Origin of the sequence: Bacillus sp. FSL K6-1106 (genome assembly GCF_038005245.1) — a bacterium.
GTDB classification, from domain to species: Bacteria; Bacillota; Bacilli; order Bacillales; family Bacillaceae; genus Bacillus; species Bacillus altitudinis.
Genome location: NZ_JBBOSV010000002.1, coordinates 344,668 through 460,010 on the forward strand (window position 1 = coordinate 344,668; position 115,343 = coordinate 460,010).

Annotated in this window: 104 protein-coding genes (2 of these 104 only partly in view); 37 read left to right on the plus strand and 67 right to left on the minus strand. The window is 42.3% G+C overall.

Annotated features, from left to right (window positions below; all coding sequences use genetic code 11):
• Together MHI20_RS16410 and MHI20_RS16415 are read right to left on the minus strand one after the other, a co-directional pair.
• Positions 1 to 295 carry the 5' portion of a hypothetical protein gene (locus tag MHI20_RS16410; RefSeq protein ID WP_163116203.1) on the minus strand. The gene continues 38 nt to the left of window position 1, outside the view, so 295 of the gene's 333 nt are visible here — the first part of the coding sequence; its start codon is at positions 293 to 295; its stop codon lies beyond the left edge, outside the window.
• A gap of 20 nt (positions 296 to 315) precedes the next feature.
• The gene (locus MHI20_RS16415; RefSeq protein ID WP_008341755.1) at positions 316 to 786 is read right to left on the minus strand and encodes a low molecular weight protein-tyrosine-phosphatase; all 471 of its coding nucleotides are present in this window, start codon (positions 784 to 786) and stop codon (positions 316 to 318) included.
• A gap of 174 nt (positions 787 to 960) precedes the next feature.
• Between MHI20_RS16415 and MHI20_RS16420 the strand changes: the two genes are divergently transcribed.
• Both MHI20_RS16420 and MHI20_RS16425 read left to right on the plus strand, forming a co-directional pair.
• The gene (locus MHI20_RS16420; protein ID WP_007496593.1) at positions 961 to 2,316 is read left to right on the plus strand and encodes an alanine/glycine:cation symporter family protein; all 1,356 of its coding nucleotides are present in this window, start codon (positions 961 to 963) and stop codon (positions 2,314 to 2,316) included.
• Positions 2,317 to 2,391: 75 nt separating this feature from the next.
• On the plus strand, positions 2,392 to 2,607 hold the full coding sequence (locus MHI20_RS16425) for a DUF1128 domain-containing protein (protein ID WP_008341757.1): 216 nt from the start codon (positions 2,392 to 2,394) through the stop codon (positions 2,605 to 2,607).
• 107 nt (positions 2,608 to 2,714) lie between these two features.
• Here MHI20_RS16425 and MHI20_RS16430 read toward each other — a convergent pair whose 3' ends face one another.
• On the minus strand, positions 2,715 to 3,233 hold the full coding sequence (locus MHI20_RS16430) for a type 1 glutamine amidotransferase domain-containing protein (protein WP_268355664.1): 519 nt from the start codon (positions 3,231 to 3,233) through the stop codon (positions 2,715 to 2,717).
• Positions 3,234 to 3,487: 254 nt separating this feature from the next.
• Here MHI20_RS16430 and MHI20_RS16435 point away from each other — a divergent pair, with 254 nt between their 5' ends.
• The gene (locus MHI20_RS16435) at positions 3,488 to 7,768 is read left to right on the plus strand and encodes a multifunctional 2',3'-cyclic-nucleotide 2'-phosphodiesterase/3'-nucleotidase/5'-nucleotidase (protein WP_340939899.1); all 4,281 of its coding nucleotides are present in this window, start codon (positions 3,488 to 3,490) and stop codon (positions 7,766 to 7,768) included.
• Between the two features lie 98 nt (positions 7,769 to 7,866).
• Here the strand turns inward: MHI20_RS16435 and MHI20_RS16440 are convergent, their stop codons facing one another.
• The 7 genes from MHI20_RS16440 to MHI20_RS16470 all read right to left on the minus strand — a co-directional run bounded on the left by MHI20_RS16440 (position 7,867) and on the right by MHI20_RS16470 (position 16,315).
• The gene (locus tag MHI20_RS16440; RefSeq protein WP_268414555.1) at positions 7,867 to 8,301 is read right to left on the minus strand and encodes a terpene synthase; all 435 of its coding nucleotides are present in this window, start codon (positions 8,299 to 8,301) and stop codon (positions 7,867 to 7,869) included.
• A gap of 82 nt (positions 8,302 to 8,383) precedes the next feature.
• The gene (gene treR, locus MHI20_RS16445) at positions 8,384 to 9,100 is read right to left on the minus strand and encodes a trehalose operon repressor (protein ID WP_017358787.1); all 717 of its coding nucleotides are present in this window, start codon (positions 9,098 to 9,100) and stop codon (positions 8,384 to 8,386) included.
• 19 nt (positions 9,101 to 9,119) lie between these two features.
• A complete protein-coding gene (treC, locus tag MHI20_RS16450) occupies positions 9,120 to 10,820 on the minus strand; it encodes an alpha,alpha-phosphotrehalase (protein ID WP_017358786.1) in 1,701 nt (566 codons plus the stop codon).
• A 15-nt stretch (positions 10,821 to 10,835) separates the two neighbouring features.
• Positions 10,836 to 12,269 (minus strand): PTS system trehalose-specific EIIBC component, encoded by a 1,434-nt coding sequence (treP, locus tag MHI20_RS16455; protein ID WP_008341760.1) that lies wholly within the window; start codon positions 12,267 to 12,269, stop codon positions 10,836 to 10,838.
• A gap of 162 nt (positions 12,270 to 12,431) precedes the next feature.
• Positions 12,432 to 12,818: a DnaJ family domain-containing protein gene (locus MHI20_RS16460; RefSeq protein WP_041506607.1), complete on the minus strand. Its 387-nt coding sequence runs from the start codon at positions 12,816 to 12,818 to the stop codon at positions 12,432 to 12,434.
• An 82-nt stretch (positions 12,819 to 12,900) separates the two neighbouring features.
• Positions 12,901 to 14,625 carry a methyl-accepting chemotaxis protein gene (locus tag MHI20_RS16465; RefSeq protein ID WP_340939903.1) on the minus strand — a complete coding sequence of 575 codons (1,725 nt, stop codon included), beginning with the start codon at positions 14,623 to 14,625 and terminating at the stop codon, positions 12,901 to 12,903.
• A 31-nt stretch (positions 14,626 to 14,656) separates the two neighbouring features.
• Positions 14,657 to 16,315 carry a pyridoxal phosphate-dependent decarboxylase family protein gene (locus MHI20_RS16470; protein ID WP_217609074.1) on the minus strand — a complete coding sequence of 553 codons (1,659 nt, stop codon included), beginning with the start codon at positions 16,313 to 16,315 and terminating at the stop codon, positions 14,657 to 14,659.
• 578 nt (positions 16,316 to 16,893) lie between these two features.
• On the opposite strand from MHI20_RS16470, the gene MHI20_RS16475 reads away from it, so the two are divergent.
• The gene (locus MHI20_RS16475) at positions 16,894 to 18,876 is read left to right on the plus strand and encodes an LTA synthase family protein (RefSeq protein WP_061418346.1); all 1,983 of its coding nucleotides are present in this window, start codon (positions 16,894 to 16,896) and stop codon (positions 18,874 to 18,876) included.
• A gap of 102 nt (positions 18,877 to 18,978) precedes the next feature.
• On the plus strand, positions 18,979 to 19,566 hold the full coding sequence (locus MHI20_RS16480) for a YjgB family protein (RefSeq protein ID WP_041506610.1): 588 nt from the start codon (positions 18,979 to 18,981) through the stop codon (positions 19,564 to 19,566).
• Positions 19,567 to 19,608: 42 nt separating this feature from the next.
• Here MHI20_RS16480 and MHI20_RS16485 read toward each other — a convergent pair whose 3' ends face one another.
• Complete coding sequence (locus MHI20_RS16485) at positions 19,609 to 20,112, minus strand: DoxX family protein (protein ID WP_017366814.1); 504 nt, start codon at positions 20,110 to 20,112, stop codon at positions 19,609 to 19,611.
• 194 nt (positions 20,113 to 20,306) lie between these two features.
• On the opposite strand from MHI20_RS16485, the gene MHI20_RS16490 reads away from it, so the two are divergent.
• Positions 20,307 to 21,065, plus strand: a complete 759-nt coding sequence (locus tag MHI20_RS16490) for a DUF817 domain-containing protein (RefSeq protein WP_041506611.1) — start codon at positions 20,307 to 20,309, stop codon at positions 21,063 to 21,065.
• 18 nt (positions 21,066 to 21,083) lie between these two features.
• Here MHI20_RS16490 and nagE read toward each other — a convergent pair whose 3' ends face one another.
• Positions 21,084 to 22,448, minus strand: a complete 1,365-nt coding sequence (gene nagE / locus MHI20_RS16495; RefSeq protein ID WP_041506612.1) for an N-acetylglucosamine-specific PTS transporter subunit IIBC — start codon at positions 22,446 to 22,448, stop codon at positions 21,084 to 21,086.
• 190 nt (positions 22,449 to 22,638) lie between these two features.
• On the opposite strand from nagE, the gene map reads away from it, so the two are divergent.
• The 3 genes from map to MHI20_RS16510 all read left to right on the plus strand — a co-directional run bounded on the left by map (position 22,639) and on the right by MHI20_RS16510 (position 23,945).
• Complete coding sequence (map, locus tag MHI20_RS16500; RefSeq protein ID WP_008341769.1) at positions 22,639 to 23,388, plus strand: type I methionyl aminopeptidase; 750 nt, start codon at positions 22,639 to 22,641, stop codon at positions 23,386 to 23,388.
• A 123-nt stretch (positions 23,389 to 23,511) separates the two neighbouring features.
• Positions 23,512 to 23,673 carry a hypothetical protein gene (locus MHI20_RS16505; protein ID WP_008341770.1) on the plus strand — a complete coding sequence of 54 codons (162 nt, stop codon included), beginning with the start codon at positions 23,512 to 23,514 and terminating at the stop codon, positions 23,671 to 23,673.
• 134 nt (positions 23,674 to 23,807) lie between these two features.
• Complete coding sequence (locus MHI20_RS16510) at positions 23,808 to 23,945, plus strand: YflJ family protein (RefSeq protein WP_008341771.1); 138 nt, start codon at positions 23,808 to 23,810, stop codon at positions 23,943 to 23,945.
• 41 nt (positions 23,946 to 23,986) lie between these two features.
• On the opposite strand, the gene MHI20_RS16515 is transcribed toward MHI20_RS16510, so the two are convergent.
• Positions 23,987 to 24,637, minus strand: a complete 651-nt coding sequence (locus tag MHI20_RS16515) for an MOSC domain-containing protein (RefSeq protein WP_039168074.1) — start codon at positions 24,635 to 24,637, stop codon at positions 23,987 to 23,989.
• A 122-nt stretch (positions 24,638 to 24,759) separates the two neighbouring features.
• Here MHI20_RS16515 and MHI20_RS16520 point away from each other — a divergent pair, with 122 nt between their 5' ends.
• Positions 24,760 to 25,032 carry an acylphosphatase gene (locus tag MHI20_RS16520; protein WP_138278232.1) on the plus strand — a complete coding sequence of 91 codons (273 nt, stop codon included), beginning with the start codon at positions 24,760 to 24,762 and terminating at the stop codon, positions 25,030 to 25,032.
• A gap of 14 nt (positions 25,033 to 25,046) precedes the next feature.
• Here MHI20_RS16520 and MHI20_RS16525 read toward each other — a convergent pair whose 3' ends face one another.
• From MHI20_RS16525 to MHI20_RS16535, 3 genes are all read right to left on the minus strand, one after another.
• Complete coding sequence (locus tag MHI20_RS16525; protein WP_138278230.1) at positions 25,047 to 25,472, minus strand: hypothetical protein; 426 nt, start codon at positions 25,470 to 25,472, stop codon at positions 25,047 to 25,049.
• 100 nt (positions 25,473 to 25,572) lie between these two features.
• The gene (locus MHI20_RS16530) at positions 25,573 to 26,679 is read right to left on the minus strand and encodes a nitric oxide synthase oxygenase (RefSeq protein ID WP_138278228.1); all 1,107 of its coding nucleotides are present in this window, start codon (positions 26,677 to 26,679) and stop codon (positions 25,573 to 25,575) included.
• A gap of 104 nt (positions 26,680 to 26,783) precedes the next feature.
• Positions 26,784 to 27,341 (minus strand): PadR family transcriptional regulator, encoded by a 558-nt coding sequence (locus tag MHI20_RS16535; RefSeq protein ID WP_138278226.1) that lies wholly within the window; start codon positions 27,339 to 27,341, stop codon positions 26,784 to 26,786.
• A gap of 113 nt (positions 27,342 to 27,454) precedes the next feature.
• Here MHI20_RS16535 and MHI20_RS16540 point away from each other — a divergent pair, with 113 nt between their 5' ends.
• Complete coding sequence (locus MHI20_RS16540; RefSeq protein ID WP_340939920.1) at positions 27,455 to 27,940, plus strand: phenolic acid decarboxylase; 486 nt, start codon at positions 27,455 to 27,457, stop codon at positions 27,938 to 27,940.
• A 63-nt stretch (positions 27,941 to 28,003) separates the two neighbouring features.
• On the opposite strand, the gene MHI20_RS16545 is transcribed toward MHI20_RS16540, so the two are convergent.
• From MHI20_RS16545 to MHI20_RS16600, 12 genes are all read right to left on the minus strand, one after another.
• Complete coding sequence (locus tag MHI20_RS16545; RefSeq protein ID WP_259254961.1) at positions 28,004 to 29,644, minus strand: M14 family metallopeptidase; 1,641 nt, start codon at positions 29,642 to 29,644, stop codon at positions 28,004 to 28,006.
• Positions 29,645 to 29,825: 181 nt separating this feature from the next.
• Positions 29,826 to 31,124, minus strand: coding sequence for a citrate:proton symporter (locus tag MHI20_RS16550; protein WP_024719341.1), 1,299 nt, complete (start codon positions 31,122 to 31,124; stop codon positions 29,826 to 29,828).
• A 191-nt stretch (positions 31,125 to 31,315) separates the two neighbouring features.
• Positions 31,316 to 32,293, minus strand: coding sequence for a tripartite tricarboxylate transporter substrate-binding protein (locus MHI20_RS16555; RefSeq protein ID WP_340939925.1), 978 nt, complete (start codon positions 32,291 to 32,293; stop codon positions 31,316 to 31,318).
• 2 nt (positions 32,294 to 32,295) lie between these two features.
• Entirely contained in the window at positions 32,296 to 32,994 is a 699-nt protein-coding gene (locus MHI20_RS16560; RefSeq protein WP_025206910.1) for a response regulator, read from the minus strand.
• A gap of 3 nt (positions 32,995 to 32,997) precedes the next feature.
• Positions 32,998 to 34,593 carry a sensor histidine kinase gene (locus MHI20_RS16565; protein ID WP_212361153.1) on the minus strand — a complete coding sequence of 532 codons (1,596 nt, stop codon included), beginning with the start codon at positions 34,591 to 34,593 and terminating at the stop codon, positions 32,998 to 33,000.
• Between the two features lie 218 nt (positions 34,594 to 34,811).
• Positions 34,812 to 37,526: an exosporium glycoprotein BclB-related protein gene (locus MHI20_RS16570; RefSeq protein ID WP_340939936.1), complete on the minus strand. Its 2,715-nt coding sequence runs from the start codon at positions 37,524 to 37,526 to the stop codon at positions 34,812 to 34,814.
• Positions 37,527 to 37,642: 116 nt separating this feature from the next.
• Complete coding sequence (gene ribD / locus MHI20_RS16575; protein ID WP_135009824.1) at positions 37,643 to 38,725, minus strand: bifunctional diaminohydroxyphosphoribosylaminopyrimidine deaminase/5-amino-6-(5-phosphoribosylamino)uracil reductase RibD; 1,083 nt, start codon at positions 38,723 to 38,725, stop codon at positions 37,643 to 37,645.
• A gap of 281 nt (positions 38,726 to 39,006) precedes the next feature.
• On the minus strand, positions 39,007 to 40,764 hold the full coding sequence (locus tag MHI20_RS16580; RefSeq protein ID WP_035391378.1) for a WD40 repeat domain-containing protein: 1,758 nt from the start codon (positions 40,762 to 40,764) through the stop codon (positions 39,007 to 39,009).
• 4 nt (positions 40,765 to 40,768) lie between these two features.
• On the minus strand, positions 40,769 to 41,572 hold the full coding sequence (locus tag MHI20_RS16585; RefSeq protein ID WP_024718589.1) for a formylglycine-generating enzyme family protein: 804 nt from the start codon (positions 41,570 to 41,572) through the stop codon (positions 40,769 to 40,771).
• A 32-nt stretch (positions 41,573 to 41,604) separates the two neighbouring features.
• On the minus strand, positions 41,605 to 42,330 hold the full coding sequence (locus MHI20_RS16590; protein ID WP_017360404.1) for a GTP cyclohydrolase II: 726 nt from the start codon (positions 42,328 to 42,330) through the stop codon (positions 41,605 to 41,607).
• A 517-nt stretch (positions 42,331 to 42,847) separates the two neighbouring features.
• On the minus strand, positions 42,848 to 43,504 hold the full coding sequence (locus MHI20_RS16595; RefSeq protein WP_041506626.1) for a class I SAM-dependent methyltransferase: 657 nt from the start codon (positions 43,502 to 43,504) through the stop codon (positions 42,848 to 42,850).
• Positions 43,505 to 44,642: 1,138 nt separating this feature from the next.
• The gene (locus MHI20_RS16600; RefSeq protein ID WP_007496775.1) at positions 44,643 to 44,990 is read right to left on the minus strand and encodes a general stress protein; all 348 of its coding nucleotides are present in this window, start codon (positions 44,988 to 44,990) and stop codon (positions 44,643 to 44,645) included.
• Between the two features lie 222 nt (positions 44,991 to 45,212).
• Between MHI20_RS16600 and MHI20_RS16605 the strand changes: the two genes are divergently transcribed.
• Positions 45,213 to 45,590 (plus strand): YfmB family protein, encoded by a 378-nt coding sequence (locus MHI20_RS16605; RefSeq protein ID WP_017366799.1) that lies wholly within the window; start codon positions 45,213 to 45,215, stop codon positions 45,588 to 45,590.
• 121 nt (positions 45,591 to 45,711) lie between these two features.
• Complete coding sequence (locus MHI20_RS16610) at positions 45,712 to 46,716, plus strand: NADP-dependent oxidoreductase (RefSeq protein WP_024718590.1); 1,005 nt, start codon at positions 45,712 to 45,714, stop codon at positions 46,714 to 46,716.
• Between the two features lie 36 nt (positions 46,717 to 46,752).
• Here MHI20_RS16610 and MHI20_RS16615 read toward each other — a convergent pair whose 3' ends face one another.
• Complete coding sequence (locus MHI20_RS16615; RefSeq protein WP_039170359.1) at positions 46,753 to 47,895, minus strand: DEAD/DEAH box helicase; 1,143 nt, start codon at positions 47,893 to 47,895, stop codon at positions 46,753 to 46,755.
• Between the two features lie 152 nt (positions 47,896 to 48,047).
• Here MHI20_RS16615 and MHI20_RS16620 point away from each other — a divergent pair, with 152 nt between their 5' ends.
• Positions 48,048 to 49,601 (plus strand): ABC-F family ATP-binding cassette domain-containing protein, encoded by a 1,554-nt coding sequence (locus tag MHI20_RS16620; protein WP_008343192.1) that lies wholly within the window; start codon positions 48,048 to 48,050, stop codon positions 49,599 to 49,601.
• Positions 49,602 to 49,650: 49 nt separating this feature from the next.
• Here MHI20_RS16620 and MHI20_RS16625 read toward each other — a convergent pair whose 3' ends face one another.
• Entirely contained in the window at positions 49,651 to 50,841 is a 1,191-nt protein-coding gene (locus tag MHI20_RS16625) for an MFS transporter (protein ID WP_100325636.1), read from the minus strand.
• A gap of 57 nt (positions 50,842 to 50,898) precedes the next feature.
• Positions 50,899 to 51,324, minus strand: coding sequence for a MerR family transcriptional regulator (locus MHI20_RS16630; RefSeq protein ID WP_017366797.1), 426 nt, complete (start codon positions 51,322 to 51,324; stop codon positions 50,899 to 50,901).
• 143 nt (positions 51,325 to 51,467) lie between these two features.
• Between MHI20_RS16630 and folE2 the strand changes: the two genes are divergently transcribed.
• The gene (gene folE2 / locus MHI20_RS16635; protein WP_056705599.1) at positions 51,468 to 52,364 is read left to right on the plus strand and encodes a GTP cyclohydrolase FolE2; all 897 of its coding nucleotides are present in this window, start codon (positions 51,468 to 51,470) and stop codon (positions 52,362 to 52,364) included.
• Between the two features lie 28 nt (positions 52,365 to 52,392).
• Here folE2 and MHI20_RS16640 read toward each other — a convergent pair whose 3' ends face one another.
• Positions 52,393 to 54,285, minus strand: coding sequence for an ABC-F family ATP-binding cassette domain-containing protein (locus tag MHI20_RS16640; protein WP_041506629.1), 1,893 nt, complete (start codon positions 54,283 to 54,285; stop codon positions 52,393 to 52,395).
• 133 nt (positions 54,286 to 54,418) lie between these two features.
• Here MHI20_RS16640 and MHI20_RS16645 point away from each other — a divergent pair, with 133 nt between their 5' ends.
• Positions 54,419 to 55,492 (plus strand): tetratricopeptide repeat-containing glycosyltransferase family 2 protein, encoded by a 1,074-nt coding sequence (locus MHI20_RS16645; protein WP_041090656.1) that lies wholly within the window; start codon positions 54,419 to 54,421, stop codon positions 55,490 to 55,492.
• A gap of 179 nt (positions 55,493 to 55,671) precedes the next feature.
• The gene (locus MHI20_RS16650) at positions 55,672 to 57,063 is read left to right on the plus strand and encodes an amino acid permease (protein ID WP_061418304.1); all 1,392 of its coding nucleotides are present in this window, start codon (positions 55,672 to 55,674) and stop codon (positions 57,061 to 57,063) included.
• 35 nt (positions 57,064 to 57,098) lie between these two features.
• Here MHI20_RS16650 and MHI20_RS16655 read toward each other — a convergent pair whose 3' ends face one another.
• The gene (locus tag MHI20_RS16655; protein WP_008344178.1) at positions 57,099 to 57,332 is read right to left on the minus strand and encodes a hypothetical protein; all 234 of its coding nucleotides are present in this window, start codon (positions 57,330 to 57,332) and stop codon (positions 57,099 to 57,101) included.
• Positions 57,333 to 57,338: 6 nt separating this feature from the next.
• Positions 57,339 to 57,596, minus strand: a complete 258-nt coding sequence (locus tag MHI20_RS16660) for a hypothetical protein (protein ID WP_008344180.1) — start codon at positions 57,594 to 57,596, stop codon at positions 57,339 to 57,341.
• A gap of 65 nt (positions 57,597 to 57,661) precedes the next feature.
• On the opposite strand from MHI20_RS16660, the gene MHI20_RS16665 reads away from it, so the two are divergent.
• Positions 57,662 to 58,141 carry an Hsp20/alpha crystallin family protein gene (locus MHI20_RS16665; protein ID WP_008344182.1) on the plus strand — a complete coding sequence of 160 codons (480 nt, stop codon included), beginning with the start codon at positions 57,662 to 57,664 and terminating at the stop codon, positions 58,139 to 58,141.
• On the opposite strand, the gene MHI20_RS16670 is transcribed toward MHI20_RS16665, so the two are convergent.
• Entirely contained in the window at positions 58,122 to 58,349 is a 228-nt protein-coding gene (locus tag MHI20_RS16670) for a hypothetical protein (protein WP_056705606.1), read from the minus strand. The genes MHI20_RS16665 and MHI20_RS16670 overlap by 20 nt on opposite strands.
• An 82-nt stretch (positions 58,350 to 58,431) precedes the next feature.
• Between MHI20_RS16670 and MHI20_RS16675 the strand changes: the two genes are divergently transcribed.
• Positions 58,432 to 58,845, plus strand: coding sequence for a hypothetical protein (locus MHI20_RS16675; RefSeq protein ID WP_224559728.1), 414 nt, complete (start codon positions 58,432 to 58,434; stop codon positions 58,843 to 58,845).
• Here the strand turns inward: MHI20_RS16675 and MHI20_RS16680 are convergent.
• Positions 58,777 to 60,207, minus strand: a complete 1,431-nt coding sequence (locus MHI20_RS16680) for an SLC13 family permease (RefSeq protein ID WP_045034452.1) — start codon at positions 60,205 to 60,207, stop codon at positions 58,777 to 58,779. The genes MHI20_RS16675 and MHI20_RS16680 overlap by 69 nt on opposite strands.
• A 231-nt stretch (positions 60,208 to 60,438) precedes the next feature.
• On the opposite strand from MHI20_RS16680, the gene pbp4 reads away from it, so the two are divergent.
• Both pbp4 and MHI20_RS16690 read left to right on the plus strand, forming a co-directional pair.
• Positions 60,439 to 62,478, plus strand: coding sequence for a penicillin-binding protein PBP4(5) (gene pbp4, locus MHI20_RS16685; protein ID WP_193804138.1), 2,040 nt, complete (start codon positions 60,439 to 60,441; stop codon positions 62,476 to 62,478).
• A gap of 146 nt (positions 62,479 to 62,624) precedes the next feature.
• Positions 62,625 to 63,863: an MFS transporter gene (locus tag MHI20_RS16690; protein ID WP_100325639.1), complete on the plus strand. Its 1,239-nt coding sequence runs from the start codon at positions 62,625 to 62,627 to the stop codon at positions 63,861 to 63,863.
• Positions 63,864 to 63,897: 34 nt separating this feature from the next.
• Here the strand turns inward: MHI20_RS16690 and MHI20_RS16695 are convergent, their stop codons facing one another.
• Genes MHI20_RS16695 through rfbF form a run of 5 tightly spaced genes read right to left on the minus strand, consistent with a single transcriptional unit; the run spans position 63,898 to position 68,679 of the window.
• On the minus strand, positions 63,898 to 64,827 hold the full coding sequence (locus MHI20_RS16695) for a putative nucleotide-diphospho-sugar transferase (RefSeq protein WP_324657811.1): 930 nt from the start codon (positions 64,825 to 64,827) through the stop codon (positions 63,898 to 63,900).
• Positions 64,828 to 66,018 carry a glycosyltransferase family 2 protein gene (locus tag MHI20_RS16700; protein ID WP_072367872.1) on the minus strand — a complete coding sequence of 397 codons (1,191 nt, stop codon included), beginning with the start codon at positions 66,016 to 66,018 and terminating at the stop codon, positions 64,828 to 64,830.
• Positions 66,015 to 66,926 carry a putative nucleotide-diphospho-sugar transferase gene (locus MHI20_RS16705; RefSeq protein ID WP_045034449.1) on the minus strand — a complete coding sequence of 304 codons (912 nt, stop codon included), beginning with the start codon at positions 66,924 to 66,926 and terminating at the stop codon, positions 66,015 to 66,017. Before MHI20_RS16705 ends, MHI20_RS16700 begins: the two co-directional genes overlap by 4 nt.
• Positions 66,927 to 66,938: 12 nt before the next feature.
• Positions 66,939 to 67,910 (minus strand): GDP-mannose 4,6-dehydratase, encoded by a 972-nt coding sequence (locus MHI20_RS16710; RefSeq protein WP_286108774.1) that lies wholly within the window; start codon positions 67,908 to 67,910, stop codon positions 66,939 to 66,941.
• A 4-nt stretch (positions 67,911 to 67,914) separates the two neighbouring features.
• A complete protein-coding gene (gene rfbF / locus MHI20_RS16715; protein ID WP_008344198.1) occupies positions 67,915 to 68,679 on the minus strand; it encodes a glucose-1-phosphate cytidylyltransferase in 765 nt (254 codons plus the stop codon).
• A gap of 354 nt (positions 68,680 to 69,033) precedes the next feature.
• On the opposite strand from rfbF, the gene MHI20_RS16720 reads away from it, so the two are divergent.
• Positions 69,034 to 69,183, plus strand: coding sequence for a DUF1540 domain-containing protein (locus MHI20_RS16720; RefSeq protein WP_008344201.1), 150 nt, complete (start codon positions 69,034 to 69,036; stop codon positions 69,181 to 69,183).
• A gap of 242 nt (positions 69,184 to 69,425) precedes the next feature.
• Positions 69,426 to 70,463, plus strand: coding sequence for a DUF3900 domain-containing protein (locus tag MHI20_RS16725; protein WP_340940415.1), 1,038 nt, complete (start codon positions 69,426 to 69,428; stop codon positions 70,461 to 70,463).
• 63 nt (positions 70,464 to 70,526) lie between these two features.
• Here MHI20_RS16725 and MHI20_RS16730 read toward each other — a convergent pair whose 3' ends face one another.
• Entirely contained in the window at positions 70,527 to 71,726 is a 1,200-nt protein-coding gene (locus MHI20_RS16730; RefSeq protein ID WP_324657809.1) for an MFS transporter, read from the minus strand.
• A 103-nt stretch (positions 71,727 to 71,829) separates the two neighbouring features.
• On the opposite strand from MHI20_RS16730, the gene MHI20_RS16735 reads away from it, so the two are divergent.
• Complete coding sequence (locus tag MHI20_RS16735; protein WP_058336478.1) at positions 71,830 to 72,738, plus strand: LysR family transcriptional regulator; 909 nt, start codon at positions 71,830 to 71,832, stop codon at positions 72,736 to 72,738.
• A 32-nt stretch (positions 72,739 to 72,770) separates the two neighbouring features.
• Here MHI20_RS16735 and MHI20_RS16740 read toward each other — a convergent pair whose 3' ends face one another.
• Positions 72,771 to 73,250 (minus strand): aminoacyl-tRNA deacylase, encoded by a 480-nt coding sequence (locus MHI20_RS16740; protein ID WP_324657808.1) that lies wholly within the window; start codon positions 73,248 to 73,250, stop codon positions 72,771 to 72,773.
• A gap of 146 nt (positions 73,251 to 73,396) precedes the next feature.
• On the opposite strand from MHI20_RS16740, the gene MHI20_RS16745 reads away from it, so the two are divergent.
• Positions 73,397 to 74,599 (plus strand): MFS transporter, encoded by a 1,203-nt coding sequence (locus tag MHI20_RS16745; protein ID WP_025206889.1) that lies wholly within the window; start codon positions 73,397 to 73,399, stop codon positions 74,597 to 74,599.
• A gap of 13 nt (positions 74,600 to 74,612) precedes the next feature.
• On the opposite strand, the gene MHI20_RS16750 is transcribed toward MHI20_RS16745, so the two are convergent.
• Positions 74,613 to 75,344 carry a MurR/RpiR family transcriptional regulator gene (locus MHI20_RS16750; RefSeq protein ID WP_017366780.1) on the minus strand — a complete coding sequence of 244 codons (732 nt, stop codon included), beginning with the start codon at positions 75,342 to 75,344 and terminating at the stop codon, positions 74,613 to 74,615.
• Positions 75,345 to 75,548: 204 nt separating this feature from the next.
• On the opposite strand from MHI20_RS16750, the gene MHI20_RS16755 reads away from it, so the two are divergent.
• On the plus strand, positions 75,549 to 76,877 hold the full coding sequence (locus MHI20_RS16755; protein WP_159145482.1) for a 6-phospho-beta-glucosidase: 1,329 nt from the start codon (positions 75,549 to 75,551) through the stop codon (positions 76,875 to 76,877).
• Positions 76,878 to 76,911: 34 nt separating this feature from the next.
• Here the strand turns inward: MHI20_RS16755 and MHI20_RS16760 are convergent, their stop codons facing one another.
• Positions 76,912 to 77,559, minus strand: coding sequence for a DUF3885 domain-containing protein (locus tag MHI20_RS16760; RefSeq protein WP_324657807.1), 648 nt, complete (start codon positions 77,557 to 77,559; stop codon positions 76,912 to 76,914).
• A 113-nt stretch (positions 77,560 to 77,672) separates the two neighbouring features.
• Here MHI20_RS16760 and MHI20_RS16765 point away from each other — a divergent pair, with 113 nt between their 5' ends.
• Positions 77,673 to 77,873 carry a hypothetical protein gene (locus tag MHI20_RS16765; RefSeq protein WP_217967459.1) on the plus strand — a complete coding sequence of 67 codons (201 nt, stop codon included), beginning with the start codon at positions 77,673 to 77,675 and terminating at the stop codon, positions 77,871 to 77,873.
• A gap of 10 nt (positions 77,874 to 77,883) precedes the next feature.
• Here the strand turns inward: MHI20_RS16765 and MHI20_RS16770 are convergent, their stop codons facing one another.
• Together MHI20_RS16770 and MHI20_RS16775 are read right to left on the minus strand one after the other, a co-directional pair.
• Positions 77,884 to 78,798, minus strand: a complete 915-nt coding sequence (locus MHI20_RS16770; RefSeq protein WP_340939987.1) for an NAD(P)/FAD-dependent oxidoreductase — start codon at positions 78,796 to 78,798, stop codon at positions 77,884 to 77,886.
• A 64-nt stretch (positions 78,799 to 78,862) separates the two neighbouring features.
• The gene (locus MHI20_RS16775) at positions 78,863 to 79,300 is read right to left on the minus strand and encodes an Rrf2 family transcriptional regulator (protein ID WP_061418284.1); all 438 of its coding nucleotides are present in this window, start codon (positions 79,298 to 79,300) and stop codon (positions 78,863 to 78,865) included.
• A 181-nt stretch (positions 79,301 to 79,481) separates the two neighbouring features.
• Here MHI20_RS16775 and MHI20_RS16780 point away from each other — a divergent pair, with 181 nt between their 5' ends.
• Positions 79,482 to 79,853 (plus strand): hypothetical protein, encoded by a 372-nt coding sequence (locus MHI20_RS16780; protein WP_007496834.1) that lies wholly within the window; start codon positions 79,482 to 79,484, stop codon positions 79,851 to 79,853.
• 76 nt (positions 79,854 to 79,929) lie between these two features.
• Here MHI20_RS16780 and MHI20_RS16785 read toward each other — a convergent pair whose 3' ends face one another.
• The 4 genes from MHI20_RS16785 to MHI20_RS16800 form a co-directional block, all read right to left on the minus strand.
• Positions 79,930 to 80,343, minus strand: a complete 414-nt coding sequence (locus MHI20_RS16785; RefSeq protein ID WP_340939993.1) for a hypothetical protein — start codon at positions 80,341 to 80,343, stop codon at positions 79,930 to 79,932.
• A gap of 449 nt (positions 80,344 to 80,792) precedes the next feature.
• On the minus strand, positions 80,793 to 81,767 hold the full coding sequence (locus MHI20_RS16790; protein ID WP_340939996.1) for a tRNA dihydrouridine synthase: 975 nt from the start codon (positions 81,765 to 81,767) through the stop codon (positions 80,793 to 80,795).
• Between the two features lie 253 nt (positions 81,768 to 82,020).
• Positions 82,021 to 83,403 (minus strand): 23S rRNA (uracil(1939)-C(5))-methyltransferase RlmD, encoded by a 1,383-nt coding sequence (gene rlmD / locus MHI20_RS16795; RefSeq protein ID WP_340939998.1) that lies wholly within the window; start codon positions 83,401 to 83,403, stop codon positions 82,021 to 82,023.
• A 61-nt stretch (positions 83,404 to 83,464) separates the two neighbouring features.
• Entirely contained in the window at positions 83,465 to 84,373 is a 909-nt protein-coding gene (locus tag MHI20_RS16800) for a diacylglycerol kinase (RefSeq protein WP_007496845.1), read from the minus strand.
• A 181-nt stretch (positions 84,374 to 84,554) separates the two neighbouring features.
• On the opposite strand from MHI20_RS16800, the gene MHI20_RS16805 reads away from it, so the two are divergent.
• Positions 84,555 to 85,508, plus strand: coding sequence for a nucleoside hydrolase (locus MHI20_RS16805; RefSeq protein ID WP_340940000.1), 954 nt, complete (start codon positions 84,555 to 84,557; stop codon positions 85,506 to 85,508).
• Between the two features lie 229 nt (positions 85,509 to 85,737).
• Here the strand turns inward: MHI20_RS16805 and MHI20_RS16810 are convergent, their stop codons facing one another.
• Positions 85,738 to 88,962, minus strand: a complete 3,225-nt coding sequence (locus tag MHI20_RS16810) for an efflux RND transporter permease subunit (protein WP_340940002.1) — start codon at positions 88,960 to 88,962, stop codon at positions 85,738 to 85,740.
• A gap of 131 nt (positions 88,963 to 89,093) precedes the next feature.
• Here MHI20_RS16810 and MHI20_RS16815 point away from each other — a divergent pair, with 131 nt between their 5' ends.
• Entirely contained in the window at positions 89,094 to 89,939 is an 846-nt protein-coding gene (locus tag MHI20_RS16815) for a TetR/AcrR family transcriptional regulator (protein WP_039168537.1), read from the plus strand.
• Between the two features lie 182 nt (positions 89,940 to 90,121).
• Here MHI20_RS16815 and gatB read toward each other — a convergent pair whose 3' ends face one another.
• The 3 genes from gatB to gatC are packed head-to-tail and all read right to left on the minus strand — an operon-like array spanning position 90,122 to position 93,328.
• Positions 90,122 to 91,552, minus strand: coding sequence for an Asp-tRNA(Asn)/Glu-tRNA(Gln) amidotransferase subunit GatB (gene gatB / locus MHI20_RS16820; RefSeq protein ID WP_007496855.1), 1,431 nt, complete (start codon positions 91,550 to 91,552; stop codon positions 90,122 to 90,124).
• Between the two features lie 13 nt (positions 91,553 to 91,565).
• Positions 91,566 to 93,023, minus strand: coding sequence for an Asp-tRNA(Asn)/Glu-tRNA(Gln) amidotransferase subunit GatA (gene gatA, locus MHI20_RS16825; protein WP_007496857.1), 1,458 nt, complete (start codon positions 93,021 to 93,023; stop codon positions 91,566 to 91,568).
• 14 nt (positions 93,024 to 93,037) lie between these two features.
• On the minus strand, positions 93,038 to 93,328 hold the full coding sequence (gatC, locus tag MHI20_RS16830; RefSeq protein WP_003213898.1) for an Asp-tRNA(Asn)/Glu-tRNA(Gln) amidotransferase subunit GatC: 291 nt from the start codon (positions 93,326 to 93,328) through the stop codon (positions 93,038 to 93,040).
• A gap of 410 nt (positions 93,329 to 93,738) precedes the next feature.
• Here gatC and putP point away from each other — a divergent pair, with 410 nt between their 5' ends.
• Positions 93,739 to 95,220 (plus strand): sodium/proline symporter PutP, encoded by a 1,482-nt coding sequence (gene putP / locus MHI20_RS16835; protein ID WP_056705658.1) that lies wholly within the window; start codon positions 93,739 to 93,741, stop codon positions 95,218 to 95,220.
• A 168-nt stretch (positions 95,221 to 95,388) separates the two neighbouring features.
• Positions 95,389 to 96,081, plus strand: coding sequence for an MgtC/SapB family protein (locus MHI20_RS16840; RefSeq protein ID WP_008344247.1), 693 nt, complete (start codon positions 95,389 to 95,391; stop codon positions 96,079 to 96,081).
• Positions 96,082 to 96,125: 44 nt separating this feature from the next.
• Here the strand turns inward: MHI20_RS16840 and MHI20_RS16845 are convergent, their stop codons facing one another.
• From MHI20_RS16845 to MHI20_RS16865, 5 genes are all read right to left on the minus strand, one after another.
• Positions 96,126 to 97,133 carry a phosphotransferase enzyme family protein gene (locus MHI20_RS16845; protein ID WP_046527516.1) on the minus strand — a complete coding sequence of 336 codons (1,008 nt, stop codon included), beginning with the start codon at positions 97,131 to 97,133 and terminating at the stop codon, positions 96,126 to 96,128.
• A gap of 361 nt (positions 97,134 to 97,494) precedes the next feature.
• Positions 97,495 to 98,682: a CamS family sex pheromone protein gene (locus tag MHI20_RS16850; protein WP_144667858.1), complete on the minus strand. Its 1,188-nt coding sequence runs from the start codon at positions 98,680 to 98,682 to the stop codon at positions 97,495 to 97,497.
• A gap of 15 nt (positions 98,683 to 98,697) precedes the next feature.
• Positions 98,698 to 100,704: an NAD-dependent DNA ligase LigA gene (gene ligA, locus MHI20_RS16855; RefSeq protein WP_274660854.1), complete on the minus strand. Its 2,007-nt coding sequence runs from the start codon at positions 100,702 to 100,704 to the stop codon at positions 98,698 to 98,700.
• A gap of 44 nt (positions 100,705 to 100,748) precedes the next feature.
• Positions 100,749 to 102,971, minus strand: a complete 2,223-nt coding sequence (gene pcrA, locus MHI20_RS16860) for a DNA helicase PcrA (RefSeq protein ID WP_249855811.1) — start codon at positions 102,969 to 102,971, stop codon at positions 100,749 to 100,751.
• Positions 102,972 to 103,028: 57 nt separating this feature from the next.
• Positions 103,029 to 103,721, minus strand: a complete 693-nt coding sequence (locus tag MHI20_RS16865; RefSeq protein ID WP_041506655.1) for a heptaprenylglyceryl phosphate synthase — start codon at positions 103,719 to 103,721, stop codon at positions 103,029 to 103,031.
• A gap of 282 nt (positions 103,722 to 104,003) precedes the next feature.
• Between MHI20_RS16865 and MHI20_RS16870 the strand changes: the two genes are divergently transcribed.
• The gene (locus MHI20_RS16870) at positions 104,004 to 104,396 is read left to right on the plus strand and encodes a DUF2283 domain-containing protein (protein WP_340940013.1); all 393 of its coding nucleotides are present in this window, start codon (positions 104,004 to 104,006) and stop codon (positions 104,394 to 104,396) included.
• A 1-nt stretch (position 104,397) separates the two neighbouring features.
• Here MHI20_RS16870 and MHI20_RS16875 read toward each other — a convergent pair whose 3' ends face one another.
• The gene (locus MHI20_RS16875) at positions 104,398 to 104,628 is read right to left on the minus strand and encodes a hypothetical protein (RefSeq protein WP_017366762.1); all 231 of its coding nucleotides are present in this window, start codon (positions 104,626 to 104,628) and stop codon (positions 104,398 to 104,400) included.
• Positions 104,629 to 104,767: 139 nt separating this feature from the next.
• Here MHI20_RS16875 and MHI20_RS16880 point away from each other — a divergent pair, with 139 nt between their 5' ends.
• A complete protein-coding gene (locus MHI20_RS16880; protein ID WP_340940015.1) occupies positions 104,768 to 106,348 on the plus strand; it encodes an FMN-binding glutamate synthase family protein in 1,581 nt (526 codons plus the stop codon).
• A 93-nt stretch (positions 106,349 to 106,441) separates the two neighbouring features.
• Positions 106,442 to 106,957, plus strand: coding sequence for a DUF3916 domain-containing protein (locus MHI20_RS16885; protein WP_072367862.1), 516 nt, complete (start codon positions 106,442 to 106,444; stop codon positions 106,955 to 106,957).
• Positions 106,958 to 107,037: 80 nt separating this feature from the next.
• Here the strand turns inward: MHI20_RS16885 and MHI20_RS16890 are convergent, their stop codons facing one another.
• Both MHI20_RS16890 and MHI20_RS16895 read right to left on the minus strand, forming a co-directional pair.
• Positions 107,038 to 107,352 (minus strand): YerC/YecD family TrpR-related protein, encoded by a 315-nt coding sequence (locus MHI20_RS16890; protein WP_007496879.1) that lies wholly within the window; start codon positions 107,350 to 107,352, stop codon positions 107,038 to 107,040.
• Positions 107,353 to 107,884: 532 nt separating this feature from the next.
• Positions 107,885 to 109,627, minus strand: coding sequence for an adenine deaminase C-terminal domain-containing protein (locus MHI20_RS16895; RefSeq protein WP_024719407.1), 1,743 nt, complete (start codon positions 109,625 to 109,627; stop codon positions 107,885 to 107,887).
• Positions 109,628 to 109,752: 125 nt separating this feature from the next.
• Between MHI20_RS16895 and MHI20_RS16900 the strand changes: the two genes are divergently transcribed.
• A complete protein-coding gene (locus MHI20_RS16900; protein ID WP_008344274.1) occupies positions 109,753 to 109,974 on the plus strand; it encodes a YgaP family membrane protein in 222 nt (73 codons plus the stop codon).
• Positions 109,975 to 110,201: 227 nt separating this feature from the next.
• On the opposite strand, the gene MHI20_RS16905 is transcribed toward MHI20_RS16900, so the two are convergent.
• From MHI20_RS16905 to MHI20_RS16920, 4 genes are read right to left on the minus strand one after another with little or no spacing between them, the layout of a single operon-like run.
• The gene (locus tag MHI20_RS16905) at positions 110,202 to 111,467 is read right to left on the minus strand and encodes a peptidase (RefSeq protein WP_178896572.1); all 1,266 of its coding nucleotides are present in this window, start codon (positions 111,465 to 111,467) and stop codon (positions 110,202 to 110,204) included.
• A 14-nt stretch (positions 111,468 to 111,481) separates the two neighbouring features.
• Positions 111,482 to 112,147: a 3-oxoacid CoA-transferase subunit B gene (locus MHI20_RS16910; protein WP_017359811.1), complete on the minus strand. Its 666-nt coding sequence runs from the start codon at positions 112,145 to 112,147 to the stop codon at positions 111,482 to 111,484.
• Positions 112,123 to 112,809, minus strand: coding sequence for a CoA transferase subunit A (locus MHI20_RS16915; protein ID WP_039168513.1), 687 nt, complete (start codon positions 112,807 to 112,809; stop codon positions 112,123 to 112,125). Before MHI20_RS16915 ends, MHI20_RS16910 begins: the two co-directional genes overlap by 25 nt.
• Positions 112,810 to 112,821: 12 nt before the next feature.
• Positions 112,822 to 114,186, minus strand: coding sequence for an aspartate aminotransferase family protein (locus MHI20_RS16920; RefSeq protein WP_340940030.1), 1,365 nt, complete (start codon positions 114,184 to 114,186; stop codon positions 112,822 to 112,824).
• Between the two features lie 191 nt (positions 114,187 to 114,377).
• Here MHI20_RS16920 and MHI20_RS16925 point away from each other — a divergent pair, with 191 nt between their 5' ends.
• Positions 114,378 to 115,343, plus strand: partial view of a PucR family transcriptional regulator gene (locus MHI20_RS16925; RefSeq protein WP_046526923.1) — the 5' portion only. 693 nt of this gene lie beyond the right edge of the window; only the first 966 of its 1,659 coding nucleotides appear in the window; it begins with the start codon at positions 114,378 to 114,380; its stop codon lies off the right edge, out of view.

The window sequence follows — 115,343 nt, forward strand, 5'->3', positions numbered from 1 at the left end:
CTTCAATAATCTCTAATACCTTTGGTGTTGTTTCCTTTAACTGATTCACCTGTTCATTCAGAAAAGACAAATCATCTGAGACCGTTCTCATCAATTGCTTCGTTTCTTCCATTTTTTCCTTCATGCAAGCAGACATCTTGCTAGGCTCCAGGCGGTATTCATCCAGCTTTTGCTGGCAGTCATTCCATTTTTCTTTCAGTGCAGTTCTTGTTGGACGATGAAATAATGTCAGCAATATGCCGCAGGCCGCGCCTATAACAGCTCCCCGAAGCACGATTTGTTTGTTCTCTTCCATCTCATCTGATCTCCTTTCAGTTAAAGGTGTTTCTCTTTTTTTACATACGTCAAAAAACGATCAATTCCTGTTTCAATTAAATCATGTACTTCCTCAAAGTTCCCAGTGTAATAAGGATCTGGCACATCGTCTCGATCGTCGTCTTCTACAAAGTCAAGAAGACGGCCAATAAAGTGATGTTTTCCATAGCCGGCTAAACTGCGGAGGGCGCCTACATTTTCAGCATCCATCGCAATGATATAGTCGTATGTGGTGATATCCTTATCCATGATTTGTCTTGCCGTCATTCCTTCATAGCTGATGCCCTTTTCATCAAGCAGCTTTCGTGTTCCTTCATGCGGAGGACTGCCTTGATGCCAGCCGCCAATGCCTGCTGAATCAATCACAAAGTGTTCACTCAGCCCTTCGTCTTCGACTCGTTTTCTAAACATCGCCTCTGCCATCGGTGACCTGCAAATATTGCCGAGGCACACAAATAATACATGAATCATCCTTCATTCTCCTCCTATCTTTTCCCTAAGAGTCCCTTTGGAAAACCTTTTCTCTATCATATCAAGCCCTTTTTCTTTTGGAAACTTTGCAAGAAAAACTCCCATCGGCATTGACAAATTACACAAAAACAGGAGAAACTTTAGGAGAATTACACAAACAAAGGGGGACATTAGATGGGAATCATTGAGCAATTTGTCACGACGATGAACAATTTTTTGTGGGGGCCTCCCCTGTTGATTTTAATTGTTGGTACTGGAATCTACCTCACCTTTCGCGTTCTCTTCATTCAAATTAGATTACTTCCTTATTCTTTAAAGCTCGCTTTTTCAAAACAAGACAAAACTTCAGAGGGAGATATTTCCCATTTCCAAGCATTAATGACGGCTCTTGCTGCAACTGTCGGTACAGGGAATATCGTCGGTGTTGCCTCAGCTGTCATTGCAGGTGGTCCTGGTGCAGTATTTTGGATGTGGTTTGCTGCATTTTTCGGGATGGCCACCAAGTTTGCAGAAGCTGTTCTGGCTGTAAAATACAGGGTCAAAAACGAAAAAGGCGAAATGTCTGGTGGACCTATGTACTATTTAGAGCATGGCTTAAAACAGAAATGGCTAGGGGTGCTATTTGCTGTTTTCGGTGCCAGTGCTGCCTTTGGGATCGGCAACCTGGTACAGTCTAATTCCATCTCAGGCGTCATGAATTCAACCTTTCAAATTCCAACATGGGTAACAGGTATCATCATTACCGCCTTTACGGCACTCGTGATTTTAGGCGGAATTAAAAGTATCGGCCGAGTGACATCTATTTTTGTACCAGTCATGGCTTTATTTTACGTCATTTGCGGGCTTATCATTCTTGTCATGAATGCTGATCTTGTTCCTGGCGCAGTCAGTCTTATTTTCTCAGATGCCTTTACAGGTCAAGCCGTAGCAGGTGGTGCAATTGGAACCGTTATTCGCTGGGGTGTCGCACGAGGAGTCTTTTCCAATGAAGCTGGTCTTGGATCAGCACCAATTGCTGCTGCAGCTGCGAAAACGGATATGCCTGCCCGTCAAGCTCTCGTCTCTATGACGCAAGTGTTTATTGACACCATCATTGTTTGTTCTATCACTGGCATTACGATTGTCATGGCAGATATGTATTTAACAGAAAAAAGTGATGCGCTGACTTCGTTATCCTTTGCTCACTTCCTCGGTCCAGCTGGCTCAACCATCGTGGCAATCGGGCTGCTCCTGTTTGCCTATTCAACCATCATTGGCTGGTCCTATTATGGAGAGAAATGCTTTACATATTTGGCGAAGGATTCGTACGTCATGTATTACCGCATCGTGTTTGTGATAGCTGTCTTTTTCGGTGCCGTGTTTAAGAATGACTTCGTCTGGGGCGTAGCAGATATGCTCAATGGACTGATGGCCATTCCAAACTTAATTGGACTCATCGGTTTATCAGGTGTTGTGGTGTTTGAATCCAAACGAATCATTGATAAGATCAAAGAGGAGAAAAAGGAAAAAAACATTTCAGTGTCGTCATAATAGCCCTTTTATTCTTTTGCTTTTCTGTTAAAATAGACATATTATTCGACACATGCAGGAAAGGACGTGCCGCCCTTGTCACAGCAAAAAGCGGCTGAAGTCAATCAGCTGATTGAAGACATTTCGCAAAAGCTCAATATGCTGAATATTGGAGTCATCAAAGCCGAAGACTTCAGTCCAGATAAGTATGAAGATATTGAATTTCTTCACCAAATGGTGATGAAAAAATCTTCATTCAGCCCAAGTGAAATGCAAGCCATTGCAAGCGAGCTGAAAAGCTTAAGAAAATAATCGTGCACCTGATACTGAATTGCGGTTGACGCCGCTTTCTTACATCCATGCACAGAAAAAGCCAGCACCTCGCAAGGTGCTGGCTTTGTTTATCCTGTCAAAACTACTTATTTGGCGAGCAGTTTTAATGATTCACGGTTAAATGCTGGAATGTCATCAGGTGTACGGCTTGTGACAAGCTGATCCTGACAAACGACAACTTCTTCATCTTTGAATTTGGCGCCTGCGTTTTCCATATCTACTTGAATGGATGTATAGCCGGTCGCGCCTCTTCCTTCCAGCGTCTTCGCTGTAATAAGCAATTGCGGTCCATGACAGATCGCAAATACTGGTTTTTTCTCGTCCATAAAGGCTTTTGTGAATTGCACGTAGCGATCATCCGCACGCAGAATGTCTGGTGAGAAGCCGCCAGGAATCAGAAGTGCATCGAAGTCTTCTGGTTTCACGTTATCGATAGACGCATCGACTCTTACTTCTGCCTCTCCTTGCTTTCCTTTCACTATTTTTCCTTTTTCGTTTTCAATTACTGTGATCTCATGGCCTGCGTCTTTAAAGGCTTTTGCAGGCTCGGTGAATTCAACATCCTCAAAGTAATCTGTTAAGACAACTGCAATTTTCTTACCCATGTAGAAACCCTCCTGCTTGATTATCGTTTACACTACACACTATACCCCCGCCAATTGAAATCAAACATCCTATCCCTATGAGAAAACCCCCTTTCGGAAAAATAAGCATTTAGACTCATTCACATTCCCTTAACAAGGTAATTCGTATGATTTATGTTATCTTTACAATAATCTGCAAAAAATAACTACAAAAGTTAACGAAACATTTCTACAATAGGTATTGTGGTCAAAAAAATTAGAAAGGCGGAGATCAGGTGAAGAAGCAAGCACATAGGTCTAAACGAAGGAAAAACCTGTCTATTCTGCTCACTTCCATTATGTTGATTAGTCTCATTCTCCCAGCAGTACCTACTCATGCAGAAACAGAAAGCGGCAGTGCCGTAAAGGTCAGTATCTTAGCCACAACGGATGTTCATGCGAACATGAGGAATTATGATTACTACAGTGACAAAGAAACAAATGAATTCGGTTTGGCAAAAACAGCCGAGCTGATTGACAAGCACCGTTCACAAAATCCCAATACACTCCTTGTTGATAACGGAGACCTGATTCAAGGAACCCCTCTTGGAGAATACGTTTATAAAAATGAAAAAGACAGCATCATCAATCAAACAAAGGTTCACCCCATTATTCATACACTCAACAAATTAAAATATGATGCAGGTACACTCGGCAATCATGAATTTAACTACGGTTTATCTTTTCTTGACGGTACCATTGCGGGCGCCAACTTCCCGATTGTCAATGCGAACGTCAAAAAGTTAAACGGAGAACACCGATTTACTCCTTATGTCATTCAGGATAAAACCTTTAAAGATGCAAACGGAGCCTCCCAAACTGTGAAAGTCGGTTACATAGGATTCGTACCACCACAAATTATGACGTGGGATAAGAAACATTTAGATGGACAAGTTCAAGTGCAAGATATTGTAGAGTCTGCCAATGAAACCATTCCAGAAATGAAAGCAAAAGGCGCAGATGTCATCGTCGCTCTTGCTCATACAGGAATTGAAAAAACAGCTTCACCTAAAGGATCAGAAAATATGATCTTTGACCTTGCCACGAAAACAAAAGGCATTGATGCAATTGTGTCTGGCCACCAGCATGGCACATTCCCAAGCGCTGAATATAGCGGCGTAGACAAATTTGATGTCGCAAAAGGAACCATTAATGGCATTCCTGTCGTCATGTCAAAAAACTGGGGAAGCTACCTCGGGGTCATTGATTTAACGCTAGAGCCAGACGGCAGCAACTGGAAAGTCACAGACGGAACAGGCAAAATCGAATCCGTTGCCGGGGTGACATCTCAAAACAGTACAGTGAAAAATGCCATTCAAACAACTCACCAAAACACCCTAGATTACGTCAGAAAGCCAGTTGGAAAAACAGAAGCAGACATTAACAGCTTTTTCGCTCAAGTGATGGATGACCCTTCTATTCAAATCGTGACAGATGCCCAGAAATGGTATGCACAAGAAAAAATGAAAGATACTTCGTACAAAAACTTGCCGATTCTCTCTGCGGGTGCGCCATTTAAAGCCGGCGGACGCAACGGTGTGAACTATTATACAAATATCGCAAAAGGTGATTTAGCGATTAAAAACATCGGCGATCTCTATCTTTACGATAACACCGTACAGATTGTAAAACTAAAAGGCAGTGAAGTAAAAGACTGGCTTGAAATGTCTGCAGGTCAGTTTAACCAAATCAAACCAAATACTTCAAATGAACAGCCTATTTTAAACGAAGAATACCGCTCATATAATTTTGATGTGATTGATGGTGTGACGTACCAAGTAGATGTCACACAGCCTGCTAAATACAGCACAACAGGCACACTTGTTAACGCTAGTGTGAACCGCATCAAAAACTTGTCTTACAACGGAAAACCCGTTTCTGACAATCAAGAATTTTTAGTCGTGACAAACAACTACCGTGCATCTGGCGGCGGAGGCTTCCCGCACCTCACACAAGATAAAGTCGTGCTTGCCTCAGCAGATGAGAACCGCCAAGTGCTGATGGATTATATTATTGAACAAAAAACCATTAACCCAAGCGCAGATCAAAACTGGTCCATTGCACCAGTAAAAGGCGCAACAGTCACCTTTGAATCTTCTCTACTTGCAAAACCGTTCGCAGAGAAATCAAACAGCGTCGACTTTATTCGGAATGCCAGCACAGACGGACTTGGCGTATACAAGCTAGCGTTTAAAGATGATGGTACAACAAAACCACCTGCAACAGACAATTGGCATTTAACGGTGATGCATACAAACGATACACATGCCCATCTGGATGATGCAGCAAGACGCGCAACCAAGATCAAAGAAGTTCGCGCCCAAAGCGAAAACAATATTTTATTAGACGCTGGAGATGTCTTCTCTGGTGATCTCTATTTCACAAAATGGCAAGGACTTGCCGATCTGAAACTGATGAACTTAATGAAATACGATGCCATGACGTTTGGGAATCATGAATTTGACAAAGGTCCATCTGTCCTTCGTCAATTCCTGACAGGTGACGCATCCAGCGTAGATGCTAAAAACCGTCATCAATTTGAAAAACCGAACTTCCCGATCGTGTCATCAAACGTAGATGTCTCTAAAGAAAAACAGTTAAGCGACTTAGTGAAAAAACCAGCAACATTTAAAGCTGGTGAGAAAAAAGAAGCTGGCATTTACCCTTACATTCTACTTGATGTAAATGGTGAAAAGGTCGCTGTATTCGGTCTAACCACTGAAGACACAGCGATTACATCCAGCAGTGGTCCCAACATTCAATTTCAAGATGCATACAAAAAAGCAAAAGAAACAGTCAAAACCATTCAAACTGAAGAAAAAATCAATAAAATTATTGCGCTCACACATATTGGCTATAACCGTGATCTAGAACTGGCTCAAAAAGTAGATGGCATTGATCTCATCATTGGTGGTCATACCCACACCCTTGTTGAAAAATTAAAGGTCATCAATAAAAAAGAACCAACGATTGTTGCACAAGTAAAAGACTACGGACAATTTTTAGGAAAAGTAGACGTGGCCTTTGACAAAAAAGGCGTCGTACAGCCAAAAGAATCTACTTTTGACCTCATCACGATCGACGACTCTGTGAAAGAAGATGCGGACGCAAAAGCGATTCTTGATCAGTACAAGGCAGATATCCAAGATTTAAAAACCGAAAAAGTCGGGACGTCAGATGTCTTCTTAGATGGACAGCGTGAACACGTCCGTGCAAAGGAAACGAACCTTGGAAACTTTATTGCAGATGGCATGTTAAAGAAAGCACAAGAATCTGCTGGTGCTGACCTTGCCATTACAAACGGTGGCGGTATTCGAGGCAGCATTGAAAAAGGAGATATCACATTAGGGAATATTTTAACTGTGATGCCTTTTGGAAACACACTATATGTCGCAGATTTAAAAGGCAGTCAAATTAAAAAAGCGCTTGAACAAGGTCTTTCAGGCATTGAAGAAGGCGGAGGCGCATTCCCTCATGTAGCCGGTATTGAATATACGTTTACACTGAGTAAACCAGCTGGCAGCAGACTGATTGATGTCAAATTGAAAGATCAAAAGGGCAATCTGACTGACATTGATGATCAGAAAACATACCGCGTGGCGACTAACGCATTTGTCGGCACAGGCGGTGATGGCTACAGCGTCTTTACAGAAGCGTCTCATGGTGAAGACTTAGGCTATGTTGACTATGAAATTTTCAAAGAGCAAATTGAACAGGCAGACGGTCATATTTCTCCAGTCATCGACCATCGAGTGAAAGAAGTATTCCTTCCTCGCTTGAAAGGAAAAGGCGTCTATGACATTCAAGATGATGAGAAATTCCAAACGTATGTGCAGCATACGAACAAAACATTGCTCTATTTAGACAAAGCAACCGAAGCGAAAAAGGTTCAATTGTCTCTATCAAAAGGGCAAGTAGCTGAACTGAAGAAACGAGAGCAAGATCCAAACGTCACCATCTATCATGACAAAGTCGGTCTAGCATTACCGCTCTCCAATTTGTCAGAGCAACAAGCAAATATATCAATGGCAAAAACAAATAAGGTGAAAAATGCATTAACCGACACATACGATTTCCAAATCAAACAAGATCAGAAAAATGTGTCTACCTTTAAAGATCCCGTCACACTGTTCTTTACATTAGATGCGCCTGAAAAAGCGAAAAAACCAGGTGTCTATTATGTCGATCGTGAGAAAAACCGCTATGCCAAAACAAGTAACGGTTCATTCGAAAACGGGATTGTCTCAGGTAAAACGGAGCACTTTAGTGAATACACCGTATTCAATCAAAGTGAAGCTGCTGGAACAGCTCCAGACCAAAATGGCGGAGACGGTGGAACTTCTGCTCCAGGCGGTTCGGATCCAAGCCAGGATGGAAGCGGCATGCCAGGCGGCACACTGCCGAATACTGCAACGATGATGTATACAGCGGTATTAATTGGCTTGCTCATGCTCGCCTCAGGCGGTATCCTTTATTACTACCAGCGCAAGCGCACACGAAACAAAGTATCATCTTAAAAGAAAAGGACAGAGCATTGGCTCTGTCCTTTCAGATTGTGGACAAAGGGCTAAAATGTACTTTATTTTAGCCCTTTTGTCTTTTTTCCATCTCACTATTAATCTTGGGATAAATACATCCAATTACGGTCATCAAATTCTTTCACATCATCTGACCCTATATGACGCAGCATCCTATTAAAGAACGTGATATCATCTTCATCATCAACGGCATATAAATCCTCTTGAACATATTCTCTCGTAATGAAATTCGTTAAGTTCGTGTTATTCACAAATTCAGCAAAGTACGATTGCACAAGGGTTAAATCTTCTTCATTTAATGTTTCATCACTGATAATTGAAATATGAAATACATTCAAAATCGCTTGAATGTCTTCTTCATCCATATAACATAATGGCTCTAATTTTCTATCTTCTTCCGTAAACGGTTTTCGCGTGTCTTCAATGATGACATAACATAAAATCCTGTGACCTTTCATCACGCTAAAAATTTCTAAATCTCGTAATTTGAGTGGTCTATTCAGTCTGATCATTTTTCCTCCTGAGATGTTGCTCTCGTTATTGTTTAATCCCTTGTTTCCCTACAACCTGAAATAGACAGGGCCTCGTCCCTGTCTACTTCTCTCTTCTAGCAAAATCCACGAACCTGAAACGATCTAGCCGGTGGCGGCTTTCGGTGTATTGGAATAGACTCGTATCCTCCAAGAACACATAATTCTTCACCACCACCACATGATCAAACCCGTTCAAATCGAGATACCTCTCATCTTCTTCAGTACATGGCTCGACCACAAATTCCTTTTGAGCGTAACTAATCGAGACCCCAAGTTCTCCTTCAATATACTCATAGATCGATCCTTCACAAATGTCCTTAGACAAGAACGGCACATGTTTTTGCAAGAAGTAATCTTTGTCTAAAATGACTTCTTCTCCGCTAATATTGCGAGAGCGAATGACTTCCCAAACGTCCTCCTGCCCACTGATTTTCAGCTGAGACTGAATATACTGATCTGGCTTGATTAAACCGAACTCATGAACCGTTGTTACCGTCTTTCGCCCAAGCGTTTGGGAAAGCTCTTTAAAGCTGACAAGACCCGAAACTGGGAACTGCATTTTCTCCCGATTCAGCAATACTGAGCCTTTCCCACGAATTTTTTGGATATAGCCATTTTGCACAAGGATGTTTAATGCCTTTCTCACCGTCTCACGGGATGTGTCATACATGACAGATAGCTCATGTTCTGATGGGAGGATGCCTTTATCCTGCCATTCACCTTGTTCAATTCGTCTAGCGAGCTGATCATAAATCACTCGAAACTTATTCTCTTTCATTTTCCCTCCGCCCCATTTACTAGCGTTTGGTTAAATGATAAACGATTGACTCATATGGGCGCAACGTAAATCCCTTGATATCTGCCGGCACATCCTCATAATTGGACAGCAAGACTTGCCCTTCCATTTCATTGACATCCTTTGCAAGCTCATCTGGAAGTGTAAAGTCCGTCTCGCCTGCATAAAAATGGTTGATCACGAGGATCTTCTCATCTTTGCCTTCTCGGACATATGCAAACACCTTTGGATCATCTGAAAGCAGTAAAGTAAAGCTCCCATAGGTGATTACATCAAGTTCTTTGCGAAGTCTACAAAGGGCTTGATAATGATAAAAAATCGACGTCTCATCTTTTAAGGCAGCTTCTACTGAAATGCCGTTTTGAGCTGGTTCAATCCAAGGCGTACCTTTTGAGAACCCCACATTTTTTTCCGACGTCCATTGCATAGGTGTCCTTGCGTTATCTCTTGATTTGACCTGTAAAATCGCCAAAGCTTCTTCCTTTGTTTTCCCTTTTTCAAGCATGACTTCGTACATATTAAGTGATTCGATATCGCGGTATGACGAAATGTCCTCAAAACGAGGATTCTTCATCCCAATTTCTTCACCTTGATAAATATAAGGAGTGCCTTGCATCAAATGAATGGTGGTCGCCAGCATCTTCGCTGATTGCTGATGGTACGTGCCATCATCACCGTATCTAGACACGATGCGTGGCTGATCATGGTTGCACCAAAATAGTGCGTTCCAGCCGCCGCCCTCATGCATTTTCGTCTGCCATTCTGACAGAATTGATTTCAACTCTAGAAAATCAAATGGCGCAATGGCCCACTTTTCACCGTTAGGATAGTCAACTTTTAAATGATGAAAATTAAACGTCATATCCAGCTCCTGCCGATCAGGTCTTGTATACCGAATGCAGTCTGCAATATTCGTTGAAGACATTTCCCCCACGGTCATGCTATCGTATTTCGAAAACACTTCCTGGTTCATTTCATGCAAGAATTCATGAATTCTCGGCCCATCTGTATAGTACATACGCCCGTCACCTTGCACTGATTGCCCGGCATCATCTAAAAAGCGTTGATCCTTTGAAATGTTATTGATGACATCCAGTCTGAATCCATCGATCCCTTTTTCAAACCAAAAGTGCATGATGTCATATACTTTCCTGCGCACTTCATCATGTTCCCAATTGAGGTCTGCCTGGGTAACATCATATAAATGAAGATAATAGTCACCTGTCGCTTCATCTAATTCCCACGCTGGCCCGCCAAACTTTGACTGCCAGTCATTCGGAGGAGAGCCGTCCGCTTTCGGCTCCTTCCAAATATAATAGTCTCGATACGGGTTTTCCTTCGACTCTCGGGAGGCTTGAAACCACTCATGGAAAATAGATGTATGGTTCACAGCGAGATCCATGATGACACGAATCCCTCGTTCATGTGCTTCTTTCAGCATGTGCTCAAAATCGGCCATTGTGCCGTACATGTCATGGATTTTTGTATAATCACTAATATCATAACCGTTGTCATGCTGTGGTGACTCATACATAGGAGTCAGCCAAATACAATCCGCCCCTAGCTCTTTAATATAGTCGAGCTTTTTCGTCACACCATTGATATCACCTGTACCAGAGCCTGTTGTGTCTAAAAAGCTCTTCGGATAGATTTGATAGACCACGGCTTTTTTCCACCACGGTTCGTTTGTTTGTTGATTCAATTTCCTTCACCACCACTAGTTAAGTTCTTGTGATACATCCTTCTTCTTAAGTTTTGCATATAAAAGGGTACCAATGAATGGGACGATCAGCACAATCACCATTCCGATGGCAAATGCCCCCCAATATTTCGGAATGATCGAGAAGATTCCTGGAATGCCTCCAACGCCGACTGAACTTGCCAGTACCCCTTGTGAGGCAATAAACATACCAGCTATCCCTGAACTGATCAGGGCAAAAATAAACGGGAATCTATAGCGCAAGTTCACCCCAAACATCGCCGGTTCAGTAATCCCCAAGTAAGCAGAAATACTTGATGTCAGCGAGAGCCCTTTTTGCTTTTCATCTTTTAAGACAAACATCATCGCAAGTGCCGCTGATCCTTGAGCAATATTAGATAGTGCGAGCATTGGCCATAGGAACGTGCCGTGCAGTTTTGAGTTAATCAGCTGAATATCGACTGCTAGGAACGTATGGTGCATGCCTGTAATGACTAACGCTGCATATAATCCGCCATATAAAAGGCCGCCAAGTGCTGCGAATTGCTGAAATACTGTGACGAGTCCAGATGTTAAAACGTTTCCGATCGCAAATGTAACGGGACCAATGACGATAAATGATAAAAATCCAATGAGTAGTAATGTAATTGGTGCAACAACTAACAGCTGAATACTTTCAGGTGTCCTTTTTGTTATAAATAATTCGAGCTTTGCGAGTAAATAGGAGGCGACAAGTATCGGAAGAACCTGCCCTTGGTAACCTACCTTTTGTACTTCAAGTCCAAACAAATTCCAGACAGGAATGTCACCTGTCTTTTCCGCCGCTCCATACCCCCACGCATTCAACAGATCTGGATGTACAAGCATCAGTCCGAGGACCATCCCTAAAAGCGGATTTCCTCCAAACCGCTTGACAGCCGACCAGCCGATTAATGCTGGCAAAAAGGTAAAGGCAGTACCTGCAATCAAGTTGATCATATTTGCTAAATCCGCCCATGCCGGATACACATCCACAATGGATTTTTGATCAAAGAAAATATCAGGAGCTGTTAAAATATTATTAATCCCCATCAATAAACCGGCTGTCACGATAGCTGGAAGGATTGGAATGAAGATATCCGCAAGCGTTTTCACCGCACGCTGCAGTGGGTTTAATTTCTGATCAGAGGCACGCTTGACGTCTTCTTTTGTCGCTTCGCCGATTCCCGTCTGTTTGACCATTTCGGCATAAACCCGATTAACCACTCCTTGACCAATGACCACTTGGTATTGGCCATTCGCTGAGAAAGATCCCTTCACTTCATCAATTTGTTCTAGTGCTTTCTCATCCACCTTACCTTCATCTTTTAGCACAAAACGAAGTCTTGTCACACAATGTGTGGCTTGATCAATGTTTTCTTTCCCACCAATGGCTTTTACAATCTGATCTGCCGCTGTCTGATAATCAGCCATGCTATCCCCTCCGAGACCGTTTTTTTATAAGAAAAAAGAATCAAAACTTGTATATACATGTTCACCTCATATTTTATATTTGTATATACATGTAGTCAATAAGAAAATGTAGCGCTTTCATAAAAAAAGCTCCCTCAATGTGCTCAGAGAGGCAGCGTGTCATCATCTTTTTTTATGCTCCGTTAGTTTTTCGTAGACCCTATTCTTATAAAAGGAGGAGGCTGGTCGAGCAAACGTTTGGCGCTTGGATGTGAGTTCATCGAGGCGTTTTTGTTTTTCCTCACATACGATAGAGAGTTTTTTTCTTTCTTCTCCATCTATACTCGTTTTCAGTAACTCTTTGACCGTCATTAGTTCTTTTTTCAAAGCTGTTTCTTCCCCGGCAAAGCCAGCATTTTTCATGATTCGATAGCCCATCCTCAGCTCTTCTGGTACATGAGCAGCATCATCCTTTGGCAGAGGTTTCCCAAAGCCTGCAAGTCCTTCAAAAGCTCCATGGTCCATCGCCTTTTTGATCCGTTCTTCTGACAATCTCTGCGCAAAATCCATGACACGTCTCCTTTCAGATCGTCTGATATTTTGGTTAAGCATAGCAAAAAAGCTGACTCTCTCACAAGAGCCAGCTTTCTCGTTATTTTTTGTCGATTTTAAAAGTAGATACCATTTGTGCCAAGTCCTCTGACATGTCAGAGAGCTGTTCAATCGCACTTGAAATTTGCTGCATGCCAGCACTTTGTTGTTCTGTTGCTGCCGCTACTTCTTGAGAGCTTGCCGCATGTTCTTCTGACACGACCGAAATTTGTTCAATCGATGTAGAAATTGTTTGATATGCTCGTTCTACCTGCTGAATAGATTGAAGCAAATTGTTCGTTCTGCTTGCAAATTGAGACACTCCATCATAAATACCAGCGAAGTTCTGCGAGGTGCCTTTCATTTGCTCACGGCCTTCTTCCACTGCTTTACTGCTTTCCTCCACGCTTTCAAGGACACGCTGACTATTTTCCTGTGTGCCAATGACTAAGTCTGAGACCGTTTTAGCTGCATCAGCTGACTGTTCAGCTAACTTACGGACTTCATCAGCCACAACAGCAAATCCTTTTCCTTCTTCTCCTACACGTGCGGCTTCAATAGAAGCATTCAATGCAAGCAGATTCGTTTGCGCTGAAATGTCCGTAATAATGGAGATGACACTTTCAATTTCTGTTGAATGTGATTGCAATTCTTCTGCCGCCTGCTTTGAGCTTGTCATCATGTCGTGTAACATGTTGAGATGTTCAAGCACATGCTGCACCAATTTTTGACCAGATTCTGACTGCTCTTGTACTTCTGATGAAACAGATTTCATTTCATCCACTTCTTTTGTCACGCCTTCGATTTGAGTATCGATTTCCGCAACAGATGTTGTGCAGTCTGTAATGTTTGCGACTGAATCATTGATTCCTTCACTCATATTCGTCATCGCTTCTGACACTTGTTGTGCACTTTGACTAGATTCCGTTGTCACTGTGCGAAGCTGTGAAGACATTTTCGACACTTCACTTGATGAGTTTGAGATCTTTCCAATAAGCTCTTTGATCCGTCCCTGCATTTTCTGGAAGGAAGCCGCTAATTGACCGATCTCATCTTGACTTTGAACTTCTACCATGCCAGTTAAATCACCATCTGCAATTCGATCCGCTGATTCCATTAATGAACGTGCTGGTTTTGCAATTCTTCTTCCCATGATGAATGAGAAGAGTAGGCCGAAGATGAGCACAATGGCAGATGCTACTGTGATATAAATTGTCAGCTTTTTCGTTGTTTCTGGAACAACAGACGCATCTAAGTCGATTCCTAAAATCCCCGTGAGCTCACCGCCTGAATCTTTAATTGGTAAAAAGACGGATTTATGAGTCCCATACGAATCAACGTAAATATCACTTTTGACCATTTTATCTTCAGAAAGAGCTTGTTTCATTTCATCTGAAAAGACATAATCTTGATCAAAATCATTGTCTTCCCCTGTTAGTACGATGATTTTTTCTTTGCCGCCCTTATTTGATAACACGTATAAGTTCTCAAGCGTATGATCTTTTTGTAGTTCTGTGAATTTCTTTTTGATCTCCACATAAATAGGATCATCCTTCCCGCTAATGCTAAGGACATTTCCATCCATATTATCGATTTCTTTTTTCGCTGTATCAATATCTGTTGTTAATCGATAATCAAATTGCTTTAATAATTGGGAAGATAAATCCTGGCTAACTAAATAAAATGTTAGAACGAATAATGCAACGGTTGCGAGTAATGTTACGACAACGACTGACATGATTTTGGAGGATATCGTAAGTCCTCCAAACTTCCTTTGTTTCGCCATTTTTTTCTACATCTCCACTCTCAATTTTAATTTAAGCCTCTACACTTTCAAATTGTCCACAAACAGATGCAATCACATCTTTTAAATAAGATACGATATGAGGGATATGCTCCGGTAACGTATAAGGTGAAATCACAAAAAATTTACTCACACTTAGATAGAATTCTTGACCTTCTTTGGCATTGACTTGTAAAAACTTCGTTGTATCGCCAAAGAACATTTCGTCTCTTTTCTCTCCAAGCTTTTCAAAGAGGATTTTGTTCAAATCATTATTGCGCTCAATTTCCATAGCAGTTGCTTCTCCAGATATTTCTTCCTTAAAACGAGGAGAGCCGTCTAGGTAAATTCTAAACAATGTAGCCATTCCGACATTGTCATCATTGACGACTTCTGCTTGTGGAATTTCCTGACGAAGTGCTTCTCTAAATGCAAGGTTCACCTCTAAAAATTGACCGAGCAAGCGCTGGTATCCTTCAATTCCAAACGTTAGCAGAACACTTAGCATGCTGATGGAGCTTCCCATTCTTGAGCATTCAAGCGTATAACCCGTATGGTATTCCCCGTATCCTCTATGTCCAACGTATGGTGTTTCTTGTTCTTCTAGATCCAAGCGCTTTAAGTCAGCAGCGTTTTTCACTAAGAATAAACTAGATGTGTATGGTGTTTGTCCGAGTTTTTGAAAGTCAAAACACATCGTGTCAGCAAGAGAAAGATGCTGAAATTTCGCTTTGATTTCTTTTAGCATACGAAGAACACCGTCTGAGAATTGCAGCGGGTTTTCAGATACATCATACTCATTAAAGAAAGCAAAGAATCCACCAAGCGCCGAATCTGCATGAATATGCGGCACCTTGAGACCATACTTCTCAGCAATGGCTTCTGCTGTTTCACGCACCCCTTTGACATCATCAATTGCAATGGCATCTGTTGTTCCGGTTGTTGCCACAATATAAACGGGAATTCCGCCATTTTGGGCAACACGTTCCATTTGACAACGCAAATCTTCCATATCCATCGAATGATCTTTATTCGTCTTAATTCTGATTAAGTTGTCTGTGCCAAGCCCTGTTGCTTCCATTGACTTAAATAAGCTGTAATGTGCTGCATCAGAACAAAACGCATAAAGATTTTGCGGGACACCTTTTCGTAATGACTCCGGTGCAACTTTCGAAATTGCTAAACGAAGCCCCGAGAAAATAGCCCCTTGACCTCCCCATGTTGTGTAGCCCCCGCTCACATTTGGATCATATCCGATGAGCTTAGACATCATTGAGACCACTCTGACCTCAGCTTCTGCGCCTGCTGGTCCATACACATCCCATAGGTTGTTTCCGTTAACCAGCATAGCCGTCAGCATGCCTAGAATTCCTGGTGTACTTGCCATTGGCAAAATGTTCGTGAAGAAATACTTCGTGTGGTATGGATGATTATGTAAAAGCTTCAGTAATTCTTCATTCACAAGTTCCGCTTGTTGTCCGTTCATCGGAATTTGACTTGTTTCAGTGAGCTTTTTGTAAAAGTCCTCCTCACGATTCTTTTCACCTTTTAGGTGAGCACGGTTCGGATCCTTCAGGTCATCGACCCCTGAAATGATCTGTTCCATTAATTTAATGAGTTCTTTCCGCTCTTCTGCATTTCCGTCCTCACTCGGAAACCAGTTCTGAACGAGGTTCTGTGCTCGTACAGTCATATACTATCAATCCTTTCAATGGAAGATTTCCTGTCACTGTCTATATCGACCCCGTTTCAAAAGTTTATAGTGTCGAACTGTCCGCTTAAGTATATTTAGATAATTTGTTCGCTCGTCAAAACGAATAAAACCCTTACACTACACATCAAAACCTTTATGTTTATGAAGCAATAAAATATATCAATATATTTTCATGGAGGAATTATTATCCAGTGATTTCATCCATTCATTCTCTCATTTTTTATACTTAACCTGCATAAACATTAATAAACACTGGAAATTCACCTAAAAGCACCATTGTAGAAATCAAATTAATTCTTTAGACTTGTGTCTTTTTACCTGTTTTATTGATATAGCAACAGGGAAATACCAGAATTTTCTGTCAATAATAGGATTAATTTCATAAAAAGTTTTTCGAAGATCGAACATTTCCGATGTCATCCCATTTTTAGCGCGGACAGGCTGCTTTACCGGCTCACCAGTTATGACTTTTCTATTTGTGCATTTCATGGTATATTCTAATGGTTCGTTTTCTTTCGTTCCGCCTCTTCCGTTTAACGGAGAAAAGGAGTGTTTAAATGAAAACATTTATTCAAAAAAGAGGCCTCGGCTTCTTTGTAATTGCAGCCATCTTGTTATGGCTCAAGACGTATACAGCTTATTTAATCGAATTTAAACTTGGTATATCAAATGTGCTTCAGCATATTTTGCTTTTTGTGAATCCTATTAGCTCCAGCTTGTTCTTTCTTGGCTTTGCTTTATTGTTCAAGAAAAAATGGCAGCCTGCCGCTATCATTGTGATTCACTTTTTCATGTCTTTTTTACTTTACGCAAACATTGTGTACTATCGATTCTTCAATGACTTTATCACGCTGCCTACAGTGATGCAGGCAGGAACGAATGGCGGACAATTAGGTGATAGTGCATTTTCACTCATGCGTTGGACTGATATGTTTTACTTTCTCGATACCATCATCTTGATCGTACTCGCAGTCCGCATGAAAAGACAGCAGCAAACAAGTACAGCGACTGTACCTGTTCAAAAAACAAAATCGTTTAGACTCGTTCTTGTGTCCTCTGTTCTGATCTTTGTTGTCAACTTAATCGCAGCAGAAATTGATCGCCCAGAGCTTTTATCAAGATCGTTCGACCGCAATTATTTAGTCAAATACTTGGGTGCTTATAATTTTACGGTGTTTGATGCCATTCAAAATGTGAAATCAAACAGCCAGCGTGCCCTGGCAAATTCAAGTGACGTAACAGATGTAGAGAATTATCTAAAGGCGAACAGCGCTGATCCTAACCCGACTTATTACGGGAAAGCGAAAGGCATGAACGTCATTACGATTTCTCTTGAATCACTGCAAAACTTTGTCATTGATTACAAGGTGAATGGAAAAGAGGTCACTCCTTTCCTCAATTCATTAGCCCATGACAACAAAACGTTTTATTTTGATAACTTCTTCCATCAAACAGGACAAGGAAAGACATCTGATGCGGAATTTATGATGGATACGGGGCTTTTCCCATTATCACAAGGCTCTGTGTTTATTAACAAAGCTCAAAACACATATCAGGCGCTTCCTGGCATTTTGAAAAAGGACCAATACACGTCCGCTGAATTCCACGGGAATACGAAAACGTTCTGGAACCGGAATGAAATGTTTAAGTCCTTTGGATATGACAGATTTTACGATTCTGAGTACTACGATATGAATGAACAAGATACGAAGAACTATGGATTGAAAGACAAACCGTTCTTCAAAGAATCCATGCCAATGCTTGAAAATCTAAAACAGCCGTTTTATTCGAAATTCATTACGCTGTCAAACCACTTTCCATTTGGTATGGATGAAGGTGATACCGATTTTGAACCTGGCGACTTCGGAGACTCTGTCGTTGATAACTACTTCCAATCTGCTCATTATTTAGATGAAGCCATTGAACAGTTCTTTAATGACTTGAAGAAATCCGGTCTCTATGACAATACCGTCGTCATTATGTACGGTGACCACTACGGCATTTCAGAAAACCATAATGAAGCGATGGAAAAAGTGACTGGCGAAAAAATTGGAGACTATGAAAATGCCCAGCTTATGCGTGTGCCGCTCTTTATCCATGTGCCAGGCGTAAAAGGCGGACAGATTCATAAATACTCTGGTGAAGTGGATGTTGCGCCTACCCTTCTCCACCTGCTCGGAGATGATACAAAGAACTATTTAATGTCTGGTTCTGATATCTTATCGAAGAACTTTAAAGAGCTTGTGCCATTTAGAAATGGAGACTTCGTGTCTAAGGACTACACGAAAGTAGGCAACAACTATTACAGCAACAAAACAGGTGAAAAAATCGAGCCGACTGAAAAGGCATCACAAGAAAACGAAACGGTGAAAAAGATGCTAGAGACATCTGATAAGATTGTCACGGAAGATTTACTCCGTTTCTACAAACCTAAAGGCTTTACACCAATTGAGCGGAATGATTATGACTACACAAAGAAAGTACAGGATGAAAAAGATTCCTCTTCCGCCAAAGATGAATCCAGCTCGTCTTCCAAATAACTTTCTCATTTAAGGCCCCAGCCGATCCAAGATCAGCTGGGGCTTTTTACGTTTGATCCACATGGCACCGGGTATAGTTGAAGAAGGAGGGATTGATTAATCATGAAAAAAACAGCAGCTTTTGTCGTGACCGCTTCACTCGCTTCTTCCACCTTATTCGGTTTTAGCCCGGCGATTTCAGCGCACACCATGACCAAAACGGAGACAGAACAGTCCATTCCTCAAGGGCCGAAAGCAGCGCTAAACAGCATTTATCTGCTAGCACATCAAGGACAAATGCCATACTATGCAGAAGGACTCAAAATAGGGGTTCAAACAAAAAAAGACGTTCGGCATAAACTAGGACAGCCTTATCCAGAAACCGGTCAAAGCGGCTTTGATTTGTATCATGCTGAGATGGGGAACCCAGGATTTGCTTTTCACTATGACAAAAAAGGCAAGATTAACGAAATCCGTTATTTTGGAACAAATGTAGAAAAAGAAACGAATATCGGAGGAATGACTCCTTCCCTATTAAAGAAACAGCTTGGTTCAGCAGATTCAGTCAGCACCATCCCGCAAACAAAAGAGAAGAAATACGTTTATCAGACCGGTGATTATGAGCTCGAATTTATCGTCGGACATGATCCAGATATCAGTCAGCACGAGCTGACTGTGGTGCATATTAACCTCATCAAAGCCGGTTCCTAAATAAAAAGCATCCTGAATTTTTGCTCAGGATGCTTTTCTTTATTATGATGCCACTTCTAAATGTGGCTTTCTTTTCAGTTTTCGCTTAAGGACTGGACCTGCTACATAATCAAGACCAAATTTTCCGGCATTTCCTTTCGCTGCTATGATAAAGACGGCGATCAGAAGAAGAAGCGGGTTAACAGAGACGGTTCCAGCTAGTAAGAAAGAGACATTCATCACGCTTCCAAAAAAGGCTGCCGTTGTTGTGAACAATCCAACAATTAATCCTAGACCAACTAAGATTTCTCCCCACATGACCATGACACTGAAAAGTCCGGCATTTGGCAACGCGACATTTTCTAAAAACCAGACATAGAACGGATAAACAAGATGTCCATCTTTCACAACAGGTTCAGCTATGGCAAATTGCAAATATCCTGATGCATCGAATCCACCTGTTAGTTTTCCAATACCAGATGTCAGCCAAGTCCATCCGATATAAAGTCTTGCTGCCAAAAGGATAACCGCTGCCCATACATTCGTTTGTAAGAATTTTGTAAACATGATGATGCCTCCTTTTAAATTATGTGAAATATTTCACATTTTCTTTATGATCTTATTATACTATGTAAATATCATTTGTGATCCTTTTCACATATATATTCACAAATTGTTCATGAATATCTAGTCGAGGTAAACTTTTCCCTTGCTATTTCCGTCTAAGTTATTTCAGACAGTAAAAAGGGGTTACATTTTGTATGAAAACATTATTTCATTTTGCTTATTTACAGGCTATTTCATGTCTATTCCCCGTCATGATCTTTACAGCGCTTGCCCTATCAAAGATCGTGTCTATTCCTTTTCTTCCTCGATATGATGTTATTCTTCTGCTTTGCCTTATCGCACAGCTCCTCATGCTGATGCTGCGGCTTGAGACACTGATAGAACTGAGGGTCATTTGTCTCTTTCATGTGATTGGAATAGGCTTAGAAATCTACAAAGTACATATGGGTTCTTGGTCCTATCCTGAAGAGGCTTATACGAAAATTTTTGGGGTTCCGCTCTACAGCGGTTTTATGTATGCGAGCGTGGCAAGCTATATTTATCAGGCACTGACTCGCCTTCGCGTGAAGGTAAATGCGTGGCCTCACCCGTTTCTTTCAGTGGGGATCAGTTTATGTATTTATCTCAATTTCTTTACTCATCACTGGATTTATGATCTACGCTGGTGGCTGACATTACTCCTAGTGGTTGTGTTTCGAAAAACAACCGTGTCCTTTCAGGTCGGTTCATCGACCTTTCGTATGCCGCTTGTTATCTCGTTTTTGCTGATTGGCTTTTTTATTTGGGTGGCCGAAAATGTCACGACCTTTTTAGGAGCATGGCAATATCCAAATCAGCAGCATGCTTGGTCTCTCGTCCATCTTGGTAAAATCAGTTCATGGTTTTTACTTGTTGTCATCAGCATTGTACTGGTGATCGAACAGCGAAAACAAAAAAACGTTCAGCCCATTTGATCTGGCTGAACGCTTTTTTTAGTCCTGAGCGACTTCCTTACGAAGATCATCGGCGACAAATTCGACATTTGTTCCAATGATGATTTGTACGGAAGTTTTTCCTGACGTCAGTACCCCTTTGGCACCTGCTTTTTTCAATGTACCTTCATTTAATAAATTGGTATCTTCTACTGTTAAACGAAGACGGGTCGCACAATGGTCAATTGTGGTGATATTGTCTTTGCCGCCTAGTCCCTCTACGAGCATACTTGCTCCGGCAGTATGTGTATCATCCCCTGGGATATCTTCGATGTCATCATCTTCCCTGCCTGGTGTTTTTAGCTTTAACAATTTAATCAGGAAATAGAAAACAACAAAGTAAATCACGCCATAGATGACCCCAACTACAAGTAACAGAATGGGCTTTTGCGCAATTCCAAAACTTAAAACGTAATCAATCGCACCCGCTGAAAAAGCGAAACCGCTATGAATGCCTAAGGTGTTGACAATAAAGAGCGAAAGACCAGTTAATATCGCATGAACACCATATAAAAGTGGAGATAAAAACATAAATGAGAATTCAATTGGTTCTGTGATTCCTGTAATAAATGACGTCAGTGCCATTCCAATCATAAGACCGGCTGTTGCTTTTCGTTTTTCAGGCTTTGCGGTCACAACCATCGCGAGACATGCCGCCGGCAGCCCGAACATCATCACTGGGAAGAAACCAGTCATAAAGACACCTGCACTTGGATCTCCTTTGAAGAACCGCGCTAAATCACCTGTCGCTCCGCTGAATTCACCGAATTGAAACCAAAATAGATTATTCAACACATGGTGAAGTCCTAATGGAATGAGCAAGCGGTTAAAGAAGCCAAACAGCCCGGCACCCGTTGCTCCAAGACTTAAAATCCACTCTCCCAAATCATTGATCACACTTTGAATTGGAGGCCATACATATCCAAAAACGGCTGCTAATAGAATGGTAAAAAGTGCTGTCATAATTGGCACAAGCCGTCTTCCACTAAAGAAACCTAGGTATTCCGGCAGTTTCGTGTCCTTAAATTTATTGTAAACGTAACCTGCCAAAAGTCCGCACAAAATACCACCCAATACCCCCATATTGTTGGTCGAATTGATCGACGTGGTACCAGCTGACAAAATAAAATAAGAGATTGCCCCTGATAATGCCGCTGCCCCGTTACCATCCTTTGAAATACCGATCGCTACACCCATAGCAAAAATTAAAGCCAAATTCGCAAAAATTGCATTTCCCGCCGCATGAATAAACGGGATATTAAATACATCCTCCCGCCCAATAGCCAAAATGATACCTGCTGCAGGAAGCACAGCGATTGGAAGCATAAATGATTTTCCTAACTTTTGAAAAAACTGAAACACCATCTTATTTCTCCCCCCTTCGTCATCATCATGAACAAATCTCTCATGATGTTCATAAAAAATATATCATATGCACATCTAGTTATCTATACCAATTTGTCCACATCTCACCCGAATCTCAGCCTTTACTCTTTTGGCGTAAAATGTGGTAAGCTATTGAATAGAATGAAGTTATAGAAAGCGGGAATGAACAGTGATTGTCAAACATGATCATGAGTTAGAAGCCTTAAAAAAAGTCGGCCGAATTGTCGCTTTGGCAAGAGAAGAAATGAAAAGCCAAGCGAAACCAGGCATGTCTACAAAAGAATTAGATTTGATTGGGAAAAAAATATTAGAAGAGCATGGAGCCAATTCAGCTCCTGAAAAAGAATATGATTTCCCCGGTACGACTTGCATCAGTGTCAATGATGAAGTCGCACATGGCATTCCAAGTGAAAAAACCATTTTACAAGAGGGCGACCTCATTAATATTGATATCTCAGCAGAGCTTGATGGATATTATTCCGATACTGGGATTTCATTCGTTTTAGGTACAGGAGATGCTCGTCTTGAAGCATTATGCCAGTGTGCAGAGGATGCATTCCTTGAAGGATTAAAGCACGCGAAAGCCGGTAAAAGACAAAATCAAATTGGCCGTGCGGTCTACAATACAGCGAAAGAACAAGGATTTACCGTCATTAAGAACTTGACAGGACACGGCATTGGGAAAAGCCTGCATGAAGCACCTAACCATATTTTGAACTATTATGATCCATTCGATAATGCTTTGTTTAAGAATGGGACAGTCATCGCCTTTGAACCTTTCATTTCAACAAATGCTGAGTCGATTTATCAAGCGGATGACGGCTGGACATTTAAAACACCTGATAAGAGCCTGGTCGCACAGATTGAACATACGATTGTGATCACAAAAGACGAACCGATTATTTTAACAAAGCTGTAAGCAAGCGGGTCCCTTCCTTCACTGGAGGGGATTTTTTCATGCCCGTTTCACGAATCTGTCACGACTAAACAAAAATGCCTGTGGTAAAATAGGCAAAGATATGCGAAAGGGGTCTTATTTGATATGTGGTTCATCATCATCGGTGTTATCTTCTTTATTGAAAGTATTATTTTAACGGTTGTAGGTATTAAGAAAAAACAATCCATGATGACCTACCTCGGTATTGTCATCATGATTATGACAGTCGGCATGATCATTGTTACCCTCAACCCGCCAAATTCATAAATAATTATTTCCAGCATATACATGGATCATAGGCAGATAGAATCAGTTTTCATTTCTAAACACCTGCACACTTTTCACGTCCTTTTTTGAGATGTTACAATGCAGGCAGTTTCCATTGAAAGGAGTTTTCTATCATGCATTATGGTAGCAAAGGCTGGTATGTCGAAGAATTAAAGAAGCTTGGTGTGACCAAGCATGAAGGAAGAAAGCTTCAAAGCTTTAAAACTTATTTCCTTGCAAATCTTCTTGAGCAAAAGAAAACGAGCTCTTAAATGTTGAAAAGCCGTACATCCATATCAGATGTACGGCTTTTTTATATGGGCTGAACACGTTTTTCTAAAGACTTCCTGACCACATCTGCTAAGGCATCTACTTCAAGAACTGCTTTCAGCCTGTTTTGATCTACTTGACGGTATTTGACTTCATTGACTTCGTGGACTGTGATGGGATGGGGCGCTTTTTCGACTAACACAAGAGCGTCATCAGGAGAGACCATTCCTTCTTTCAGCACACGCAAATAAAAACCGGTATATCCCGTTTGCTGCACTTCCTTCACAAGCTTCATGTTTCCATGCTTAAGAGAGAGCTTCACACACGGCTGTCTTGGCTGACTGACCTCAACAATCGCTTCCCCAAATTGAAATACATCTCCAATACGGACTTCTGTCTCTACAAGCTGATGCACGGTCACGTTCTCACCGAAAGCTGCCTCCTGTAACGACACTCCTAAAAATTGCTCAAAATAAGAATAGTGATCATATGGAAAGACGCAAATGGCTTTATCATCACCTCCGTGATGGACCAAATCACCCTGGCCATCTCCATCAAAATTGAGCTTACTCAAATAAACAGGCTCGTGAATACGCTTTTTGTTGATGGCTGTTTTGATTTCTTTACCATTCACATAGGTGGTGATAGGTTGTCCTACTTGAATTCCTTCGATGTCGTACCTTGTCTGCCCCACTCTCGCCATCTCCTTTGATTGTCTGATTGCTTTTATTTTACATGGTTTGACAGTCAAATCATAGTCGGTACGTGAAGGAACGAGGCAGGTTATGTTACGATGAGAAAAAAGGAGAGATGACATTGGTTCATTATCACGCTATTGTAAAAGGACGAGTGCAAGGAGTCGGTTTTCGATATTTTGTTCAAGGAGAAGCCGTCAATCGAGGGATAAAAGGCTGGGTACGCAACACAGATGAGGGTCACGTGGAGTTAAAAGTAGAAGGAGAGCAGCAGGAGATTTTTGACTTTTTAGAGACCGTCCGTAAAGGTAGTCCTTTTTCAAAAGTCACACATTTGGACATGGAGCCGCTCACCGAGTTCGCCCATTATCAAGACTTTCGGATTAGAGGATAGTTGATATGTGTCCTTTATTTCACAACAGTAAATGGGTTTGCAACATAATAACCAATCAAGGTTGTACGTGAAGCATCTTTGTAGAGACTCACATGAACATCATAGTTGGCTGATCCACTGTTAGGAAGTAATAAACGAGTAGGTGCCGCGAAAGCGTTTTGTCCAGAGATAGACCCTTCGTGTGTAAAGACTGGTGTCACTGGGAAAGTAAGTTTTCGAATAGCAGCTGTATAATAAAGTGTTTCATTTGTTGTTGCGGTCATGTTGACGTTGACCTGAGGATGAAGCGAAGTATAAGTTGAATGATCGGTTGTCACCTTTAAATCGATGTCATTCTGAACCATTGCTCCAGTAGTTGCTTTAGCTCTTTCATCACCTAGTGGTAGAAATCCGTTGAAACTGAATACAGCCAAAAATATGAGCAACGTCATTTTTTTCATCTCTATTCCCCCTTTTTGATTTCACCGCCATTAAACCATCATTTTCCAAATCAAACAACATTCAAAAGACTCATTTCATACAAAAAAACCTAGCTTTTCGCTAGGCTCTTTCCGTCCCGTGGTAGGGTTTTTCCTGATAAAAATAATTCGGTTTCACGATCGTATTATCATAGTGACGATGGAAGATATGCGTAGCAGCTGGTGATACTGGCGGAATCAGCCATGTCCAATCACCAGTCAGCTTACGTTCAGCCTTTTCTTCCTGTTTTTCAAATTGTTTGAACTGATGGGCAGCTGTATGATGATCCACAATGGTCACCCCTGCCTCGCGATAAGAGTGCAGAACCGCGACATTCAACTCGACAATGGCTTTGTCCTTCCAAAGTGACGCATTCTTTGTCGTGTCCAGTCCTAAAATAGAAGCAACTTTTTTCAGCATATTGTAGCGGTTTTCGTCAGCTAGATTTCGTGCGCCAATTTCTGTTCCCATATACCATCCATTAAACGGTGCCGCATTGTAATGAATGCCGCCAATTTCTAATTTCATATCAGCAATAATCGGAACAGCATACCATTTCAGTCCTAAATCACCGAATCCATCATATTCAGGATGGGTGATCTCTACCTCTTGAACGATCTCTCTCGGAAGATCATACAAAACCGGCGGCTGATCTTTTAGCTGAAACATAAGAGGCAGAAGGTCAAAATGCGTGCCTTCGCCTTTCCAGCCATGCGCTTCACACAACTTGGTTAATTCAAGTGATGCCTCGTCCCCAATGATGCCATATTCCGACTCATATCCCGCATAACGAACGAGCTGATGATTATAAATAACGACTTCCTTCCGTCCCTTATTCTCTGGTGGGAAGATGGTAATGGACGGTTTGATTTTACCCCCATTTGTCGCATACTCAATATGATGAAAGAGTGCCTCTTTCACCTCATCTTCTGTTGTCACGTGCCGGCAGTCATGCACATGCAGTGTTGACCAAAACAAGCGCCCAATGCACCGGTTGCTGTTGCGCCATGCCATTTTTGCCCCGTGAGCTAATTCTTCCTGCGTATGAGTATACATACCGTCAGACTCAATTTCTTTTTTTATTTCATGCAGACGTGCTGCTTTTTCTTCATTTGACTTGCCTAATTCTTCATAGCATACAGAAATAAAAGCTTCTGCTTCATTCCACAACGCTTCTTGGTTACTCAAACATACTCGCCTCACTTTAATACGAATATATCCATTGTAGCGGTTTCTAATGATAAATTCACTTGTTTCAAACCATTTTTTATCATATCGTGCGACGATTGTCCTTAGACAATGGATGAATCAATGACTTCAAGGGTCTTTTGGAGCCAGCGAACATACCCTTTTTCCCTTTCAATTGCTCTTGTCAGCACTAAATAATGCCCGAATTGTGTTGAATGCGGTGATTGGGCAGATGGATCTTCTTCTGTTAAAACGTTCAGTTTCTGTTCAAGCATCTCTACTTTCTTTGTTCGCTCCTGCAGCTGATGTGAGAAGAGACCGGCCGCTTCTTTTTGATCCATAGATGAGATAAAGAACGTTTTTAACATAAATTCATCTTTTGTTGTGTCTGGAATCGGGCCTTTTTTCCTTAACCACTCATGCAGTTCTCTTTTTCCTGCATCAGTGATTTGATAAACCTTCTTCTCTAGCTTCTTTCCTTGTATGTGAATATCAAATTCAATAAAACCCTCTTCTGTTAGCCGCTTTAATTCAGGGTATATTTGACTATGCTTCGCACTCCAAAACTGTCCAAGGGAATCTTCAAAGTGTTTCTTCATATCGTATCCCGTCAGCTCACGCTGATCTAGTAAGCCAAGAATGGCATATTTCAGTACTCTCATGACATGCCTCCAACGCATATTCTTTGACAATAGTATACCATACACCCTAAAATAAACATGTAAATCATGACATGTTTGAAACAACATCATTTTAATTGAAAGAAGGAATAAACATGGATCAATTCTTTGGACTTCATATGATTTATACGTATGAAAATGGCTGGGAATATGAGATTTACATTAAAAATGATCACACCATTGATTACCGCATTCATAGCGGAATGGTTGGAGGCCGCTGGGTTCGTGATCAAGAAGTGAATATTGTGAAACTGACAAAAGGGGTATACAAAGTTTCCTGGACGGAACCGACTGGGACAGACGTGTCTTTAAACTTTATGCCTGAGGAAAAACGCATGCATGGCGTCATTTTCTTCCCAAAATGGGTGCATGAACGTCCAGATATCACCGTTTGCTATCAAAATGACTATATCGACCTCATGAAAGAATCCCGTGAAAAATATGAAACCTATCCGAAGTATGTCGTACCAGAATTCGCAGACATTACGTACATCCACCATGCTGGGGTAAACGATGAAACGATTATCGCAGAAGCACCGTATGAAGGCATGACCGATGAGATCAGAGCTGGACGAAAATAGAAAAAGCGGCACGCACTGTGCCGCTTCTAGGATGGTTGACAAAGGGCTAAAATGAACTTGATTTTAGTCCTTTTTATTTATACCTAACGTCTTTTGAGATAACAAGAATCGGTAAACTGGTAGTTCATCGCCTACTTTCGATGCAATAAAACCTGATGACATATAGCTGTCTTTTGATTCTGGTTCAAGAGCAAGTGACAACAAATTGGTCTCTGGCTGTGCAGTCACATATACCTTTGTTCCTTTTGGCAGTTGACGTTTCTTTTCAACGAGTCTCGTTTCAAGCTGAATATCTGTTTTGCTTGTTTCCACTCGTTTTGTCACCTGATAGGCTTGAACTGGCACTTTCATGCCAACTGGCAAAGTCACACTTTTCAGTCCTAAAGTTCTAAGTTTTCGATCTACCCCTTCATGTCCAGGGAGAATGAGATAAGCTGTTGGCCGTTCTCTTGTCAATACAGGAACCGCATCACTTGCACTATGAAAACGCACTGGGACATTGGTGGTTTGTCCTTTCTCAATATCCACCATTTCAAGTGAATCGTTCACAGGCGCCTTGAAAGCATCTTGAATGACTACTTGATCATCATCGTTTGATTGAAGACCTTTTTTCACAAGTTTCAGCCGCTCCGTCACCATTTGCTGCTTCACCTGCTTAGCATGCTTCACCGTTGTCTCAATGATTTTTTCATGAGTGGTGACTTGTGCTGCCACACGCCGAGTAAAGTCCTCTCTACCAATTCCAATCCCCCTACTTTCTACAAGAAATGATAAAGCTGGTGAAAGCGCCAGGGCATTTCGGCCAATTCGTGCATCGGTTCCGCCTTCATAAAGGTCGATCTTTCCGTCCTTCCCTCTTGTGTTTGTATAATATAAATCGTTGGAAAATCCTTTATTCGTCAATGTTTCACGTACTCCGTTGACGTACAATTCATTTGACGTGAAACGAATGCTTTCAGGAATGTTCAAATTCTTACCGGATAATATCAGCAAATCGTGATACTTGAGAGCACCTGATGCACCGATATCTTCAAACTGCTTTTGACCGACATCATATTCATGGGCATCAATGACGACCTCTGGCGCATAGCGATTAAATTCTTGATGAAGGGCTGTCAGCTCTGGAGATTCTAGTGTCATGTGGTCACGGTTGCCATCCATTCCGTTTGCAAGCCTGCGGTCAAATGCATAAGAACCATCTGGGTTGATTCTTGGGACAATGATGACGTTGACATGGCTCAGTATGCGCTCTCCTTCATCACCTGCTAGTCGTTTGGCGATGACAAGGGCAGATTCACCGGAGGCTGGTTCATTTCCATGTATTTGTGCTTGAAGCCAGATCGTTGGCTTTTTTGACAGTGGAGAGATGTGACGATCCTTTGTAAAATAGAGGGCTGGAATGGACCTGCCTTCAATGGATGTTCCAATCTGTTTCTGCGTGGCGTAAGGACTTTTACTGACAATGTCACGTAAAAAATCTTGAAGCTCTTCTTGTGTGGTAAATGCTTTTCCTTTTTTCTGAAAAGCAGGGGTATCAAACGTTTCGTCAGGCTCAGGATACAGTTTTTGAACCGAGGCTGGCTGCTCATAACTTTTTCCATAATAAGGGGTCTCTGCATTCGCTGAAGCTGGGGTCACCATCGACAAACTTCCTGCCATGAGGCATACAGCAGCAAAAAGAATGGTACTTTTCTGTTTGGACATGCTATCCTCTCCCTTCGTTGATTTGCATTATAAAGAAAAAAACAGCAAAAGTGTCAGCATTTTTCAAAAATATATCTTTTGGAGGAATCATGTATGGCTTTATATAGGGCAAATGAATGGAGCTTGCCCTGCAATAGGTCCTAAAAAAGAGCGCCTGCATGAACAGCAGACACTCTTCTCATTACCAGATCGAAATGGCTCCAATGAGAACCGCCATCACTGTCATGGCGACGACTGCAAGAACCGCCCATTTCATGCCAAATTTCTGATGCTGATCTAGTGATACCCCAACGAGTCCAACAAGTAAATGAGTCGATGGAACAAGTGGGCTTAACATGTGAATCGGCTGACCTATGATAGATGCTCTCGCAATCTCAATTTTATCGACACCGTATGCTGCCGCTGTTTCTGATAGGATCGGCAGTACCCCATAAAAGTATGCATCATTCGGCATAAAGAAAGTGAAGATCCCGCTTGTTAGCGCGACAATGACTGGAATAAACCCGCCAAGCTGCTCTGGAATAGCTGAAACAATCGAAATCGCCATTTCATCAACCATTTTCGTCCCAGTTAAGATGCCTGTAAAAACACCTGCCGCAAAAATCATCGAAGCAATCGCCAAAACATTTGTTGAATGAGCCGCAATCCGCTCACGCTGCTGCTCTAAATTCGGATAGTTCACGATAATGGCAACACAGAAGGCAAGAACAAACAGAACCGTTAAGCTTACTTTTCCTGACACTAGCAAAAGAACCAATAGCAAAGTCAGTGTCAGGTTAAACCACCAAAGTTTCGGTCGCTTAATATCATCTTGCAGTGCCGCTGCCATTTCATTGGCATGAATCGGCTGTTCGAGCTCAATAACACCAAGACGTTTTCTTTCAGACTTCCCAAGAAAGTATGCCACCACAATCATGCTCAAAACCCCTGCGCCAATGACTGGAATCATCGGGCCAAATAAAAGTGATGGATCAACGCCAAGTGCACTTGCCGCTCTAGGTGTTGCCCCTCCCCATGGAATCGTATTCATAATCCCCATGCCGACTCCGGCGATACCCGCTAAAATAATCGGACGAATGCCAAGCAATGTAAATAACGGAAGCATGGCTGTTGTTGTAATCATGTACGTTGTGGTTCCATCACCGTCAAGTGCGACAAGCATCGTCAGGACAGCTGTTCCGACAACAATTTTTAATGGATCGCCTTTGACGATGTTTAAAATTTTTGCCACCATCGGATCAAATAAACCTGCATCAATCATAATCCCGAAGTACAAAATGGCAAACATGATCATGACCGCCGTTGGTGCAACTTGCTGTACACCTTTGACAATCATGTCTGAAATTTCTGTAAAATGAAAACCTGCAATAAGAGCAAATGCAATCGGTGTTAATACCAATGCCGTTAGAACAGACATACGTTTCGTCATAATTAAAACCATAAATACAACCATCATAAGAAATCCTAAGATCGCTAACATTTTGTTCACCCCTTATGTTGTATACGCTTTCATTAAATGTTGGTATCCCATTTCCAACCCTTTCTGTCATGATATCTGACGCCTGAATTGAAGTAAATATTATGAATTTTAATTCTTTTTTGGTCGATAAATGCTTTTTGTTCATTTTGTGCAATTGTTGTTCTTTGTTGGTTCCATGAAAAAAAGCGGTCTCATTTGACCGCTTGTTCTCCTTGTATAAATTGCTCATATCGCCTTAATTGCTCTTCCATAAAGACCTTTGCTTCTTTACTGTTCATATAACGGCCTGTCCAGCCTTTTTGTTTTAACTGCTTTTTCCACGACTTCGTTTGCGTCATTTTTTGAAGAAGCTGATCCCATGCTCGAATGTCGTGCTGATTCATTTGCTTTGGTCCCATCACACCACGCCAATGAGAGAAGATGAGCGGAATCCCCTGTTCTTTCCAAGTGGGCACGTCTTTGAAGCCTTCTAAACGCTGATTCGTTGTGGTCGCAACAAGCTTCAGTCTTTTCTTTTCATAATCATGGCGAACCTCCGTAATGGTCGTGGTTGCCGCATCTACCTCATGGTCAATGAGCGCTTGGAATAAATCATCTGCACTGTCAAATTTTAAAAACTGAATGCGGTACGGATCAATTCCTGCCATTTCGGCAGCCCGTGCGAATGAGATTTGATCATCATTTCCAAAGTCCGGGGCAAACCCAATTTTTAAGGAATCTGGTTTCTTTTTTAATGCGTGTAATAGCTCTTTTCCATTTGAGAAAGGAGAATCAACTGGCACTGCGACTACCTGCCACTCTTCCGCAAGAATAGCAAGCGGGGTGACATCATTCATGGTCACGTTACTGCTGCCCAGCAAATTACGGCTTAATAATAAGCTTGAATTTAAACTGATATAATTGGCATCTCGCTCCATCATATAGGTCCATCCTTTATCAACCGTTCCGCCTCTTTGATAAAGAATATGCACAGGCTCTTCCACTAGCTTTTCTTGTTCTAGCACGGTTTTCATCACTTGAGCTGTTTGGTCAAATCCGCCATCAGGTACACCTGATACCACAATGTATAATGGGCTGTGCTCCATGAAAGAATCCTTTGCTGTTTTTTCATTAAAGGTGAGCGTTGTACAAAGGCAGACCAAAATGAGTAAGAGTATTCCTTTTTTCATTTTTATGACTCCGTTTGTTTTTTGGCGGGATAATATTTCCGTTCTGGTCTACCAATGATTCCATACGCCAGCTCTGCCCGGCATTCTCCCGTTGTCACAAGATACTCTACGTATCGTCTTGCTGTTGTGCGTGATGCGCCCATTTTTTCTCCGAGTTCTTCCGCTGTAATTCCGTTCATCTCTGCTGCCATGAATGTTTTCACTTTGTCCAAAGTCAATGAATTAATGCCTGTTGGCAAGTCTCGCTCATCCTTTTGCTGCGATTCTTCCTGTATTTGACCAAAAAACAGATCAATCATCGTTTGATTGACTTCCTCTTTTGAATTGATTAACTCTCTCTTCTCTTTATATTCGGTTAAAACCTGCGTGAATTTTTGGGCGGTCACTGGTTTGATTAAATAATGAACGACTCCATAATGCAATGCGTCTCTTAACAGCATCGTTTCCGTTGCAGCCGTGATAATGATCACATCCACTTCAGGATGGCGCTCTCTTAACAGCGGCAAAAGGTTCGTGCCGAGCTCATCAGGCATGTAGACATCAAGTAAAATGAGATCCACTTGTTCTTTTTGAAGTGCCTCCCACAGATCCTTTGCACTCTTTGCCTTGCCGGCCACTTGAAAGCCTTGTACCTTTTGTATATAAGATTCATGAATCGCAGCGATTCGAAAATCATCTTCCGCAATGAGTACCTTTATCACAACCTATTCCCCCTTTGTGCCTTTCGGTATGTAAACAGTGAAGATGGCACCGCCTTCTTTTTGGTTCGCAACTTCAATCCAGCCCCCAAGTTCATCTAGCACTTCTTTGACATTGGCAAGTCCATAACCTCGCCCTTCTCCCTTTGATGAATGTCCTCTTGTGAAAAGTTGTGAAATGGCTCCTTCATCTACACCGTCCCCTGAATCAGATACCTCTATGATAATATCAAATCCAATATCTGTGATGAACAAGCTGACTTCTCTTTTCTCTTTATTCAATACAGCCTCAAACGCATTGTCTACGAGATTGCCAATGATGGTGATAAAGTGAGATAAACTTAAATGGGCTGGGAGCGGCTCCAATGAACTATTTTCATCAATGTGAAAATGAACCTTTTTCTCAGATGCCTTTCCTAACTTCCCAAGTAAAATGGCTTGTATCTTCGGAGAGCGAATTTGCTTCATGAGTAAATCATGCTGGCGATTTTGAAGTGTATACTCTTCTTTAATTAACTCAATGGCTTCATCCACTTGTTTCAACTCAAGCAAGCCTAAAATAGCGTACAGCTTATTCGAAAATTCGTGTGTTTGTGCTCTAAGGTCTTCTGAATATTGACTGACCTCTGTCAATGTATCCAGCAGCTTTGTCAGCTCGGTTTTCTCCCTGAAGCTCACAATTCCTCCAAATACCCGATTGTCCTGCACCACTTTTTTGACATTTAGCACGAAGGTTTTATCATTGACGACTGATTCTATGTTAGGTTCAATCATCTCTACCTTTAGATAGGAAAGAAGATTGGCATTTGGCAACACTTGATCAATATGAAGAGGCAGCGTTGAAGAGACGCGTAGCATCTGTTCAGCTGACGTATTCATCATCGTAATGGCACCTTTACGGTCAAATGCAATGATTCCCTCTTTAATCGCATGCAGCATCGCTTCTCTTTCTCGATATAATGAAGCAATTTCATGCGGTTCAAGCCCTAATATATCTTTTCGAATACTCCTTGTTAAAAAAATCGCTCCAAAAACCCCAGGCAGCAAAACAAGAAGGGCAATATAACTTAATTTGAAGAGTTGATGAGCTGTCGCTTGATCGATATCTCTTTTTAAAAATTCGACACTGACTGTCCCAATAATCTCTTCATAACTGCCAGTTTCTTTCATGATCGGAGCACTTCCTCTGACAACGGTTTCACCATCAGAATCACCCGTTGATATGGAAGTTCCTCCAAATAGCAGTGTACTTCTTCCTTCCGACACACTGATGGTTTTCCCTACATCCTCATGATTCGTATGAAAAAGAACCTTTCCTTTTTGATTGGTGATAAAAATGGCATGCGCTCTTACTTGCTCTTTCATTTGCTCAAGCACAGCCTGTTCTTCATTTTGCGAATCTCCCGTAGCCACCGATGTTTTAATGGGCGGCATATAAGATATCGTTCTAGCAGTTTGCACCGCCAGCTGTTCAGCTTGGCTCTGCCTTTCTGATGTCTGCAAAAAACCAAAACAAATGGTCAATAAGGCAATAACAACAAGTAAAAGACCAATAATTAACCCCAAAATTTTTGTTTGTAAAGTGACTTTCCTTTTGCCCATCCTCACCGCCACAACCCCTAATTCAGTAGATTCACCCGAATAGACTCTAAGAAAATCATATCATTTTTTCTCATGAAGTTAAGAGAAAATTCACACAGACAAAAAAAGGATGACTCAGTATTGAGTCATCCCTGTGTGCCTATTACGTGATGGATAAACCAGCACTTGCATAGCCTGCTACAGTATTGACTCAGTATTGAGTCATCCCTGTGTGCCTATTACGTGATGGATAAACCAGCACTTGCATAGCCTGCTACAGTATTCACTAAAGAAAGACCTGTAGCTGATGCCGAGAATACGACAAGTAATCTTGTTTCTGGTGTGACTGGTACATTTAAACCAGTAGCGATGCCGTTTGTAATAGCCCCTAGCGTTAAAATCCCGGTTAACGCTGGAGCCAATGTGACGCTCGCTACTTGAGTGAAGCTGTTATTTGGTGTCGGTGAAGCAAACAGACTAGCAGTTACAGTAATACTCGTGCCAACTAAAGAAAGGGCTGCAGTCGTGCTAAAATAGCCGGCAAATGACGTAATGGTTCCAGCTCTTGGAACGGAGAATGCCATGTTTAACAATGTTCCTGCTGCTCCGGTTAAATCAATGATTCCTCCTACAATACTGACACCTGTCGCCGAGTTACCGAATCCGACCAAACTAGATGTTCCAACTAGACCGCCTGCGATTGTGGTTAAAACAGCTGGTGTACCAGATGCAAATGGAATAATCGCACTTGATCCTGTCGCACCTGTGGCGCCTGTTGCACCGGTTGCTCCCGTGGCACCTGTTCCTGTAGCCCCTGTTGCACCCGTATCTCCTGTTACACCTGTCGCACCTGTGGCGCCTGTTGCACCGGTTGCTCCCGTGGCGCCTGTTCCTGTAGCCCCTGTTGCACCCGTATCTCCTGTGACACCTGTGGCGCCTGTGACTCCGGTCGCTCCTGTTGGACCTGTATCTCCTGTGACACCGGTTGCTCCCGTGGCGCCTGTCACACCTGCGGCTGCCAATAACGTGTAATCTGGAGACGTATCTGGTGTGCCAGTTGGTGGTGCTGTATTTACGACATAAGTTCCACCTTCATATGTCACCACTTGACCTACTGTATAGGTTGGAGCTGTTGCTGGGTCAAATGCCAAAATACCAGCTAACCCTACTCCGGTAGCCCCGGTATCTCCCGTTGCACCTGTGGCTCCGGTTACTCCAGTCGCTCCCGTATCTCCTGTTGCACCTGTGGCTCCGGTTACTCCAGTCGCTCCCGTATCTCCTGTTGCACCTGTAGCTCCGGTTACTCCGGTCGCTCCCGTATCTCCCGTTACACCTGTGGCTCCGGTTACTCCGGTCGCTCCCGTATCTCCTGTTGCACCTGTGGCTCCGGTTACTCCGGTCGCTCCCGTATCTCCCGTTACACCTGTAGCTCCGGTTACTCCAGTCGCTCCCGTATCTCCTGTTGCACCCGTGGCTCCGGTTACTCCGGTCGCTCCCGTATCTCCCGTTACACCTGTGGCTCCGGTTACTCCGGTCGCTCCTGTATCTCCCGTTGCACCCGTGGCTCCGGTTACTCCGGTCGCTCCTGTATCTCCCGTGGCGCCTGTCACACCTGCGGCTGCCAATAACGTATAATCTGGAGACGTATCTGGTGTGCCAGTTGGTGGCGCTGTATTTACGATATAAGTTCCACCTTCATATGTCACCACTTGACCTACTGGATAGGTTGGAGCTGTTGCTGGGTCAAATGCCAAAATACCAGCTAACCCTACTCCGGTTGCCCCGGTATCTCCCGTTGCTCCTGTGGCTCCGGTTACTCCGGTCGCTCCCGTATCTCCCGTTACTCCTGTGGCTCCGGTTACTCCGGTCGCTCCCGTATCTCCCGTTGCACCGGTCGCTCCGATTGCTCCTGTCGCTCCTGTATCTCCCGTTGCACCCGTGGCTCCGGTTGCTCCAGTCGCTCCCGTGGCTCCTGTTCCTGTTGCCCCTGTGGCACCCGTATCTCCTGTGGCTCCGGTCGCTCCAGTAGCACCTGTATCTCCAGTAGCGCCGGTCGCTCCTGTTCCTGTTGCCCCTGTGGCACCCGTATCTCCTGTGGCTCCGGTCGCTCCGGTTGCGCCTGTATCTCCAGTAGCGCCGGTCGCTCCTGTTCCTGTTGCTCCCGTGGCACCCGTATCTCCTGTGGCTCCGGTCGCTCCAGTTGCGCCTGTATCTCCTGTTGCTCCTGTTCCTGTTGCTCCGGTTGCACCCGTATCTCCTGTCGCACCCGCAGCGGCTAGAAGCGTATAATCTGGTGATGTATCCGGTGTACCCGTTGGTGATGCTGTGTTTGCAAGATACGTTCCACCTTCATATGTCACTACTTGACCCAATGGATATCCTGGTGCCGCTGCCGCATCAAAAGGAACGACTCCAGTTAGACCTACACCAGTGGCTCCTGTTGCACCCGTCGGACCTGGATCTCCGGTGACACCTGTTGGTCCTGTACCTGTTGCGCCCGCAGCTGCTAAAAGCGTATAATCCGGCGATGTATCAGGCGTACCTGTTGGTGGTGCTGAATTTACCACATACGTACTGCCATCATATGTCACCACTTGACCTACTGGATACGCCGGGGCTACCGCTGGATCAAATGCTACAATCCCTGTTAACCCAACGCCTGTTGGGCCTTGTGGACCTGCCGGGCCGGCTGGACCCGCTGGGCCTACTGGACCCGCCGGACCTGCTGGGCCTCTCCTTCCTCTTCCCCCTGGCGGTCCTTGAATGACACACACACAAGGATCTTTTCCGCAGCATGGATTTTTTACTGGTTTCCTTGGTTTGTCTGATTTACCTTTCTTACAACTATCACATTCCCAGCCATCATCCTTATACGCATCATACCAGCTTCCTTTTTGGTAGTGGTCTGTCGAATGAGTTGGGTATATCTTTCCGCATTGTCTACATTTTCTCATAGAATCACCCCCATCCATCGTATTCATCATGATCGATAAAGGTGTATGTACAATTTTATTTTTATCAAAAAATTTGAAAGGTCTTGCACTCTGCGTGCAAGGACCTCTCTCCATCGTTAAAATGTCATCGTCATTTTTAAATCTTTTCCTACCATACTATATTCAATATCCGCTGGACGGATCGCCTTTTTTAGTTTTTTCACACCTTCTCCTTCAAAAAAAGTAGGTGCATCTTTCCCTCCGATTAATAAAGGTGCCATATAGATAACAGCTTCGTTCACAAGTGATGCTTCTAAAAATGACGCACTCACACTGCCCCCTGCCTCTACAAGCACTGACATCACAGAGCGCTTCTTCAACAGGTGTAACACATCCTGAAGATCTGTCCGGTGTTCTCCGCTTGTGACAAATACTTGATGACCTTTTTGTATCAACTGTTGATACTTTTGATGATCATAATCTTGTGATGTACAAATTATGGTTTCTGCCCTATGATCTGTTAAGCATTTGGCATGAAGCGGTATCCTTAATGTTGAATCTAAAATGACACGAATGGGCTGATGGTTGAATGAATCCTTTACAATTAAGCCGGCATCATCTTGAATAATCGTTTCCACTCCTGTCAGCACCGCATCTACTTCTTGACGTAAGCGCTGCACTTCTGTTCTCGCTTCTATTCCAGTGATCCATTTGCTTTCTTGATCAGCCGTGGCAATTTTCCCATCTATCGAAATAGCTGATTTTAAGATGACATAAGGAAGGTTTGTTTGCATCAAATGAAAAAAAGGAGCATTTAAACGATCTGCTTCCTGTTTACATATACCTTGCTCCACTTCAATTCCAGCCTTTTTCAAAAAGGCAATTCCTTTACCTGCAACAACAGGATTCGGATCTTGGGTGGCAATCAGCACTTTCTTCACTCCACTTTTGATGATCGCTTCGGTACAAGGGCCTGTTTTTCCGTGATGTGTACAAGGTTCGAGTGTCACATACATGTCAGCTCCCTTCGCCTTTTCTCCTGCCATTTGCAGCGCATGAATTTCAGCATGAGGCTCGCCCGCCTTCATGTGCGCACCAATCCCAACGATCTCACCGCTCTGAACAATCACTGCACCAACAAGCGGATTGGGTGAGGTTTGTCCTTTCATCGCCTTCGCGTTGGCAATCGCCAGCTTCATATAAAAAACATCGTCTTTCATCTCGGGCTCCTTTCTTCTCTCAAGGGAAAGAACTCCTTCAGAAAATGAAGGAGTTCTATTCTCATGTACTATACTTTCTCAAGCCGTTTCTTTTCAGATCGATCATAGTAAGGCAAGGAATAAAACAGTTTATATGATGCTCGTTGTTTACAAAAACAGCATTTGCGACATTCATATTTATTAATGAGGAGCACATGCGGACAATTGAGTACAGTCAGACCTTTTTTCATATGTTCCTTGCAAACACTTATCATGAGAATCCCCCGCTTACATTCTTTTTCTTAATGAGAGATTACTTCTTTCGGAAATTGTTCAAATAAGCGCAGTACTTCCGTATGTGTGCCATCTTCTCGAATATGATAAATACCACCGTCATATGAGCTTGCATACACATCATTTCCTAGTTGTCTAATGGCACTAATGCCATTCTTAGCAATTCGAATCGGACCTGTATTGACATCTAGCTCTGGATTCCAGACCACAATATATCCCCAATAGTCTCCGCTCACAATATAGCCAGAGTCTGTCACAGTGATGGATTTAATGGAATATTGATGCTCGTTGTGCTGATTTAAAATTCTGCCTGTATGCAAATCAAACAATCGTACGTTTTTATCACGGCTGACAATGGCAATACGATCTCTTTTGCTATCAATAAATACATCATTTAACAGCTCTGTCGCCCCGATATATTCTGCTGTTAAGGACAAACTCTTTTTATCGAGAAGACAGATTGTTCCTTCAACTGCCGCTGTGATGATATGATCTCCTTCTACCTTTAATGCTTTGACCGCGCAATCATGTGCTTTAGAACGGCCAATTTCCTTTAAGTGTTCTGTCGAAATGACATGCACATAACCGCCATAAGTGCCGATATAAAATTGACGATCCTCCTCATGGAAATACACACTATTGACAGGACCTGTGTTGAGATCAAAAGAGACCATTTGCTGCAATGACTCGTGTACAATATGCACCTGACTCGCATGATCGCCCCATGCATAATAGCTTCCATCCCGTGCAACAGCCACTCCATTTGTGAGAACACCTGTTGATTTTGCGATTTCGATTCCATTCTTTCTGAATTTTCCGTCATCTGATGCAGTGATAATATCACCCGCTTCAGTCAACGCAATATCATTAATAGAAGGTGTCGCCAATTCCTGCTCATCAGAGATCACTTTTCCTTCTTGAATGGACCATTCACAATACGTTTTCCCAAAGCTGGCTCCTAAAATGGCTTGCTCATCTTCTGTCCAAACAAGCGAGCGCTCCCATTGATATTTATGAGGCAGCAGCGTATCAATTAAATCACCGGTTTCATAATTCCACAGCTTAATTAAATGGTCATAACCCGCTGTAAGCAAGTAGTTACCGCTCGGAGAAAAATTCACACGTTTCACACCTTGTAAATGAGCTTTAATGATTTTTTTCTCCTGTAATGTAGCGGCATCATAAATGATAACTGTGCCATCGTCTCTACCAAGGGCGAATACTTCTTTTTGATTGCTGCCGCTGATGGTATCCAGCTCATAATCAAACGGGCCAATTTCACCTACAATTTCTCCTGTTTCATAGAGCCATACAAGGACATAGCCATCGTCACCAGTTGTATAAGCTTTATCCTCATGAATCCATACAGCTAATACATCCTTGCTATGTCCATGAAATTCTCTTAAAATGGCTCCCGTTTCAATATCCCAAACTAAGCATCTTCTGTCTCTGGACACCGATACAAGAAGCGTATCCTGCTTTGCAAATGCGACAGCTTCCACATCATCCGCATGACCATATAGCGTACGAATTCTTGTATGTGTGCTAGTATCATATAATTGAATGGTATAGTCTGACGATGCACTCGCTAAATACGTTCCATTTTCCGAAAGGGATAAAGAGTTGATGATATGCTCGTGACTGCCAATGAATGTTCCTTCTCCCGTGGCACGGTCCCATTTATAAATACAGCGGTCATAGCCGCCTGTGTAGACAATTTGGTCATGCTGAGTTGATAAAACGGATGTAATCGGTCCTCTATGCATGGTTTTACACTCCCACCTTTATATGTTGTTTTTGACGAGTAACTACACGAAAACCAGTAAATCGAAAAACAGGGTCTGGGTGTTTCCCGTGTCTTCTTGCGACTCTGCATAAATCTCCGCCTCTTGCGAAGGAGCCACCTTTTAAAATGTAGTAATCACTGCCGAGTGTCTCGGTTAAATCATCTACAACCTCAATTCCGCCTTCATATATGTGATACTTGGTGTTGACCCATTCTTCGACATTGCCACCCATATCATATAGTCCAAATAGAGATCTTCCTTTTTCGTAATGACGGACAGGTGTCGTTTTTTCAATATTTGATTCGTGCGTATTACAGTAAGAGGGATCAAACTCATCTCCCCAAGGATATTGATGTCTCGTATTGCCCCGGGCAGCATATTCCCATTCTTCCTCAGTAGGGATCGATACCTCATATCCAAGCTTCCCGCTCAGCCACTGACAAAATGAGAAAGCTTCCTCGATGTCCATGCCCCAAGCTGGATGGTCTTTTCCCCCGCCAAGTTCTAGGTTCGTCAAGCTCTCTGGATAAGGCTTTCCTGTCTCGTCGCAATAGCTTTGATACCATTCATTGGTGACGACCGTATCTGAGATGAAAAATTCGCTCATATACGGCTGATAAGATGGAAATTCTTTGTACAGCCATTTTTGAAATTTTTTCTCACGGCCATAGGCTGGATTCAGAAGTTTGTCCTTCCAAAATTCTGATGCCTTTTTCATATCTTCTTCATTACTTCCAATCGTCGCATAGCCGCTTGGGATTTGAATCCAATTGATATCAGGTTTCACGCTTTTCTCCCGCCTTCTTTAAATAAACTCATCTACTGATTAATTAATTTCTTCTCATCGACCATATGCCCTGATGCTGCTTTTGCCTTTAAATACGCCTCATTATAGAGAGAGGCTTCTACCGTATGATCAAACCGTAAAACCGGAAGACCGTAAGCAGCAATGGAATCGACTTTATCTGGATTATTGGTTAAGAGATGCAATGGTTTCCCTTTGTTTAAATAGTGCAAGACAGCCGCTGCTTCCTCGTAATGCCGATCATCATCTCCGCAGCCGATCAACCTGTTCGCCTCAAATGTATCCAGTTTCATTTCCTGTAATTTATACGTGAAGGCTTTGGCCATTAACCCAATAGAGCGCCCTTCTTGATTGGCCATATACACAAGCATGCCTTTTCCGTAATCGGTGATTTTTTTTAGCGATGATGCAAGCTGTGGACCGCAATCACATTTCAGTGACCCAAACACATCCCCTGTTTGGCAGACACTATGAATTCGCACAAGCGGCGGCACTTCATTTTCAAAGTCGCCAAAAAGGAGACAAGAGGAAAATGTTTGCTGCTCGGTACTCATTTGTACAATAGACTCAACCGTTGGCGTTGTATCAGCTTCTACAGACGCAAAGGCATACCATGTAAACTGCACTTCTTCATGTTCAATAGAGATCGGCAGGTTCACTGGCCCCACGAGCAAATAGTGTTTTTCTTGAAATGTAAAATGATGAATCATTGATTGTAGTTCAGCTACAAACTTGTTCATTTGTCTCCCCCTATTCATCACTGCACCCCATTGAACTCTCTCAGCGCAGTGATGGCGTGATGAATATGTGTATGCACTCCCTTTGCATCCTGAGCACCGGTTCCAGCTAGAATCATGGCTCAGGAGAAATTTCCTGTCATACTGGCTGAATAGATGTGCGATGCCAATCATCCATCAGTACCTTTCATAAAGACTCTTTTTAGACTGTCACTTGTCCAGTACAAAGGAGCAGAAATCGAGCTTCATACGCTGTATTCTCTGTAAGAGAGCAACACCATTTGATGATTCTTGAATGGAAACTGACATGCTCTTTCTCTAAAAGAATATCTCTGCTAGCTTCGAGCTGCTTTCTCCTTTACTAGAAGCTCTGGTCCTTCAAATGCACATCATCCGGTTGTACCCTTTGATTGGATGAATAGTCCGTACTTCAATTCAGCTACATTGATTGAAGCATGACACCCGCCTAGGTATGCACCAAGAACCATCACATCAAACATCGCGTTTATCCTCCTTTGCACTAGATTTTGACAGCAATGACATGATGCTGGCTGATCCCAGCCTTCGCTTGTAATGGTGTAATCGAAACGAGCTCAAGTCCTGATGTACAAATCTTTTCTCCAAGCTGAGTATCTGAGAATGAAAAATGGAAGCGTCCATCTTCTCCGATTAAGCCTGTTTTCCACTCTTCTCCCCATACAACAAGGGAAAACACACCACCTTCATGAAGCAGCGAGGAAATCTGCTTTAAGTATCGTTCGTGGTCATCAGGGTGCTGATGGTGAAAGCAGCCATGATCTAAAATCAGATCAAACGTCAGCTCGCGCCCTTGATTCATCGACCAGGACATAAAATCTTGATGATAAAAATGGACAGGAACCTCTTTTCTCTTCTTTAATCCTTCCCATTCCTCATGCTCATAAAGATCAATGCCGGTATATGCCGACAGTCCTTGTAAATGTTCAAGAGCCCTGCCGTTCCCGCAGCCGATATCCAGCACCGAAGCAAGTGCATCCTTTTCCCTGGAACGCCATGCCTTGAGAGACATCACAGCAGCGTCTGTTAATGATGGATCAGTGGACCACATATCTGTTCTTTGCTCATAGTGTTCTTGAAAAGCCATGCGCATTTTCTCTAAATACAACCCGCTGTCTTCATGATACAAAGCCTTTTTCATCACGTGACCTCCTTCAATTCACAATCACCTTTCCTAATAAAGGTGGTTTTCAAGCAAAAAGCCTTATGATAAAATGAAAGATGGATTTTTTAGGAAATCTGTTTTCTGAAAAAGGAGAGAAGCATCCCACATGTCACTCTTCTTTTTCAGCACTCATCTTCACATACAACCACAGCCATTCAACTGTTACAGCGCCTCAGTTTGTTATACATTTTCTTCATATGGGTTCACCTCCTTAACAGCGTTTAGAAAGCGCTTTCTTTATGATGATCCTCTGAATACCCTGAATCATATCATTGAGAAATAGGCATAGTAGAAAGACGAATCTACCATTCTAAGCTATCTATCATCCATTTCTTTTTGTCTAATAGATATTTCTTCCGTATCGCTCTGCCTCAGAAGCGCTCTTCCTTAGGTCTTAATGCATCATCATTTACAGAATTGATCCTGAAATCCCTATCAAAAATTTAACAACTACTTCCATAATAACTTGATTAAGCCAAATATATTGTTTTTAGATTATTTTGTCAACAAATTATTTCCTAAACATTAGAATGATTTTCTAATTGAAAATACAGGTATATTTCGTGGTTTTTTGACCTTAAAACACTTATTTCTACACAAAAATACAACTTAAACCAATAGAACTAAGAAATTTATCTACTAAATTACACAAGATTTTTATTTCATTTTGAAATAAAAATAAAGATATCATAATTATTTCCCGAATGGTTTTTTGTGATATTTTCACTACTTTTTTCATTTTTTTGATGGTATCCTTTGATATTTCTATATTTTCAATTAGACATTTTACTGTTTATCCCAATTTTTCAACCTTTCTTATTATAGTGAAAAAGACAGATGGTAGATTTTAATTATCGCAGCATGAAAAAAAGCCCCTTACAAAAGTAAGAGGCTTTCAGCGTGTAGACAAACCCTCGCATTCTTTGTCAGTCCTGCGTGCTGGTGCTCACGAATGTCAAATTCGCTCCGCGCCAGTACTCGTCCTTCCTAGACTGCAAAGGTTTTCTATCACGCTGAAAAGAAGACAAAGGGCTAAAATCAAGTTCATTTTAGCCCTTTGTCAAAAATCTGAAAAAAGCCCCTTACAAAAGTAAGAGGCTTTTTACGATGGCGTTTATGCCCAATTTTTCACTTTTTCATGGTCAGTCACAAAGAGAAGAACTTTTCCTTCGTCTAAATGTTCTTCAAATGTCTCAGCTTCTTCTTTTGAGAAACCAATTTCGTGAATCTTATTGCGGAGTTCATCTCCCTTTTTGCTAAAGATGTTTCCAACCGCATGCTTGAGTCCAACTTCTTTTGGACCTATCGTATTGGCATCTGCGTTGCTTGCAATACGCTCAGTTCGATCATCGTCATGGGACAGAACATAAATGTCCTCTCTTGCAACACCGAGTTGTTTTAATTGCTCCACATCTCTTTGAAGTGTTTCATCATTTGAATACTCTCTTACAACAGGTTTCATTTATTATTCCTCCTTTAACGTCTTACGAATCTTTTACCCGTCACTTTTGTCATTAAACCTTCCTCCAGCACATCCATTTTTACTCTGTGAACTTAATGCGTCTATGGACTTATTTTTGACAAAAAGACTGTTAATATGACTAAATTTTCTGAAAAATTGTATGCTTTCCTTGTCATTTGTTGTACAATTCTTATACTGGAGGCTAGAAATGGGGTGGAGCTGATGTATTATTTTTCAGCTGAGCAGCAGTTTAATGCATGGGTTGTCAGTGATTTGGTGAAACAGCTTTTTCAAAAATGGAATCCTGAAGAATCAAAAGCAAAGCCGCTTACTTTGTTTGCTGAACAGCACTTTCACATCTGCATCGATTATCTCTTTTCTATTATTATTAACATTGGAGATATCGAGTCAATCGAACAAGATCCACAAGACCTGTTGTCCTCATATTTAAATATCCTTTTTCCTTTTGTGACGCACGATATGATGAAAGCCTCCATGCAAAATGCAAATGAATATTTATTAAAAGAACGTGATGCGGATGAGTATCAACTGTTTGGTTGTCTCCCGCCGCTCCTTTCTGTCTCTCTTCAAAAAAAGTAGTCCCCTTCTTTTAGATGGTGGCTGCTTTTTTGTATGTGCTTGGAAAAGACCGTATGTTTTGAACGAAAAGAAGCATCATGTTAATGTAAATCTAGATTGCAAGTGAAAGGGAGGATTTGACATGAGTCAACAAAAACAAATTCAATTAGCAAAACGTCCAAAAGGGTTACCTACTAAAGATGTTTTTCATTTTGAAACAGTTGATATACCAACGCCGCAAGATGGCGAAGTCTTGATTCAAACGAAATATGTGTCTGTAGATCCTTACATGAGAGGACGAATGCAAGATACAAAATCCTATACACCTCCGTTCAAGCTGAATGAAGTCATTCAAGGTGGAGTGGTCGGAGAAGTCGTCGAGTCCAAATCTCCTCAATTTGAGAAAGGTGATTTTGTACTTGGATTCCTTGGCTGGCAGGAATATTCTACTGCCAAAGCAGAGTCTCTGACAAAAATTGATCCATCCATTGCGCCGCTATCTTATTACTTAGGGATTTTGGGCATGCCAGGACAAACCGCCTATTTTGGACTTCTTGCGATTGGTCAGCCAAAAGAAGGCGAAACTGTTGTCATTTCTGGAGCCGCAGGTGCCGTTGGTTCTGTTGTCGGACAGATCGCTAAAATCAAAGGTGCCCATGTCGTTGGAATTGCCGGATCTGATGATAAGCTGGCTTATTTAAAAGAACTGGGCTTTGATGAAACCATTAATTATAAAACAACAAATGATTTAGATGACGCCATTGCAAAAGCCTGTCCAAACGGTGTCGATGTGTATTTTGACAATGTGGGCGGCGAAATCTCTGATGCTGTAATGAATCATTTGAACCGTTTTGCACGTATTCCAGTCTGCGGCGCCATTTCTTCTTATAACATTAGTGCAAGCGAAGACATTGGCCCTCGTGTGCAAACAAAACTCATTAAAACAAGTGCATTGATGCAGGGCTTCATTGTTGCCAACTACTCTGATCGTTTTGAAGAGGCGGCAAAAGATCTCGCACAATGGGTAAAAGAAGACAAACTGACTTACAAAGAAACCATTATCGAAGGTTTTGACCATATTCCAGATGCATTCCTCGGACTATTCAAAGGGGAAAATGTCGGAAAACAGCTTGTCAAAATTTCATAACACAAAAAGGACCCGCCAAACGGCAGGGTCCTTTTTTTATGCTTGCTTGGGCGCAAGGTGCAGCTGACCTTGCTTATAAACAATTTCCTGAAGCGAAAGATTTAGCTTTTTCGCCATTTTTTTAAGCATTGAATGCTCTTGAGGTGTGACTAGGCTGATAACAGCCCCTTCTTTTCCTGCGCGGCCGGTTCTGCCTGAACGGTGGATATAGCCTTCTTCGTTTGGCAGGTCGGCATGGATCACGTAAGGCAGATCGTCAATATCGATCCCTCTTGCTGCGATATCTGTTGCAAGAAGAAGCGGGAATTCACGCTGTTCAAATTCCTTTAAGATGATAGCTCGCTCTGCTTTTTTCGCTTCACTGTGAAGCACACCAAGGTCGACATGGTGATACGCTAATTTTTCTGCATAAATGCTCAAATTCGTAATATCTCGCACAAAGACGAGTGCCTGCATGTCCTCAAGCCGTGATAGCTTTTGTAGTAATTTCACCTTGTCACGCTGATCACATAACAGGTAATAATGCCCTACCTTCTGCGCTTCTTCTTGGCTTCTGCTAATTTTCAATACTTCTGGTTCAGATGCAATGTCTTTAATCTGTTGAACGGTTTCCTCTTTCAACGTCGCAGAGAAACAAAGGATTTGTCTTTCTTTTAATGTGGATTTAATGATCGCTTGGATCGTTTTCATATGCTCTGGGACAAGAAGCTGGTCTGCCTCGTCTAACACGATCGTTTTCACTTCATGCATTTTCAGTTTCTTGATTTTGATTAACTCTTGTACGCGACCCGGTGTCGCCACCACGATATTCGGGTGTTTTTTTAGCTTTTCCTGCTGCTTCTTGATGTTTGCCCCGCCTATTAAGGAAATAGCTTTGATGTCTGAACCTTGTTTGAACTCTTGCACAACATCAAAAATTTGCATCACAAGCTCTCTTGAAGGTGCCAAGATTAAGACTTGCGGGTGTTTGATACTCACATCAATTTTATTTAAAAGCGGCAGAACATACGCTAGGGTCTTCCCTGTTCCAGTCGGTGATTCTGCGATCACATCGCGTTTTTCCGTAATCCACTCTGCTGTTTGTTCTTGTATCGCTGTTGGCTTCTCAAAGCCAGCCGCTTCAAAGTTCTTTTGAATAAATGGCTTTGCTTCTTTCAAAAATGCCCAATTTTCCGTCATGTTGATCTCCTTTATCCTCATTCAATCTATCCTTAAGTATCTCAAAATCAGCTTTGAAACGCAATTTTTCTTTTGGTGCTTTTATCGAGCCGGACAGTTCGATATAATCATGAGAGGCACTAGCCGTTTTGAATCTATTTGAGGTGTAAAAAATGATATTATCTGTTAAAGATTTAAGTCATGGCTTTGGCGACAGAGCCATTTTCCACGAAGTCTCCTTCCGGTTATTAAAAGGCGAGCATGTCGGCTTGATCGGCGCCAACGGTGAAGGAAAGTCAACGTTTATGAATATTATTACTGGCAAGCTTGAGCCAGATGCAGGAAAGGTCGAATGGGCAAAAAATGTCCGTGTCGGCTACCTCGATCAGCATACCGTGCTTGAAAAAGGAAGAACCATTCGTGAAGTCCTTCAAGATGCATTCCATTATTTATTCTCAATGGAAGCCGCAATGAATGACATTTACGAAAAAATGGGTGAAGCAGATCCTGATGAGCTAGAAAAGCTTTTAGAAGAAGTAGGCGTCATTCAGGATGCCCTGACGAACAATGATTTTTATATCATTGATTCCAAGGTAGAGGAAATTGCAAGAGGTCTTGGGTTAACAGATCTCGGGCTCGATCGTGATGTGACAGAGCTGAGCGGCGGACAGCGGACAAAAGTACTGCTTGCGAAATTGCTGTTAGAGAAGCCTGAAATTCTTCTTCTTGACGAGCCGACCAACTATTTAGATGAACAGCATATTGAGTGGCTGAAGCGCTATTTGCAGGAATATGAAAATGCATTTATCCTCATTTCACATGATATCCCGTTCCTAAACAGTGTCATTAACTTGATTTATCATGTCGAAAATCAAGAACTCACGCGATACGTTGGTGATTATGACCAATTTAAACAAGTATACGAAGTGAAAAAGCAGCAGCTAGAGGCTGCGTATAAAAGGCAGCAGCAAGAAGTGGCTGAATTAAAGGATTTCGTCGCGAGAAACAAAGCACGTGTCAGCACTCGAAATATGGCGATGTCTCGTCAAAAGAAACTCGATAAAATGGACATGATTGAATTAGCAGCGGAAAAACCAAAACCAGAATTCCACTTTAAACCTGCACGCACATCAGGGAAATTGATTTTTGAAACGAAGGATTTAGTCATTGGGTATGACGAACCGCTCTCTCGTCCATTGAATTTAAAAATGGAACGCGGGCAGAAAATTGCATTATACGGTGCCAACGGTATCGGAAAAACGACACTGCTCCGAAGTCTTCTTGGAGAAATCTCCCCCATTTCTGGTGAGGTGGAACGCGGAGAATTCCTGCATATAGGCTACTTTGAACAAGAAGTAAAAGAGCAAAACAGCAACACTTGTATCGAAGAGGTGTGGAGCACCTTCCCATCGTACACACAATATGAAGTCAGAGCCGCCCTTGCCAAATGCGGTTTAACGACAAAACATATTGAAAGCCGTGTGTCTGTTTTAAGTGGTGGTGAAAAAGCGAAGGTCCGCCTTTGTAAGCTGATCAATGAAGAAACCAACCTACTTGTTCTCGATGAGCCGACAAACCACTTGGATGTCGATGCCAAAGAAGAATTAAAGCGCGCGTTAAAAGAATATAAAGGCAGCGTCCTATTAATTTCACACGAACCTGAATTTTATCAAGATGTGGCCACTGAAACTTGGAATTGTGAATCTTGGACGACCAAAGTATTATAACGACAAAAAAAGCCTCATATCTTCTCAAAAGATATGAGGCTTTTTTCTATTAATGACCTGCCTGGATATTCACCAAATGCTTACGGCCAAGAAGCAGGATGACCATTCCTAAGAGAACAACAGCCCCCCCTACATAATAAGGGGTGCTTGCTGTGTAAGTTTCAGCGAGTACTCCCGCAATCCAAGGCGCAATCGCACCACCAATAAATCGTACAGCACTGTATGAAGATGATGCAATTGAACGCTCAACAGGAGCTGATCCCATCACAGCCGTCGTAAGCACCGTATTGATCATGCCGAGGATTCCCCCAGCAATGACAATACCGCAAATGACCACGACCACATGTGATGTCCATATTCCAATGCCGAATAAAATCACAGCAAACGAAGCAAAGAGAACAACAAGAGCTGTTAATGTACCCAATTTGCGATGAATGACCGGCGCTGAGAAGACAGATGTCACAGCCAAAAATAATCCCCATCCAAAAAAGACATAACCAAGACCATGCTCATCAAGATGAAGAACAAATGGCGAATAAGCTAGAAGAACAAAGAATCCAAAGTTATATAAGAAAGCAGCAGATGCCATCGTTAAAAGCCCCTTATATTTCAAGGCTCCAACAGCTTCAAATAACTTCACCTTTTTCTGCGGCTTTTGCATAGGTGGAAGCATAAAGGTAATGGCTAAAAGAGCAACGAGCATTAACACTGCCACACCAAAGAATGGCCCGCGCCAAGAGATCGTTCCAAGCTCACCGCCAAGGAGCGGCCCAACAGAAATCCCAAGACCTAGTGCCGCCTCATATAAAATGATGGCTTTCGCACTTCCTCCAACAGACACACCGACAATTACTGATAATGCCGTTGAAATAAATAAGGCATTCCCAATGCCCCATCCGCCTCTAAAACCAATTAATTCATTAATGGTTGAAGAAGTACCACCTAAAGCAGAAAAGACAATAATAAAAATAAGTCCGATTAATAACGTCCATTTCGCACCAATCCGACTAGAAATAAAACCGGTAAAAAACATCACAAAGCCAGTCACAAGTAAGTAGCTCGTAAACAAAAGAGAGACCTGACTTGGAGATGCATCTAATTGTGATGCAATGGCAGGCAAAATCGGGTCTACAAGCCCTATGCCCATAAATGAAATCACACAAGCAAAGGCCACCGCCCAGACGGCCTTTGGCTGTCTAAGCAAACTCGTACGCTGTTTCAACACTTCTTCTTCCTTCATTCCATCAGAACCTTTCCTACAGTTGTTTAACAAAATAAAATAAACACACTGAGGTGTTTATTTTTGTAATTGCTCAATGGCATGAGCCGCTCTTTCTTTCATCATTTCAAGATCCTTTTTAAAGGATTGAATCGTTTCTAGCTTTTTTGTAATCAATTGATGCTGCACAGTCAGCTGCGCATCAATATCTAACAGTTTCTCTAATCGTTCCTTCGGGTCAAGTGACAGCAAGTAGCCTTCTTTATTCAGCTCAAGCTGTTTTCCGATTTCCATAAACGATTGAAGCTCTTGTAAAGAAAAGCCAAGTACTTCTTTGGCCTGCATCACTTTCTCCAGTTCTTCCATGTCATCCTCTGAGTAAAGTCTGACACCGCCCTCTGTCCGCTTTGGTGCTGATAATAAACCAATCTCTTCATAGAAACGAATGGTCCGTTTCGTCAGACCGCTTCTTTTCGCCACTTGATCAATTTTCATCCATTCCATCACCAGTGCCTCCTGCTCATCAATTCATGTTTTATTATACACCTTTGTGACCTTAACGTAAACGTTAATGTTTGATCACTTGATTTCTATTGTGGTTTGATGCAGAATAAATAGGAATCATTACGTTTTAAAGGAGGTACCCTATGCGTTCATTTCCATCCAAAAAAGAACGACACGCACAATTCGGTTCTGTCCCGCCAAGCGCTAGAACAAAATCTTGTCAAAAAGAGGACATGATAGACATCCAACAAACCGAACAAGACTTTTATTTTGATCTGGAACAGGTCGGAATTTGCCGTGTGTCGTACCCTGTACATATTTTGTCTAAAACGGCTCCACAGCACCAAACCTCTTCCGCTGATTTTACGCTGAGTACATATTTGCCAGCTCATCAAAAAGGTATTCATATGAGCCGTCTCACCGAGCAGCTTCACTCATTTTATGAGAGCGGAAAGCCGGTTGATGTGGATTCCTTAAAAGAATTGACAGCACAGCTTGCCAAGCATATGAATCAGCCATCTGCCTCGATTCAAGTTTCCTTTCCGTGGTACATGGAAAAAAAGAGTCCCAACAGCGGAAAGTCCGGTTTGATGCATGCAGACGTGCAATACGACATCCACTTTCATGAAGAAAACGGATGGATTTGTCATATTGGCTGCACTGCTCAAGTGACAACGTTATGTCCTTGTTCAAAAGAAATCAGTGAATACGGTGCACATAATCAGCGCGGCACTGTATCTATTCAGGTAGAGCTGTTTGAACAAGGTCAACTCCCTGATGACATGAAAGCAGATCTACTGCAGATCATCGAGTCTAATGCGAGTGCGCCCCTTTACCCTGTACTCAAAAGACCAGATGAAAAACAAGTGACAGAAGAGGCCTATGAAAATCCACGTTTTGTAGAGGATGTTGCGAGATTAATTGCGGCAGAGTTGTACGAACAAAACTGGATCAAAGGGTTTCAAATTGAGTGTCGAAATGAAGAATCCATTCATCAGCACGATGCTTATGCCAAATGTTCTTATCAAAAAAAACTGTAGAATGTCTCTACAGTTTTTTTACCAGCCTTTATTTTTCATTACTTTCTAATTCCTCAATCATCATAGACAGTTCTGTCCAGCGATCCATCGCTTGTTCTAATTCTTCAGCGACGGCTTTTTGCTTGTCCATCAGCTCTTGAATTTTCCCAAAATCACTGCCAGCCTCAGCAATGCTGGCTTCGAGCTGCTGGTGTTTGTCCTCTAGTGCTTGTATCCGATCTTCAATCCCATCCCATTCAAGCTGGTCCTTATAGGATAGTTTTTTCCTCTTTTTCGGTGCAGCTTCTACTTGTTTTTCAGCTGGTTTTGTCTCTGTCCGCTTCTGTTCTTTTTCTTGCTCCATGTAATCGCTGTAAGCACCTTGGAAGTGTGAAATACGTCCATTCCCTTCAAACACAAGCAGACGATGGACGACTCGGTCTAAGAAATAACGATCATGCGACACGGTGATGACTACGCCTGGGAACTGCTCCAAATAATCCTCTAAAATGCTGAGCGTCTCTGTATCAAGATCATTCGTCGGCTCATCTAAAAAGAGAACATTCGGCTCTTCCATCAATACCTTCAATAAATACAATCTGCGGCGCTCTCCCCCTGACAGCTTGCGGATAAACGTGCGCTGCATGGATCTAGGGAATAAAAATCTCTCCAACATCTGCTCTGCTGTCACAATGACGCCATCTGCCGTTTTGACAATTTCAGCTGTTTCTTTGATGTAATCAATGATATTCAGCTCTTCATTCATTTCGTTATGGTCCTGCGTGTAATAGCCAATGCGGACTGTTTGTCCAATGGTCAATTGTCCATTCGTCGGTTCGATTTTACCCGCCAGGCAATTGAGTAAAGTCGTTTTGCCCACTCCATTCGGTCCGATAAATCCGATACGATCACCTGGCACGACTAAATCGCTGAACTGGTCCACAAGGGTTTGACCAGCAAATGTGATGCTGATCTCTTCTGCCTCAATCACTTGTTTTCCAAGCCGGTGAGAACCGATCGCAAAATCCAGCTCTCCCTTTGCATCAGGTCCCTTTTGATCCTTTAGCTCTTCCACTCTGCCGATACGTGCTTTTTGCTTTGTCGTTCGAGCCTTTGCCCCTCTTCTGAGCCATGCAAGCTCACGTCTAAGCAAATTTTGACGTTTCGTTTCTTTTACTTGAGCTTCTGCTTCTCGTTCCGCTCTTTTTTCTAAAAAGACTTCATAATTTCCTTTATATGTGTAAAGCTGCCCCTGATTTAATTCATAAATCCGATTGGCGACGCGGTTTAAGAAATAACGATCATGGGTGACAAGAATGACAGCCCCGCTGTATTGACTCAAATATCCTTCAAGCCATTCAATGGTTGCGTTGTCTAGATGGTTTGTCGGCTCATCTAAAATCAGCAAACCCGCAGGCTGGATTAAATTTTTGGCGATCGCCACACGCTTTTTCTGTCCGCCTGATAACGCATGAACAGATCGGCTCACATCTTTAACGCCAAGCTTTGTCAAAATCGTTTTCGCAGAAAGGTTCGCATCCCATGCGTCGTCCTGATCCATTTTATTTTGCATACGCATAAGCGCTTCTTGTTTTGCCTCGTTTTGTGGATCATGCTCTAAATCAGCCAGCGCCTTTTCATAGGCTTTCATCGTTTGAATCATCGGTGCTGTTCCTGAAAAAATATAGTCGAGAATCGTTTCATCCCCGCTCATTTCAGGATCTTGCTCGAGAAATTCGATATCAAGTGTCCCTGCCTTTGTGATGTCGCCTTCCTCAAATGATTCAAGTCCTGCAATGACTTTTAAAAGCGTTGACTTCCCTGTTCCATTCGGTCCAATTAACCCGATGCGTTCCTTTGGTTCTATATGAAAAGAGATATGGTCAAACAGCGTTTTTTCGCCATAGGTTTTATATAATCCTTCTACATTCAATAAACTCATTTTATCAGCCCTTACATAGATTCTTCCTTTATTTTAAATCAGCCAGTAGCAGAAAACTAGTTTTAAAAAAACCCGCTGCTGAAAAGAATGTTTCCTTTTGATGCTCGATACACTATGAAGAGGTGATCTAAAGATGATAACCATTAGTTTATGTATGATTGTGAAAAATGAAGAGGAGGTTTTGGCTGACTGCCTGTCTTCTGTTCAAGACATTGTAGATGAGATGATCATTGTTGATACAGGATCAACAGATCAAACAAAGGACATTGCTCACTCCTTTTCAGCAAAGGTACTCGACTTTGAATGGGTCCAGCATTTTGCAAAAGCACGCAATTTCGCTTTTTCCCATGCGACAAAAGAGTATATCTTATGGCTGGATGCCGACGATGTCCTACTTGAAGAGGACCAGCAAAAACTGCTTCAGCTCAAACAGACGCTTGATCCCGCAGTAGATGCCGTCTCGATGTTTTACCACGTTGGATTTAGTGAGGACGGTCAGGTGAATTTTAAATATAGAAGAAACCGGCTCGTCAAACGTGCCTTGAACTTTCAGTGGTACGGGGCCGTTCATGAGTTTCTTCAGGTGTATGGCAACATCTTACCGGCTGATATCGCCGTCACCCATCAAAAGCGTAAGAAAACAACCGCTGGAGAGCCTGGACGCAATCTGCGCATTTATGAAAACATGCTTGCAAAAGGCGAAGAGATGACGCCTCGCGATCTCTTTTACTTCGCTAATGAATTACGAGATAACAAGCAGCATGTGAAGGCGATTCGCTTTTATCACAAATTTTTAGCCACAAAACAATGCTGGATTGAGGATGAAATTCGCACATGCCAAAATTTAGCTGACTGCTATTATGCAGTCGGTTTTGAGGAAGCCGCCTTATCCTCCTTATTGCGATCCTTCTTATATGATCAGCCCCGTCCAGAATTTTGCTGCCGGATTGGGGATCATTTCAAAGCACAAAATAAATACAAAGCGGCCATCTATTGGTATGAGCAGGCACTGAAGGCACCTGAAATCGAAACAGCCTTTACACTGACACAATATAAAACATGGTATCCTCACCTTCAGCTTTGCTATTGTTATTATCAGCTCGGTGATTTGGCTCAAGCCAAAACCCATCATCTTGCATCCTCAGCCCATTACCCAACCCATCCGAGTGTGCTGTACAACGAAAAAATATTTGCTGAACAAACGTAAATCTCCTGTTATCACATCCGCCTGTCACATGCCGGCGGATGTCTTTTGATACACATTAGCCTTTTGTGACATTTAATACTTTAGTGATTTAAAGCGTTTTTCAACCAATTGACTAAATTGTCATTTACGCATATACTAACATTCGTCTTACGAAAAGATTTATCCATTAGGAGGTCAACATGAGTTCTTTATTTAGAAAAAAGTCTCTCGACCAGCTCATGCTTGAAAGTCAAACGAAGCGGCTGAGCCGTTCTTTGAATACATTTGATTTAATCTTGCTTGGCATTGGCTGTGTGGTCGGGACTGGCATTTTTGTGATAACGGGGGTTGCGGCTGCGAAAGATGCGGGACCTGCGATTATTATATCTTTTATTTTGGCTGCGATCGCATGCGCCCTTGCTGCTTTTTGCTACGCTGAATTTTCCTCGTCCATTCCAGTGTCAGGAAGTGTCTATACGTATTCTTACGCAACACTTGGAGAATTCCTCGCCTTTTTAATGGGCTGGGATTTAATGCTTGAATATGTTGTTGCGCTCTCTGCTGTGGCAAGCGGATGGTCATCCTATTTTCAATCACTGCTCAGTGGATTTGGTCTGCACATACCGAAGGCTTTATCGGCTGCACCCGGAGCCGCTGATGGGGCCATCTTTAACCTGCCAGGCGCACTCATTATTTTACTCATTACCTTTATTGTCTCAAGAGGCGTAAAAGAGAGCACAAAGCTGAATAACATCATTGTGCTCATCAAAATTGCCATTGTCCTCCTCTTTATCATTTCAGGCTTTGCTTACGTTAAACCTGAAAATTGGACACCTTTTATGCCAATGGGCTTCCATGGCGTGATTGCTGGAGCGGCCACTGTCTTTTTTGCTTACCTTGGATTTGATGCAATCGCTAATGCATCTGAAGAAGTCAAAAACCCACAAAAAGCGATGCCAATCGGAATCATTGGTGCGCTCGGTGTTTGTACCATTTTATACATCGGGGTTTCATTTGTCTTAACAGGCATGGTTCACTACACGAAGCTGAATGTCAGTGACCCTGTCGCTTTTGCTTTACAAGTGGTTGGCTTGAACAGTGTCGCTGGTATTATATCGGCAGGTGCTATTATCGGGATTACGACAGTGTTAATTGCACTTGTCTACGCTCAGGTTCGTTTAACCTTTGCCATGAGCCGAGATGGACTCATGCCGAAAATCTTTTCAAACGTTCATCCAAAATCGAAGACACCGGTTGCCAACACTTGGCTGACAGGCACTGTTGCGGCATGTATCGTTGGTTTCGTCAACTTATCAACACTTGCTAATTTAGTCAGCATCGGTACACTTGCGGCCTTTACGGTGATCTCGATCGCTGTGATCATACTCCGGAAAAAACATCCGAATATGAAAACAGCGTTTAAAGTACCCTTTGTTCCTGTCCTTCCCATCATTAGTGCGGTCATTTGTATGATCTTGGCTGCCACACTGAAATGGGAGACATGGCGAGCCTTCCTCATCTGGGTAGCCATTGGTGTCGTTGTGTACTTCACCTATGCAAGACGCAAAAGCCATCTGAATCAAACACAATAGAAAAGAGACACGGGGTATCCCGGTCTCTTTTTTGTTTAAATCACACTGTTTTTCACTGAATTCGAATCCACCATATCTGGATCGAGTACGCTTGAAATCGGAATGACAAGCGGTGAACAATCTCCATTGTCCTCACCAAAACCCTGGTTCAATTTCATCGAGAGAAAATAATCGATCTGCTGATAAGGTCCTAGCGTCAGTGATGCCCCCCGATCCATTGCATTGATTTTAAAAGCACCGACATTGACGACTGAGGGTGAGAATAACATCACACATCACTTCCTTGGAATAGGTTTAGCTGCTGGCGAAAAAGAGGCAGGTGAGTCCACTTGATCTCGATCATCTACATGGCTCTTTGTTCCGACAAAACCGCTGGCATCTCCAAAATTCTGTCCGTACCCCTGATTTTTTTTATCTGAGTTTTGCCACTCTGCTAACAAATTTTGTCCGACATTCACCGCCGACGCATTTTCAAAGGAATTAATTTTTAACATGAAAATATTAATATTGATATACGGAGTTGGTTGAACCACAGATAAACCTCCTTTTTATAGGTATATGCGAGCACCCATCAAGTATGTTAACAGGAGGTCTTCACATGGACTTCGAAAAAATGAAGCAGTGGATGGACATTGCCCAGCAAATGCATGGAGATGATTTTTGGAAAATGATATTCGATGATGAGCAAAGATCTCCCTTTATGGCAAATGGTCCGTCTCCCTTTACATTCTCGCAGCAAGATCAGCGAGGAACAGATGCATCGTTTCCACCAGTCGACATTGTGGAAACCCCTACTGAATTTCAGTACTTAATTTATCTGCCTGGCTACCGGAAGGAAGATGTTCAGGTGCTGTCATATGGTGAATATTTAGTTGTAAAAGGACAGCGTTTTTCCTTTTTTAACGAACAGGATTTTCGCCAAAAACAAGGGAAGTATGGTCCGTTTGAAAGAAAAATTCGGCTCCCAGATATGATTCTTGGTCAAATGAATGCGGCCTTTAAAGACGGCGTGCTATACATTCGCCTGCAAAAGGATGAAGGAAAAGCAACTGCGATAATCATAGATGACGAATATTGATACTGACTGCGTCTATTAGATCACGATCATCAATCGTTTCAATCGGCAAGATCGTGATCACGCCATCGGCATTTTGTTCACCAAAACCATTGTTTCTTTTGATCGTCGAGCAGTGATTTCGTACGATCGTCGAACCGAATGTCATCGTGGACCCTGTACCAATCGTATTCGTCTTCATATGTGTAATCTGAATGCGTGTAGGCAGCATGCACTTCTCCCCTTTCATGTATCTCTATAAGTATATACCGGGCAGCTTTTCCATAGACTAGAGCAAGGCGAAAGAAAAGGTTGTGGTCCACTTGAAACATTTCATTCAATCACTCTTTAAAAAAACCGAAGCCAGTCCATCCCCATCTGTCGTCGAGCTGGAAAAAAGACTCACCGCTCTTGAGCAGAAAATGTCTGCACCTGCTCCGCCTGTCTCGGAGGATACGCACATTCACATTGAATCACTGCATGTGGACAAAATTGACTACCATTTAGAGTTTGGTGAGCTTTCCATTGATCAGCTTAAAGGTAGACTCAACATTGGAGCCACCTATTACACGCCAAAGGACCCGCACCTCAAAAAGGCAGCTTCAGTACCGAAGCCAAAAGAAACAAAAACACCAAAAGTCTCCATTCGATCAAAGTCTTCATCTCAGCACGACCGGAAGCCAGAAATAAACCGCAAGCACAATCGCTACAATACTGATCACATTTAGCCAAAAGCCAGCCTTGACCATATCAGATATTTTCAGCACGTCCGCACTAAAGACAGCCGCATTTGGCGGTGTGGAAATTGGCAACATAAACGCACATGAGGAAGCTAACGCAGCCGCAGCCATTAAGCCGTACGGCTCCATGCCAATTGCAAGTCCAAGCCCTACTGTAATCGGAATGATCATGTTCGCAACTGCTGTATTAGACATAATTTCGGTCATAAATAAAATAGAAGCCGTTAAAATAATTAGCAGCATGAGGTAAGACAGCCCATTTAAATGCTGTAAATTTTCCCCGATCCATCCTGTTAGATTCGTTTCCGCAAATCCTGTAGCGAGCGAAAGCCCGCCTCCAAACAAAAGCAAAAGCCCCCATGGCAACTGCTTCATATCCTGCCATTCTAGTATTCTCTCTCCATTTGTCGCTGGAATGAGAAATAACAGCATCGCCCCAAAGATTGCGATCGACGTATCCGAGACAGGAAGCCCGCCAAACAAAAAGATTTTAAAAATCCATAAAAAAGCCGTCATAAGAAAAATAGCAAAAACCCATTTTTCTTCTTGTTTCATTTTGCCTAAATCCTCTAAACCCTTCCGTATAAACGCCGCTCCCATTTCACCTGTGTGCTCTACCTTGAACTGTATCTTGGTCAAATACAGAAATAAGAGAATAAGCAGAACAGCCGCCACCGGAAAACCAAACAAAAACCATTCAAAAAACATAATTTCTCGATCTAATAGCTTTTTTGACATCGCTGCAAAAACAGCATTTGGCACAGACCCAACGAGTGTCGCCAGTCCGCCAATAGAGGCTGAATAAGCGACCGATAATAGAATGCTTTTACTGAATCGGTCAAGAGATGCACCAGACAAAATATCGTTCGCCTTCACCTCTTTAATCACAGCCAGTGCCACAGGCAGCATCATTAGTGCTGTGGCTGCATTTGAAATCCACATAGATAAAAAGGCCGTTGCCATCATAACCCCTAATACAATGCGGTCACTTCTTGTGCCAATGATGTTTAAAATATGTAAGGCCATTCTTCTATGTAAATTCCATTTTTCAATAGCAATGGCAATCATAAATCCGCCCATGTACATAAAAACAATCGGGTCTCCATAAGCTCTTGATGTTTGCTCCATCGATAGCCCGCCAAGTGTTGGCAAAAGGATGATGGGCAATAAAGAGGTAGCCGGTATAGGCAAAGCTTCTGTGACCCACCATGTCGCAGTCCAAGCCGTAACGCCCAGTACCACTCTTGCTGCATAGGTCAATTCACTTTCTGGAATGAGCAAAAAAATAAGCAAAAAGAAGATCGGTCCAAGAACAAGTCCAGTCAGATTCACTTTTTTATAAACGATCACAATTCCTCCTCCATGAAAACGCTTTTAATTTTTTCTAATTTTTCACATTCGATGATCACATAAAAAATCCTTTAAATCATAAGAAAAAATGAAGAGATCCTTAAGCAGCAGCTGTGTCTTGATTCATATTTCCACTTCATGTCTTGGTCTATTTTCATAGGAGAAACTATACAAATCCTACACAGTAACTGTAAACTATAGAGGATCTAATCAAAAATTGAGGTGTTTTCATTGTATACAGATCAACGAAAATCATTTTGGAAACAGAAAAAAGTCATCATTCCCCTTCTTAGCATCATCGCGATTGCTGCTGCTCTCTTTTTCTTAAAAGATACGCTTTTCTCCAAAGAAAAAGAGGCGCTGAAAGCCGCTGAATCCTTTACGAAACATCTGGAGAAAAAAGAATTCACAAAATTGGCAAATGAGGTCACAAGCGGCTCTCTGAAAGCCAATGACTTTTCTAAAAAACAACTTGCCGAAAAATACGATCATATCTTTAGCGGCATCGGTGCGAATGATCTAAACGTCTCAAACGTCAACGTAGAAAAACAGGATAAAGGAAATGGGTATCAATTCACCTATGAAGTCACGATGAAAACGTCACTTGGAAAACTGAACAAACTCTCTTACAAAGGTGTTCTCTCCGAAGAGGATAACGAGTGGAAAGTAGACTGGAAACCAAATCTCATCTTCCCGCAAATGGAAAAGGGTGACACCATCAAAGTGACAACGGATCCTGCGGTACGCGGAAATATTGTAGATCGAAAAGGGCGCACGTTAGCAGAAACAACTGGTGGACACGCACTTGGCATCATCCCTGGAAAGCTCGGGACAGGCACGGAAAAAGAAAGCAACATCAAAAAAATCAGCAGCGCTTTTGATATAGATGAAGAGCTGATTCAAAATCAGCTGAAACAAGCATGGGTCACAGATGACACATTTGTCCCGCTAAAGTCTATGTTAGAGCAAAAGCCGATTCCAAAAGACATAAATGGCGTCACCTATCAAACGAAGGAAATGCGCTACTATCCATATAACGAAGCCGCTGCTCATCTGACAGGCTATGTGGGAAAAGCAAATGCGGATGATATCAAAAGAAATCCAGCTTTAAAGGCGGATCAAATCATCGGCAAAACCGGCCTTGAATTCACATTTGACAAGAACTTAAGAGGACAAGATGGCGGAAGCATCCTCATTATCCATGATGAAACAGGTATTGAAGAAACATTACAAAAAACAGACCGAAAAGACGGAAAAACAGTCAAGCTGACCATTGATGCATCTTTACAGAAAAAAGCCTATCAACAGCTGAAAGGTGAAAAAGGGGCTGTCACCATTATGAACCCATCATCAGGTGATTTATTAGCGCTTGTTAGCACCCCTTCTTACGATGTCAATTTAATGACCAACGGGATCACGCCTAAACAATATCAAGCATACAGTGAAAATCCTGATCTCCCATTCCAAGCTCGATATGCGAGCAGATATGCACCAGGATCTACTTTCAAAACCATTACAGCAGCGATTGGACTGGAAACAGGTGTCACAAAACCTAATAAAGTGCGCACCATTCATGGACTGAAATGGCAAAAGGATCAATCATGGGGAAATTATCGCATTACACGGGTTCATGACAAAGAACAAGTCAATATGGTCGATGCCCTCGTGTACTCAGATAATATTTATTTTGGACAGGAAGCCCTTGAAATCGGCAAAGATCAATACGAGAAAAAAGTGAAAACATTCGGGTTTGGCGATGATTTAAACATGCCGTTTACAATGAAGCCAGCACAAGTGTCTAACGACGGGATCAAATCAGACATCTTACTTGCCGACTCAGCATATGGCCAAGGAGAATTACTCATGTCCCCGATCGAGCAAGTACATGCCTATTCTCCATTTGCAACAGGAGGAAAGCTTGTGTACCCTCGAGTCATTCAGGATGAAAAAACAGCATCACCAAAACAGATCATCAAAGAAGATACAGCAAATACGGTGAAGGATGCACTAACTCAAGTCGTCACCAATTCAAACGGAACCGCTCACTCGTTGCAAATAAAAGGGGCTGATATAGCCGCTAAAACGGGAACAGCGGAACTAAAGAGCAAACAAGGTGCGACAGACGGTACTGAAAATGGATTTTTACTTGCGTTTAATCCTAAAAAAGAAGATTACGTCCTCGTCGGCATGATTGAAGGTGTGAAAAACCGTGGAGGCAGTGGACTTGTCATTCAAAAAATGAAGCCTGTCATCGCTTCTTTCTATAAATAACCCTTAAGAGACACACGCTCCATCAAGCGCATGTGTCTCTTTTTTTCTAAATCATGACAATTTGCTATTGTTTTATAGTTCACCTTATGAATAAAATGAGGAGAATGAAAAAAAGAAAACAAGTTGAATGAAAGGAGGAAGTCTCATTGGCTATTGCTGCTCAAACAAAGAATAAACCTCAAAAAACGGTCACCGGTTCAACGGTTTATCCTATTTTATTGATTATTGGTATTTGCCATATGCTCAACGATACATTGCAAGCCGTGATTCCTGCCATGTTCCCTATTTTAGAACGCTCAATGGGGCTGACCTTTACTCAATTAGGGCTAATCGCCTTTACATTAAATATGGTCTCCTCTGTCATGCAGCCTGCGATCGGGTGGTACACAGATAAACGGCCGATGCCCTATGCACTGCCTATCGCATTATTTTCAAGTGCTGTCGGCATTCTCGGCCTTGCGTTTGCGCCATCATTTGCGACCATCCTACTGTGCGTCGTCTTTATTGGACTCGGCTCTGCGATTTTCCATCCAGAAGGCTCACGGGTTGCCAACATGGCAGCTGGTCCTAGACGGGGTCTTGCTCAATCCATCTATCAAGTCGGCGGAAATACAGGTCAAGCCTTTGCTCCGCTAATCGCTGCATTAATGCTCGTCCCTCTCGGTCAGCCAGGTGTGGCTTGGTTTACGATTGTTGGAATGATTGCTGTCGGTTTCCTTCTCTATATTTCGAGATGGTACGCAAGAAAGCTTCAAACCATTCGAGCACAAGCGAAAAAAGCGCCTGCAAAAGCAGCAAGATCTGAACTTCACCGCAAGTCAGCGCTCACAGCACTCGGCATTATCGTCTTTCTTATTTTCGCACGTTCTTGGTATGGAAATGCGATCTCGAATTTCTATGCGTTTTATGCGATTGAGCAATATGGTTTGACGATTAAAGAATCACAAACTTATATTTTCTTATTTCTTATATTGGGTGCGATTGGGACATTTTTAGGCGGGCCGCTTGCAGACCGCTTCGGCAAGAAAACCGTCATTTTAATTTCCTTATTAGCATCCTTTCCGCTTGCCCTGCTTCTCCCATTTGCCGGACCAGTTTTTGCTTATGTTTTACTTGGACTCATTGGGATCATTCTGACCTCAAGCTTCTCTGTCACCGTGGTCTATGCCCAAGAACTATTTCCCGGGAAAATTGGTACAATGTCTGGTTTAACGGTTGGGCTTGCGTTTGGTATGGGAGCGATTGGATCCGTTGCCCTCGGCTCATTAATTGATGCAGTCGGTTTAACGCCTACCATGATCGGTGTCGCCTTTTTACCGATATTAGGCATCCTAGCCTTCTTACTGCCAAGCGATCAGACCATAGCCAAATGGAATGAATCATAAAAGGTAAAAACCGCTCAATAAATGAGCGGTTTTTTCATATCTCATAAAAATGCGTATCAGGAACATGCTTCTTTGCAATAAACCCCTGCTGAAAGTCTGGAAAGACCTTTTGCACCTGTTTAATTTTCAGATGAATCAAATCAGCATACGGAATATACAAATGATCCACAAGAGTGTGTTCTGTCATATAGTAATACCAATTCAGATTAAAGGTATTTTCATCAATGATCGTAAAGGCAGAAAAATGATAGAACAGCAGTGGACATTCGTCGAGATACAAATCTCCTTTCACAACGGAGAGCTTATAGTTTTCAATATTCCAAATCGCTGCATTGGCACCTTTAGATGCCACCACATGGACACCCTCAAAATCATCGACCCATCTTTCAACATACCGCTGATCACCATATGTCTTTTTTTCCGTATCCATTTCTACTGTACAGTGCGCAATGCAGTTCTCTTTCCACTGCGTCACAGCCCGTTTGGCCACATCTGTGTTTCGACAGCCTACAAACCCAGTATTAAAACGGCCGGATAATTCATAAAAGTGATAGAATCGCTTGGAATTCATATGATCTGTCAAAAATACATGAGCGAGTGGATTTTCTGCAAATATCGCCTCTGGATCATGATAAAAATACAAATCCGTATCCAAATGAGCGAGATAATCTGCATCAGAGGACTCAAGAATTTTGAGTAGAAACGCAGGCTTAAGCGTCCAGCAATACTCGTGGAACGTACGATCCGCCTTTGCTTTTCGCAGCGAATCATCTTCCACATCTTCAAGCTGTTCATATTGGACATGTGGATGAGGAAACTGACTTAACACCTTGTAAGCCAAAGGATCAGCACATAAGACAGAAAGTTTGTATGATTGAGCCGTCTGCTCAAGTGAATGAATCAGCGCCAGCAGCTTAAACACATGGGTATTCGACACAATGGTTGTGAAATGATAGGATGCCATCTACAACACATCCACTTGGAACAAGTCAACATGCAGCAGCTCTTTTGTGAGCCCTTGAATGGCCTCGGCCAGCACCGTGCATCCATGTTCCTGCTTGGCAAGTTGGGCCGCCTCTGACAGCTTTTTCAAAGGGAAATGCTTTGCTGTCAGCACGTCCTTTTGATCACGTTTAATGCCCACATTCCGCTCTGTGATCATATGAAGCAGCTCCAAAAAATAAGCGAGCAGATCATCATATGCTTCATTCTTACGCAGCTGGCGAATGTCTTTCACGATATCATTTGTCACGGTATGAGAAAATGGTCCAGAGAAAGCCAGATGAACATCAATCGAATCAATATTGTTGTACTTCTCGCACATATACAAAATGTTATATTTGATGTCATCGAATGACGTTAAATTACTTGGATGTTCCTGATGCACACTCAAAATATCCTCACGCAGTTCAAATGAGAGGCCAAGCTGATGCAGACGAATGCCTAAATCATAATCCTCAAACCCGTATCTAACGATTTTTTCATCAAACATCCCTAGTTCCATGACATGCTTTCGCTTGACGGAAGAGTTATTTGTGATAAAAAATCGCCACGGCAATTGATAAGAACTTAAATCATAGTCGTACGTGTTTAAAATGTCTTTCAGGATATCAATAAATTCGGACTGCAAGTCGAAGCTTCTCTCTAGAAATGCGCCGCTTTTCACTTCCTCCATCGACACAAGAGACGTTTTGTCTTTCATTTTCCGCTGATACAGCCCTTGTTTTTTTAATCGTTTCACATGATCTTGATCAAAACCGGTGTAAAAATAACGGTAGATTCGCTTCCAGCAAACACCGCAAATGACACGGTCCTCATGATCAGCATGTGCCTCTGCGTGCTTTTGAATAAATTGGGGCTCTGCCAACATATCGCTGTCATGGAATATTAAGAGGTCTCCCTCTGCCTCACGAATGGCATGATTGCGCCCCTTGGCAATTCCTTGATTGACAGGAATACGCACCTTTTTGAATGGAAAGTTCACCTCAATGTTTTCGAGCATTTCCATCGTGCCGTCCGTTGACCCATTATCAGCGACAATGACCTCAAATGGAATATCGGTTTCCTGAAGCGTTAAGGAAAAGAGGCTCCCTTCTAAACGCTCTTTCGCATTATAACTCGGAATAATGACGCTGACCTTCGGCTTTTCATTCATGCGCCATCCTCCTCCAGTTTGGCATAGCCGTTAAACATCGGATTGACTTGTTCTACCGATTCAATCACATGACGCAGCACTTCCCGATAGGCTTCTTGGAAAAATGGCAAGTCATCTCTTCCTTTTTCATGGATTTGCTGCATATCATCTTTGCTTAAGATCCGAAAACCACTGAAATGATAGCAAATGAGTGGGCTTCCATCCTCAAGCAAAATACGTCCATTCTCTTCCTGATAAGAATGCTGGCCATAATTCCAGTGACCAATATTCACACCCTTTGTTTGAATATCCTCTACTTTTTCAAACAGCACCGGCATATGATCCAAATACCCTTGATCGCCAAATTTTCCTTCTCCAGGCGCATTTTTGCATTCTTTTAGACATTCTTCTTTCCACCAGCTCAGGCACTTCCGGCCGGCTTCATCTCCTTTAAAATGCAGGAAGCCTGAGTTATAACGCCCTAAAAGTTTCTGAAGCATCTTCACTTCCTCTGGATCAAAGCTTGGAATGACAATATCCCCTCTTGATAGAAGCACAGAGGCATCAGGCTGGTTTTGAAAAATCACTTGTGGACTCTCATAAAAGAACAAATCCGCATCAAGATACGTCACTTCCTCCGCCTGGTCCTGCTTAAATAGCCACTCAATCCAAATCGGTTTTAATGTCCAGCAATATTCCGAATCATTTCGTTCCTTTTTGATCTCTAGAAGCTCCGGCGTTTCAAGCTCACGCACATGAACAAGATCGACATGCGGGAAATTCATTTGATGAAGCAAATCAAATGCAGCATCATCCATACATAACGTCTTGATGACAGCATCATCTTCTACTTGCTTCAACGATAAGAAAAACGCAATAGCTTGATAAAGTCTTCCACTTGATAGAACCGTACAATATATGCTGTTCATCTGTATACACCTCTATTTTTGAAAGAATTCACGATACCATTCAATTGTCTTTTCTAACCCTTCATCAATGGAGTAATCAGGCTTCCAATCAAGCAGCTTTCTCGCCTTTTCTGCTGATAAATATTGATGCTTAATCTCATGCGTTCCTTGATTCAAAATACGAGGTTTTAGTTCACTGCCCATCGCCTTTAAGATTTTATCAACGAGCTCAAGCACAGTCAGCTGAATTTCATTACTAAAGTTAAATGCTTCTCCTGCAAGCCCTTTTTCCTCCATTTTTTCAGCTAGCAGTAAATAAGCCTTGACCGCATCTTCAATATAGAAATAATCACGGATAAAGGTACCGTCACTTCTAATTTCTGGCGCCTTTCCCTCTAATACAAGCTGGATGGTTTGCGGAATGATTCGGTTAAAATTCAAATCCCCGCCTCCATATAAATTACCGCAGCGCGTAATACAAACCGGAAGACCATATGTGTTGTAGTACGTGTGAGAAATTAAATCTGCACAGCTTTTTGACACATCATATGGGTGCTTGCCGTTAAGCGGCATGTCTTCATCATAAGGAAGCTGTTCTTGATCCCCGTATGCTTTATCACTCGATGCCACAATCACTCGTTTGATAAGCGGCTGCCTTCTGCATGCCTCCAGCACATTCCATGTTCCTAAAATATTGGCTTCAAATGTAGAGACTGGGTGACGATTTGCGACCCCAACAATCGCTTGGGCGGCCAAATGAAAGACTGTATCAATCTCATATTCTCCTAACGCACGTTCTATCGTTTGCATGTCCTCAAGTGCGCCTTGGACGACATTCATCTTTTCAAATTGACTGCCTTGATATAAGTTCGATCTTGGCACCTGATCACGTACAAGCCCTGTTACGTTTGCTCCTAGATCTATCAATTCCTTGACGAGGTAACTCCCTAACAATCCCGTACACCCAGTCACAAATACGTTTTTCCCATTCCAAAATCCGCTCATGCTGTCACCAAACCTTCCATGGTTGTTTTCCATCTGCCCACATGCCGTTGATTTCTTTCAAGTTTTTATACGTATCAATTGCTGTCCAAAATCCGTGGTGCTCATAGACTGCAAGCTCTCCATCATTCGCCAAATTTTGAAGAGGCTCTGCTTCAAAGACGCATTGATCATCATCTGTTAAATAATCAAAAACCTTTGGAGACAACACAAAAAATCCTCCATTGATCATCCCGATACTGTCTGTCTTCTCAGAGAAGGATTGTGCCATCCCGTTATACACCTTCAGCGTGCCGTACTGTGATTTCTTTTCAATTCCTGTGACAGTGGCAGCTGCTCCAAGCTCTTGATGGCGCTTGAGCAAATGAAACATATTGATATTGGCAAGTCCGTCACCGTACGTCATCATAAATGTCTCATCACCAATATAATCCTGTACCTGCTTTAACCGCCCGCCTGTCATCGTATTCTCACCCGTATCTAAAAAAGTGATTTTCCAGTTCTCCGAATTCCCTAAAAGCTTCATTTCTCCTGTCGACATATCCAGCTGCATGCTGTGATGCCGCCAGTCGTAGTTGAGAAAATACTCTTTGATTTTCTCTCCTTTATATCCAAGCAATAAGATAAACTCGTCTACACCGTAATACTGATAGATTTTCATAATATGCCATAGAATAGGCCGATCTCCGATCATAGCAAGTGGTTTAGGAAGCGCTTGTGTGACCTCACTCATTCTCGTTCCCTTTCCTCCGCAGAGAATGACTGCTTTCATCTTCTCCCCTCATCTCTCTATGAAAATTTTTGATTGAAAACCCTATCTTCATGCGGAAAATCAGTACATGTACCCTTATACTTTGTCCGACATCAGGTTTTGAATCTACTCTATTCATATGTCGGAATAAGAGAGGGTGCCACCTAGCATTTAACTATTTTTACAAACAAAAAAGAGCGAGATTTGCATTCTCGCTCTTTCAAAGTTTAAATTGTATATTTTCAGGGTAGATGGTATGATAAACATGTGCATATACAGCACAAACAGCCTCTTTCGATAAAGAGACTACTAGATTGAATGAACTCAAGTGGCAGCTTACTTCATTCTTAATATGAATCACGGAGGTGAATTCCCATGGCACAAAATGTACTTTGTGAAGTGAACTCTTGCCGTTTTTGGGCTGACAACAGCTGTACAGCTTCTACCATTAAAATTGGTAAAAGCACAATGACTGACGTGACTCGCAATGCTGAAACGGATTGCGAAACATTTGAAACAAAATAATACATGATTTTCTGAGATGAAGGAACTGGCAGGTTCCTTCTTTTCTTTTACCATTCTATCAAGAATGATAATTATTATCAAGCGTTTTTGAATAAACATTTCTCGGGAAATAATGACACGATATTTCTCCATTCGTTGACGATTTTCACTCCTTTTTCTATACTCAACATATCCAAAGAAGAAAAAGTGGTGACCAATCAGTGGATTTTACGATACGTTTTCTATCATTCTATGTGGTTTAAATAGAAGGCAAAGAGGAACAAGCAAATAAACGGTTTAAACATTACCAAACATTAGACCAAGAGGAATTTGAACAAAGTGAGCTGAAAGACTTTCTAGACGGTGAGCTTAAAAAAATCGTCAAACGAAAAGTGGACAGACACCCTAAGTCTGAGCAAGTACCGACTAAAATTGGCCGATTTATTGTCGAACCCGGGCATGAACTCGATTCAAATCCAAACTACAATTTATTTCATCAGACGAGATTTGCAGATACAAAAGAAGTATTTAACGAATGCAGTGAACAATTTGTTCGCACTTATTTAGATACAAGTGCTGTCAGAGGCGGCGTGTTTTTGGTTGCATCTGCGGTTCCTAAAAAGTATTTCGATGACTCTTTTGTCTTTATCATGAAATGCGATTTTGAACAGAAAGTCGCTTCTATTGCTGATACATCTACCTTGATCCGAAAAGTCGAAATGGCGATTACAACAAAAAACATGAAATCGATTCAATACCCGTTTATGCCAGAAGAGGGCATGACAGAGGAAGCCGAAGTGAAAATTCACCAATCCTCACACGCTCGTTATTTTGAAGACTTTCTAAAATTCGTCGAATACGGGGAATCGATGCCTGAAATCATGAAATCACAGGTCATGAATATGGTGCAGGAACATGTATTTGAAACATTTCAGGATGAAAGTGAAGAATTAAAACAATTTGAAGAGGACCTTGAAATATGGGAAGCAAGTGAAAAACGGGAGATTCGGGAAACACTCGATACAGAACAGGTCACGCTAGCCGCTTCACACATTGTTGAACAAACCCCTGATATCACGATGAAGATGCGTCTAGGCGAAACAGAAATTAAAGGACTTTTAGCCGACTTCGGCCACTCGATTCATATCGCAAAGGTCAACAATCGATATGTCGTGCTCGTTGAAGCAGATCAAATTGTATTTGAAAAAGGAAGCACACCTGTTGAATTCCATAAACCCAATGGCTTGAAAGAGGTCGTCAGCCAACTCACGCAAAAAGCCTATGATTCAGACTTAGAATAAGAGAATATGACTGCCTCCTGCGATCAGCTGCATGAGGCAGTTTTTTATATAACACTTTATTTCTTACACTGCACTAAAAGAAACATGCTGCCCGCTTCTTATCCACATGCTGACGAGCATTAAACTTATGATAAGCATCAGCCAAAAGACGCTGTTTGTTCCGAAAAACTGGATCAACGTATACCCACACAAAGGTCCTAAAGCAGCCCCCATATCTTGAACAAAAGAATAGCTGGCGAGAAAGCGGTTCTTATCTGTTTGAGCAGAAGCTTTTTGAAAGGCAAGTGTATCGGTGAACGTTGTGACAATTGTTGCCATTAGTTGCATCAAAAGCAGCATCAATAGGAACCAGCCGCTTACCTTCAGCATGATCACAAGAAAACTGAGACCTCCAAATGAAAGAAACATCCAGCATAACATTCGTTCCTTCATCACAAGACGATCAAACCATTTGCCCGTTCTCGGTGCGAGAAATGGTTCCCATCCCCACCTGAGTGCTTGAATAACACCGCTTAAAGCCGAAGCTCCGATGACAAAGCCAAACAGAGTCAATTCATCTTGGTTAATCTTTGCTTCAATGACATGACTCAGCGTGGATGCGAATAAACCTTGGATGATCAGTGCGATCAGCATGCCTGTTATCAGTACTTTTACCACATCTCGTGTAAACCACTTCTGTTTGATGCCATGATACACCTGCGTGCCTTCTCTCTTTTCAATTTCATCCAACGATACATAAAAAATGCAGCCCATTAATGTGAGTAAGCCAAAGACAAGCGTCATGGACTGAAAACCGATCAAGCTGGCAAGGATTCCCCCAAATAACATGCCAAATAAACTGCCAAGCCGGTAAAGCCCATTATAAAGACCCGTCAAATGTCCTTGTGAGCCTTCGTCTATTTCAGCCAAGACCCTCATCCCACTCATACGGAGTAACGTCCAAGCGAGACCCCATGCACAGCGGCAAATCAATAGCAGCCAAAATCCACTCATACCATATAATATCGTGGTCACTGACGCGATCAAAATTGCGATCAGTACACCGGTCTTCATTGGGATATATCGATAAAGCCACCATACGACAGGTGCTAGCGGGATACGAATGAATCGGTTGATAGACAGCAGTAACCCCACCTCCCAAATGGATGATAAACCAATCTCTTTCCAATAGACCGGGAGAACAATATAGAGCATTGAATCCCCAATAAGGGCAAATGCTGTGATGAGCGCAATTGACACCACTTGCTTTTGACGACGATCCATTTTTTCTTCCCCCTTCGCTACCTTTACGATAAGGGATACCTTATAATAAATCTAATGAATGTTTTTGATTGAATCATCAAAATAATTGATAGGCGGTGCAAAGATGAATTTACATGCCCTCCGTATTTTTGCAAAGGTAGCCGAAACAAAAAGTGTCACACAAACGGCAGACGTGCTGTCTTTGACGCAGCCGGCTGTGACGGCACAATTACGAAGCATTGAACGAGAGATCGGTTTTCGTCTTTTCAAACGAAACGGCCGGGGGATTACCCTGACGGAGATGGGGAAGATCCTGTATCCATATGCCCGGCAAGTATTCGAGGCGGAAAAAGAAGTAGAATATCAGATTACCCTTCTGCAAAACGGAAAAAAAGGAAGACTCAGAATTGCTTCTACCTATGTACCACTTAACTTTTTGCTGCCTGATTGGCTTGCCTCTTTTAAAACATCATCGCCACAGACAGACATTGAATTAAAAAGCGGAAACTCCGCTCAAGTGATCGAAAGCCTGCTTCAATATCAATCAGATGTGGCGATCGCCGTAATAGAGGATCTGCACCACGAAGATCTTCACACCTCTCACTTGACTGATTTAAGTTATGACTTTATCGTGCCTGTGGATCACCCGTTAAATGGAACAACCGTCCCACTAGAACGACTGAGCCATGAACCTTTTTTAATGCGAGAAGAAGGCAGTTCAACGAGAGACAAGCTTTTTTCCCTTTTTACCGCTAAAGGAATTAAAAAACCGACCGTTGATTTACAATTCAGTGGTGTCCACGAAGCCATTCAAATGATCAAAGCTGGCTATGGCATCACCCTTGTTCCTCGTGACGCTGTTCAGCGAAGCTTAGAACGTGGAGAGATTGGGCGCGTGTATATCGAAGGAATTGACATTATCAGACCTGTTGTGGTCTGCAAACGGGCGAATGACCTTGAGGAAAATAGGACGGTGAATGCTTTTCTGCAAATGAAAGACATCGGACCCTTTATAGCACCTGACTCCAATTAAAAAAGTGCCTGCTTCAGCAACAGGCACTTTTTCTATTCGGATGGCTGAACAAGATCAAATGGGACCGCTTTTGAGGCTATCACTAATTGTTCTGGTGTGATGAGTATTTCATTTCCCCATTCTCCCGCTCCAACGCCTAATATCTCTTCTTCTAATAGCGATGCTTCGATAATCGTGCGGAACCCTTCAGGCTGCCAGCAAAATGGCGGAATAGAGCCAATCCGATAGCCTGTCACTTCAAGCACCGTGTCTGGTGAAGCCATTTTGATATTGCGAGAGCCTGCGGCTTTCTTTAGTTTCCCTGATTTGATGTGCTGGTCAGCACCAACCATTACAAGCAGCTGCTCCCCTTCCCCTGTTTCAAAGATCAATGTTTTGATCATTTGTCTTTCTCTAAAACCAAGAGCAGCCGCTACATTCGATGCGCCCTTCTCTGTTTCGGCAGAAAATGTTTTGATGTCATACGAGATGCCATGCTTGTCCAAAAAGTCATGCGCTGGTAATTTTTTCAATGAATTGAACCCCTTTCCTTACGATGTTCTTTCATTTAGCTTATCACAATCCTCTCATCCTTAAGATGTATTTTTCAATGGAAAACCTCTGCACACTTCGCCAACATGCTATACTAAACTTGTTTTTGAAAAGGAGTCGGTTGGATATGGGAAATAAGTTTTGGTTTTATACAGGCAGTAAAAGCCTTCTCATGCTAAGTGATATTCTATTTTTGATGACAGTCACATTGGTTATTTATCAAGATACACAATCTGTCGCCTATGCGGCTGTATTTCCGCTCATAAGAACACTATGTCAGCTATTGGCTGGGCTCCTCTCTCCTGTTTTGACAGAACTCTTTCAAGCCAAGCGTCTATTGAAATGGGTCCCTCTTTTACGTATTGGAATGCTCGTCGTATTCACGACCCAATTTGATTTCTTTCAGCAGCACCTGATCTGGCTGTTTAGTGCGTTCGTATTGATTTCCATCACAGGCGGGTTCATCAGCCCTTTATTACAGGCCATCATGCCGATGCTTGTATCAGCAAATCAGCTTGTGAAAGCGAACAGTACAGCCTCCGTTTTTTATCAATCTGTTCAAATCGCCGGCTATTCGTTTACTGGAATGCTCGTCCTGTTGATTGGTCCATTTTATTTAATGTGGGCCTCTTGTTTCATGATTGTGTTGTCCTATCTATTGATCATCCCTGTTTTTCCTCTACTCAAGCAAGAAGACACGGTTCAAAAAGAAAATAAGATGAACGGGTTCAAGGATGGCTGGAAGATCATTTGGACAAACAAAACGGTTCGCATCCTGACTTTCATGGATGTTAGTGAAAATATTGCAGGTGCTTTGTGGGTCGGACCGGTTACGCTTGCCTTTGTCACACTTGTTTTAAATGAAGGTGCGGAATGGTGGGGATATATCAATGCCGCATATTATATAGGTGCCATTATAGGCGGACTCATGGCTGCATGGCTAAGTCAGTTTATTCAAAAACAACTTCTCCTCTTTATGGCAGCGGGCTCTTTTATTTATGCAGTGCTGACGATCCTATTTTCACTAAACAGCCTGCCATGGCTTGCATTGCTGCTTTGTATTTTAATGGGGCCTGCCTATCAAATTCGGGATGTTTCGCAGCAAACCATCCTCCAAACGGAAACGCCAGTCCATGAGTTATCAAAGGTGTATTCGGCTCAATACGTTCTCTCTTCTATGTCTGTCAGTTTATCTATTTTCTTTGTTGGATTAATTGCGGATACATTCGGAGCGAGATTTGTGTATTTGTTAGGCGGACTGTTTGTACTCATCTGCTCAAGCATTGCCATCACCACTTTCATGATGCAGAAAAAAAGAGCGGCTGTTTAAGGCAGCGGCTCTTTTACTTTTCTTTTAACATCGCAAACATGTCACGCGCCATTGCTTCTAGGATATACACAACGGGTGTCTGTGTAGTAATGTTGGCTCTATGGACTCGTTCGTCTGTAACGTAATAAGCAATATTTAAGTCAGAAATACGAGAAATTGTACAGTGCTGATTGTTTGTAATACTAATGATCGTGCTGCCTTCTCTTTTAAGTTTCGAAATATGATCAATCGTAATACTGTTCTCTCCTGATACCGACAGCACAATGGTGACACTATTGTCTAAATACTGCATATTCATCGGGAAAAACGGATCGTTGATGTAAAACGAAAATTTCTCCAGACTTGAAAAGTACCTTGCCCCATACTGCGCCAAAATACCAGAACTGCCCGTCCCAATAAACAGCACATTCTTTGCATCCGCAATGAGCTTCGCTGCCTCTTTAATCTTCTCCTCAAAATCTCCTTTAAGTGTCCGTTCGATAAATTCATACAGGAAATGCTGCGTGCTTTTCAAAGAAGGTGTTTGTTCTGCTTCTAAATACATTTTGAGCTTCACCTTAAATTCTGAAAAGCCTTCACAATTCACTTTTCGACAAAAGCGAAGGACAGATGAGGTCGATATATGTGCGGCATCTGCCAAATCACGAATTCTCATATAGACGACTTTTTCACTGTTTTCCATAATGTATCGGTATAAAGCGCTTTCTAGTTCATTAAAGCTGGAAATGACCTCACTTGAAAACATCTGACTTCCCCTTTCTCCAACAACATGACACAACACGTTTCTTTTATGTAACAAATCTCTAAATAAGGCACCCTTGCCTAAAGACGCTGAAACCGTTTACGCACAAGGTACTCTCACGATAAGCTATAGATGTACAAACAAATGATAAAAGATTGATTCACTCTATTATAACATTGTGCGTTACATTATTCGGAGGTGCAGAACATGGCAAAAGGATTAAAGGTTGTCACAATCGGCGGAGGATCAAGCTATACACCAGAACTTGTCGAAGGATTCATTAAACGGTACGAGGAATTTCCAATAAGCGAACTTTGGCTCGTCGATATCGAAGCAGGTAAAGAAAAGCTTGAAATCGTCGGAAATCTTGCAAAACGCATGGTGAAAAAAGCAGGGCTTCCAATCGAGGTTCATTTAACTTTAGATCGCCGGAAAGCACTGGTAGACGCTGATTTCGTCACAACACAATTCCGCGTCGGATTACTGGAAGCACGTATGAAGGATGAACGCATTCCTTTAAAATATGATGTCATTGGTCAAGAAACAAACGGTCCAGGCGGTCTATTCAAGGGTCTGCGTACCATCCCTGTCATTCTTGAGATTGTGAAAGATATTGAAGAATTATGCCCGGATGCTTGGCTTGTGAATTTCACAAATCCAGCTGGTATGGTCACAGAAGCCGTACTTCGCTATTCAAACCATCGCAAAGTCGTTGGACTATGTAACGTACCAATCGGCATTCGCATGGGCATCGCCAAAGGACTTGATGTCGACGCAAGCAGAGTCGAAGTCAGCTTTGCTGGATTAAACCATATGGTCTTTGGACTGAACGTGTTCTTAGACGGCAAAAGCATCATGGATCAAGTGATCGAAGACATGGCAGATCCAAACTCGACCATGTCGATGAACAACATTCAAGCGATTCCGTGGGATGCAGATTTCTTAAAAGGGCTTGGCGTGATCCCTTGTCCATATCACCGCTACTACTACAAAACAAGTGATATGCTGGCTGAAGAAAAGAAAGCAGCAGAGAATGAAGGAACTCGTGCAGAAGTCGTCCGTGCACTAGAAAATGACCTGTTCGAGCTTTACAAAGATCCTGATCTTGATATTAAGCCACCACAGCTTGAAAAACGAGGCGGTGCTTACTACAGTGATGCAGCATGTAACTTGATCGCATCCATTTATAACGACAAGCATGACATTCAGCCTGTAAACACAATCAACAATGGCGCCATCAGTGACATTCCAAATGATTCTGCCGTTGAACTGAACTGTGTCATCACAAAAGACGGCCCAAAACCAATCGCTGTTGGTGAAATGCCGGTCGCTGTCAAAGGACTTATTTCTCAAATTAAATCCTTTGAACGTGTAGCCGCTGAAGCAGCCGTGACAGGCGACTACAACACAGCACTTGTCGCCATGACCATCAATCCGCTCGTCCCATCAGATGCCATTGCAAAAAGCATCCTAGATGAAATGCTAGAAGCACACAAAGAATATCTGCCACAGTTTTTCAAAAAAGTAGAAGCATAAAACAGAACCGCACTTGTGAAAAGTGCGGTTTTTCTTATTTCCCGGCAAACAACTGATCCATCTGAGCACGGTCATAGTCTAAGAACCAGTGCTGTAAACCTTCATAAACTGGACGCAGACGTTCTGGATCTGCCGCAATAAGATCACAACCTCGATCATCATATAAGTGGAAAATCATCTGTTTTGAGAGATTGATGAGATAAATGTCATAACCAAGCTTTCCTTTCAAGATTTGATTCGGTTTGTAGAAATCCTCTTGGCAGATGGCTTGTAATAGCGGGCGCAATCGAATATCTTGCAACTGACACTTGAGTGTAAATCTCTCTCTTTTCATTGTTTCTTCTTGTTTTGGTTGTACATAGGTCAAACGCTCGTGACGCAATCGGTGACGCACTTGTCGGTCGGCATATTTTTGATAAACAAGGAGCTTTTGCTTCGTTAATTCATGTTCATGCTGCGTATAGACATCCGTGACAAGTAGAATATCGTCTTCTGGATCAAAAGCATATCTGACAATTTTTAAAGCCCGATCGCCTGCTTTTTCTAATACAACCGATTCTTCTCCTAATGACCAATCTGCCACTTCAAAGCGAAGACCAAAAGGCCACTTATAAAAAAGAGGCGGCGCGAGGACAAGTTCAGGAAAATGACTTTTTAAAAAACGATTGGTTTGATCGCTCATCTCATGTCCTTCCATTGGTTTTATTTCTCATTTTACCGTTGAAACTGATGGAAATTCAATTGGAAATAAACTGTCATTTCTTATATGATAGAAAGAGATGGAGGTGTGACCAATTGAAAAAATGGTTTTTACAGGTATTCCTCACCGCATTGATCACGATGTGGATACAGACTGGACTTGATCAGGCGAACATCATTCATATCAACAATGTATGGGTCGATGTCAGCAGCTGGATCCTAATCTTCTTTGTCATCTACGCACTTTTTGAATGGACTGCTCACGTCTTAGCAAAACGGAAAATCGCTCATCGCTGAACATCTCTTTTTACAGAGATGTTTTTTGTTGAAACTCTTCCTGCACAAGTTCATGAATCACGCCCATTCCTGCCTGACTTCCGGCTGCTGCTGCAAGAACAAGCTGAGCAGGCCCGCCTAAATTATCACCACATGCAAAAATACCGCTGACGGTTGTACGCCCAAGAATATCTGTTTCAATGCCCCCATTTTTCGTCATTTGACAGCCTAGTTTTTCAGCAAAAGGGGTTGACTGCTTGAAATCACTTGCGACAAATCCGCCTTCTCTTATCACTATCTCTCCATTTACAAGCTGAAGAGAGCGTAGCTGACCATTGTCATGATGGATCGCTACAATTGGCACATCAATAACTTGAATAGAATGTGCTGATAGCAGTGCTTTCTCCTCTTCAGCTAACACTTGCTGTCCATTTGTAAACACAATCAAATCCTTTGTCCAATTGGAAAGAAGTTTCGCCATATGCAAAGCGCGCTGGTTCTCTGCAATCAGGGCAAGTGGCTTGTCCTTCAGCTCCCAGCCATCGCAGAAAGGACAGCTAAACAACGTCTTTCCATACACATCATGAATCCCGTTGATCTTTGGTAATATGTCCTGAAGTCCTGTGGCCAAAATGATTTTTTTCGCTTCGAATCTTTCTCCTTCTTGTGTCAGTAACGCGAAGTTATCCTCATGATTTTGTATCTCCACAATTCTGCTTCGTTTGATTTGGATATTGGGGTAGTTTTGAAGATCCGCTTCTCCCGCTTGTCTGATCTCAAACGGTGTCATCCCATCGTTTGTAATAAATCCATGAGATTCCTGAGTCACACGATTTCTTGGCATCTCATCATCGAATACCATGACCTGTTTTCTGCCCCGCCCCACAACAAGAGCTGCATTTAATCCGGATGGCCCGCCTCCAATAATGGCACAATCTAATAACATATAAATCTCCCCTTTTTATCAAAGACTTTAAAGACTCTTAATATCTATAATTTGCTCAAAAAAATCACATATTGAAAAATGGATTTTTTTCTGTCTGCTCTATTTGGCTTGCAATATCAACTAACCGCTTTTGACTTAACGTCTCCTGCATTTTCGTTTCAACATCTTGCATGACTTGTTCAATCAAACAGCCATCGTGAGGCATGAAAGAATCATGTGCTAAGGAACAACGAAATAAATTGGTTTGTCCTTCTACCGCCTGAATGACGTCTAGAAACGAAATGTCCTCCTTCTTTTTCAGAATGGTGTAACCACCTTTTGCGCCAGGTGTTGATTCAATCAATCCCGCCTTCACAAGCTTTGTTAAAATTTTAGATAAATAGGTAGGTGAAAGATCTTGCATCTTGGCGAGAGGCTCAACACCTATTGCTTTCCCCTTTGGTGCAAGGGTTAAAAAGACCATCGTATGCAGCGCATAGTTGGTCGCTTTAGAATATTTCATAGAAACATTCCTTTCTATCTATTGTAGACCTTTTATATCTGTAATTGATCATAAAAGATTCAAGAAGAAAAAGCAAGTATTGTGGATCTGCTTCTTTTTTCGTTCCACATTTCGCATTTCCTTCCGATAATAGAAGTAAGCACGAATAAAAGCTTGATGAAGACTAGAAGGAGTGAAAAAAATGTCAGATCAACAGCACAATGCAGCACACGAAGAAGAAGAGGAATTTAACGTATACGACATGCTTCCACCCGCAGGAACAATCATTGGCGAAGCAACAGAAGAAGAAATGGAAGCTGCAGCAGCATTAGAAGTGAGACATTATGCCTTTATGCGTCTGCAAGACTCGTACATTCAATTTGATGGATCTTCTTATAAAGAATTGCTTAAAGACTTTCAAGAACTAGAATTTGATTCTGCAAAATTTTGGAGAGCCATCGCCCGACGCCTGCAAGTCCCATACGAATGGCCCATCCGAATCGACCATGCAAACGGTCCTATTTATATTGGTGAAACAGAGGATAGCCGTGATGTTGAGGAGAGTGCGGAGTAATAGTTTGCCCCCCTGCTAACAACAGGGGGGTTAAATTCACATTAATATAAACATCAATATGAGATTTCTCAGAATTTCATTTACTTTGTTTATCATCAAGTTTACTAATTACTTTATCTAATATATTTTCATATAATTCAGTCTTCCTGTTCATCAGATGTTTTTCTTTCAAGAAAAAGAGGGCTACAGTTACTACAAAATAAAATATAATCCCAGCATTCGTATAGTAAATCACATACTCGTTGACTAAGGAGTATCGCTCAATTATGTGTTCTTTATAATTAGTCATAATATTAGAATTAAAAATTACTGACGTTATTACTCCTAAAATAACTACTATTAGTGAATGATATAAAAAATCTAAGTCCTTTCTTCCCGAACTCACTCTGTGATATAGATTGAGTGTTTTTAATTTTGCTAAAGTGTTCTGATCATCATTTTCTTTAGCCCATTTCAAAACAGAAGCTTCAATTTCATCAATTCTATCCAACACATCATTAATCTCAAATATTGGTGGGGATAGTCCTTTTGTTTAACCACTTTAAAGTATAAAGGATCTTTTTTGAATTTTAGAAAACTTAAATAAGAAAAACTCCAATGTGCAAAAGATATAGATAAAATACTACTAAAGAAAAACAGACTGTATTCATATAGAGACTGATTAATCATAAGCCCGACTATAGTTATCAAGAACAAATAGATACACAGTTGTCCATGGAAAATAGATAAATTTTTAGACGGAATTAACATTTGTTTTACTCTTCTCCATGGAAGCTTAACACCTCTTTTAAACTTGAACATACTAACACCTCCAATAATTATATCGGAGGCTCACTTTGGACATTAATGGTTTTAAATACAAATTAAGGATTTTTATCACTATTTAAATTATATTAATACAGAAAAAAGAGAAGGGCTTGCTTCCCCTCCTCTTTTTCATCATGATTGTTCTTGATTTCTCGCTTCAAATTCATCTAGCATTGCACGCACTTCATCTGTTGATGATGTGTTCATTAATTGGTTTCTTAGGAAGCTCGCTCCTCTGAATCCTTTTACATAAATCTTAAAGAAACGATGCAGTGCCTTAAATGGACGCAAACCTAATGAAGAATATTGATCATGAAGATCAAGATGTAATCTTAAAAGACCTAACAGTTCGTCACTCGTATGCTCTTTCGGCTCTTTTTCAAAAGCAAATGGGTTATGGAAAATCCCACGCCCAATCATCACACCGTCCACTCCATACTGTTCAGCAAGCTTTAAGCCAGTTTGACGGTCAGGAATATCACCATTGATTGTCAAAAGCGTATCAGGGGCTACTTTATCACGCAATTTCTTAATCTCAGGAATGAGCTCCCAATGCGCATCCACCTGGCTCATTTCCTTTCTTGTGCGAAGGTGAATCGATAAATTCACAATGTCTTGCTCCAAAATGTGTCTGAGCCAGCCACGCCATTCATCGACCTCTGTAAACCCTAGTCTTGTTTTCACACTAACAGGTAATCCCCCTGCTTTTGCCGCTTGAATCAGCTCTGCCGCAACGTCTGGGCGAAGAATCAATCCACTACCCTTCCCGTTTTGCGTGACATTTGGGACAGGACAGCCCATATTAATATCGAGCCCCTGAAATCCTAACTCCGCCATTCCAATACTCATTTGTCTGAAGTTCTCAGGCTTATCTCCCCAAATATGAGCAACAATCGGCTGCTCATCCTCTGTAAACGTTAAACGGCCTTTCACACTTTGAATGCCATCAGGGTGGCAGTAGCTCTCACTGTTCGTAAACTCTGTAAAAAACACATCCGGTCTCGCCGCCTCACTCACAACATGACGAAACACAACATCTGTCACTTCTTCCATTGGTGCTAATATAAAAAATGGCCGTGGTAAATCACGCCAGAAATTTTTACTCATCTTTCATCCAATTCCTCTCATGACATAGCGCCTTATAGGGCATGTCCTTCTGTAAATTCTTTCAGCAATTTTTATCATTATATACTTTAATATGAACTAGGCAAAATTGCAAAAAAGGACATTTCAAAACCAAATAGGGGGTAAAAATTAATTTTCGACCTATAATTACCGTTTTGTATTCAAGTGAAGAGCAGCCAAAATAAAAATATCCCGATATCGGTGTTATATCACGAAATCGGGATGCTTCAATACATTATGACTGTTGAATCACAAGACTAGCAACGCATTCAACATGACTCGTATGCGGAAACATATCCACCGGCTGCACTTCCTCCGTCACATACCCGCCATCTTCAAGAATACGCAAATCACGAGCAAGCGTCCCTGGGTTACAGGAGACGTAAACAACACGGTTTGGCTTCATCTTTAAAATCGTATCAAGCAGTGCTTCGTCACAGCCTTTTCTAGGCGGATCGACAACTAGCGTGTCTGCTTTGATGCCTTCTTTGTACCAGTTTGGGATGACGGTTTCTGCTTCGCCGACTGCGAATTCAACGTTGTTGATTCCGTTTAAGTCAGCGTTGCGTTTTGCATCTTCAATCGCTTCTGGCACAATTTCTACGCCATAGACTCTGCCTGCTTTTTGTGCGAGAAATAAGGAAATTGTACCGATTCCGCAGTATGCATCAATCACGGTTTCTTCTCCTTGCAGCTCTGCATATTCAAGCGCTTTGTCGTAAAGCACCTTTGTTTGAGCTGGATTCACTTGATAAAACGAGCGGGCTGAAATGGCAAATTTGATGTCGCCAATCGTGTCATAAATGTATTCTTCTCCCCATAAAACGGTCGTTTCGTCTCCGAAAATGACATTTGTCTTCTTTGAATTCACGTTTTGCACAATTGACCGAACATGTGGGAAGCGTGCTATAATCTGCTCAATCACCTGTTGCTTTTGCGGAAAATCAGCCGTTCTTGTGACAAACACAACCATCATTTCACCTGTTGCCATGCCGTAGCGAACCATGACATGACGCAGCCAGCCTTTATGACGCTCTTCGTTATATGCTTTGATGCCAAACGCATTGCAGATGTCTTTTACTGCCTGTACCACTTCGTCATTTTCTGATTGCTGGATCAAGCATTTTTCCATATCAATGATTTCATGGGTACGCTGCTGATAAAATCCTGCAACAAGTCCGCCTTCCCGTTCGCCAACTGGTACTTGTGCTTTGTTTCTGTAATTCCAAGGGTCTTCCATGCCGAGTACAGGATGAACTTTTACACGGCTCATATCAAGCTTGCCGATCCGCTCCAATACGTCCTTTACTTGTTTCTGTTTAAAAAGCAGCTGGCCTTCATAGCTCATGTGCTGAATTTGACAGCCTCCGCACTGCTTATAGATAGGACATGGCGCATCTTGCCTGTGCTGACTTTCCTTTGTCAGCTCCATGAGTCGTCCAAAAGCAAATCCTTTTTTGACACGTGTGACTTTGATTTTCCCTTGTTCGTCAGGAAGGGCATTCGGTACAAACACAGGGAAACCCTCAATTTTCGCTACTCCTGCACCTTCGTGCGTTAAATCTTCGAAGGTTACATTATAGTATTCATTTTTTTGAACAGGCGGTTTCATTTTCACCAATTTTATCACCTCATTTGCAAAGAAAAACTTGGTCGCCATAAGGAACCAAGTTTAGTCTTCACCCTATTTTTTCAGCTGTTGCTTTTGGCACAATAAATTCAATATGGCGATACAGGTTTTCAAATTCACCTGGCAGCATGCCGCCGTATTCACCATCTAAATTCAATTGCATTTTATCTTTTACATCTACCTTCACGCGATTCGCTTTTGCGTAGATGACATTGTTATCATGAATATGCTCGCCTCTGAGTGCAAGGCTGACCACTCGAATGGCTTCTGCTAGATTGACCTTCTTTAGAATGATCAGGTCAAACATCCCATCATCTAGAATGGAATCTGGTGCGAGCTTTTCAAAGCCGCCTACTGAGTTTGTTAGTGAAACAAGAAACAGCATGATTTCTCCATGAAACAATTTGCCGTCATATTCAATTTCGACTTCTGTCGGGCGAATGGAAGGAAGCATCTCCATGCCTTTCAAATAATACGCAAGTTGTCCTAGCATGGTTTTCAGCTTACTAGGCACTTCATAGGTCAGCTCTGTTAATCGGCCGCCTCCCGCAATATTAATGAAATACTGTCCATTCACTTTACCAATATCAAGCGGCTTTGCTACACCATCAATGATGGCATCTGTCGCTTTTAAAATATCTTCTCTTGGAATGCCAAGTGCTCTTGCGAAGTCATTGGTCGTTCCAACTGGAATGATTCCTAATTTTGGTCTTTTTTCAAGCGGTGCTAATCCATTGACGACTTCATTAATCGTGCCGTCTCCACCAGCTGCTACAATTAAATCAAAATCTCTCTGTGCGGCTTTTTCGGCTGCTTGTGTTGCATCTCCTGCACATGTCGTCGCATGACAAGATGTTTCATAGCCAGCCTGTTCAAATTTTTGCAAAACCTGCGGTAAATTCTTCTTAAAGAGTTCACGTCCAGATGTCGGATTGTATATAATTCGAGCACGTTTCATTCATCATCATCCTATTATCATTATGCAATCTATTTTCACCACTAACAACCTTTAATTATACTATGAGATTTGAAAATGGCAACAGAACACCCCCCTAATATTTGAAATCTCACGGTACGTTTCCCTCAGCAGATCAGCATTCTGATAAGATAAAAGAAAACGATGAAAAGGATGGTATGCCATGAAAAAGCCTGTCTATTTCAACCATGACGGCGGTGTTGATGATCTCGTGTCCTTATTTCTGCTTCTTCAAATGGAACACCTGAAAGTGATCGGGACGTCTGTGATTCCTGCTGATTGTTATTTAGAGCCTGCGCTGAGCGCCTCTCAGAAAATTATTGATCGATTTAGCCCATATGAGATTGAAGTAGCCGCTTCCAATTCTAGAGGTGTGAATCCATTTCCAAAGGAATGGCGCATGCATGCTTTTTATGTAGATGCCCTGCCGATTTTAAATGAAAAAGGCGCTATTGATACAAAAGTATCTAAGCTTCCTGCACATCTTCACCTGATTGAAACGGTGAAAAAGTCAACCGAACCTGTTACGCTGCTCTTTACAGGCCCGCTCACAGACCTTGCACGCGCCTTAGAAGAAGATCCTTCCATCTCAAATAAAATTGAGAAACTGGTATGGATGGGCGGCACATTCCTTGAAAAAGGCAATGTCGAAGAACCCGAGCATGATGGAACAGCAGAATGGAATGCTTTTTGGGACCCTTATGCTTTGAGCACCGTATTTCAAGAGCGTTTTCCAATTGAAATGGTCGCACTTGAAAGCACGAATCAAGTCCCGCTCACACTCGATGTCCGTCAACGATGGGCTTCCCTTCGCTCTCACATCGGGATTGACTTTATTGGACAATGTTATGCCTTTTGTCCGCCTCTCATTCATCACGAAACGAACTCGACTTACTACTTATGGGATGTGCTGACAACGATCACTCTTTCCTCCACCTCATTTACCCGTTCAAAAGAAATGAATGCAATTGTTTATACCGAATCGCCAAGACAAGGACGTACTGAAGAACATCCAGATGGAAAGACGATTCATGTCATTGACCACGTTGATCGGGATGCCTTTTTCCAAGCCTTTGAAGAGCTTATGAGAAAAGCGGTTTGTCAGATTTCATCATAAAAAAGCCCCGCTAATAAGCGGGGCTCAAATTGTTGACACAGGGCTAAAATGAACTTGATTTTAGCCCTGTGTCTTCTTTTCAGCGTGATAGAAAACCTTTGCATTCTAGGAAGGACGAGTACCGGCGCGGAGCGAATTTGACATTCGTGAGCACCGGCACGCAGGACTGACAAAGAATGCGAGGGTTTGTCTAAACGCTGGAAGCCCCACTCATTAGCGGGGCTTCCTCTTACTCTTCTTCAGCGTACTTTTTCTTACGTCTAAACTTGCTTAAGATTTCATACACGATTGGCACGATGACCAATGTGAGAAGTGTAGAACTTGTTAAACCGCCAATAACGGTGACGCCAAGTCCTTTTGATACGATCTGACTTCCGCCTTCAAAACCTAATGCGAGTGGCAGCAATGCACCAATTGTCGCAAGTGCCGTCATTAAGATTGGGCGTAATCTTGTTGTACCTGCTTCAAGTAAGGCTTCTCTTGTTGAAAGTCCTTCTTTTTCTTTATGAATCACTCGGTCAATCAAGACAATGGCATTTGTTACAACGATTCCGATCAGCATCAGCAATCCAATCATGGCATTTAAACTGATGGTTTCTTTCGCTACAAACAATCCAACGAGTGCACCAATAATCGTAAATGGAAGTGAGAACAGAATCGCAAATGGTGCAAGACCTCCGCCAAATGTAATGACGAGAACGAGGTATACAATAGCAATCGCTGCAAGCATTGCGAGTCCTAGCTGTGTAAAGGATTCCTCAATATCCGCACTTACACCGCCTGTATCAATCGTAACGCCAGATTTTAAATCAAGCTTGTCAACTTTCTTCTGGACATCTTGTGTCACACTTGATACGTCGTCTGTTGTCATGTCACCAGATACTTCAGCGTAAATCTTCCCATCACGCTTTGTCACAGTGTTTGCTGTTGTGCCAACTTTCACTTTCACCACATCGCCAATTCGGACTTGTTGTCCTGTTGGTGTTGTGATCTTTTTATTCTCTAGATCTTTTTTACTCTTGTATTCATCTTTTTCCGTTTGAAGCTTCACATCTAGTTCTTTGCCGTCCTCTGTTACTTTCGTCAACGTTGTTTCATTACTTTGAGGAGCGATCGCCTGTGCGATTTGTGAAGCGGTCAAGCCTAGTTTCGCCAGTTTTTCTTGATCTGCATTAAACGTATATTCGTCATACTTCTCAGATAAGCTTGTGCTGACGTTTTTCAAGTTCTTCTCATCTTTTAAAATGTTCTCGACATCTTTGACTGTGCCTTCAATATCACTTGCTTTGTCACCGTACACATAGTACGTTACTGTATTGCTTGCGCCAGCAGATGAGAAGTCTTGTGATTTCCATTCCCCTTTAGACGTTTTGTCTTGAAGGGCTTTAACCACACGATCTTTTTCTTTATCAAAGTTCGGTGTGTCCTCGTCGTATTGTACGAAGAATAATGCACCGTTAGAGTTTCCACCAACACTTGCTGTCAGTGCATTTGAAGAGCCTAATGAATATTGAACTGTATTGACATGATCCCGTTTCATTAAGTAATCTTCTGCCTTTTTCGTTTCAGCAATGGCTTGTTCTCTCGTTTGTCCAGGCTCTGGCGTGTATGTCACCATTGCCGTTTTTTCTGCTTCCTGTGGTAAGAAACTGACACCGACAAGTGGTGCGAGGAATAAGCTTCCGACCAGCATCAGAATCGCAATTCCTGACGTGATCCATTTATGGTTCAATGTCCAATTGAGTACACGTCTATAACCACCAGCAAGTTTGCTTGGTTTGTGTTCTTTTACCTTTTTCGCTTTTCCGTACAGGTTCTTTTTAAATAGGCTGTGAGCCATCATTGGAACGATTGTAATGGCGACAAGTAGTGAAGCCATTAGAGCAAACACAATGGTTAATGCAAATGGGATGAATAGTTCACCAATCATTCCACCCACTAGCGCTAATGGCAAGAATACCGCAATTGTGACAATCGTCGAAGACATAATCGGAATAAACATTTCTTTTGTGGCTTCTCTAACGAGTGCTTTGCCTTTTAACGGTTCATCTTTTAACGCCATTCGTCGATAGATGTTTTCTATGACGACAATCGAGTCATCGACAACACGTCCAATGGCGACTGTCATGGCACCAAGTGTCATGATATTTAATGTGATATCTAGCTGATTTAATAATAAAACAGCAATCAACAGGGATAACGGAATAGAGATGACCGAAATTAATGTTGATTTAATATCTCGAAGGAACAACATGATGATAATGATCGCAAAGATTGCTCCGATGATCGCCTTGTTCAGCATTGTGCTGACGGATTCTTTAATCGGCTCTGCTTGATCATATGTCGTGCTGACTTTGATTCCTTTATTGTCTTTTTTGAATGTTTCAAGTTCTTTTGTGACTGCTTCTGCTACACTCACTGTGTTGGCATCAGAGCCTTTGACAATTTGCAGACCGATACTGTCTTTTCCGTTCGTTCTAGAAATCGATTCTGCATCTTTCACGACTTTAATATCTGCAATCTCAGAAAGTTTGATCGTCGGCAGCTCTACCGATTGACCGCTTGCTGCACCTGCACCAGTTTGTTGCTGAGCTGCTGCCTGCTGCTGACTTGCACTTCCAGCCTGTTGATCAGCACCTTGAGCTCCTGCATTTCCTGAGCCGCTAGAAGGCGCTCCAGCTCCTGCGCTTCCCGCACCGCCGCTTGCACTTGGTGTAACAGGAATTCGCATGTTTTTCAAATCTTTAACACTTAAAATATTGCCATCCACTACGACTGATTTTTGCTTGTTGCCAAATGTGTATAACCCTAAAGGTACATTGACATCAGAGCCTTTGATCATGTTTTGGACAGTTTCTTCATCTAAACCATATTCCTTTAATTTCTTTTGTTTAAAAGAAAATTCTACTTCTTTGATTTGTTGTCCAGAAGCTTCGACAGAAGAGACACCATCTAAGCCTTGAAGAGAAGGAATAAGATCATTTTCCACTTTTTGTGTCAGGTCTTGTAAAGATTCTTTGTCACCAGAAACACTAAGAGCTAAGATTGGAATCGCGTTGATGCTAAAGCGTGCGATTTTTGGTTTTTCTGCATTTTCTGGGAAATTGATATTGCTAATGGCATCTTCAATTTCCTTCTTTGCTTCATCCATATCTTTATTGTAATCGTACTCGATTTGAATCGATGAGGCATTTTCAAAAGAATTAGAAGTGACCACATTCACCCCATTGAGATTTTGTATCGACTTCTCAATTGGATCTGTCACCTTATCTGATACTTCGTCCGGCGTTGCGCCAGGATACGTTGTAGAAACCGTAATGACTGGAGTGTTGATATTCGGGATTGATTCTTGTTTCATATTCAATCCGGCATATAGACCAGCAACTGTTACGATAATCGTCATGAGCCATACAGCGAACTTGTTCTTTAATACAAAATTGATGATCGAATTCATTATGTCCTCCATTTTCCTTTATGTATTGACTGACTGGTCATTCTATATCATAATAAACGGTGATATACAATGCCGTCAACCATTTCACTTGCGTTTGACGTAACATTCTAAAGCTGAAGGGGCCTTATTTCATGAACGAAAAAAAAGAAAAGATCATTAAAGCAAGCATTCAGTTGTTTGCGAAAAAAGGTTTTTCTTCTACGACCATTCAGGAAATTGCAGATGAATGCGGAATTTCTAAAGGTGCATTTTATTTGCATTTCAAATCAAAAGAACAGCTTTTCAACAGAGCGTTTGAATATTATATCGACACGTCTATGCAAAGTATTGAAAAGATTCGAAAAGAAAATCAACATCTTGCGCCTAGAGATATCTTTCAGAAACAAATCGCTGAACAGTTCCAGCACTTTGCTGAGAACAAGGATTTTATCATTTTGATCCTCAGCGAGAACATTATTCCGGAAAACCAGCAAATTAAAAAGTATTCCAAAACGGTTAAAAAACAGATGAATGATGAAATCCAAATTTCTATTTTGACCACGTATGGACAGGAGATCGAACCATATATAACTGACCTGTCAGTCATGATTCAAGGAATCATCCAATCTTATGTGCAGGTACTGCTTTTGCAAGATCAGATGCAATTATCATGTGATGAGCTCTCATCCTTTATTCTCGACCGATTTGATGATTTGGTGCATGGGCTTCTCCGTTCTCATGCGAAGCCGATTCTGAAGCAAAACATTTGGGATGATGAAGCGCCAAATGCCGCTACTCTTCAAGAAGAGCTTCGATTGTTAAAATCTGAGCATCTGCTTTCGGATGATACCCTTGTATCCATTGAAGTTATTGAAGAAGAATTGGCCAAAGCTGAGCCTCGCAAGCCGGTCATTCAAGGGATGCTGACAAATTTAGAAACGTGTGAGGACTCCGCTGTCCAAAGAGCTGTGGAACAATTGAAGCTATTCCTCCAATGACAATACGTGGCGATGTTCACTTTAGTTCACCTTTATCCCCTTCGAATATGTGCTAAAGCTTATGCTTCATTATAAAAAAAGAACCAATGAATTGATATACGGCGGTGGTCTGAATCTGTGATAAGACCCTGTCATATCCATCAACAAAAAAACCGCCTCTTCCATGAGGCGGTTTTTGCAATTTATCGTTTTTTGATTTCTTCGAGAAGAATCTTGTTGACCATCGGCGGGTTTGCTTGGCCCTTCGATGCTTTCATGATTTGTCCGACTAAGAAACCAATTGCACGGTCTTTTCCATTTTTGAAGTCTTCAATGGATTGCGGGTTGTTATCAAGAGCTTCTGTGACAAGTTTGAGCAGTGCACCTTCGTCAGAAATTTGGACAAGTCCTTTTTCTTTGACGATTGTTTCTGCGTCGCCCCCATTTTCGATAAGTTCTTTGAATACCTTTTTGGCAATCTTAGAAGAAATCGTTCCTTTTTCGATAAGCTTGATCATCCCAGCCAGTCCTTGCGGCGTTAGCTTCGTATCTTCCAGCTCTTTTTGAGCCGAGTTCAAGTAGGCAGATACTTCACCCATGAGCCAGTTTGATGCTTGCTTCGCTTCAGCACCCTCTGAAATGGTCGCTTCAAAGAAATCAGACATTTCTTTTGTCAGCGTCAGTACCATTGCGTCATATGCAGGAAGTCCAAGTTCATCAATGTAGCGTTTGCGGCGCTCGTCTGGAAGCTCTGGAATGGATGCTCTTACGCGTTCTTTCCACTCGTCATCAATATACAGCTCCACTAAATCTGGTTCTGGGAAGTAGCGGTAATCATCAGAACCTTCTTTGACACGCATGAGGATCGTCTTTTTAGACGCTTCGTCATAGCGGCGAGTTTCTTGTTCGATCAATCCGCCAGAAAGCAATACTTGCTCTTGGCGTTTTTCTTCGAACTCAAGACCTTTTTGGACGAATGCGAATGAGTTCAAGTTCTTGAGCTCTGTTTTCGTTCCAAATTCTTCACGGCCGATTGGACGAAGAGAAATGTTGGCATCACAGCGCAGTGAGCCTTCTTCCATCTTACAGTCAGAGACGCCTGTATATTGAATAATGGATTTTAATTTTTCTAAGTAAGCATACGCTTCTTCTGGCGTACGAATGTCAGGCTCAGATACGATTTCAACAAGTGGTGTACCTTGACGGTTGAAATCGACGAGTGAATAACCGTCGCCTGTGTGCGTCAGTTTTCCTGCATCCTCTTCCAAATGAAGACGTGTAATACCAATTCGTTTTGTCTTGCCGTCTACTTCAATTTCAATCCAGCCGTTTTCACCGATCGGTTTATCAAATTGAGAAATTTGATACGCCTTTGGGTTATCAGGATAGAAATAGTTTTTACGGTCAAATTTTGTATCAGTTGCAATCTCACAGTTCAGTGCCATTGCTGCTTTCATCGCAAAGTTCACCGCTTCTTTGTTCAGCACAGGCAGTACGCCAGGATAACCAAGATCGATGACACTTGTTTGCGTATTGGCAGCCGCACCAAAAGGCGTCGGTGAGCTTGAGAAAATTTTTGATTGTGTTTTGAGCTCTACGTGGACTTCAAGTCCAATTACCGTTTCAAAGTTCATTCTGATTCACCCCTTACAGTTCAGGTTTTGCTTTATGATGATCTGTTGCTTGTTCGAAAGCGTGAGCCACGCGGTAAACGGTTCCTTCATCAAAGTGTTTACCGATGATTTGCAGTCCTAACGGAAGACCATTTGCAAATCCACAAGGCACACTGATTCCTGGAACGCCTGCAAGGTTAACAGGGATCGTTAAAATGTCGTTTGCATACATTGTGAGTGGGTCGCTTGTCTTTTCACCAATGTTAAATGCCGGAGTTGGTGTTGTTGGTCCTACAATGACATCATACTTTTCGAAAACATCTTCAAAGTCTTTTTTGATAAGCGTACGGACTTTTTGCGCTTTTTTATAGTATGCATCGTAATATCCTGAGCTTAGAGCGAATGTGCCAAGCATGATGCGGCGTTTCACTTCGTCTCCAAAGCCTTCAGAACGGGTATTTTTATATAAATCAATCAGGTTGTCTGCATTGTCTGTACGGTAGCCATAGCGAATACCGTCAAAACGAGCAAGGTTTGCAGATGCTTCTGAAGATGACAGTAAGTAGTACGTCGCAAGCGCATATTTAGAATGCGGAAGAGACACTTCTTCCCATGTGGCACCAAGTCCTTCTAATACTTTCAATGCTTGAAGAACAGACTCTTTTGCTTCTTCGCCAACACCTTCGCCAAGATATTCTTTTGGCACAGCGATTTTCAAGCCTTTGATGTCGCCAGTTAATGAAGAAAGAAAATCTGGGACATCGACATTTGCACTCGTTGCGTCCATTTGATCAACACCAGAAATCGCTTGAAGAACATATGCGTTGTCCTCAACATTACGCGTAATCGGCCCAATTTGATCTAATGATGAAGCAAATGCGATTAAACCGTATCTAGATACACGGCCATACGTTGGTTTAAGACCCACAACACCACAGAATGATGCTGGCTGGCGAATGGAGCCGCCTGTATCTGATCCAAGAGAGAATGGTACTTCTCCAGCTGCAACAGATGCTGCTGAACCACCACTTGATCCACCTGGAACTGTGTTTAAATTCCACGGGTTTTTCGTTGCTTTGAAGCCTGAGTTTTCCGTAGAAGATCCCATCGCAAATTCGTCCATGTTTAATTTACCGATTGTGACAGCTTCCGCTTCTCTTAAGCGGTTCACAACGGTTGCATCGTAAATAGGATCGAAGTTTTGCAAGATTTTACTTGATGCCGTTGTACGTAAATCTTTCGTCACGATGTTATCTTTGACACCGATCGGCATACCGAACAATAGACCAAGCTCGTCCTTTTCACCAACGGCCTCGTCCAATTCTTTTGCGTACGCACGTGCTTTCTCTTCGTCCAGCGCTAGGAATGCTTGTACTTTCCCGTCTACTTCATGGATTCGTTTATAAGACTCGTCCACTAAATCAGAAACAGACAGTTCCTTTTTATGTAAAAGCTCTTTTAATTCAGAAATTTTGTGGTCAAACAGTGACATGCCTCAGGCCTCCTTTAGTCCAAAATTGATGGCACACGAATATAGCCGTCTTTATGATCAGGCGCGTTTTTGATGACTGCCTCAATGGAAAGACCTTTATTCGGAACATCTTCTCTCATGACGTTTTTCATTTTTAATACGTGTGTTGTTGGTTCAACGTTTTCCGTATCTACCTCGTTTAACTGCTCTGCAAATGAAATGATGCTATCAAGCTGTTCTGTAAACATCTCAGCTTCTTCTTCTGTAATCGCAAGCCGTGCCAAATGCGCAACATGCTTTACTTCTTCTATTGAAATTCTTGACATGCAGGTTCACCTCCAAAAATGATACGTGTTCGTGGTCATGATCATAAGTCATATACACTTTATCATATCAAATTTTACTGTTCTAAAGCAACTTTACGAGGTCGCCTAGAAAGGCTTTGTCCACTAATATGTCATTGTGGTGCAGCCATTTTCTAAAATATTCATCAAGGTGACTTTTATTTTTCAGAAAATTTTTTCTTTTATTTAATTGAGTAAACGCTTACATATAGAGGCTTATCACGCATACACGTATTTTTTTGTATGATGAGGATGTTTAAGAAGGTTGATCACTTGGGAATACTCTGATAGGTTAAGTAACCATAGCAGTGAGCAGACAGTTCAATAGGCTGTTCTTTGTATATTTTGATTGAGGTGATGTCAAATTAATACGAAAAAGGTGATATGGAAACATGAGTATTGAGATTGTAATTTCTCTATCTATTTATTTTATTGGAATGCTTGCCATTGGCTGGTATGCATTCAGAAAAACAAACGACTTGAATGATTATATGTTAGGCGGACGCGGGTTAGGTCCTTATGTAACGGCTCTATCTGCTGGTGCAGCTGATATGAGTGGGTGGATGCTGATGGGGCTTCCAGGCGCTATGTATACAACTGGTCTTTCATCTGGATGGCTTGCTGTTGGGTTAATTAGTGGGGCTTACTTAAACTATCTATTCCTAGCGCCACGATTGAGATCGTATACAGAAGTTGCTGATGATGCGATTACCATTCCAGACTTTTTTGACAAACGGTTTAAAGACTCATCTACTTTATTGAAAGCTGTCTCAGCTGTCATCATTATGATTTTCTTTACGCTTTACACCTCATCAGGTATGGTATCAGGCGGACGCTTATTTGAATCAGCGTTTGGTGCTCATTATATGTTTGGCTTAATCTTAACTTCTAGTATTGTCATTTTGTACACACTATTCGGCGGCTTTTTGGCAGTTAGTTTAACTGATTTTGTTCAAGGAGCTATTATGTTTTTAGCATTAGTGCTCGTGCCGATCGTTGCCTTTACTCAATTAGGTGGACCTGTTGCCACATTCAATGATATTCAACAGATTGACCCTAAATTGCTTGATATTTTTAGAGGAACGAGCGTCATTGGCATTATTTCCTTCCTCGCTTGGGGACTCGGTTACTTTGGACAGCCGCACATTATTGTTCGCTTTATGGCGATTACGACTGTAAAAGATTTAAAGCCAGCACGTCGTATCGGTATGAGCTGGATGATTGTGTCTGTCATTGGTTCACTATCTGTCGGTTTAGTCGGCGTGGCGTATGTTCATGAAACAAGCACCACTTTGGCAGACCCAGAAACCATCTTTATTGTTTTTTCTAAAGTGTTATTCCATCCATATATTACTGGATTTTTACTTTCTGCCATTTTAGCTGCAATTATGAGTTCAATTTCTTCTCAGCTGCTTGTCACTGCAAGTGCGATGACAGAGGATTTATACCGTACATTCTTTAGAAGAAAAGCCTCTGACAAAGAACTTGTGATGATTGGACGTATCTCTGTACTAGTCGTAGCGATTGTTGCCATTTGTCTCTCTCTAAACCCAAGTGATACTATTCTTGACCTTGTCGGTTATGCTTGGGCTGGATTTGGATCTTCATTCGGTCCAGTCATCTTGTTATGTCTATACTGGAAACGAATGACTCATCATGGCGCTTTAGCCGGAATGATTGTTGGGGCTGTTGTCGTTCTCGTTTGGATTTCAACAGGCTTAAACAACACGACTGGATTGTACGAAATGGTTCCTGGATTTATTTTAAGTGGTTTGACTGCTATTATTGTCAGCCTCTTAACAAATAAACCGTCTAAAGCTTCTAAAAAGCTATTTAGCAAAATGGAAGACCATCTCGAAGAAGAAACAAAATAACTAGACATGAGGAGTCATCTGCATTATGCGGATGACTCTCTTTATTTTTAAATAAAATGCTTTTCTTTCTCCCGTTTCTGAATAAAATAGAAGTTGTGCAGCCATATGGGCTGTGAGAAGATCATATACATGATGTGAAACGTACATGAAGTGAAAGGAGCGATACGCATGTTTTGGACAATTGAATGGGATACGGTCTTAAAATTAGCCGTTGCCACCTTAATCGGTTTGATCATCGGTCTTGAACGCGAACTTAAGAAAAAGCCGCTTGGGCTGAAAACGTGTATTGTCATTGCTGTCAGCTCCTGCGTATTAACCATCATCAGCATTGATGCAGCCTACAATTTCCCTCGAGTCTCTAAGCTTCAAATGGACCCACTCAGGTTACCGGCGCAAATTATATCTGGTGTTGGTTTTATTGGAGCAGGTGTGATTCTTCGCAAAAGCAATGACGTCATCTCAGGTCTTACGACATCTGCGATGATTTGGGGAGCAGCAGGACTTGGGGTTGCAACAGGTGCAGGTTTTTATAAAGAAGCCTTCCTCAGTCTTTTCTTTATTCTCGTCAGTGTGGAATTTTTACCTTGGCTCTTCCAGCGGATTGGACCCATTCGCTTACAGGAAAAAGAAATCCGCATCAGAATGTCACTTTCTGATCGAAACCGCATGACAGAGATTTTAAAAGAAATGAAAGCACTCAATATTCGCATTCATTCTGTACGTATTGATGATTTAAAGGAAAAAGACTATCCGATCATGGAAGTACGTGTTCGCGTACATAAAGACCGCTATACAACCGATGTGTACTTTGATATTAAAGATTTAGAAGGCGTTGTTGGTGTGAAGTGTGATACGGTTTAGGATAAAAAGCCCCTTGCTATGTGAAACAGCAAGGGGCTTTCTATTTATGTTGTTAGCTGATGAAAGTCAAAAGGCGTAATTGGGGTTTTGTCCTCAATCTCCTTTCGAAAACGCGCCAGCATGGCACTTTCGTCAGCGCTTAGTGTTCGGAGATCAAATGCTTGATGTAAAAGCCCATAAATAAGCATATGACGCAGCATAAGGAAATCTGGTATTGTCGCCAGCCATGCGTCATCAAGCTCATTCTCCTGTCGATAGCCTTTGAGAAAATGGCTCATAAATTCACCCGTAAATTCAGCTTTATCCTCATACGGAATCACCGGATACCAAAGAACGTTGTATAGCAAAATGCTTATATCATTGATAAACCAGTGATACCCACAATCATCAAAATCAAATGCAATGATTTCTCCCTGATGATAATGGAAGTTCCCGTGATGTAAATCCGCATGCACCAGTCCATAGACATCCTTGGATATTCGGAGCTGGTGAAGCTTTTGCATCAGTTCATCTTTTCTCTGCAACACAACCGTTTGATCAGAAGGAATATACGTTTCAAGCTTTAATTGCTCCTCCTCATACCACTCTTGACGCTTATAGCGAGGATCTTTCACTTGATATTGTTTAGTCGTTTGATGCATACGCCCAGTATAGGCTCCTAACGCTTGAAACAACTGTCCATTCCAATCTGCTTCGGTCACTTTTCTGCCAGGCGCCTTTTCGTACACTCTCAGCAAAAAAGCGCCTCCTGCTTGATCGGGAATCGCTTCAACATCTTTTCCTCTTGCGGATAAAACCGGTTTAGCTACTGAGATTCCATGTTGAGATAAATACCGAATCCAGTCCATTTCTCCTAGAATATATGTGCGGGAGCGGCGAATGGTATGGGTAATTTTCAATATATAACTCGACCCTTTTTCATCCGTATATTCATACACATAATTTTCTGCATCGGCTAGAAATGTGACCTGTTCTGGCTGAAAATGATAGAGTAGAGCCGCTTTCTTTAAGACCATTTGTTCATCGTATCGTGCTTTTACTTCTTTATGCATGCTGATTCTCCTTTTATCGTCTTTTTACTTATACATGACGGTAATCAGCATTTATACGATCATCAACATACCTGCCTTTCCTTTTGGTTTCTTCACATACTTTGACAAAAGTTGAAAAATTCCTCTAATTAGAAATAAAAAACCGCCAAAAGGCGGTTTTCAGATGGTTGACAAAGGGCGAAAATGAACTTGATTTTAGCCCTTTGTCTTCTTTTCAGCGTGATAGAAAACCTTTGCAGCCCTAGGAAGGACGAGTACTGGCGCGGAGCGAATTTCACATTCGTGAGCACCAGCACGCAGAACTGACAAAGAATGCGAGGGTTTGTCTACACGCTAAAAACCGCCAAAAGGCGGTTTTTATTTAGTCATATATATGGACCGTTGGTTCTTTGTCTTCAGCATTTTTTGTGATGAGGGCTTCTTGCTGATCAGAAGAGGTGATGTTGATTTCTATATTGGTGCTCTTATAGTAATCCATGACTTCACCTGTTAAGTATTGCGTGAATGCCACGACTTCTGTTTTTCCGTAGAATTGCATTGGAATTTCTACTTTCATTTTTTGCAAGTTCCCGTTTTTATAGAAACCTTTGCCTACCACACCTGTGTAATTCGGAAAGTAGTCTTCTACCTTTGTCTTGAAGCGGTCAAATCGCTCTGAATCATCTTTGTAGCTGCTCTTGGCATTATCTGAAGGGAAGAAGACATTCTCTTCTTTAATCGTATCCCAACTACTAATATCAGCTGATCCTGCTTTTACATCGGTTTTAGCGATGAAGTTTCCTGGAACAATAGATGATTTTGGTGCTTGTTTATAAAGGGCAATCATGACTGGGACTTTTTGCAGTCCGTCCATTTGACGAAGTCGTTTAATGACTTGTTCCGCAATTTTTTCGCCCTCTGCTAAAAGTTTCTTTGAATTCTTCGATGAATCGATGGTCACCTCTTGCTGAGGATCCCCGATATTTTCGCGATAATAATAGACAGAGTTAAGCGCAAGACCGATGACAACCCCGCCAAGCTGTAAGCTATTTTTATCTTTTCTGATTAAGTAATTATGTTCTAGCATGGAAGCTAAGTAGATTGGACTATTTTCATTTTTTGACTTTGTTGAACCTGAGTTTGGAAGAGCAGGGTTTAAACCTAAGTTCTTAAAGTCTTTGTCTTCTTTTTCAGCTTTTTTCAGATCACTGCCTGTTTTTTTGCGGGCAAGCCAGCTGAGAACAGTATCTTCATCTAAATGCTGTCCTTCTTGGAACAGATAGTCGTTTGTATTGAATGATTCTGTTGCCAGGCGCATGAGTCCTGTTTCAAATTCATCAATGTCTAAGCGTGTATTGAGACGCTCTGCTGTTAGTCCTCTTGCCGCTCCTTGTTTAAACGGTAGCACCATTTTGTAATAGGAATCAGAGATGTTGTACATTGGGATGATCGCTGTTTCTTTCGTTTCATCCGTTTTTTGTGTGACCTCTTCCTCATCCTTTCCCCCAAAAGGTGCACACGCTGACAATACCAGTGTGAGCATTGTCAGCAGCAATAGCAACTTTTTCAATAGAAAACACTCCTCTTATTTCTTTAGCTCCTCGAGCATTTTGGCTTCGTCCCAAATTTCAATATTGAGTTCTTCTGCCTTTGTCAGCTTACTTCCAGCTGCTTCGCCGGCAATGACTAAGTCTGTTTTTTTACTTACGCTACCTGCTAACTTGCCGCCTAATGCTTCGATCGCTGCCTTTGCATCATTTCGCGACATTTCTTCTAATTTCCCCGTCAGCACAATCGTTTTTCCTGCAAAGTAGGAATCACTTTCTTCTACTTTCACCGGTTTTGGCCCTGTGTAGGTCATATTGACCCCAAGTTCTTTTAATTCATTTAGCAGATCTAGTATTTCTTCTTTCTCAAAGTACGTGACGACTGCATCGGCCATTTTTTCACCAATTTCATCTACTTCAAGTAATTGTTCTTTCGTTGCTTGTTTTAACTGATCGATATCCTCAAAGTGCATGGCCAACGTCTTCGCTGCTTTAGAACCAATAAATCGAATACCAAGTCCAAATAATAAACGTTCAAGAGAGTTTTCTTTCGATTGCTCGATCGAACGCAGTAAATTATCGACTGATTTTTCGCCCATTCGTTCTAGCTGAATCAACTCTTCTTTAGTTAAACGGTAAAGGTCTGATACACGAGATACAAGCTGTTCTTTGAAAAGTTGTGTAATGACTCGCTCTCCTAGCCCATCAATATTCATCGCATTACGAGACACAAAATGAATGAGTCCTTCACGTATTTGAGCGGGGCATTGTGGATTGATGCACCGAAGCGCCACTTCTCCTTCAATTCTAACCAGCTCACTTTGACACTCTGGACATTCAGTCGGCATGTGAAACGGCTTTTCTTCTCCTGTTCGCTGATCAACAAGGACCCCTGCAACCTCTGGGATAATATCGCCCGCTTTTTTGACAATCACTTGATCAAAAAGGCGGATATCCTTCTCTTTGATTAAATCTTCATTATGAAGAGATGCACGTTGCACTGTCGTCCCTGCCACTTTTACAGGCTCAAGAATCGCTGTTGGGGTGATGACGCCAGTACGCCCCACACTTAGTTCAATATCAATCAGCTTCGTCACGACTTCTTCGGCCGGAAATTTGTACGCAACAGCCCAGCGTGGACTTTTTGCTGTGAAGCCTAGTTCTTCTTGCTGAGCCAATGAATTGACTTTAATAACAATGCCATCGATTTCGTATGAGAAATCAGCACGCTTTGTTTTCAGTGTTTCAATGAGGTCGATCACTTCTTCAATGGTTTGGCACAGCCGTCTTTCTTTGTTCGTTTTAAAGCCAAGCTCATCGAGAAGATCAAGTCCTGCGCTTTGCGTATTAACACCAATTTCATCAAGCTCCGCTATACTGTAGACGAAGATATCAAGGTTTCGTTTCGCTGCAATTTTCGTATCGAGCTGACGAAGTGAGCCAGCAGCCGCATTACGCGGGTTCGCAAACGGCTCTTCTTCGTTTTGCAATCTTTTTTCGTTAAGGGCTTCAAAAGAAGGTTTTGGCATAAATGCCTCGCCTCTCACTTCAATCGACAGAGGCCGATTGATTTTGAGCGGGATGGAACGAATGGTTTTGAGGTTCTCGGTAATATCCTCACCTGTTGTCCCATCACCCCGCGTGGCACCCCGGACAAACACGCCATTTTCATAACGGAGAGAAACAGCGAGTCCGTCAATTTTCAGCTCGACATTGTAAGCTACGTCGTCACCGACTGCTTGACGAACCCGGCGGTCAAAATCAAGAAGGTCCTGTTCATGAAACGCATTGCCGAGACTGAGCATCGGTGTACCGTGACGTACTTTTTGGAAGGCGTCTAAAACAGCACCTCCTACTCTTTGCGAGGGTGAATCCGCTGCTTTTAAATCAGGGTATTCTTCCTCCAGAGAGATCAGCTCACGCATCCGCGCATCATATTCAGCGTCAGGAACACTTGGACGATCCAGTGTGTGATATTCGTAGTTGTATTGATTCAAAATCTGGTGTAGTTCCTCGATCCGGCGTTTCGCTGCTTCTTTATCCATCTGCTTCTTCCTTTCACTTCATCCGTTTTGTCAGTCCTATCAGTTTATTGCTTTTCGATTGGCGCAAATGCGGCAAGGAGACGCTTAATGCCTGTAGGGCTTGGGAAGGCAATATCAAGCTCTGTACTATCCCCACTACCTTTTACACTCACAACCGTGCCAACGCCCCATTTTTTATGAGCGGCTTTATCACCGACAGCCCAGCCAATGCTGCCGCCGCCTGTGTTTTGAATGGTTTGCGTTTGGGGACGTGAGACAGGCCCTCGTCTTTGCGGTCTTTCTCTCGTTTGGCCAAATGGTGTTTTCGTTTCTTTTTTCTCATTTAGGTTGTCCAATAAATCAGCTGGTATTTCTCTGATAAATCGTGATTCCAGATTCATGTTCGTCCGGCCGAATAACGTTCTCATCTTCGCACTTGATAAATAAAGCTCTTCTTCGGCCCGTGTGATCCCCACGTAAGCGAGACGGCGCTCTTCTTCCATCTCGGCATCTTCCATTAATGAACGGCTGTGCGGGAAGACGCCTTCTTCCATTCCCATTAAGAACACAACAGGGAATTCAAGTCCTTTTGCTGCGTGAAGCGTCATTAAAATGACCGCATCCTGATTTTCTTCCTCATTTTCATCCAGCTTATCGATATCTGCGACAAGGGCGAGGTCTGTCAGGAAGGTCACAAGGGACTTGTCTTCATTTTGTTCTTCAAAGTTCTTAGTCACAGAGAGAAACTCGTCAATATTTTCTAGACGGCTTTGTGCTTCAATTGTTTTTTCTACCTTCAGTGCTTCACGATAGCCTGTTTTCTCTAGGATTTCTTCTGTTAATTCTGTAACAGATAAATAATCCTGCATATTTGTCATTTGGTCAATGAGCTGTTTGAACTCATCAAGTGCATTGGCTGCTCTTGCACTGAGTCCAATGAAATCCACCTGACCAAGTGCTTCAAACATAGAGAGATCATTCATTTCTGCGTATGCGGCAATTTTATCAACAGAAGTCGCCCCAATTCCACGCTTTGGTACGTTGACAATGCGCGCAAAACTAATGTCGTCATCTGGATTTGACACAAGGCGTAAGTAAGCCAAAATGTCCTTGATCTCTTTTCTGTCATAGAACTTCGTGCCGCCGACGATGTTGTATTGAATGTTCGCCTTCATTAACGTTTCCTCTATGACACGTGACTGAGCGTTCGTTCGATAGAGGATCGCAAAATCAGATAACTTACGCTTGCCGCTCTGATGGAGCTGACGAATCTTGCCAGCGACAAATTGACCTTCACCGAATTCATTATCTGCACGGTAATAGGCAATCTTCGCTCCTTCGTCATTTTCTGTCCAAAGGTTTTTTGGCTTACGGTTTGAATTGTTTTGAATGACCGTGTTTGCGGCATTCAGAATACGTTTAGTCGATCTGTAATTTTGCTCAAGCAAAATCACTTCACTGGACGGATAATCTTTTTCAAAGGAAAGAATGTTTGTAATATCCGCTCCACGCCAGCGATAGATAGACTGATCCGAGTCACCGACCACACATATATTTTGAAAACGCTGAGCGAGCAATTTCACAAGCATGTACTGCGCTCTGTTTGTATCCTGATACTCATCGACATGAATGTATTGGAATTTTCGCTGATAGTGTTCTAATACTTCAGGGATCCGCTCAAACAGACGAATCGTCATCATAATAAGATCATCAAAATCGAGTGATTGGTTTTTGAGTAATCGTTTTTGATAATCTGTGTAGACGTCGCTGACGACTTGATCGTAAAAGTCACCGGCTGTTTTTGCGTATTCCTCTGCGTCAATGAGTTCGTTTTTTGCACTACTGATTGAACCTAAAATGCTACGTGGATCAAACTTTTTAGGATCGATATTTCGTTCTTTTAAAATGTTTTTAATGACTGAAAGCTGATCAGATGTGTCTAATATAGAAAAGTTGCGATTCACACCAATACGGTCAATATCGCGGCGTAAAATGCGCACACACATGCTGTGGAACGTAGAGATCCAAATGTCATCCGCACCAGGCCCTAAAATGGCTTGTACACGCTCACGCATTTCTCTTGCTGCTTTATTTGTAAAGGTAATCGCTAAAATATTCCACGGTGCCACATGCTTTTCTGCCATTAAATACGCAATTCGATGCGTGAGCACTCGTGTTTTTCCACTACCTGCTCCTGCCATCAGTAGCAACGGCCCGTCTGTTGCTTTGACCGCTTCTTTCTGCGCGTCATTCAGCCCTTCTAATAGATGATTCGATATTTCATTCATTTCATTCACCGCCAATTCGAACTTATGTTCTATTTTAACCCGTTTCGTCTTGTTTGACTATGATGACTTTTTCACTGCGTCGACTGTCTTTAACGCTTCTTTAAAATTGTCATAAATGACGTTTCCCACTACGACAACGTCTGCATGCTGTGCAAAGTCTTTCGCCTGCTCTTTGCTTTCAATACCGCCGCCATAAAATAGAACCGTTTCATGTAGCACTGCTTTGGTTTCTTTCACAAGCTCTATGTCTCCAAGCGTCCCGCTGTATTCTAAGTAAAAGATGGGCAGTTTCATCAAGTGCTCTGCCACTCTCGCATATGCTCTTACGTCATCTATATCCAGTGCCGTATTTGCCTCTGTCAGCTTAGCCGCTTTACACTCTTCGTTTAAGATGACATATCCTTCCGGCACAATCTCTTCCATTGACATCAAATCACCGTATTCCTTCATCGCATCCTTATGCAGACCAACAATCCAATCAGGATGAGCGCTGTTTAACACAGTGGGGATAAAATACAGGTCAAAGCCAGGCACAATCATCTCATGTGTCGAGATTTCAAGGACACATGGCACAAGAAAGCGGCGCACCTTTGACATCAGTTGCAGCACGTTGTCTTCTGTCACGTTGTCACTGCCGCCAATTAAAATGGCATCCGTACCGGATTCACAAATCGCTTCAAGTTGTTCATCGGAAATCTCTTTATTTGGATCGAGTTTAAAGACATGCTTCCACTCGGTAACATCATACATGAAAAACGTTCCTCCATTCGTTTCATTCCATTTAAATATTATAACAAAATCAGACACCGCAAAAAATGGGTAACCTCCTTCAGCTAAAAGTTTCATTCTTTTGAAAATAGTCGATTTTCACTTTAGGCGAGGTGAATAGAGACTATATGAAAAGCTCCACTTCAAGAGGAGCCGAGGGAGATCAATAGATGGATGCTGAACTGAAATGAGAGCTACTTCATCTCATCACATGATATTATACATGAAAGGAACATTTTACTATCGACCAAGCAGGTGAATGATTTGAAAAGAACCATCACATATGATCAAACGATCGGCATTGGATATATCTATCTCATCCCGCCTCGAATCGGGACAATCAAAGAAACCATTGAATTAGACGTGAATGAATGTGTGAACGTAGACATCGACAAAGAGGGCCGAGTGGCTGGGCTGGAGTTATTTGCAGAAGAAGCCAAGGTGTTGAAGCACACACCCGTTTATGAGGACGAGCTTTCGTTACGTTTTACGGATCAGGAAGTTCTCTCAACCTATCATTTATCGGGCATTGAATTTCTTTTCTCGACGCCTGATCACGAAGGGTTGATCGGTTTTACGATTGTCGATCCTCTTCGATATCACATCAAAAAAAAGACAAGAAAAAACCGTTTTGAATGGTCAAAACGGTTTTTCTAAACTATTGTCTCACTTCATTAAAATAATGGACGGATGTCATGGCCCCTTCATCGACCATCTTGTTGTCTTGAATATCTAACGGATCAGGGTGACCAGCTTTTTCAGGAACCTTTTCATCTGATCGGAACATGCTTGCCCATTTTTTGAGATGCTGTTTATTTTTCACTGCTAATAACACTGCACCACCAACCCCTAATCCTGCAAGTACATACGCATTCGGACGCTTATTCATGTATGTTCCCTCCCCTTATGATCTTATTTGTAAGTTACCCCGCCTTTTCATTTCTAAACGTCACAATCTGTTGAAGTGGTTTCTCTTTCAATGAAAAGTGGAATAACAACAGTAATGATAGAGAAAAGAGGGGATTTTCGTGACAACAACTTTCATTGTCATTGGCGCATTATTAGTGATTTTTTTCATCATACCAATCATTTTATTCATCTGGATTTGGATGCGAGATGAAAAACAGGAAGAGCATTCTGTCCTACGAAATTATCCGGTCATTGGAAAGCTACGGTTTATTTTTGAAAAAATAGGACCTGAGCTTCGTCAATATCTGTTTCTAAATGATCGAGAGGAGCTTCCTTTCTCAAGAAGAGAATACGAGCAAGCTGTCATGTCTGGGAAGTACAAAAGCCGGACAATGGGCTTTGGATCAAAACGTGATTTTGACAAGCCTGGTTACTATATTCGCAACGTCCTATTTCCAAAGCAGCGAGATGAGTTACGCATCGATCAATCTGAAAAAATCCAAACAAAAGTGTATCAGATCGATCAAGACAATTTACTGAGAAGAAGTGAACATACAAAAGAGGTAGAAGCAAAACCTTACTACCTCCATCAAGACGATGTACAAGTGATAGGCGAGCACACATGTCAAAAGCCTTTCCATGTAAAAGGCCTGATTGGTCAGTCAGCCATGAGCTACGGATCTTTAGGCGACAGGGCCATTACAGCATTATCCTCAGGATTAAAGATGGCTGGCGGTACGTGGATGAACACAGGTGAAGGCGGGCTTTCTCCCTATCACCTCAAAGGCGGAGCTGATATTATATGCCAGATTGGGCCTGGTCTATTTGGCGTGAGAACAGAGGATGGCGCTTTTTCCTTTGAAGAGTTTAAGAAAAAAAGCGAGCACGAGGAAGTCAAAGCCTTTGAACTCAAGCTAGCACAAGGAGCAAAAACACGCGGGGGACACATTGACGGTGAAAAAGTCACAGAAGAAATTGCCCAAATCCGTAAATTGCCGCCCCACCAATCCATTGACAGTCCGAACCGGTTCGAGATGTTTCACTCCATTCCTGACATGCTTGATTTTATTGAACAACTGCGAAACATCGGCGGAAAACCAGTTGGAATCAAGCTAGTTGTTGGACATAAAGAAGATATCGAGGAGCTTGCTCTCTATATGAAAAAAAGCGGAAAACATCCTGATTTCATTACAGTGGATGGCGGAGAAGGTGGCACTGGTGCATCCTTTCATGAATTGGCAGATGCCGCAGGGCTGCCGATTTTCACGGCACTCCCAATGGTTCATCAAATATTGAAGGAATACGGTGTCAGAGATCAGGTAAAACTCTTTGCGTCTGGTAAACTTCTCTCTCCTGATAAAATTGCCATTGCCCTTTCCATGGGAGCAGATTTTGTGAATATCGCACGGGGCTTGATGTTCTCGGTTGGCTGTATTCGGGCGCAAGTATGCCACACGAATAAATGCCCAGTTGGGGTTGCCACGACAGATCCAAAGCTGCAAAAAGGTTTATCCATTGAAGAAAAGAAATACCGCGTCTGCAATTATATCCTGTCCCTTAGAGAAGGTTTGTTTAATTTATGCGCAGCAGCTGGAATCGAATCACCTATTCATTTTAACGAAAAACATATTATTTTTAGACAAGAAAACGGCCAGACAAGTGAAGTCCCTATGTTCTCAGGCACAGAGCAGTCTGTCTAGCTTAAAAAGGTGCGTTTCCGCACCTTTTTTCGTTGACATTCTTGCTCAATCACGTATAAAGAACTTAATAGATCTTTGATAAGGAGAAAGAGTATGCGTGAAAAAAAGGTCCGCGGTATGAAACGAAAGACTCAACAGATCATAAAAGAAATGAACGCAAATACGCAGTCGTTTCCGGCGAATGTTTCTGACTACTGGCACCTTCCTCTACCAGCGGCTTATGATTTTATGACTTCCAACAGAACACCGAAAAAGATCAAACGTCTATGCATTCAAACTCTATTGAATAGAGCTGAGCATCTCATTGATTTGAAACCAAACGACGGGGACATATATCGTGTCGTGGTCGCAGTCGATCTGCCTGGATTATGGCATTCACAAATCATTGTGTTTAAAGGGGATTCTTATGTGAAAGATTTCTTCAACAGACAAGATGAGTATCAGACATGGCTTCCCCTTTCTGATCAGAGAAATATTCAAAAAGAATGGGATATATCTGTTGCACAAAATATGCGAACCATCGGTTTTAAGGAAGTGATCACTGATGACGATGAAGTGTCCTATGAAGGTGAACGATGGTTTATAGGAGAACTTGATGATATCAAATAGAGCCATTTCAAATGAAATGGCTCTTACTTGTTCAACTTCAAAACGACAAATCATAAAGAATGTTTGCAGTGAAAGCTGCTTTATTTTGTTTCGTCCGTTGCTTGTTGCTCTGCTACGCGGTCAAGTGCCATCGTATAGGCATCGTTTCCGTAGTTCAAGCAGCGTTTGACACGTGAGATAGTGGCTGTACTTGCACCTGTTTCCGTTTCAATTTTGTGATACGTATTTCCCTCGCGAAGCATACGCGCTACTTCAAGACGCTGTGATAAAGATTGGATTTCATTGATGGTGCACAAATCATCAAAAAATCGATAACATTCTTCCAGGTCTTTAAGGGATAAGATGGAGTTGAATAGCTGATCTAAGCTTTTGCCCCTTAATTTATCAATTTGCATCTTTATACATCTTCTCCTTTACTATTGGCACACCGCTCCGCACTGACTTTTCCGAGAAAGCGGTATCTTTCCTGACTCATTTTTTTCAACCTCAGCAATGAGCTTTGAACGAATCATGACAGGTTTGGTTCTACGCTGAAAATGCCATCAGGTTCTTTCGTAAGCCGAAGCTTCTTTATCGTAAACAAATTCGACAAGTTTTGTCATATTCCTTGTGCGACAATCTGACAAACTTGTTTGTCTCCGATATCTAGAACACTTCTGCTCTGTTAAGTCTTTCCCTAAAAAAACAGTATGTGTAGAAAGCTTGGCGAGACGACAAACCTGCGCCCCGCCTTGCTTAATTATTCAAAATATGTTGGTCGGCCAGCGTAACCGACAGATTCATTTTACAATTGGGCACTTCATTCGTCATGTCAAAGCCCTATGCTTTGTCACCATATCTAGCAGCGAAGAGATCTTTTGCTTACTCCTGCCCTATAACAGCGGTCAGAAATCTAGCAAATATGATACAGCTCCACTCTGTTATATTTTAACGCATTATAGACGGAAAGAGTACAGTTTTTTTCATGACATCAAATATTCCTCTTGGTGTCACTCGAATATACGGCAAGTGTGTGCTTTGGAAAAAGACAAGTGTATCAATCGGGCAGTCAAATGGATACCCTCGCTCAATGAGTAGCTCGCGTAACGTTTGCTCCTGCTGAAGAACCGTTTCAAACGGTTCAGCTGATGCACAGCCTGATAATTGCAGCGGGATTTCATGCAAAATCTTTCCGTTTTCTGTGAGCACAATTCCACCGCCAATTTCTTTCATTCGCTTATGAGCAAGCATCATATCATCTTTATTTTTCCCAATCACTAAAATGTCACCAGTGGTTGAAAATGAGCTGACAAACCCTTGCACCTTGTTTGCAAATCCTTTTAACATTGTGTTCACGCGCCACTCGCCTTTTCGATCAATCAAACTGAAGAAGCTTTGATCATGGTCACAGGACAGCTGATTGACAGAGTTATCAATCTCCACTGTATAGGGCTCCATGATGACAGAATTTCGCATTTTGACACCAAGCGGCATTGAGAATTGCAAGTCACTCATTGTCAGGTCATAGCTTAAATCTAATGGTTCAAGCCCACCATTTTCCCATTTTGTCTCTTGGAATTGATGCTGGTTCTCCCCCTCTAATTTCAGGATTACCCCTTTAGAAATCACCGTTTCTGGATTTGGATTCATCGGATCATCTAAAATATTCAAAGAAGCCAATCGGCCAGGACCGACCACGCCTAATAAGTCATCAATTTGATAGTATTTCGCAATGTTAAAAGTCGCCATATTGTACGCATCAATAGTAGGCACGCCTTCTTCAAGGGCAATGGAAATGAGACGATTGATCATGCCTTCTTCATAAAAGTGAGGCGCTGATCCATCTGTTGTATAGAAAAAGTGATCGTAGTGCCTAAAGTCACGCTCATGCAATTCCCTTAAAATGTTCACTAAATCTGGGCGGATGGAAGAATGACGCAAGGACACATGATAACCTAGAGACAAGCGTTTGAGCACATCGTCTGCATTCATTGCTTCATGATCACTGTCCGCTCCAAACAGCTTCATTTTTGTTAGCGTTTTCTCAGAAGCCCCAGGGAAATGCCCTTCAATTCGTTTTCTCTGCTTCTTCGTTTCTTGCATGCAATATAAAATGAGATCATCACCGTCCATTAATCTTGGCCAGCTCGTTAATTCGCCGCCTTGAAGGACGTCGGGATGATCAATCCATTCTTTCCGATAGTTAATAGGAAGCATCTCATCTTCATACCTGACCTCGGTTTGAAGATCGTATCTGGACCACCAGAAGTACTGAAATGGCTGCTTTTTTAATTCACACAGAGTGGAAAGCGCTTTCTTTTCATTGCTTTGCAAAAGAAGAAATAAGTTATCGCTGACCATCGTTGTTGTGCCAAATTGAGACACATATTCTGCAAGTGATTGGGGATTATAAATATGGAACGGATGCGCGTGAGGTTCAATATACCCCGGCACAATGTATTTACCTTCACAATCAATCACACGTTTAGCTGATTTATTTTGAGGAAGCTCTGCTCCGACATAAACAATTCGATCATCATGTATCCAAATATTTGCCTTCACCCATTGCTTCAAAAACGGGTTTAGCACGAGTCCATTCGTTAAAAGGAGTGTTGGAACTGTTTTTGAGTCGACTACATCGATTTGTGTGCGGATGTCATTGTTTCTCCAATTAAAAGTACGTTCGGACATTCACATACTCTCCTTCATTTGTATTAGCCCTATCGTAACATAACGAACCACGTTACGCATTAATGAAACGTTACAATTTCTTGAAATCACACTTAAAATAATTTAAAAAAGGAGAATCACTTGCAATGAAACCTAATCTTGGCTTAATGGAAGCGCTCATGAGAATTGCCTGCGGAATGACGATATGTACTGTAGCTGGATCCTTATATGCTCGAAAACCTTGGAGTAAAATGCTGCTTTTTGGCATCATGCTCGGCGGATTAAAATTGGGCTCTGGTATTCTTCGTTTTTGTCCAGTGACCTATATGTGTGAACAGCAGAATACACATAAAGAGAAGGCTGAGTAGACAGCCTTCATCAGATTGTTGACAAAGGGCTAAAATGATTTTTATTATAGCCCGTTGTCTTCCTTTCAGCGTGACATGAAAACCTTTGAAGCCTAGGAAGGGCGAGCACCGGAGCGGAGCGAATGTTACATTCGTGAGCACCGGCGCACAGACCAGCGGGCGAATGCGAGGGTTTATCTGCACGCTGGAGAAGGCTGAGTAGACAGCCTTCTTTTTTTGTGTGTGAATCATTCCGCTGCTTCGCACCATTTGACCAACGTACCAGCAATGATTTCTGCTGCTTCAATCACATGTTTGATCTCAATGGATTCATTCGGGAAATGGGCAAGCTCTGTCGTTCCAGGTCCAAACACAATGATTGGGATATCCGCTGCTTGTGACAGTAATCCGCCGTCTGTCCCCCAAGGGGCGGCTTCCACTTTTGGCGGGTGCTGCATGACCTCTTCATATTGTTCCTTCAATAGACCTAAAAGCGGGTGATCAGAGTCGATTGACCCTGGAAGCCACCTAGCACCAAACCACTCCACCTCCACAGGATGTTCTTGAAACCAATCATCCTTTTCAGCGAGTCCAGTCATCCAATTTTCTAATTCCTTCTCTGCCTGCTCAACTGTCTCACCTGGCATCACACCAAGCCTGCCTTCCATTGTGACAAGATCTGCGACAGAGGACGGCCAATCACCGCCTTGAATTTTCCCAATGTTGATTGGAATTGGAATCGGGATATGCTGAAACAGCGGCTCCGTCACTCGCTGATTTCTTTCTTTTTCTAGTGCCGCTATATGAGAAAGGACCACCGTGCTCTTTTCAATAGCAGAAACACCGTGATACCTTGTTCCGCCATGAGCTGCCCTTCCTTTAATATGCAGCCTGAACCACTTTGATCCTTGCTGAAGTGGAAAAATATTCATATGACTTGGCTCTGGAATGATGGCAGCATCCGCTGTGTACCCTTTCAATATCGCAGCAAGTGTGCCTGCTCCGCCGCTTTCCTCTTCGACGACACTATGAAACACCACATCTCCTTTCAGGGGAATCTGAAGCGCATGCAGTGCCTCAAGCGCAAAGAGTAAAGAAACGTTTCCACCTTTCATATCTGTTGCCCCGCGTCCATAAAGTCTCCCGTTTATGATATGCCCGCTGTAAGGCGGATATGTCCATTGATTCGTATCTCCTGCCGGAACCACATCTACGTGCCCGTTTAATAAAATCGATTTGCCGCCACCTTTTCCTTTCAATCGCCCAGCAACGTTGGGACTCCCTTGAAAAGATCGGCGCGGGGAATAAAAATAAGGATGCTCTAGTAATTCATCGCCGCCAATTTCCCAAACGTCTACATCAAAGTTAATGGCGGACAGTTTATTGGCCACGATCTGCTGCACGTCTTCTTCATTCCCTTGGGTGCTGTCACATTGCACCATTTGCTGAAGAAGCGTAATGGCTTCATCCTGATGCTCTTTCATCCAGTTTCTGATACGTGTCATTGGCTGCAAGTCGTTCATCCTTTCTACACAACAGATTTGACATCAGGCGCTAAAATTAATGGCGCTTCAGTCGCCCTTATGACATCTTCCGGCTGAAATGGCGGCATGACTTCACGTAAAATGAGCAGCTGAGACTTGACCTCAATGACCGCCATATCCGTAATAATCAAATCGACACACGCTTTAGCGGTTAATGGCAATGAACAAGCCGTTTTCACTTTAGATCGACCGTGTTTATCCAGATGGCTCATCACCACTACCACTTTTTTCGCTTTTTGTGCCAGCTCAATCGCTCCGCCCATACCCGGTACTCTTTTCCCCGGTACAATCCAATTGGCAAGATCCCCTTGGCTGCTTACTTCAAGTGCACCCAAAATCGTCATATCCAGCATGCCTTTTCGAATGATGCCAAAAGCAGTCGTACTGTCCATGTACGAGCCGCCCTTTGTCAACGTAATGGGAAAACCACCGGCATTGCACAAATTCGGATCTTCTTCCCCTTGCAAAGGCGAGGCTCCTGCCCCCATAATGCCGTTTTCTGCATGCAGCCACACCTCGTAATGTGATGGAATGTAATCTGCTGCTAGGGTCGGAATACCGATCCCAAGATTCACAATCATGCCATCTTCAATTTCTTGAGCTGCTCTTTTGGCAATGCGGTGTCTTAAATCGATGTCTCCCATGCCCATGTCCAGTTCACTCCTTTTGATTGCACGATTTGATTCACAAATACGCCTGGCGTCACGATTTCTTCTGGATCGAGCTGCCCCGCTGCCACAATTTCTTCTGCCTCCGCTATGGTCCAGTCTCCTGCCATCGCCACAATCGGGTTTGTATTCCGTGCGCTTTTATCAAAAATCAAGTTTCCCACTTCATCTGCTTTGTAGGCATTGACGATGGCAATATCCGCTGTGAGCGCAGGCTCTAACATATAATTCTTACCATTCAATTGAACCAATTGTTTCTCATCGAGATTCAGGCTATCCATCCCAACATCTGTCACAATGCCCGCCAGCCCCATTCCGCCTGCTCTGATTTTTTCTGCAAGAATGCCCTGCGGATAAAAATGAACGTCTAATGTACCAGCCTGCATTTTCTGTCCGGCAATGGGATTTGAGCCGATATGAGAGGCGATGATTTTTTTCACTCTTCCTTCTGTAATGAGCCGGCCCACACCAATTTGCGGGAAACCTGCATCATTTCCGATCAATGTCAGATCTTGAATATTTGCTTCCAAAATGGCATCAATCAACGATGGTGGTGAACCCACGCCGCCAAATCCGCCAAACATGATGGTCATGCCATCTTTTAATCGCGTCATCACTTCATCCAAACCCACAGTTTTGTTCATGTTCGTTCCTCCTTACATAGCAGATGGGAAAAATCCTCGATTGATCACTTCTTGTTCGACTTGTGTGATGGTCTGGCCGAATTTATCAATCAGTTCATCCATTTCCTGCTGTGTGATGGAAAGCGGCGGTGCGATCATAACCGCTGCGCCTCCGACCCCATCCTCTCCAGCGCTTGCTGGATACACCAGCAGTCCATTTTGTTTTGCTGTTTCAACGACGAGATTGGTTATCTGAGCATGTGCAGGAAATGGCGTTTTGGATAAACGATCTGCGACAAACTCAATGCCAATAAGCAATCCCTTCCCTCTCACATCTCCTATGATGGAATGATTTACTTGCAGATCTTTTAAAGCATTCATCAGATATCGCCCAGAAAGGTCAGCCCGGTCGGGAAGCTGATGTTTTTTCATATATCGAATGACCGCTAATGAAACGGCTGCTGAAAGCGGATTGGCACTATATGTGTGCCCTGCCATGACAGAGCCGGAGCCGCTGATAATCGGTGCCATCACACGATCCGTTGAGACAACTGCTGCGATTGGAGAATAACCTGCGCTCATGCCCTTTCCGAGAACCATGATATCTGGTACCGTGCCCCAGTGTTCCACCGCAAACATTTTCCCAGTTCGTCCAAAGCCCGTCATGACTTCATCTGCGATCATTAAAATGTCGTTTTCTTCACAGACACGCTTCATCGCTTCGAAATATCCGTCTGGCGGCAGGAGCGCCGCTCCCGCTGCGCCAACAATCGGTTCAGCAATCAATGCGGCGATCCTCTCTTTTCCTATACGCTGGATGACGGTCTTAAATTCCTGAACATACCACTCGACCTGCTTGCTGTCTTCCTTTGGCAGCCATGACCGGTAGCTATAGGGCGGTGACAGCACTGGGTGCTTTTCAAGCAGTGGTTCAAAGCGCTCTCTCCTTGCAATATGACCTGACATTGACAGCGCCCCTAATGTAATGCCGTGGTAACTCATCCATCTTGAGATGATATGATTTTTTTCCGTCTTCCCCTGCTCCTGCCAATGCTGAATCGCCATTTTCATAGCAGTCTCCGTTGCCTCTGAACCGCTCCCTACAAAAAAAGACCAGTTCAGATCACCTGGGCAAAGTGTACTCAATTCATACGCTAGTTCTTCCGCTGGTTCATTCGTAAATTGTGACCTGTACGTAAAGCTCACCTTTTTCGCTTGCTCCGTCATCGCATCAATAATCTCTTGTATGCCATGTCCAATACTTGCCGTGACTGCCCCTGATGAGCCATCTATATATTTTTTTCCGTCCCGATCATATAAATAAATCCCCTCTCCTCTCACAGCCACAGGATATTGCTGATTTAACATTGGTTTGATTAAGTAATCCCGGGTCTCCACTTTGTCATTCCTCCCTCTCTTGTCAGCAGCTGCACTTTTCTTTTTACATGAATCGCAAGAAAATTTTGTATACTTGGTATAAGATTAGCTTAATCAAGAGGGCAGTCATCCTCCATTCGCCATATGCCCGAATTTCACACGTGTTTTTTATACATGGTGTATAAGAGTGTTCAAAAGGAGGTCATGAGTCTATGGCGATTCTCGTCAAAGATGCACTCTCGCTCGATATGATGAAAGAAACCAAACTGCTTGCTGGAGAAAATGGACTAGATCGTCTTATCCAGTGGGTGACCATTGTGGAAATTATTGAGGACACGTCTAGACTTTCCGAAGGAGAATTACTTGTTACAACTGGATTTGGGCTGACAGAAAATAAAGAAAGACGCATCCGGCTTGAAAAATTAATTCAATCTCATCGTCTTTCAGCCATTGCCATTTATAAAGGCGTGTACTTAACGGAAATTCCCGCATCACTCATTGAAGCCGCCGAAAATAGCGGTATTCCACTCATCGAGATTCCGCCCCATGTCAATTTTTCAGACATCACAAAAGCCGTTCTAGAACAAATCGTCAGCAGTCAGCTCCATCAGCTCAAATATTCTTCTGCGATTCATCAAAGACTGACCCATTTAAATGTGAGCAATAAAAATGTCACGCAAATTACAGATGAACTGGCACATCTCACAGCGGCAAATATCGTCGTACTGGATGTGTTTTTGCACCAAACAGCAGCTCATCTCGAAACAGACGAAGTGACCTATTCTCCTGCTTTTGGCTTTCTAACAGATGACGAACCGATTGAAACCTCTTCTCTGCTCAAGCAGGCAGAGGAAAAAGGCCGGCTCGTCTATGACACATATGGTGCGTTTGTTCTAGCGGCATGCCCTGTGATTGCAATGGGGGATATTTTCGGGTTCATTGTGGCGTTAAAGAAAAAAGAGACGTGGCACCATCTCGATGCCATCGCCATTGAGCATGCCGGTGCGGTGTATGCGATTGAATGGTTGAAACAAAAAGCCATTCAAGATACAGAAAACCAAATGCAGGGGCATTTATTGGATGATATGCTACAACAGCAATACACAGAAGAAAGTTATGTCATCGAACAAGCAAGAAAGCTGCAATATGATATGAGCGAAGAACAAGTCGTCATCTAC

Coding starts and splice junctions, on each gene's coding strand:
- MHI20_RS16605 (WP_017366799.1), top strand. CDS start 45,213: ATGTATTATTTTTCAGCTGAGCAGCAGTTTAATGCATGGGTTGTCAGT.
- MHI20_RS16720 (WP_008344201.1), top strand. CDS start 69,034: ATGGCACAAAATGTACTTTGTGAAGTGAACTCTTGCCGTTTTTGGGCT.
- MHI20_RS16750 (WP_017366780.1), bottom strand. CDS start 75,344: ATGTTTTCAAGTGAGGTCATTTCCAGCTTTAATGAACTAGAAAGCGCT.
- MHI20_RS16460 (WP_041506607.1), bottom strand. CDS start 12,818: ATGGATTTTGCGCAGAGATTGTCAGAAGAACGGATCAAAAAGGCGATG.
- folE2 (WP_056705599.1), top strand. CDS start 51,468: ATGCGTTCATTTCCATCCAAAAAAGAACGACACGCACAATTCGGTTCT.
- MHI20_RS16480 (WP_041506610.1), top strand. CDS start 18,979: ATGAAAAAAACAGCAGCTTTTGTCGTGACCGCTTCACTCGCTTCTTCC.
- MHI20_RS16475 (WP_061418346.1), top strand. CDS start 16,894: ATGAAAACATTTATTCAAAAAAGAGGCCTCGGCTTCTTTGTAATTGCA.
- MHI20_RS16490 (WP_041506611.1), top strand. CDS start 20,307: ATGAAAACATTATTTCATTTTGCTTATTTACAGGCTATTTCATGTCTA.
- MHI20_RS16710 (WP_286108774.1), bottom strand. CDS start 67,910: ATGAGCGGATTTTGGAATGGGAAAAACGTATTTGTGACTGGGTGTACG.
- MHI20_RS16885 (WP_072367862.1), top strand. CDS start 106,442: ATGCGTGAAAAAAAGGTCCGCGGTATGAAACGAAAGACTCAACAGATC.
- MHI20_RS16775 (WP_061418284.1), bottom strand. CDS start 79,300: ATGAAATATTCTAAAGCGACCAACTATGCGCTGCATACGATGGTCTTT.
- MHI20_RS16900 (WP_008344274.1), top strand. CDS start 109,753: ATGAAACCTAATCTTGGCTTAATGGAAGCGCTCATGAGAATTGCCTGC.
- MHI20_RS16595 (WP_041506626.1), bottom strand. CDS start 43,504: ATGAAAAAGGCTTTGTATCATGAAGACAGCGGGTTGTATTTAGAGAAA.
- MHI20_RS16800 (WP_007496845.1), bottom strand. CDS start 84,373: ATGAAACGTGCTCGAATTATATACAATCCGACATCTGGACGTGAACTC.
- MHI20_RS16745 (WP_025206889.1), top strand. CDS start 73,397: ATGGGAAATAAGTTTTGGTTTTATACAGGCAGTAAAAGCCTTCTCATG.
- MHI20_RS16625 (WP_100325636.1), bottom strand. CDS start 50,841: ATGAAGGAAGAAGAAGTGTTGAAACAGCGTACGAGTTTGCTTAGACAG.
- MHI20_RS16440 (WP_268414555.1), bottom strand. CDS start 8,301: ATGATCAGACTGAATAGACCACTCAAATTACGAGATTTAGAAATTTTT.
- MHI20_RS16555 (WP_340939925.1), bottom strand. CDS start 32,293: ATGAAAAAAGGAATACTCTTACTCATTTTGGTCTGCCTTTGTACAACG.
- ligA (WP_274660854.1), bottom strand. CDS start 100,704: ATGGATAAAGAAGCAGCGAAACGCCGGATCGAGGAACTACACCAGATT.
- MHI20_RS16565 (WP_212361153.1), bottom strand. CDS start 34,593: ATGGGCAAAAGGAAAGTCACTTTACAAACAAAAATTTTGGGGTTAATT.
- MHI20_RS16895 (WP_024719407.1), bottom strand. CDS start 109,627: ATGTCCGAACGTACTTTTAATTGGAGAAACAATGACATCCGCACACAA.
- MHI20_RS16845 (WP_046527516.1), bottom strand. CDS start 97,133: ATGCATAAAGAAGTAAAAGCACGATACGATGAACAAATGGTCTTAAAG.
- MHI20_RS16910 (WP_017359811.1), bottom strand. CDS start 112,147: ATGGGCATGGGAGACATCGATTTAAGACACCGCATTGCCAAAAGAGCA.
- MHI20_RS16525 (WP_138278230.1), bottom strand. CDS start 25,472: ATGAAAAAAATGACGTTGCTCATATTTTTGGCTGTATTCAGTTTCAAC.
- MHI20_RS16540 (WP_340939920.1), top strand. CDS start 27,455: ATGGATCAATTCTTTGGACTTCATATGATTTATACGTATGAAAATGGC.
- MHI20_RS16815 (WP_039168537.1), top strand. CDS start 89,094: ATGAACGAAAAAAAAGAAAAGATCATTAAAGCAAGCATTCAGTTGTTT.
- MHI20_RS16730 (WP_324657809.1), bottom strand. CDS start 71,726: ATGGATCGTCGTCAAAAGCAAGTGGTGTCAATTGCGCTCATCACAGCA.
- treR (WP_017358787.1), bottom strand. CDS start 9,100: ATGAAAGAGAATAAGTTTCGAGTGATTTATGATCAGCTCGCTAGACGA.
- MHI20_RS16630 (WP_017366797.1), bottom strand. CDS start 51,324: ATGGAATGGATGAAAATTGATCAAGTGGCGAAAAGAAGCGGTCTGACG.
- MHI20_RS16545 (WP_259254961.1), bottom strand. CDS start 29,644: ATGTCCAAACAGAAAAGTACCATTCTTTTTGCTGCTGTATGCCTCATG.
- MHI20_RS16655 (WP_008344178.1), bottom strand. CDS start 57,332: ATGTTATTCTCACCCTCAGTCGTCAATGTCGGTGCTTTTAAAATCAAT.
- MHI20_RS16865 (WP_041506655.1), bottom strand. CDS start 103,721: ATGTATGATGTTACCGAGTGGAAGCATGTCTTTAAACTCGATCCAAAT.
- MHI20_RS16760 (WP_324657807.1), bottom strand. CDS start 77,559: ATGAGCGATCAAACCAATCGTTTTTTAAAAAGTCATTTTCCTGAACTT.
- MHI20_RS16645 (WP_041090656.1), top strand. CDS start 54,419: ATGATAACCATTAGTTTATGTATGATTGTGAAAAATGAAGAGGAGGTT.
- MHI20_RS16550 (WP_024719341.1), bottom strand. CDS start 31,124: ATGTTAGCGATCTTAGGATTTCTTATGATGGTTGTATTTATGGTTTTA.
- MHI20_RS16465 (WP_340939903.1), bottom strand. CDS start 14,625: ATGGCGAAACAAAGGAAGTTTGGAGGACTTACGATATCCTCCAAAATC.
- gatC (WP_003213898.1), bottom strand. CDS start 93,328: ATGTCAAGAATTTCAATAGAAGAAGTAAAGCATGTTGCGCATTTGGCA.
- MHI20_RS16770 (WP_340939987.1), bottom strand. CDS start 78,798: ATGTTATTAGATTGTGCCATTATTGGAGGCGGGCCATCCGGATTAAAT.
- ribD (WP_135009824.1), bottom strand. CDS start 38,725: ATGAAAGACGATGTTTTTTATATGAAGCTGGCGATTGCCAACGCGAAG.
- MHI20_RS16705 (WP_045034449.1), bottom strand. CDS start 66,926: ATGAACAGCATATATTGTACGGTTCTATCAAGTGGAAGACTTTATCAA.
- MHI20_RS16415 (WP_008341755.1), bottom strand. CDS start 786: ATGATTCATGTATTATTTGTGTGCCTCGGCAATATTTGCAGGTCACCG.
- MHI20_RS16600 (WP_007496775.1), bottom strand. CDS start 44,990: ATGAAACCTGTTGTAAGAGAGTATTCAAATGATGAAACACTTCAAAGA.
- MHI20_RS16485 (WP_017366814.1), bottom strand. CDS start 20,112: ATGTTTACAAAATTCTTACAAACGAATGTATGGGCAGCGGTTATCCTT.
- MHI20_RS16430 (WP_268355664.1), bottom strand. CDS start 3,233: ATGGGTAAGAAAATTGCAGTTGTCTTAACAGATTACTTTGAGGATGTT.
- MHI20_RS16790 (WP_340939996.1), bottom strand. CDS start 81,767: ATGAGTAAAAATTTCTGGCGTGATTTACCACGGCCATTTTTTATATTA.
- MHI20_RS16640 (WP_041506629.1), bottom strand. CDS start 54,285: ATGAGTTTATTGAATGTAGAAGGATTATATAAAACCTATGGCGAAAAA.
- MHI20_RS16875 (WP_017366762.1), bottom strand. CDS start 104,628: ATGAATAAGCGTCCGAATGCGTATGTACTTGCAGGATTAGGGGTTGGT.
- MHI20_RS16755 (WP_159145482.1), top strand. CDS start 75,549: ATGGCAAAAGGATTAAAGGTTGTCACAATCGGCGGAGGATCAAGCTAT.
- MHI20_RS16510 (WP_008341771.1), top strand. CDS start 23,808: ATGCATTATGGTAGCAAAGGCTGGTATGTCGAAGAATTAAAGAAGCTT.
- MHI20_RS16735 (WP_058336478.1), top strand. CDS start 71,830: ATGAATTTACATGCCCTCCGTATTTTTGCAAAGGTAGCCGAAACAAAA.
- MHI20_RS16420 (WP_007496593.1), top strand. CDS start 961: ATGGGAATCATTGAGCAATTTGTCACGACGATGAACAATTTTTTGTGG.
- MHI20_RS16670 (WP_056705606.1), bottom strand. CDS start 58,349: ATGCTGCCTACACGCATTCAGATTACACATATGAAGACGAATACGATT.
- treP (WP_008341760.1), bottom strand. CDS start 12,269: ATGGCTGATTATCAGACAGCGGCAGATCAGATTGTAAAAGCCATTGGT.
- gatA (WP_007496857.1), bottom strand. CDS start 93,023: ATGTCACTGTTTGACCACAAAATTTCTGAATTAAAAGAGCTTTTACAT.
- MHI20_RS16615 (WP_039170359.1), bottom strand. CDS start 47,895: ATGACGGAAAATTGGGCATTTTTGAAAGAAGCAAAGCCATTTATTCAA.
- MHI20_RS16700 (WP_072367872.1), bottom strand. CDS start 66,018: ATGAATGAAAAGCCGAAGGTCAGCGTCATTATTCCGAGTTATAATGCG.
- MHI20_RS16810 (WP_340940002.1), bottom strand. CDS start 88,962: ATGAATTCGATCATCAATTTTGTATTAAAGAACAAGTTCGCTGTATGG.
- MHI20_RS16580 (WP_035391378.1), bottom strand. CDS start 40,764: ATGCATAGAGGACCGATTACATCCGTTTTATCAACTCAGCATGACCAA.
- MHI20_RS16535 (WP_138278226.1), bottom strand. CDS start 27,341: ATGAGAGTACTGAAATATGCCATTCTTGGCTTACTAGATCAGCGTGAG.
- MHI20_RS16840 (WP_008344247.1), top strand. CDS start 95,389: ATGTTTTGGACAATTGAATGGGATACGGTCTTAAAATTAGCCGTTGCC.
- pcrA (WP_249855811.1), bottom strand. CDS start 102,971: ATGAATGAAATATCGAATCATCTATTAGAAGGGCTGAATGACGCGCAG.
- MHI20_RS16570 (WP_340939936.1), bottom strand. CDS start 37,526: ATGAGAAAATGTAGACAATGCGGAAAGATATACCCAACTCATTCGACA.
- MHI20_RS16590 (WP_017360404.1), bottom strand. CDS start 42,330: ATGAACAAGTTTGTAGCTGAACTACAATCAATGATTCATCATTTTACA.
- MHI20_RS16620 (WP_008343192.1), top strand. CDS start 48,048: ATGATATTATCTGTTAAAGATTTAAGTCATGGCTTTGGCGACAGAGCC.
- MHI20_RS16695 (WP_324657811.1), bottom strand. CDS start 64,827: ATGGCATCCTATCATTTCACAACCATTGTGTCGAATACCCATGTGTTT.
- MHI20_RS16915 (WP_039168513.1), bottom strand. CDS start 112,809: ATGAACAAAACTGTGGGTTTGGATGAAGTGATGACGCGATTAAAAGAT.
- MHI20_RS16780 (WP_007496834.1), top strand. CDS start 79,482: ATGTCAGATCAACAGCACAATGCAGCACACGAAGAAGAAGAGGAATTT.
- nagE (WP_041506612.1), bottom strand. CDS start 22,448: ATGGTGTTTCAGTTTTTTCAAAAGTTAGGAAAATCATTTATGCTTCCA.
- MHI20_RS16470 (WP_217609074.1), bottom strand. CDS start 16,315: ATGACTGTACGAGCACAGAACCTCGTTCAGAACTGGTTTCCGAGTGAG.
- gatB (WP_007496855.1), bottom strand. CDS start 91,552: ATGAACTTTGAAACGGTAATTGGACTTGAAGTCCACGTAGAGCTCAAA.
- MHI20_RS16610 (WP_024718590.1), top strand. CDS start 45,712: ATGAGTCAACAAAAACAAATTCAATTAGCAAAACGTCCAAAAGGGTTA.
- MHI20_RS16665 (WP_008344182.1), top strand. CDS start 57,662: ATGGACTTCGAAAAAATGAAGCAGTGGATGGACATTGCCCAGCAAATG.
- rfbF (WP_008344198.1), bottom strand. CDS start 68,679: ATGAAAGCAGTCATTCTCTGCGGAGGAAAGGGAACGAGAATGAGTGAG.
- MHI20_RS16650 (WP_061418304.1), top strand. CDS start 55,672: ATGAGTTCTTTATTTAGAAAAAAGTCTCTCGACCAGCTCATGCTTGAA.
- MHI20_RS16890 (WP_007496879.1), bottom strand. CDS start 107,352: ATGCAAATTGATAAATTAAGGGGCAAAAGCTTAGATCAGCTATTCAAC.
- MHI20_RS16805 (WP_340940000.1), top strand. CDS start 84,555: ATGAAAAAGCCTGTCTATTTCAACCATGACGGCGGTGTTGATGATCTC.
- putP (WP_056705658.1), top strand. CDS start 93,739: ATGAGTATTGAGATTGTAATTTCTCTATCTATTTATTTTATTGGAATG.
- MHI20_RS16505 (WP_008341770.1), top strand. CDS start 23,512: ATGTGGTTCATCATCATCGGTGTTATCTTCTTTATTGAAAGTATTATT.